The following is a 115,343-nucleotide window of genomic DNA, read 5'->3' as shown; positions in this document are numbered from 1 at the left end:
AAGGGCTATCACGTTTTGAAGATAAAATTACACGTCTTGAAGTACATCTTGGAGATGAAAACAGTGACAAGTCAGGGATTAATGACAAACGATGTCTTATTGAAGTTCGTGCCGCAAATATGCAGCCTATCGTAGTCACTAATCATGCTGATACTACTGAGAAAGCTTTTCAAGGTTCGTTAGAGAAGATGAAAAAAGTATTGGGAACCACTTTTGATAAAATGAAAGCACACTAAAGAATCCCCTTTTTGGAAGGCATAAAAAAAATGACAGTATCTCTTAAAAAAGATAGTGTCATTTTTTTGTGGAATACAAATTTATGCTGTTCCAATGAAATGATTATTTAGCATATATCAAAGAAGCCAGTCTTTGGTCTCTATTGTAAATGTCTTCATAAAAATGAACAATTCCTTTGTCATCTACCCAAGAAGTAAAATAACCAATATAAACTGGAATTTTATTTTTTAATGTATACATCGTTTCCGTATCTCTATTCATGGCTTCGTCAATTTTTTTCGGAGTCCAATTTGGGTCATTTTTCAAAATGATATTCGCTAGGTCTTTTGGTTTAGCAACTCGGATGCAACCATGACTAAAGGCTCTGTCTTCGCTGTTGAATAAGCTTTTTGAAGGCGTGTCGTGCAAATAAATATTATTGGAATTTGGAAACAAAAATTTCACTTTGCCTAGGGAATTATCACCTCCTGGTTTTTGTCTTACATCGTTGCCGTTCCATTCCATATTGTGTTCGGCTAAATAGTTTTCGTTTTCTTCAATAGCAGGAAGTATCTCTTTTTTCAAAATACTCGTTGGCACGTTCCAATAAGGACTAAATGCAATGTATCGCATTGAAGCACTAAAAACCACCGTTTTATTCAAAGCTTTCCCAACGACTACTTTAGAGCGTAACTCCGGTTTTCCGTTGTTAAAATAAGTTAACTCATAAGCAGGGATATTGATGACGATTAACTCTTTGGACTTGGTGATGTCATTTGAAATCCATCGGCAACGTTCCATGTTGACTGTAAGTGTTTTTATACGCTGCGCAACAGAGATATTCATGTCTTTTATGTGTTCTGGTAAAATAAGTTTATTAACAGTATTACCGCTTCTCATTTTGTATTTCAAAATTCCATCGACCAATGCAGCGTCATAAATGTTGCTTTTTGAATCCCTTGAAATATCACCCGTAATGAATAATCGTTGTCTTATTTGTGCAATTGTTTTAGAGCTGTCTCCTAATTTATATGACTTTACACTAGGATCAATGGTAATAGTTTTCCATCCGCCTTTTTTTTCTATTTGACGGTATTTTTGCAGCACATCTTTAAGAAGATAATATTGACTTAAAACCCCTTTTTCGTCTTTGTTAATTAAAGTAGGCTCGATTAAAAGTGAGTCCAAATAACTGACATACGATTGTTTTTTTCTTGGAAGATACCATCCTAAATCCGTCGTTTTATTGGCAGGTATTCCATGATATACTTTGTCTGCGTAAAAAAAGTAAAGGGATGAACTTAGCAGTTCCGTATCAATGTCCGGTTTTTGGTCATTATCTGGATCTTCGTAAATATCTGCTAATTGTTTTTTATAAGGAACATCGACTTGAACACCCTCTTCTTCAAGATTATTAATCTTGTCATATAATAGATTACCGAAATCGTTGATTCCGTTCTCATCATACCATACATAATGAAATTGATGTTTGCGGTACAATTTCTCCACATCAGATTGGTATTTTTTTAGTTTTGGATGATTAACAAAAAATGTTTTTACCAACGTACTGTCAAAAGGAGTTTCAAGCGAAACTTTATTGGCTTCTGCTTCTTTTTTGTCCTGTTTTTTACAGGAAACAATTAGGAACAAAAATGTCAAAACGAAACTTATAATTGGGAATAGTAACTTTTTCATAGGTTAAACTTTAATGCGTAATAAATTATTTAGAACTGTACAAAAATAAGTCAAATCAAGTATTGAAATGTCAGTTTTCAAAAGCGGAATTTTTTGAGCTTCTTGTACTGTTTTTACTTTTTGTATTTAAATTAATTTAATTTAAATATTAAGTAGTTGTATATCAACATTTTGAATTTTGAATTTATTTTTTAATTCGAAATTATTTGTCTAGTAAATGTTTGTAAATCCAAAAATTATGAAATAAATAGCATTTTTTATGTAAAATTGTTCCTGCTGCCCACTTTGGTCGGTACAGTATAAAAACACAAGAATTTTGTAAGAAAAAATTATCATTTTCTATTGTATTGATCACAGTAAAATAGGAATCAAAGCTGGTATTGCTTAAGCGGGTTAAATCTGTTTTTCATTAAGTAGCGGTTTAAAAAATCAAACACAATTCTTACTACTTTACTCGAATTAATTTACAGGAACTTGATTTTTTTTTAAACAAATACGGCTCAATCAAGGTGGATTGCCGGGAATGTAAAGGACCATTTGTGCGCTTAAATGCAGTATTCAAACCAGTTTTTGTAATATTAAGTCCATAAACTAATGTTTTTAGCTACCTTTATTTTAATTAGTAAAGGAATACGCATGAATCAATTTTGGCAGAGCATAAATAGCTATTTTAAAAGTGTAAATTTTAGAAAAATAATCAAAAGAATTGGTTTTTTATTTCTGGGAATAGTAGCACTTTTGTTAATAACTTCAGGGGTTTTATCCGTGTATTTTAAGAATAATAAGGCAGAAATTGTAACGCAAATCAATGCCAAAATCAACGAAAATATTTCGGGTACAGCCGCTATTGGCGATATTAATTATAAGTTTTTCAAGGGTTTCCCTAATATGACTTTGGCGTTAAGCCAAGTAGAGTTAAAGGACAGTTTATGGTCCTTTCATAAGCGTACCTTGCTTAAAGCTGCGCAAATAGAGGTTCGTGTCAATATTTTGGGTTTGCTCTCTAATGAGATTAATATCGATAAAATTGAAATTCAGAACGCCACTTTATATCTTTTTAAAGGAAAGAACGGAATTGTAAACACCAATATTTTTCGGGCTAAGCCAAAAAACGAAAAATCAAAAAGTTCGACCGATTCTAAAATCAAGGAAATCCTTTTGCACCAAGTACATTTCATTTCCGAAAATCAAATGGGGAATAAGTTATTTGATTTTGATATCCTTACTTTAAAGAGCAAAATTTATTACGATGACGAAAATTGGCGCACCAATCTGTATCTAAAAACCCTAGCTAAAAGTATGGCTTTCAATACTCAAAGAGGGAGTTTTATTAAAAACAGGATTGTAGAAGGTGTTTTGGAGGTTGATTTCTCGAAACCTAAAAACCAAATTAGTGTTGCCACTGATCATCTCGCAATAGGGAAAGAGTTTTTTGATATCAATGGCCATTTTAGCTTGGATAAAAACAAATCTCCATTTGATATTGCTATAAAAACTTCAATATTGTGGCGCAACGCTTCTGCTTTATTGAGCGCTAATATTAGCGCTAGAGTCAATCAGTTTGATTTGAAAAGACCAATAAATGTGGGTTGTACAATCATAGGTGATATGAATGCCACGGGCGATCCTGAAATTAGGGTCACTACAAAAATAAAAGATAATGAACTCACCATACCGGATGGAATTGTTACTGACTGTAATTTTGATGCCACGTTTACCAATCAATACAAAAAAGGTGCGGGTTGCAATGACATCAATTCTACCATCACTTTAACAGGCTTTACCGGAAAATACAAGACGATTCCGTTTACAATTCCGGTAGGAAAGATTTCTAATTTTGAAAAAACAACAGTGGCAGGAAGTTTTAGGTCTGATTTTGATGTTTCCCGACTGAATGAGGTAATCAACAAGGATTTCATGCATTTTTCTGATGGTCAAGCCAAAGTGAATTTGGATTTTAAATTTGACGTTTTGAATCTAAAAATACAAAAGCCATTATTTACCGGTAATGTTTACGTTACAAATGCCATTGTAAATTACGGACCTCGCAATTTAACTTTTTTAAAAACAGATATTCAGTTGGATTTTACGGAGCAAGCGTTACTTATCAAAAAAATAAATTTTAAAGACCGAAAGAATATGGTTTTTATGAAGGGTAAAATTGATAACTTCCTTACGTTATATTACGAAAATCCTGAAAAAATGCTGGTGAATTGGGAAATATATGCTCCTTTTCTGGATGTGAAACAATTTGTTGGCATTGTTACCAGTTCAGGGAAAAAATCCCCAAAAAAGAAGGGTAAAAAAGATGATTTTTCTGAGGAATTGTATTCTGTAATTGACAAATGCCAAGTGGTGATGAACCTAAAAGCAGATAAAATGGCGTATGGTAAATTGCTAGCTACTAATGCCAAAGCCACGGTTTTATTGCTCAATAATAAATTGATTGTGAAAAATGGTCGGGTTCAAAGTTCCGGCGGTATAATTTCTTTTGACGGACAGTTGGCTCCAAATGGCGATAACTTCCTTCTGCAGTCTAATGCAAAAATTAATAGGGTAGATATTGCCCGTTTCCTGACTTCGTTGAACAATTTTGGCATTCAGTCCTTCCAACCCAAAAACATAAAGGGATTTTTATCGGCCTCCGCCTCGCTTAAAGGAACGCTACTTTCCGGAGGGCAAATAAAAACAAACTCACTTTCTGGTGCTGCTACATTTGATGTGATTCAAGGGGCTTTGGTCGATTTTAAGCCCATTGCAAATATTGGGAAAATTGCTTTTCCTTTAAGAGATGTCAAGAATATCGTTTTTAGTGATTTGTCTGGAAACTTTAAAATCAATGGAGATTTAGTGGATGTAAATGATTTGAAAGTGAGTTCTAGCGTTTTGAACTTGGATGTAAATGGCGTGTATTCTTTTAACAGAGGGACGAACTTAGCGATGACTATTCCGCTGAGAAATCCCAAAAATGATGAGTTGATTGCCGATAAAATCGAAAAAGCCGAAAAGCGCAATAAGGGAATTGTGTTGCATTTACTGGCTGTTGACGTTGATGGAAAAATAAAAATCCGATGGAATAAAAACCATGAATAAATAACTAAATCACATGAAAAAAATATTGGCTGTTCTTATCGTTTTGACTTTATCCGCTTGCAAAAGCATGATGGAAAACCAAACAATTTCAAAACAAAAAATCAATGTTACAGTAGATGCTTGGCACAAAGCTGCAGCAGATGCTAAGTACGACGATTATTTCAGTTTGATGGCGGAGGATGCTATTTTTATTGGTACCGATGCGACAGAGAACTGGAATAAAACAGCTTTACAAGCATATGCAAAACCGCATTTCGACAAAGGGAAAGCGTGGAATTTCACCTCATTAGAGCGTCATATTTATTTTGACAAGACTGGAGAAACTGCCTGGTTTGACGAGTTGTTAAATACCCAAATGAAAATTTGTCGTGGCTCTGGAGTAATGGTAAGAATGGGTAATGAATGGAAAATAAGACAGTATGTTTTGTCAATGACGATTCCAAATGATAATTCAAATGAGGTGGTGAAAATAAAAACACCAATAGAAGAACCTTTGATTGTAAGGCTTCAGAAGAAATAGTAAACTAATCAATTAGCTGAAAGTGTTCTTTTAAGTTCGAATTTCTTGGGTGATTTATTTTGAAATAATTTCGAATGAAATGCGCTATATTAATTTTTCTTCACCAAAGCCTTCGGTCTTATATAATTCCTTAATTTTGCCGAAATATTTGTAAAAGCGTGGGAAGTAAAAATAAATTAAAGAGATTCAAGGAAAACGAAACATTCACTAACGTTTTTCAACCAACGAGGGAAGAAGTAGTAGGAGATTTATTTCCGCTGAGAGGGAAGTGGAATTCTGAATTTTTCAAAAACGATAATCCATTGGTATTGGAATTAGGTTGTGGGAAAGGCGAATATTCAGTGGGTCTTGCCGAAAGATATCCCGATAAAAATTTTGTTGGAATTGATATCAAAGGGGCTCGTTTTTGGCGTGGTGCCAAAACTGCTGTTGAAACGGGACTTCATAATGTGGCTTTTATTCGAACTCAAATCGAATTAATTAATCATATTTTTGCCGAAAATGAAGTGGATGAAATTTGGATTACTTTTCCAGATCCTCAAATAAAATACAAACGTACAAAGCACAGAATGACCAATTCCGAGTTTTTGCAGTTGTATAAAAAAGTACTTAAAAAAGACGGTGTCGTAAACCTTAAAACAGATAGCGAATTTATGCATGGTTATACCCTTGGATTGCTGCATGGTGAGGGACACGAAGTTTTATATGCCAATCATAATGTCTATGTAAATGAAGGAAGTCCTGAGGAAGTAACTGCTTTTCAGACTTTTTACGAAAAACAATATTTGGAAGTAAACAAAGCAATTACGTATATTCGATTCAAAATTAAAGAATAGATTTACTTTTTTAACCTTAACTGGTTGTCTTTTTTAAATGATTACACATTGCCTATGAATCTAATTATATCTTTGCTTTCCGGTTTTATAACTGCTTTTATAGGGATTACTCCGCCGGGATTGCTCAATATGACAGCGGCCAAAGTAAATCTGAAAGAAGGAAAGAGGAGTGCGTTATGGTTTGTTTTTGGGGCAATTGTTATAATTTTTTTACAAGCGTATCTGGCGATACTTTTTGCCAGATTTATTGATGACCGTCCTGATTTAGTGCTGTTGTTGCGTGAAATTGGTTGTGTTGTTTTCTCATGTTTGACGGTTTATTTTCTTTTGATTGCCAAAAAACCAAAGAAGATTAAAGGAAAAATAAAAAAGCACAGTAAAACTTCTCGATTTTTTTTGGGAATGTTGCTTTCAGCCCTGAATTTTTTTCCTATTCCATATTATGTTTTAGTAAGCATCACGCTATCATCGTATAATCTATTTTCATTCGATACTACTTTTATTTTTGTTTTTGTTAATGGAGTGATTTTGGGGGCTTTTCTAGTATTTTATTGCTACATCACCTTTTTTCAAAAAATACAAATCAAAGCCGACTATCTTATGAGAAATATGAACACCATCATTGGTAGTATAACAGGATTAATTGCGGTCGTGACTTTAATTAATATTATAAAACATTACCTAGGATAGGTTCGCTGGCCTAAAACAATCGAGTAGAGTCCACGATTTTTATTAAAATTAAATTCATGTCAGAAGATAATTTTTTCGAAAGAGTATATGTAATCGCCAGACAAATTCCTTACGGCAAAGTCACTTCTTATGGTGCAATTGCGAAGGCTTTGGGAACAGCGCGCTCTGCCAGAATGGTTGGCTGGGCGATGAATGCTTCACATAACTTGGATGATGTTCCAGCGCATCGTGTGGTGAATAGAAACGGTTTACTCACTGGAAAACTCCATTTTGACGGAACGAATCTTATGCAACAATTACTCGAAAACGAAGGAATCATAGTAATTAATAATCAGATTATAGATTTTGAAAAGCATTTTTGGCAACCGGAAATGAAGTTTTAATAATTTCGAAAATTGTAAAAGAAGGGCTAATATTTAGCAATTCTAATTCTCCAAGGAAAATGCAACACTTGGTTTTTTGAACCTATTATTTTTGGGTTTGTGTTTTTTAAAAATTAATTGAAGATTTTACTTTTAAAGGCCATACCAAAGTCTTTTTAAAAATGGGAAAGAATCAATAAACCCCACCAATCTCTCAATCAATAAATCCAATCCAATTCCTTTATATTAAGAACTTAATCCGTTATCTTTGCAATCTGAAATCAGTTTAAATAAACATAATATTTTCTACGGTAAATCGTAAATAGAAAAACAGTACACAAAAATGAAATTAGACAGAAAAGATATTCTTAAAGCTTTAGAAACAATTACTATAGCTGGAGAAGGAAAAAATATGGTGGAGAGTGGAGCGATAGCAAATGTAATCACTTTTGGCGATGAGGTAGTAGTAGATTTGGTGTTACATACACCTGCAATGCACATTAAAAAGCGTGCGGAAGACGATATCAAAAAAACAATCCACGATTTAGTTTCGCCAGATGCCAAGGTTAAAATAAACAGCAAAGTTGAGGTAGCAGAAAAGAATGCTGGGGATACAGCTAATCAAATAAAAGGGAAAGCAATACCTGGAATCAAAAATATCATTGCAGTAGCTTCTGGTAAAGGAGGAGTAGGGAAATCTACTGTTACAGCAAATTTAGCGGTAACGCTTGCTAAAATGGGATTTTCAGTTGGAGTTTTAGATGCCGATATTTACGGGCCATCTATGCCAATCATGTTTGACGTAGAAACCGAAAAACCGATCTCAGTAACGGTTGATGGAAAATCCAAAATGAAACCAGTTGAAAGCTACGAAGTGAAGATTCTGTCTATAGGATTTTTCACGGCACCAAGTCAAGCCGTAATCTGGAGAGGTCCAATGGCTTCTAAAGCTTTGAACCAAATGATTTTTGATGCTGATTGGGGAGAATTGGATTTTATGTTAATCGATTTACCTCCAGGAACAGGAGATATTCATCTCTCAATCGTACAAGCTTTGCCTATAACCGGTGTTGTAGTGGTGAGTACTCCGCAAGTAGTAGCATTAGCTGATGCGAAAAAAGGGGTTTCTATGTTTTTGTCTGATGCGATAAATGTTCCTGTTTTGGGAATTATAGAAAACATGGCGTATTTTACACCAGAAGAATTGCCAAATAACAAATATTACATTTTTGGAAAAGAAGGAGCAAGAAACCTTGCTGAAGATTTAGCCGTTCCATTCCTTGGGGAAGTGCCAATTGTACAATCTATTCGCGAAGCTGGCGATTACGGTCGTCCGGCAGCAATGCAAACAGGTTCAGTAATTGAGACCGTTTTTGAGGAAATCACAAGAAATGTTGTTCAAGAAGTAATAAGCAGAAATGAAAATTTACCTGCAACCGAAGCCGTTAAAATTACAACGATGGCGGGTTGTTCCGCAGTAAATAAAAAATAGAAATTAAAATCTTTGAAATGATCTCTAATCTTTCAATTTTTTAATCTTTCAATCTTTAAATAAAGAAAATGACAACAGAAGAATTAACAGTAGAAGTTCAAAAAGCACTCGAAGAAATTAGACCTTTTTTGAATTCTGATGGCGGTGACATTACATTGATTTCCATCGAAGACGGTAAACATGTAAAAGTGCGTCTCGAAGGAGCGTGTACCAGTTGCAGTGTCAACCAAATGACATTGAGAGCGGGAGTGGAAACCACCATCAAAAAGTTTGCACCGCAAATAGAAACTGTTGTAAATATCCTATAGAGGATTTTGGCGTGCTCTTTTTAAGAAAAAAGGCTAATCAAAAAATAATGAGTAGTTGCTTTTTTCTTAAAAGGTTCGTCCCGAAATTTTGGGATATCCTTGTCCCGTAAAATGATTGGACTAGCTTTTATCCCTGATGAAAACCCACAACTCATAACTTATAACTCATAACTGATTTATGGATGTATTAATAAAGATTAAAGATCGAGAAGGAGTTGTTCATGAATTGCAAGCTCCCACAGATATGGCGATGAACATCATGGAATTATGCAAGGCCTACGAGCTTCCTGTCGAAGGAACTTGCGGTGGTATGGCAATGTGTGCTTCTTGTCAATGTTATGTGCTTAATGATGTAGCATTACCGGAAATGGGTGATGACGAAGAAGCTATGTTATCAGAAGCATTTTACGTGAAATCAAATAGTCGTTTGGGCTGTCAAATCCCAATCACCGAAAGTTTAGAAGGATTAGAACTGGAGTTGGCTCCAGAAAACTAAAAAAGGCGAGAAGAAATTCTCGCCTTTTTATTTGTAATCTTTAAGATTGGTTGGACCTTCTAGCACTTCTCTCACAATTTGTAAAATACCATTATCCCTTGTGTCAATGTACCATTTTATTAATGTTAGGGTTCCGTTTGCAATCTCAATACCTGTAATACTTCTCGGGTGTACGCAGCTACCGTCATTAAAATAAGGAGTTGAGTTTTGACTTGGGTACGAAAAACTGGGACGGTGGGTATGTCCTACAATGGTGATTTTTCTATTGTTGTTTTCAATCCATTTTTTTATGCGCAGTTCGATTTTTATACGTTCTATATAATTTTTTGCTGGACTTGTTGGGTCAGAGATACCCCAAATTTGTAATGGTTTCCATAATACAGCAACCATGAATCGGTTAATTTTCCAACCGATATAATTCATGAAATCGGCTTGGTGGCCATGCGTTAAAAATAGCTCTTGCTTGGTTTCCTGATGGACTAAAACGATGGCTTCGTGACATTTTATACCGGTAAATAATGGTTCGATTCGGTCATTTTGGGTATTTATATAAGTCGTAAGTGTTTTTTCTGCGTGATCTTTATCTCGAAAAACCATATCATGATTGCCCCAAATTTTGTAGTACCTTTTGGAGTCATGAAATTTCTTCAAAAGTAAATAGACATTTTTATGGGCTTCAAAAATGGTTTTAAAGAATATATTTTCCCATAATTCGTCCCCATCACCCAATTCACAATAAGTAAAACCATCATTAAAATATTGGTTCATAGCGTGAAAATAGACATTTCGATTGTTTGCAAAGTCATCAGCAAAACTATTGTCGCTTCTGTGGCAGTCACTAAAAAGGATAAATTTTGATTGATCATCAAAAGGAATTCTTTGGGCTTCTTTATAGGCTCTTGTTAATCGTTCTTGGGAAGACATTTATTTATTTTAAAAAAAAATAAAGATATATAAAAACACCTATGATATTTGTTTTATAGCGTGACTTCTTTAAAATATAGCTTGTTTTTATTTTTGTATGGCTGAAGCCGCTTTTGGCAAAATACGTTCTACAAATAATGAATAGGCTAATTCCGAAGGATGTAACCCGTCTTGAGCTACAAGATTTGTATTTGCTAAACCTTGTCTGGTGATATCAGTAATATTTATAAATTCAATGGAGTTGTCGTTGCAATACTTTTTTGCGAATGCATTATAAGCATCAATTTCCGTGGAAATCCTCGTTTGATTTCCTGACGCTTGGCCAAAGGGTGTATAGGCATAATCTGGAATAGAAACGACAATGACATTGGTCTTGTCTCCTTTTGCGAAAGCAATAGCTTTAGCTACTAATTCAGGAAACTCTTTTTCATATAACGAAAAAGGTTTGTTTTGATATTGATTGTTTACGCCAATTAATAAGGTGACCAAGTCATAATCTGAACTTGGATTTTGTAAATTAATTGCCGAAATTAAGTTGGTAGTTGTCCAGCCCGTTTGTGCAATAATCTGTAAAGGATAAGTATTATTTGGATTTAAATTGCGCAGACTTTTCTTGAGTTGTTCCGGAAATCTACACGTTTCACATACGCTTTGTCCAATAGTGTAACTGTCACCAAGTGCTAAATAGCTAAAGGTTAGATTTTGTGTTTGCGGGACTGTTACCGGTACAGGATTAGACGGAGTCGTGGGATTTGTGAGTATTGGCGCAGAATTTGTTTTTGGAACTGGATTTTCACTGCTGCAACCAATAATAAAAAAGAGTAAAAAGAACGTAACTATTATTTGAAATTGTTTTTTCATTATTTTGAAATTAAGAATGATTCATTTCTAGATAATAGTTACGTTATTTTGAAGAAAATGGTTTTTTTTAAACCATTTCCACTTTCATAATTGTTTCTTCGATGGCATCCCAAAGTCCAATTCTTTTTTCTAAAGCTAAAACGGAGATTGCCGACACTTCTGACCATTTTTGAGGGTTGGTTCCACAAAGCTCGGTTATCATTTTCATCGCCATTGGTCCGTGCTCGTCAGCGTCCAATTCGATATGTCTTTCGAAATAATAAATTAGTTTACTTAAATCAGTTTCCGGGAAGTTTTCTTGAAAGTTTTTTAAGATGGCGGTAAACATGCTCGGAATCAGATCTTCTCTTCCAAAAGTAAATGCGGCTGCGATTTCATGCGTTTTTCCTTCGTCAATAACTCGGAAAGTAAAGTCTAAGAAGGCTTTAATATTAGGATGTAAATTACTTTTTTTTATGGCTACAAATATATTTTGAAGAGAATGAACTTCTGATAAAAATTGTTCGATTCCTTGCGTATTTGCGCCGCAAGCGTGCATCGCTTCAATATACATTTCGTAGTGACTTTGGTGACGGCCATCAATTGTCAAATCAGTTTCTTCCGCCAAAACAATTTCGTTAATCAAATATCTTGTTTCTGGATTTTCGGTAGCAAACCATGGAGTTGTAGTGCAAGTTAGCTTAGATTGTAGCGCTTTTAATAAGGACATGAAATCCCAAACTGCATAAACGTGATTTTCCAAAAAAGTGTGTAAGTCGTCAATTGTTTGTACTTTTTTGTATAAGGAATGTTGTAACAAAGATTCTTTTTGAGACTGAATCGTTTTGTTAATAGCTTCAATATTCATAATGGTATTTTTTACTGTAAATATAAAAAAGCTTCTTGTTTCCAAGAAGCTTTTGCTATCAATTTTATAAACACTCTAATAGTCGTTTTCTATTATTTAAATGCCGGAATACCAGTAATGTCCATTCCAGTAATCAACAAGTGAATATCGTGTGTTCCTTCATAAGTAATCACAGATTCTAGGTTCATCATGTGACGCATAATAGAGTATTCTCCAGTAATTCCCATTCCACCTAAAATTTGTCTGGCTTCACGAGCAATGTGAATGGCCATGTCTACATTATTTCTTTTAGCCATCGATATTTGGGCTGTTGTAGCTCGTCCTTCGTTTCTTAAAACTCCTAAACGCCAAGTTAATAGTTGTGCTTTGGTAATTTCGGTAATCATTTCGGCTAATTTCTTTTGCTGTAATTGCGTTCCAGCAATTGGCTTGTCAAATTGAATTCTCTCTTTGGCATAACGCAAAGCGGTATCGTAGCAATCCATTGCCGCACCAATAGCACCCCAGGCAATTCCATAACGAGCTGAATCTAAACAGCCTAGTGGAGCACCAAGTCCTGATTTGTTTGGCAATAAATTTTCTTTTGGTACTTTAACGTTATCAAATATTAATTCTCCAGTTGATGATGCGCGTAGCGACCATTTGTTATGCGTTTCTGGAGTTGTAAATCCCTCCATTCCACGTTCTACTATTAAGCCGTGAATTCTACCTTCTTCACTTTTTGCCCAAACAATAGCGATATCTGCAAAAGGAGCGTTTGAAATCCACATTTTGGCACCATTCAATAAATAATGGTCTCCCATATCTTTAAAGTTGGTAATCATACTTCCTGGATCAGAGCCGTAATTCGGTTCAGTCAATCCGAAACATCCCATAAACTCGCCGGTAGCCAGTTTTGGTAAGTATTTCATACGTTGTTCTTCGTTTCCGTATTTCCAAATAGGATACATTACTAAAGACGATTGTACCGAAGAAGTAGATCTCACTCCTGAATCGCCGCGTTCAATTTCTTGCATAATTAAACCATAAGAAATTTGGTCTAATCCAGCTCCTCCATATTCTTCTGGAATGTAAGGACCAAAACCGCCAATTTCACCCAAACCTTTTATGATTTGCTTAGGAAATTCAGCTCTTTGAGCGTATTCTTCTATAATAGGAGACACTTCGCGTTTCACCCATGCACGGGCGGAGTCGCGAACTAATTTATGTTCTTCTGTCAATAAATCGTCTAGGTTATAATAATCTGGAGCTTGGAATAAGTCTGGTTTCATGATCGCTAATTTTAAAGGAACAAATTTACATAAAGAAATATAACAAAACCATTATAAAATGTTATATTTTTAAATAATTCAAAAATGATGGCTTTGTCGAAATGTTTCTTCGAATAAATTTAATGTTTATTTTCCACACAAGAATTGTCCTTTGCAGAGAAAGCAAAAAATATAAATAATTAGATGATTTAAAAATAGAAATTGACGATGTTAATCGAAATAAAATCTTTTTGAATTTACATTTTCAAATAGAATTCTTTCGTCAATTCAATATATTCGGCGGTATAAATGTGTCTTGCCGTTTCGATGATTAGTTCATCAATTGGGAAATCAATGTTTTCATTTCGGCTAAAAGCCAATAAGCTTCTTTTGATTTCTGTTGTTGGAGTTCCTTTTACACGAGTTATTTTAAAAGGGTATAATTCATATGCTGCGGCTAAAGCCAAGAAATTTTCTTCCTCTTTGAATGGAATGATTATGGAAAAAATCCCGTTTTCTGAAAGTAATAATGCAGCGGCTTCAATCAAATCTACAAAAGGCATTGAGTCAGCAAAACGAGCTAAATCGCGTTGTTCCGTTGCGGATTTAAAATCATCGGTATAAAAAGGAGGATTGGAAACGATTAAGTCATATTCGTCTTCTGGTTCTTCCACAAATTCATCTAAACCGGCATGAAAACAGAATAATCGGTCGCTCCAAGGCGAGTTTTCAAAATTATCTACTGCTTGTTCGTAGGCATCTTCATCAATTTCTAAAGCATCAATTTGTTCGGCATGAGTTCGTTGTGCCAACATCAAAGCGATTACACCAGTTCCAGCACCGATATCCAAAATGCTAAATGGATTATTTTCTATTGGTGTCCATGCGCCAAGTAACACACCGTCAGTTCCAATTTTCATGGCGGATTTGTCTTGATGAACGATAAACTTTTTGAAGGTAAACAAAGCGATTTAAGATTGTAGATTAACGATTTTTGACCCGAGCGATAGCGAACGGGCGAAGCATTTCAGGTTTTTTAGAAACTGAACACTGCGACTGAACACTGAATACTGTTTATAAGTACATTTCGATTAAGCCTTCTGGTAAATCCATGACCACTTTTTTGTTTTCACGATCAATTTTTACAAGAAAATGATCAATCATTGGGATTAGAATTTCAACTTCGCCATTTAGCACTTCAAAAAGGGGCTGTGCGGTTGAATCATTTATAGATTCTATTTTTCCAACAACGCCAAGACGTTTGTCTTCAACTTCAAATCCTATAACTTCGTGGAAGTAGAATTTGTTACCGGTAAGTTTTGGTAACATTTTTAATGGAAGGTAAATGTCATTGCCTATTATGGCATCTGCATCTTCTTCGGTATTCATGTCTTCAAAACGAATTCTAAGGAAATCGTTTTTGTGCAGTGAACTGCTCTCAATAAAAAAAGGAACCAAGTGTTTGTTGCATTCAACAAACACTGATTCCAAGTTTTCGTATAACTCAGGTTCGTCCGTATCTAAATAGGCAAGAACTTCCCCTTTGAAACTAAATTTTTTAGCGATTTTACCTAAATAGAAACAATCTTCTTTACGCATCTTCGCCTTCTAAAATTATGCTTCAGTTGTTTCGTTATTTTCTTCTGCAGCAGGAGTTTCTTCAGCCGAAGCTTCAACTTCTTCTTCTACAGCAGGAGTAGCAGCAGCAATAGCATCTGCTTCAGCTTGTGCAGCTGCAGCTAAACGTTTTGCGTTTACATCTTGTTCTGCTTTGAAAGCTTTCGCTTTAACATCCGCTTGTGCTTTTGTCAAACCTTCTTTTTTAGCATCAACTGTTCCTGTTTTTTCTTCTAACCAAGTTGCTAATTTTGCATCAGCTTGTTCTTGAGTTAAAGCACCTTTACGGATACCACCATCAAGGTGATGTTTCAATAAAGCTCCTTTGTAAGAAAGAATTGCTCTAGCAGTATCAGTTGGTTGAGCACCATTGTGCAACCATTTAACTGCGCTATCAATGTTTAAATCGATAGTTGCTGGGTTTGTGTTTGGATTGTAAGTACCGATTTTCTCTAAGTATTTACCATCTCTTTTTGAGCGAGCATCCGCTGCTACAACCCAGTAAAAAGGTTTTCCTTTTTTACCGTGTCTTTGTAATCTAATTTTTACTGACATAATCTTGTGATTAAATTTTGAGGTACTCGACCTCTATTAATTAAGGGTGCAAAGATACATTTTTTATTGGTAAATACTAATCGGATTAGTATTTTAATGACTCATAATAAGTTACGGGAAAAATGACTGTGTTTTTTATTTTTGTTTTAAATTTTCTAACTAAAATAATTTACTTTTGTGTAGATCAATAGCCACTATTATGAAAAAGCTTTTTTTAATTATTATTGTTCTCTTTGCATTTCTATCATGCCAAGAAGATGTTCGTTTCAATAATCCTTCTTTGCAAGGGATGAAAGACAATGTATTTTGGAGAGCGATAGAATCTAGGGCGACTTTAGCTCCTGATGGGTCTTTGCTTATACAAGCTTATACCGGGAATGAAACCCTATCCTTAAAAACCACTTCTACAAAACCTCAAACATATTTTTTAGGAACCAGTGAATCAAAAAAAGTCACTTACATTTTAAATGATCCAAGCGGATTAATTACTTTTTCTACGGGTTTTGGTGTTGGCGATGGTCAAATTGTGATAGAAGAATATGATGCTGTAAACAATACTGTGACTGGAAAATTTAAATTTAACGCAGTAAATACTGACAATAACGCAATTGCGAGTGCAACAATAAATTTTCAACAAGGCGTTTTTTATAAAGTTCCGGTAAGTAAACTTGTTCAGTAAATTAAGGTAAAAATTAATCTTAAAACACTTATGTAAGATGTGTTAGCGATATTTTTTTGCGTAATATTTCAAAATAAAAACATAAATAAGCTAATAGATAGTGTTTTAGAAATAAATAGCTGTACATTTGTTCTATTATTTAAATAAGTACATATGAATATTTTTGTTGGAAGTCTTCCATTCAGTATTGAGGAAGCAGATTTAAGAGAGTCTTTCGAGGCTTACGGAGCAGTTGATTCAGTTAAGATTATTACTGATAAATTTACTGGAAGAAGTAAAGGATTTGGTTTTGTTGAGATGCCAAATGATGAGGAAGCTCAAAAAGCTATTGACGAATTGAATGGTGCTACTGTTCAAGGACGTGCAATCGTAGTAAACAAATCTGAGCCAAAACCAGAAGGCGAAAGAAGAAGTTTTAACAATAACAGTCGTGGTGGAGATTCACGCGGTGGTTATGGTGGTGGAAACAGCCGTGGTGGAGAAAACCGTGGTGGTGGAAACAGAGGTGGATATTAATATTTTTCTCTACAACTATAAAAAAAGGTGTCAATGTAAATTGACACCTTTTTTGTTTAGAAGAGATGCACTGCAGTGCATCTCTTCTAAAACATCTAATATTTTACAAATTAGCCACTAACCAGTCACCAACTTCGCTGGTTTTATATGCTTTTGCTTCTTTTATAGCTAAATCTTCTGTTACAATTCCTTGTTCTAAGGATTTATTTACAACTATTCTAATTGCTGCCGCTTCTTCTTTTAAACCAAAAGCATCTTCAAACATCATTGCTGCCGATAATACTGTCGCCAATGGATTGGCAATATTCAATCCCGTAGCTTGTGGATACGAACCGTGAATTGGTTCAAATAATGAAGTGTGTTCTCCAACAGATGCGGAAGGCATTAATCCCATAGATCCTGAAATCACTGAAGCTTCATCGGTTAAAATATCACCGAATAAGTTTTCTGTAATTAATACGTCATAGGAATTAGGCCACTGAACCAAACGCATCGCTACAGCATCAACAAATTCGTAACTTACTGTAACTTCCGGGTAATCTTTCTCCATCGCTTGAACGGTTTCTCTCCATAAACGGGATGTTTCCAATACATTGGCTTTGTCCACGCAACACAGTTTTTTAGTTCGTGTCATAGCCAATTCAAAACCTTTTTTTGCCAATCGTTGCACTTCGACTCTGGTGTAAGTACAAGTGTCATAAGCAGTTTCGCCATCATCTTTCCTTCCTTTTTCACCAAAATAAATTCCACCGGTAAGTTCTCTCAAGAAAACTAAATCCGTTCCTTCAATTCGTTCTCTTTTTAATGGAGAATTGTCAATCAAAGATGGAAAGGTAAATGTTGGTCGAACATTGGCAAACAAACCTAATTTTTTTCGCATTAACAATAATCCTTGTTCGGGTCTTACTGTTGCTTTTGGATCATTGTCATATTTTGGATGTCCAACAGCGCCAAATAAAACAGCATCTGCTTTTAGGCAGATTTCGTGCGTTTCGTCAGGGTAAGGAACTCCAACAGCATCAATCGCACAAGCGCCTGTTAATGCAGGCATCCAAATGATTTCATGGTTAAATTTTTTTGCAATGGCATCCGAAACTTTTACGGCTTCATTAATTACTTCAGGTCCAATTCCGTCTCCGGCTAAAAGGGCGATATTAAATTTCATACTAATTATGTTTATTCCTCACCCCTCCCAAAGGTCGGGAACCTCCGATGGAGGGGAAGACTGGGTGTTGATGGATTATTTTTATTATTTGATTGTATTTCTTTAATTTTATTCTAAATTTTAATCTGCGATTGGATCTTGTCTCCTTGAATTTCTAAGATTTCTGACGCATCGGGAGGAGAGGGGATTACATTTAACATTTTTTGAGTAGCAATAATTGCGGCTACCGTTTGGTCCGAATCTAATCCTCTTGTTTTAAATTCTTTACCTTTATTAGTCCATGTTATTATCGTTTCGCATAAAGCATCAGAACTACTTCCCGGAGGAATTCGAACTGCATAATCGATCAATTTAGGCAGTTCTAAATTTTTACTTTTATATATTTTTGCCAATGCATTCATAAAAGCGTCAAATTGTCCGTCACCTTGCGCGTGTTCTTCAATTACTTCTCCGTCAATTTTTAAGGAAAGGGTGGTGGATGGGCGCATTCCTTTAGCATGGGATAAAATATATGATTCTACTACGATTTTTTCTTCATAGGTCTGACTGTCCAAAACATCAGATATGATATAAGGTAAATCTTCCTTGGTAACGGTTTCTTTTTTGTCCCCTAATTCGATAATCCTTTGGGTAACTAATTTTAGATCTTCTTGATTTAATTTCAATCCTAATTCCTGAAGATTTTTCTCAATATTGGCCTTGCCGGATGTTTTACCAAGCGCATATTTTCGTTTTCTTCCAAAACGTTCCGGAAGCAAATCATTAAAATATAAATTATTTTTGTTATCTCCATCTGCGTGAATTCCAGCTGTTTGCGTAAATACATTGTCACCCACGATAGGTTTGTTGGCGGGAATTCTATATCCTGTGAAAGTTTCTACCAACTTACTCACAGAATATAAGGAAGATTCTTTTACACTGATTTCTATTTCCGGTAAAAAGTCATTGATTACTGCCACAGTACTTTCAAGCGGTGCGTTTCCAGCGCGTTCTCCCATTCCGTTTACGGTTACGTGAAGTCCTTTGATACCCGCTTTTACCGCTTCCATAACATTAGCAATGCTTAAATCATAATCATTGTGTGCATGAAAATCAAAATGGATATTTGGATATTTTGCAGTAATTTTCGAAATAAATTCAAATGTTTCTGTTGGAATAAGAACGCCTAAAGTATCCGGTAATAATATTCTTTTAACGGGTTGAGTCACTAAAAAATCTAAGAACTGAAATACATATTCAGGTGAGTTGCGCATTCCATTGCTCCAGTCTTCTAAATAGACATTCGTCTCTATATTATTTTCTTTAGCCAAAGAAATGGCTTGTGCAATTTCAGTAAAATGTTGTTCGGGTATTTTTTTTAACTGATGGGTCAAATGATTCAAAGATCCTTTGGTTAATAAATTCTGAACTTTCGCGCCAGTATTTTTCATCCATTCTATCGAAAGTCCTCCGTCAACAAAAGTTAAAACTTCAATTCGGTTACTATATCCTTTTTCCTCAGCCCAAGTCATGATACCTTTTACGCCTTGAAATTCGCCTTCGCTGACACGTGCCGAAGCAATTTCGATTCTATCAACATTTAATTCTTCCAACAATAATTGTGCAATGGTCAGTTTTTCTGCAGCAGAAAAGGATACTCCTGAGGTTTGTTCACCATCACGAAGTGTCGTATCCATTATTTCAATCTTTCTTTTTTCCATTGTTTTGCTTAGGCTACTATATTTTCCTCACTAACTTCCCCTTTGGGGGTTGTGGGGCATTTTATTTCAAACAAACTCAAAGTTATTCCGTCGTAATGTTTGGGTAATCCGTTATAATCTGGGGTTATAATTCCTAAAAAGTCAAACCCACATTTTTGATAATACTCAATTAATTCTTCATTATCTCCCCAAGTATCCAGTCTCAAATAATCGAGTCCTTTTTCTTGGGCAAATGGTTTTGCCCATTCCGTAATTTTTTTTACAAAATTTTGTCCTCGAAATTTTGTATGGGTCACAATCCTGTGAAAGTAAACTGCTTTGTCATTATTTTTTTCTTTCCAAATGCTTTCGTCATCAAATGTGATTGCAAAAACACACGCGATTTCATTGTCAATAATTATTTTCCATTGCCGTTCTTCTGCGATTTCTTTTTTCACCAAATTTCTTTCAAAACCCTGCCAATGTTTGTTGAATTTGGTTTTTTGATATTCGACCGCCATATCATAAAAATGAAAAATGGAATCAATATCCTCTATGGTACTTGCTTCAAATGTCATATAAAATGGATAAATATTAAGGTTTAAAGCTCGGCACAATAAAACACCAGACTTAAATTTCAAACCTTAAACTATAGGGAATAAATTAAATAAGTTGCTTGTCAGCAAACGTTACAATTTCTTCTTTGATGTTTTGTAAATAATCAATGTCGTCAAAACCATTGATCATATTGTCTTTTTTGTAACCGGAAATGTCAAATGTTTCTTTTTCTCCTGTGGTCAAAAGAGTGATAGTTTGCTCCGGAAGGTTGATTTCTAATTCTGTTTTTGGATCAGCTTCAATCGCTTTGAAAATTTTATCAGCAAATTTTGGGCTTACTTGAACTGGCAAAACGCCAATGTTTAAGCAATTTCCTTTAAAGATGTCTGCGAAAAAACTGGAAACTACAGCACGAAAACCGTAATCGTAAACTGCCCAAGCTGCGTGCTCTCTTGAAGAACCCGAACCAAAGTTTTTCCCGCCCACTAATATTTTCCCGCTATAAGTTGCGTCATTCAAAACGAAATCTGCTTTTGGAGTTTCGTCTGCGTTGTATCTCCAGTCGCGGAAAAGGTTATCGCCAAAACCAACACGTTCTGTTGCTTTTAAGAAACGAGCTGGGATGATTTGATCTGTATCTACGTTTTCTATAGGTAGCGGTACTCCACTACTGGTAAGGATATTAAATTTATCGTATGCCATTTGATTTGTGATTAGCCCCCCAACCCCCAAAGGGGGAGTTGTTAGAGACGTATGTTGTTTTTTATAATGTGTCTTTTTTTACAAATTCAGTTTACTATCTTGAGAATTCCCCCTTTGGGGGTTAGGGGGCTAGTAGCTCTCGTGGATCTGTCAACACTCCGGTAACCGCCGCCGCTGCCGCCATAATTGGACTTGCCAATAATGTTCTGGAACCAGGACCTTGACGCCCTTCAAAGTTTCTGTTTGACGTACTTACCGCATATTTTCCAGCAGGTACTTTGTCATCGTTCATCGCTAAACAAGCGGAACAACCTGGCTGACGCAATACAAAACCAGCTTCGGTTAGAATGTCCAAAAGTCCTTCTTCTTTAATCTGTGCTTCCACTACATGAGAACCCGGAACCAACCAAGCCGTAACATTGTCTGCTTTTTTTCTGCCTTTTACAATTTCTGTAAAAGCTCTAAAATCTTCAATTCTACCATTGGTGCAACTTCCCAAGAAAACAAAATCAATCGGTTTCCCAATCATGACGTCGTTTTCTTCAAAGCCCATGTAGGCTAAAGATTTTTTATAAGTTTCCTCGCCACCTTCGACTTGGCTGGCATTCGGAATGTTTTTTGAGATGCCAATTCCCATTCCTGGATTGGTGCCGTACGTAATCATTGGTTCAATATCAGCTGCATCGATATTTAATTCTGCATCGAAAATCGCGTCGTCATCCGTTTTTAATGTTTTCCAATAGGTCACTGCGGTATCCCAAGCTTCGCCTTTTGGAGCGTATAATCTTCCTTCCAAAAAATCGAATGTTTTTTGATCAGGCGCAATCATACCACCGCGAGCACCCATTTCGATACTTAAATTACAAACGGTCATACGACCTTCCATTGACATATTTTCGAAAACGTCTCCGGCATATTCTGCAAAATATCCGGTACCTCCAGAAGTTGTTAATTGCGAAATAATATAAAGTGCAACGTCTTTTGGACCAACACCTTTACTCAACTCTCCATTTACGTTGATACGCATTTTCTTTGGTTTCGGTTGCATGATACATTGTGTGGCCATGACCATTTCTACCTCTGAAGTTCCAATACCAAAAGCAATAGCACCAAAAGCACCATGAGTAGAAGTGTGTGAATCCCCACAAACAATGGTAGCGCCGGGTAAAGTGATTCCGTTTTCAGGACCTACAACGTGTACAATTCCGTTTTTAGGATCTCCTAATCCCCAGTGAGAAATGCCGTATTCTGCTGCATTATCTTCCAATGCCTTTAGCTGATTTGCTGATAAAGCATCTTGAACAGGTAAATGTTGATTTATAGTTGGAGTATTGTGATCGGCAGTCGCAAAAGTGCGTTCTGGATACAAAACCTTGATATTTCTTGATTTTAAGCCTAAAAAAGCAACAGGACTAGTAACTTCATGGATGAAATGACGGTCAATAAAAAACACATCGGGTCCATCTTCAATTTTACGCACCACGTGCGAATCCCATACTTTGTCGAATAATGTAGTACTCATTTTTAACTATTTTTAATTGTATTTCTTCTTTTTGCAATCCTAATTATCAACTATAGGTGCAGCAATGAGTGCAAATTTAAAAAAAGAAATAAAGTCTTCAATTTCAGTATTTCATTATATACGATACCCAAACTGTTTTTACGATACTTTACTTCTGTCGTTTGTTAATTTATGATGGAATATTGGTTGTTTTAGTTTGAATTTATTTTTTTAAATCCCGCTTTTGGTGGTAAAGACGATTTTCATATAATTTATTAAATTATCAATTTTACGTGGTAATTTAACAATTTTATTTAATTTTAAGGGGAGTAATTAATCATTTTTGTCTAATTATCGTAATAAGTTGAAGAAATTATTTTATAAAAAGCCATCGCATTACTCTTTTAAATATAAGTCATAAAGGATGGTTTGGTGTTCGCTTTCCTGATTTTATTTGATAAAAAAGTACGGCAACCAAATCATAAAATCTTTGTTTTTTTGATTCAAAAAAACAAAGATTTTTTAAATTTTATATGTCAAAATAAATTATAACTTGTTGCTAGAGATAGTTTAAAGTTGTATCTGCTTAAAAATTTTCGGGTTGGCAATAAAGTTGATTTGTATAATTATATCCAACTGTGTTTTAAAAAATTAATAAAAGTCAATCCAAGAAAATTTTTCATTGATGATTTCTTCCTTTTTAGAGTTTATAAAATCAAGATAGGCAGATGCAACAGGTGATAATTTTTTAGATTGGAGCCATATCAAATTCCATGTCGTAATAATAGGAAGTCCTTGTACTGGTATAATCTGCAAATCGTTGTTTTTTAGTTCATTTTTCACACCAATTAAAGGCATAATAGAACATCCCAATCCAGAAATAACGGCTTGTTTTACAGCTTCATTAGAAGAGAGTTCAATTTTTTTTTGTACTGAAAATCCATTGGTTGAAATGAATTTTTCCATAGCATTTCGGGTTGCCGACCCTTGTTCACGATAGATTAGAGAAATGTTTTCTAATAAGTTTTTTTTATCGTTTTGCTTCTTTAGAGTTAACTGGCTGCTGCCTAAGAGGAATAGCCTGTTTTGCATAAGTTCTATTTTTTTAATTTTTAATTTTTTTGGCAAAACAGAAACCAAAGCAAAATCTACTTGATTCACTTCTAAGTTTTCTAAAACTCCCGATTTATTTGTTACGTCAATAATAAGGTCTACTGCAGGATTTTGCTTTATAAAATCTGATAAAAAATAGGGCATTACATATTTACCAGTAGACACTATTGATATATTTAGTCGCCCTGAGAGTTCTCCTTGATAAGCTGAGGTTTTGTAATTAATTGTAGATACTTCATTTAAGATTTTCTCAGCGACTTGTGCTATTTCTTTTCCAAATTCAGTTATATAAAGTTTTCTTCCTACTACTTCGGTGAGAGGAATAGGGAATTGATCCTGGAAATTTTTAAGTTGTATTGAAACTGCTGGTTGAGTAAGATGGAGTTCTTCCGAAGCTTTTGTAATACTTTGTATTTGAGTTATTTTCAAAAAAATTTGCAGTTGATGTAAAGTAAAGTTCATAAATATTTTTTATGGATAGCATAACAAATATAAATAAAAATTTATGAATATAATATATAATATTTGTACCGAAATTAAAAGTCTAATCACTAAAACAGCAACAATGGCAACAAACGAATTAACTAAAACTGATAAAATTATGCAAAAAATTCAATTGGTAAAGGGGGAGTTTACTCCTTTTGAAGCTTCGAATATAATTATGTCTTTGATTGATCAAAAAATTAATTTTCATCAAAGACAAAAAATTCAAAAATGGGAAGAGAACCACGAAAGCAATTCAGATGAACTAAATGATCGTATCACCCAACTTGAAAATGAAAAACAAGCTGCGAAAGAGTTTATCTCCAATGCTATAAACGGGAAAACCAAATTAAAAATAAATGGAACTCTTGAAATCACAATTGTAGATAATCAATAATAAAATCCAAAAAAATGATATTAAAAAATCATCAACTTCTGTCTTTTGCCAAGATTATCAATTACGCATTATGGCTGCTTTTTATAATTAATCTATCTTACTTAATATACAACTTCCCTAATATTCCAGTATGGAATTATGGCAGTGTTTTAAAAATTAATGGTTTTACTGTTCTTATTTGGACGCTTGTAACGTTTTTTAGCGCACTAATTGGTAGCTATGGGAAAAGCTATTTGGAAGGGTTCAGATATCACGCCAAATTTTCAATGCTATGTTTAGGGTTTACCTTTTCTATCATGGTTTTTGTAATGTCTAATCATGTATTGCTTTTACTAATTATGTGGTTATTGATGGGTGTTTTTATGTCTAAATTAATAGGTGTAGATGCTACATGGGGAGAAGCAAGAGAGGCTTCGAAATTTGCTCTTAAATATTTTGTGGCGGGAAGTTTTTTCTTAAGTTTTGGAGTGCTATTATTGGCTTGTCAAGTAGATTCTTTGGCTTTAAGCGAAATTATTTCCAAGATAAGCGAGGTGCCTCAACACATCACGATTATCTCGGGTTTGTGCATTATTATTGCCGCTCTAATTCAATCGGCAATTTACCCTTTCCATCGTTGGTTGCTTTCGGCAATGACAGCGCCGACACCTGCCTCAGCTTTGATGCACGCAGGGTTTGTGAACGGTTCCGGGATTTTATTGACACTATTCTCAACCGTGTTATTTGCCTCGAATACGTTGATCATCCTCTTTATTATTGGAGGTTTAACAGCAGTCGCAGCCCAATTTGCCAAACTTCTGCAGGTAAATGTGAAGCAAAAATTAGCATGTTCAACCATTGCCCAAATGGGTTTTATGATTATGCAGTGTGGTTTGGGATTTTTTAATGCGGCTGTTGTTCACTTAATCCTTCATGGGTTTTATAAAGCCTACTTATTTTTATCAGCAGGAGAAGAGATTGGACTTTCAAAACCACAAAATTTGATGACTATTAAAATCAAACCATCACAGGCTATAATTGTGCTCTTCTATGGTATTGTGGGCGCTTTTATGTTTGCCTTCTTGACGGGAAAAGGCACTAAATTAAACAGCGGTATTTTTCTAATACTTATTGTTGCAATTACTGTTGGTCAGGCTACTTACAATATTGTAAAAGAACAAAGCCTAAGCATTTTGCAAAAGTCATTTTTACCACCACTTTTGTTTGTATGTGGCATGGTAACCTATGCCTTAATATATAAAGGCGTGACGTTAGTAATGAGCGATATGCCTATGGCGGTTGTGCCTTTGCCACTATCTGTGATTCAAATAGCGTTTGGTATTCTATTTCTTGCGGGCTTTTTTATAATGAAGTTAGGTATTTACCGCAAGTACCCTTGGCTGTATGTGAAATTGTTAAACATATCTCAACCGTACAAAAAAACTGTTTTAATGTATAAATCGAAATCAATATGATAAATCTAAGCATTCAAAATAGTATTGAAGAAGCAGCTCAGGTTATAGGAAAGACTTGGCCACTGTATTCTTTTGTCGCGTCGAATCCATTATCAGGTCAGGAGAAAATGCCTTTTGAAAAAGCAGTAAAACAGGCGCAAAAAGCTCTTAACGCAAATGTGTTTCCAGAAAGCGCGCTATTCCGTCAAGCGTGGGAAAAAGGTGAAATTGATAAAAATGTGCTTTTAGAATTGCTTGAAGAAAATCAACTGTCAGAATCACCAGACCATTATTTACAAAAAATGGCATCTCAAAAAACAATCGATGCCAAAAATAGCCATCATGACCTAGATCGAATCATGGCAAAATGGCTCGCCGCATTTATGGACGAAGGTTTGGCAGAATGGAACATGCCCAATAAAAACGAAGGGTTTTACGGTGCTTGGCGCAAACTTGCGGTATATGATAGTGAGATGCCCAAAATGACTATTGCAGAGATACCAAAAACGAGCGTCGAAGCGCTAACGGATGTGCTTAATGGATATGCAACAGCCGATTTCACTAAAATACTGACCTTTCATTTAGCCGCATTGCCGGGCTGGACGGGATATATAAATCATCGAAACACCTTTGATTCCCAATGGCAACAACTATATCCAATAACATTACAGGACTATCTAGCTGTTAGACTTTGGGTGGCAAAAAAAATAGGAGCTGAAATTTTTCCAGAAAACAATGATACTGCAACCTCTTCATCTGTATCAAAGCTGCAATACATCTTTTTAAAAGCATGGGAAAAAAGCTGGCAAAATGAGCTTGTAAAACTGTTGGACAACCAACAAATAGTTAAACAAACATCCGAAAAAGAAGCGGAGATTCCAGATGCTCAAATGGTTTTTTGTATTGATACACGATCAGAGTTGATACGAAGACATGTAGAGAATAAAGGGCAATATGAAACTTTTGGATATGCAGGTTTTTTTGGAATCGCAATGGATTATGAAGATTTAAAAGATGGTTTAACACGTAAATCTTGTCCCCCGATTTTAAATTCTGCTTACCATGTTTCAGAAATTCCACAAAGGAATCAATCTAAAGAAGTACGAGCATATAAGCGCAAAAATGACGTTTTAAACTTTAAGGAATATTTTCTAAAAAGAATGAAAAACATGCTTCCTTCTGCCTTTGGGTATGTTGAAGGTTCGGGCTTCTTTTATGGAATGTCTTTAATTGCAAGAACACTTACGCCAGCTTATTTATACAGGTTTAATCAAAAGAACACAATGGATTATGAATCTATTTGTGAACCACAGATTAAGAATACTTGCACGTTCGAATCGACAGATTTAGATATTTCTTTAGCAGAGAAGGTAGCGATTGTAAAAGGGGCCTTTGATTTAATGGGATGGAAAAAATTTGCCCCACTAGTTCTTTTTATAGGTCATGGAAGCCATTCTGCCAACAACCCTTTTGGCTCCAGTTTAGATTGTGGCGCTTGTGCTGCAAGCCCGGGCAGGCATAATGCGAGAATGCTTGCAAAAATAGCGAATATCCCAGTAGTGAAACAGGCCTTGAGAGAGAATCATAATATTGATATTCCTGCGAGCACTATTTTCATTGGAGGAGAACACAATACGACGACAGATGCCATTTTGCTTTTCGACGCAGAGGTGCCAGATTCTCACAAAAATCAACTGCAGAAGTTGAAATTAAATTTGATAAAAACCCAACAAACCGCAACTCAAGAAAGGCTGGGTATTGCTAATAACAGTGTTGCTTTTGCTCAGAAAAAAGCGAGTAACTGGGGAGAAACCAGACCTGAATGGGGTTTGGCTAAAAATGCAGGATTTATTATTGGCCCACGAGAATTAACAAAAAACAATAATCTGGACGGACGTTGCTTTTTACATTCCTATAACTGGGAAACCGATACAAATGGAAAAGCATTAGAAGGTATCATGCAAGGTCCTATGGTGGTTACCCAATGGATAAACAACCACTATTATTTTTCAACTGTTGATAATGAGGTTTTTGGTGGTGGTTCTAAAATAACTCATAATGTTACCGGTAAATTTGGTGTGGTAAAAGGTAATGGAGGGGACTTAAAAATGGGACTTCCTCTTCAATCGGTTATGGAATCAGATTTAGAAATGTACCACCAACCCTTACGATTATCGGTTTTCATTCAAGCACCTTTATCTAGGGTAAGCGAGATACTTTTAAGAAACGAACACCTCAAAAACTTGCTAGATAACGAATGGATTTATTTAATGGTTATGGATACTTTGGATGAAAATGTAATACAGCTTTATCAAAAAGATCTAAACTGGATTCCTGCTAATAAAAATGGGAAATGGTCTAAAGATTTGAAAAAAAATAGGATTGAAGATGCTGTTGAAAATCTGGTATAAATGGATATTAAATTTTTTATCGTACTTTGGCAATTATGATTAAAAAGTAATCGCGATGAATTTTTTTTAGTAGTGAATTTTGAAGGTTTTATTAATAGACAATCAAAACCCTAAAAACAAGAAAGCTGTTTCGTAATTCACGAAATAGTTTTCTTGTTTTTACCAATTTACCTTTTGTGATTGGGCCAAAAATATTTAGCGTTTATAATATTAATTGTCGATTAATAAAGTTCTGTTTTTAGGCTTATTGTTTTAAAAAAATTAAAATATAGCTAAATCCAAATTTTGATTTTAACTTTGTCAAGCAAAATAATTCTATTATAATTTCTTTGGATTGTTAATAACTCACCTCTTTTTTTAGAGTAAAAAAACCTAAATTTGAAATTCAATTTTTGTGATTTTGAACAATTACAAACACTTCAATTCCAGATATGTACTTAATATTCGATACCGAAACTACAGGATTACCAAAGCGTTGGGGCGCACCCATTTCTGATATGGACAACTGGCCGCGTTGTATTCAAATCGCTTGGCAGTTGCACGATGATATGGGAAAACTCATCGAGCATCAGGATTATTTGGTCAAGCCCGAAGGATTTAATATTCCGTATGATGCCGAAAGAATTCACGGAATCTCTACGGAATTGGCCGAAGCCGAGGGAATTTCTTTGAGTGAAGTTTTGGAAAAATTCAATATTGCTTTAGGCAAAGCCAAATATATTGTAGGTCAGAATTTAGGTTTTGACATCAATATTATGGGTTGCGAATTTTACAGAATGGGCGTTGATTCTATTATGAGTTCAATGCCTATTCTAGACACTTGTACCGAAGTTACTGCTTCCTTATTAAGATTGCCTGGTGGCCGTGGAGGAAAATTCAAATTGCCAACACTTACTGAATTACACTCTTATCTTTTTAATAAACCTTTTGGCGAAGCGCACAACGCCACTGCCGATGTGGAGGCAACTACGCGTTGTTTCTTGGAATTAATCCGACGTGAAATTTTCACCAAAGAAGAGCTTGATGTTGAGGTTGGTTATTTCAAAGACTTTCAAAACAGGAATCCAGCCGAGATAAAGCTTATTGGCTTAAAACACATTAATCTCAAAGAAGCTTCTGATAAAATTCGTCAGCAGTTTGGAGAAAAGCAAGCGCCAGCAGTTTCAAAGGCAGCACTTTCAGAGAATAAAAAAGTACTTGTAGATGCGCCTTTTGTGCATTTGCATAATCACACACAATTTTCGGTGTTACAATCTACCATTAGTATTGCGGCATTGGTCAAAGCGGCAGCGCAACAAAAAATGCCTGCGGTGGCCATGACCGATCATGCCAATTTGATGGGAGCTTTTCATTTTGTACGGGATATATTGTACCATAACAAAGCCGCCGAAGCCAAGAATAAAACAGCGATTGAAAACGGTGAAGAACCTACCGAAGTTCCTATGAAACCTATTGTAGGTTGCGAATTTTTTGTTTGCGAAGACCATAAAAACAAGTCGGTTAAGGATAATGGTTACCAAATAGTACTTTTGGCGAAGACCAAAAAAGGCTATCATAATTTGGCCAAAATGTCTTCTATTGCTTATACGGAAGGGTTCTATTATGTACCAAGAATCGACCGAAAAGTCATTCAGCAATACAAAGAGGATATCATCGTCTTGTCCGGTAATCTTTATGGTGAAATTCCAAATAAGGTTTTAAATCTTGGTGAAAACCAAGCAGAGGAAGCTTTGCTTTGGTGGAAAGATGAATTCAAAGAAGATTTTTATATCGAGTTGATGCGTCACAATCAAGAGGATGAAAATCGAGTGAATACCTCATTGATTTCTTTGGCAAGAAAGCATGATGTGAAGCTAATTGCGACTAATAATATTTTTTATATAGATAAAGGAAATGCAAATGCACACGATATTTTGCTTTGTGTGCGTGATGGCGAAAAACAAACGACGCCAATAGGCCGTGGCCGTGGTTATCGTTACGGATTACCCAACCAAGAATATTATTTCAAGTCGGGTGATGAGATGAAAAAGCTCTTCAACGATTTACCGGAAGCGATTTCGAATATTTCCGAAATTGTCGATAAAATAGAAATTTTCGATTTAGCGCGCGAAGTTTTGTTGCCCAAATTTGAAATTCCAACCGAGTTTGAAATTCCCGAAGACGCTGTTGATGGAGGCGTTCGAGGAGAGAATGCGTATTTAAGACATCTTACTTTTGAAGGTGCAAATAGAAGATATCCTGAAATTACAGAAGAAATTCAGGAACGACTGGATTTTGAATTATTGACAATTTCTAATTCGGGTTATCCGGGATATTTCCTGATTGTACAGGATTTAATTGCCGAAGCGCGAAGTATGGGGGTTTCAGTAGGTCCTGGTCGGGGTTCTGCAGCGGGTTCCGTGGTGGCGTATTGTTTGAAAATTACGAATATAGACCCTTTAAAATATAACCTGCTTTTTGAGCGTTTCCTGAATCCGGATCGTGTGTCACTACCCGATATTGATATCGATTTTGATGATGAAGGACGTAGCAGTGTCATGGATTATGTGATTCGGAAATACGGTTCGAAACAAGTGGCTCAAATTATCACTTATGGTAAAATGGCGACTAAATCAGCCATTCGAGATACGGCTCGTGTACTGGATTTACCTTTATTTGAAGCCGATAAAATTGCCAAATTAATTCCCGGGATGATGCCCGGAAAATGGAATCTTGCCCGGTTCTTGAGTGAAGATGATGCCTTAATAAAGAAGGCGGTTCGTCCGGAGGAATTTGATAAAATAAAAGAATTAATTGCGCTGGCCAACGAAAGTGGTTTGAGTGGTGAAACTATTCAGCAAGCAAAAGTTCTGGAAGGGAATTTAAGAAATACCGGAATTCACGCCTGTGGAGTGATTATTACTCCCAGTGATATTACCGAATTTGTTCCTGTTGCCACCGCCAAAGATTCGGATTTATATGTAACCCAGTTTGATAACTCGGTGGTAGAAACGGCGGGTTTGTTGAAAATGGACTTCTTGGGTTTGAAAACCCTAACCTTGATAAAAGATACGGTTAAATTAGTGAAATACCGAAATGGGATCGATCTCGATCCAGACACGTTTCCTATCGATGATTTAAAGACTTACGAGCTTTTTCAGCGTGGAGAAACAGTGGGGATTTTTCAGTATGAGAGTCCGGGAATGCAAAAATACATGAAGGAATTGAAGCCTACAGTTTTTCCCGATTTGATTGCGATGAATGCTTTGTATCGCCCGGGACCGATCGCTTATATCCCTAGTTTCGTCAAGCGAAAAAATGGCGAAGAGGAAATTATTTATGACTTGGATGCCTGTGAAGAATTACTAAAAGATACCTACGGGATTACCGTTTATCAAGAACAGGTTATGCTTTTGTCCCAAAAACTGGCGGATTTCTCCAAAGGTGATGCCGATGTTTTGCGTAAAGCGATGGGGAAAAAACAAAAGGACGTTTTGGACAAAATGAAACCCAAATTTATCAGTCAGGCTGCTGCCAAAGGTCATGCCGAAGATAAACTGGAGAAAATTTGGAAAGACTGGGAAGCCTTCGCAGAATACGCTTTTAACAAATCACACTCTACTTGTTATGCTTGGATTGCATACCAAACAGCTTATTTGAAGGCTAATTATCCCGCCGAATATATGGCTGCGGTTTTGTCGAATAATATGAGTGATATCAAGCAGGTTTCATTCTTTATGGAGGAATGTAAACGCATGGGGTTGCAAGTTTTGGGACCAGATGTGAATGAGTCGTTTTATAAATTTACTGTAAATGACGATTATGCAGTGCGTTTTGGAATGGGCGCTATAAAAGGAGTGGGTTCCGGTGCAGTGGCTACTATTGTTGAGAAAAGAAAAGATGGAAAATACAAATCGATTTTTGATTTGACCAAACGCATTGATTTGCGTGCGGCGAATAAAAAAGCATTAGAGAATCTGGCGTTGGCCGGTGGTTTTGATTCGTTTGGAAATACAACCAGAGCGCAATATTTTCATGATGACGGTGATGGAATTACTTTTTATGAAAAAGCGATTCGGTATGGTTCTAAGTATCAGGAAAATGAAAATTCGTCGCAGGTGAGTTTATTCGGAGATGCCAGCGAAGTGCAAATTGCGGAACCAGTTGTGCCGCCATGCGAGGATTGGAGTACGATGGAAAAATTGGCCAAAGAAAAAGAGGTTGTTGGAATTTATATTTCGGGACATCCGCTGGATGATTTTAAATTTGAAATGAAATATTTCTGCAATTCGAAATTGGAGATGCTTAAAAATATGGAGTCCCACGTGGGGAAAACCCTTGCTTTTGGAGGGATTGTTTCTAATGTGCAAAGACGAATAGCCAAAAATGGTAAGGAATGGGCGATTTTTAACTTAGAAGGTTTTGACGAAAGTTTTGAATTTAAAATATTTAATGAAGAGTATTTGAATTTTCACCGTTACTTACTTCCTAATAATTTTGTTTATTTTAAAATCCTGATAAAAGACGGATGGGTTAATAAAGATAGTGGGAAAAAATCGGAACCAAGAATGCAGTTTACGGATGCGAAACAGTTGCAGGATGTATTGGGTATTTTTGCCAAAAAGCTAGTTGTTTTATTAAATATTACTGATTTGAAAACCGAATTTATTCATAAACTCAGTCATCTTTTTTCAGAAAACAAGGGAGATAATCAAGTGACTTTTGAAATCATGGAATTGGAAAAAACAAGACGCATCGTAGCTTCAGCAGCTGTTGTTATTGAAAGTGAAGACGTAGATTTTGTAGAAGAGAATGAAGATTCAGAATCGGGGGTTTTGGAAATTCCCGAAACCAGTACGGTAACCGAAATTGAAGAAATAAAGGTGGTCACTAAATTGTCGATGCCAAGTAGAAAACTGAAAATTAAGATTTCGAACGAGTTATTGTTTGAATTAGAAAAAATGCAGATTAATTTTAAGTTGAATTAGGGTTTTGGTGTTAAATTTTAGATTTTATTCTTTTCATTTAGTTAAAAATAAATCTGTAAATATAATATTACAGTTAAAATAATAAATACTGTAATGATTTGCTAGTGATATTGCTAAAGTGTTGTCAAATGTTATGTGAAATTGATTTAAATTTGGTGTAAATTAATTAATATAATATTATGAAAAAGAATTTATTATTATTAGGATTTATGGCTTGCTCGTTGACTATGATGGGCCAAACTGATAAGAAAGAAAGCAAGAAAGAAAGTTGGTATTTTAAATTGGGAGCTTCATACTTCACGCAAGCTACCGCAACTGAATTTCCTACCGTAGGAGGAAGAGCAGCCAATAAAGATGTTTATGTTGGTGGTAAATTAAATTCTAGAGAAAGCGTTACAGGATCTTTTGGAGAAGGTTTTCGTTACGGAGGTAATGTTGGGTATCGTTTTACTGATCGTTTAGGTGTAGAAATGGGAATCAATTATTACAATAGTAATAGTAAAACAATGGTGCAAACTATCTCTCAAAATACTACAGTATTAAAATCAGACGGACAAGTTAAAGCTTTAGATCTAGCTCCAGCTCTTGTTTTGTTTTTAGGAGAAGTTAAAGGATTTGAAACATATTCAAAAGTAGGTGTTATAGTTCCTGTTAATGGTACTTTAACTATTAAGACTGACGCAATAATTCCAACTAGTGCTACTACTACGGTTGCAGTTCATAGCGTTGATAAGGTTAAACCAAACCCAACGGTAGGTTTTATGGCAGCTTTAGGTACTTCTTATAAATTAGGAAAAAACTTATCTGCGTTTGGAGAAGTAGAGTACCGTAATTTTACAGTACATGGTAAAACAAAAGAAACTACTGAATTTACTATGAATGGCGCGGATGCGATGGCTACTAGAACTCAATCTGACATCCATACTAATTATTCAAATCAAATCAATAGTACTTCTAACAATATGTCAACTAATGCAGCTGGTTTTGATAAAAATAAACCAACAGATGATTTAAGTTCATACATCAGTATTAGTGGTGTTGGATTAACTCTTGGTCTTAAATACAGTTTGTAATAAAACGTTATTGGAGTTACACATATGAAAGGTTGTCTGAAAAGACAGCCTTTTTTTTTGATTGGATTTGTTAAAGATGATGTTTATTGGTTTTGGTTTTGTAGCCGTGATGGCCCCGAAGTTTCGGGAGGAATCCTTTTACACTGTCCTGACAGTTCGGGACAGTTTAAAAGACCCATTGTACAGCAGGAAATAGCTTCAAATAACTATTGACAATACATTTATAATCAAAACTAATTTGAGAATGGTGTTTGGTTTGTTTTTAATATCTAAATTTGCGTTGTAATTGAGGTTCGTGAAACTTTAAACTAAACTTTAAACAAAAATATAATATGGCATTAGCAATAACAGACGCTACTTTTGAAGAAGTAGTTTTGAAATCAGACAAACCAGTAATGGTAGATTTTTGGGCAGCATGGTGTGGACCTTGTAGAATGGTTGGTCCAATCATTGACGAACTTAGTACGGAATACGAGGGTAAAGTGGTAATAGGGAAAGTTGATGTTGACGCGAACCAAGAATTTGCTGCAAAATACGGAGTGAGAAACATCCCAACGGTTTTGGTTTTTCATAACGGAGAAGTAGTAGGAAAACAAGTAGGAGTTGCTCCGAAACAAACCTACGCTGATAGTTTAGACGCGTTGTTGTAATCGGTAGATTATGATTTATATAGAATCTGATATTTATTCATATGAAAGGTTTGGCGAAAGTCAAGCCTTTTTTTTGGTTTAAACTGAATTTATTTCGGCTTCCAGATTTAGTTATGTTTCTTTAATCTTTTAATTTTTTAATTATTTCATCTTTTACTATATTTGAGATATGAAGATCGAATCGCAAATAGAGAAAATTTCCAGCTTTCAGCATTTGGAATTGCTAGCCAATCAGGTGGTGGAAGGTTTTATTTCGGGGATGCATAAAAGTCCGTTTCATGGGTTTTCGGCTGAATTTGCCGAGCACAAAGTCTATAACGTAGGAGAAAGTACCAAGCATATCGATTGGAAATTGTTTGCAAAGACTGATCGCTTGTACACCAAACGTTTTGAAGAAGAGACGAATTTGCGTTGTCATATTATTATTGACAATTCCTCCTCGATGCATTATCCCAAATTAAAAGACAAGCAAGCTTTTTTTGAAAACAAAATAGGTTTCTCCGTTTTGGCTTCGGCGGTTTTAATGAATTTGTTAAAGAAGCAACGCGATGCGATAGGACTAAGCGTGTTTTCGGACACTTATGAGTATTACGCTCCTGAAAAAGGCAGTGATCGTCACCATCGAATGATATTGAATGCCCTTGAAAACTTATTGGAAAAACCAACAACTAAAAAAAGTACCGATACAATTACCTTTTTACATCAAATCGCAGAAAAGATTCACCGTCGTTCCATGATTATTTTGTTTACGGATATGTTTCAGTCTGGGAAAGAAGAAGCGCTGTTTAATGCCTTACAACATTTGAAACATAATAAGCATAAAGTGGTTTTATTCCATGTGGTTGATAACAAAACGGAACTGAATTTTGATTTTGATAATGCTCCAAGGAAGTTTATTGATGTGGAAACTGGAGAAGAAGTGGCTATTTTTGCCGATAATGTGAAACAGGAATACGAAAAACAGACCGAAAAATATTTTAGAAAACTAGCATTAACTTGTGCGCAAAACAGAATAAAGTACATTCCGGTGAGTGTTGGCGAAAGTTTTGAAAATATTTTAACGACATACTTAGTTGAAAAACAAAACTTTGGATAATAGGTTAAAATTTTATTCAATATTTCTTCTAGAAACACTTGCGTAAACGGAAATCTATTGTATCTTTGCCACCGCAATAAAGCAGCAGGTTTGGTAGTTCAGTTGGTTAGAATACATGCCTGTCACGCATGGGGTCGCGGGTTCGAGTCCCGTCCAGACCGCTAATATTGGGGAAAGCCTTTCGTAACAGAAAGGCTTTTTTGCCCCATAAAAGGTATCTAAAGCTAGTTGTGTTGTTTTGGTCAGTCTTGTAAGCTGACCGGGTTTAGTAGTTAGACCAATGAAAAGCTTTCCAATGTTTCTAAATTTATTTAGAACCTACGGATGGCTTTTTTGATTTAAAGAAGTTGGATATTTTGTTATATAACATTTGGGTGAAGATTTTGCATCTTATCTGTGTATAAATGGAAATCTATTGTATCTTTGCCACCGCAATAAAACAGCAGGTTCGGTAGTTCAGTTGGTTAGAATACATGCCTGTTATCTCGTCTTTTGGGACGAGACGGGTTCGAGTCCAAATCGGGAGTTCAGAATTAGATTGTTATGGATTAAAATATTGGTTTGGTAGTTCAGTTGGTTAGAATACATGCCTGTCATCTCGTCTTTTGGGACGAGACGGGTTCGAGTCTAAATCGGGAGTTCAGAATTAGATTGTTATAGATTAAAAATATTGGTTTGGTAGTTCAGTTGGTTAGAATACATGCCTGTCACGCATGGGGTCGCGGGTTCGAGTCCCGTCCAGACCGCTAATATTGGGGAAAGCCTTTCGTAACAGAAAGGTTTTTTTGTGTTTAATAATTTTAATCAGCAGTGCTATGTATTTTGTTTATATAATTAAAAATGGACAAGGTATATTTTATAAAGGATTCACTCAAGATATTGAGAAACGTATTTTTGAACATAATAATGGCTTTAGCAGGTACACATCAGGTAAAGGTCCATGGGTTTTGGTTTATTTTAAAGAATTTGAAACTAAAACATTAGCTTTAAAAGAGGAAGTGCGATTGAAAAAATTGAATGTTGCTTCGATAGAAAGGTTGTTAAATAATTTTTGAAGTTGGTTAGCATACCTGCCTGTCATCTCGTCTTTTGGGACGAGACGGGTTCGAGTCCTCTCGTTCCAAAAACGAGACTAATATTTGGGAAAGCCTTTCGTAACAGAAAGGCTTTTTTTGTATTTAATAATTTTAATCAGCACCGCTATGTATTTCGTTTATATAATTAAAAATGAGCAAGGTATATTTTATAAAGGATTTACTCAAGATGTTGAAAAACGTGTTTTTGAACATAATAATAGCTTGAGCAGATATACATCAGGTAGAGGTCCATGGGTTTTGGTTTATTTTAAAGAATTTGAAACGAAAACATTAGCTTTGAAAGAGGAATTGCGATTGAAAAAGTTGAATGTCGCTTCGATAGAGAGGTTGTTAAGGGATTTTCTCCTTGGTTAAAATACGTGCATGTCATCTCGTCTTTTGGGACGAGACGGGTTCGAGTCCTCTCGTTCCAAAAATGAGACTAGTATAAAAAAGTCTTTCGAAGGAAAGGCTTTTTCAGTTGCTATATTTAAAACAACTCCAGCTTATATTGCCAGACAATTCCCAGAAACAATCCCAAATACATCATACAAACTAAAAATTTCATGAACGTAGAAGCTAGGAAGCCCAAAAATGAACCTGTTGCAGCTTTAAAAGCCTGTTTATGGTTTTTAGAATAAATTAGTTCACCCACAAAGGCACCGACAAAAGGTCCAATTATAAATCCGAAAGGAATAGGAGCCAAAATCCCAATGATTAGACCAATATTAGTTCCCCAAATTCCATATGAGCTTCCACCAAATTTTTTAGTGCCTTTGGCCGGAATCACATAATCCAACACAGAAATAATAATAGTAATCAATAAAGTTATTCCTAAAATCCAATAATTTGCTGCAATGGCATTGGTGAAATAAAGCAAAACCAACCCAATCCAACTAATGCTTGGGCCAGGTAGAACCGGCAAAAAACTCCCAAAAACTCCTAAAATCATGCACATAAAACCTAAAGTCAAAAGCAGTAAATCCATAAATTAATTTTTAGTATTTTTGAAAACATTAAAGAAACACTTATTTAGTAAACGAATATGAGAAAAATAATTTTAACCTGTTCCATTTTACTCTATTTCACGCTTTCTTTGGGCACTTTAATTGCGCAAGAAACAAAGACAACCGGTAAGGACGATCTTTTAAAAGACTCTTTGTACAGGGTGAATAAAGTAAAAGTATTAAATTATTCCCTAAAAGAGTTCGATCATCTTTTTTTTGAATTTTTCGAAAAGAAATCAGACACAAAATTATTATTGACCAGAACAGAATTCTATAACTATACCATTCAAATTGCTGTTTTCTCTGATCGTTTAGCCGCTTTGTATCCCGACCAAAAACAAATTGCCGATGAAAATAAAAAGAAGTGGTTTGCGGAGTCCTATGAAGATTATTTGCGGTATAAGGCTTCTCAAAAAAAATAATTGTATTTTTATAAAATATTAGTCCCATTCAAAATCTTAATCTTGAAGCAATATTACCTTTTATTAACACTTATACTTTTCAATTCCTGTCAATATTTCGACAAGCAAGTTCCTTCAGAAAAGGAATTGTTGCGAAAGGAATTGAAAACAATCAATTGGAAAGAAGTCGACGAATACCCATCAGTCGCAGATTGTGAAAAAATAGATAATAAAACACAGCGTCAACAATGTTTTTTTGAGGTTTTAACCCAGCTTATTCAGCAAAAATTGAGCGTAGATACGCTATCCGTTCGCTATCCGGAATTGGATACCATTCAGGTGAAAGTCACTGTTTTTCCTAATTCCACTATCAAATTCGAACCCCAATTTCCTAAAGATTCGGTGGCGTACGATAAAGTAAAAATCGATAGCATTCTTCAGGCGCGTTTGGTCGATTTTCCAAAAGTAAATCCAGCCATCAAACGTGGAATTCCAGTAAAAACGCAGTTTATACTTCCCGTTATTCTTAAAGTGGAATAGTTTTTCTAGGAGCTATTTCCAGCTGTTCACTATATCTTTTTCTTTTTTAATCAAAAAGTAAAAGGATGCCGTTTCCATCTGGGCTAGGGCATTTGTGAAAACAAGAGGTATCGTTCTGCATAGATCTGAAATAAAAAATCTAGAATCGTCTCCCTTTCCATTCGTATTTCCCAAATAGCGAATATAAAGCTACGCTTACGCTGAAAAACGGATAGAAAAAACTGCTCATAATTAAATACCGCATTCTTTTTTTGGTCAAAAATAAGTGGGACTTTTGGATCAAAATAGTGTCAATAACAAATTTTGACAGCCATAAGAAAAAGACGTTATGCAAAGTAACATAACCAGAAATCCATAAAAAAACAGCTAAAATCAAACTCAAATTCCCTCCAAACACGACTAAACCTAAAGCTTTTCCAAAACTACTTTCATACGAACTCGTTTTTGAAGCCCAACGCACTCTTTGATAAAACAAAGATATCCAATCATTCAATGGTTTTGTGATGACAATATTGTTTTCAGATTTCAAATAATGTACTTTTTCCGGAAAACGTGAAATTGCTTTTTGCAGTAGGAAAACGTCATCGCCACTTGCAATTTTGTTATTTCCCTCAAAACCATTTAGTGATAAAAATAATGATTTGGTATAAGCGAAGTTCGCGCCATTGCACATAAATCCTTTTCGCAAACCAAAACTCCCGAAAGTAGTGCCTTGTAAACTCGCCAAATCTAATTGCTGGAAATGATGCAGAAACGAACTTTTGCAATCATAAGTCACAGCTCCTGCAATCATCGAAGTATTGTGAAGCTGAATGTAATTATCCAATGTCAGTAACCAGTTCTTATTGACCTGACAATCTGCATCGGTAGTAATGATCCAGTCCGTTTTTACGATTTGCATCGCGGTCACAATCGCATCTTTCTTAGGGGAGTTAGAAACCCGAATGTTCTTTATGACCGAAACTTTAAACTTTAAACTTTGAACTTTAAACTCTTCTTGGGAAAAATCATCCACCAAAATAACTTCAAACAATTCCATCGGATAATTTAACTTGGATAAACTATCTAACAAAATAGGCAAATTTTCGGCCTCATTCCGAAAAGGAACAATAATCGAGAATTTATTTATTGGCTTTAAGCCAATGTAATCAACAGTATTTACTTTGGTGAAGCCATAAATCAAAAAGCAAATAGTAAAAAGATAAACTATTACAATCGCACTTAAAATTAAGGTAATCATTCTTTAGGAGTTAAATTAATCTCCTTTGTGATTCCCTCTTTGGGGGTTAGGGGGCTTTTAAAATTCAACACATAATAACTCCCAATAAGTACTGGTAAAACCACATTGAGAAACCACATTAACGTCGAAATAAAAATTACAATCCATTCATTTATGCCTAGAATCCCGAAAAAATAAACGGCTACACTTCCCTTCACAGCAAAGTCTAGAAACTGAAAAGTAGGCAAGGAAGACGCTAAGAAATATACACTCGAAATACACGACATCATAATTAAATAAGGGAAATGAACATCGAAAGCCAAAAACAAGAAATAATATTGGTGTGAAAAAACCAGATAGCGACAAACTCCCAAAAAGATATTTTTTTGATGAATTGATTTTGGAATTTCATTAATCTTAATAATTAGTTTTTCGATAGAATAGCCTTTGATTGCGATTTTTTTAACCAAAAATAAAACAACGAATAGGAGTAATAGCATTCCAAATAGCAATGCCACGGTTTTTGTAGTAATCACATTGTACTTTGCATTGAAATACAATAAGCCGAAAACTCCAAAAATAACGGTCAAAATCATTTGGATTCCGTTGCAAATCAGGTTTAAAAAAAGGATATTTTTAGTGTCTTTTTTTTCAAAAAACAAAGCTTTTCCGGCATATTCTCCTACACCATTAGGTGTAAATAGTCCGGCAGTCAATGCGCCAAGAACTTGTTTAGTGGCTTCGCCGATAGATATTTTATGGATAAAATGAACCAAATTTTGCCATTTCAAGATTTCAAAAAATCGATTCAAAAAACTGAAAAATAAAATAAAGGCGATTCCCCCAGTTGATTGGTTTTTCTGGAACAAAACAAGGAATTTCTGCCAATCGAGCTTGTCGTTATTGGCAAGTTGATTGTAAATAAAATAAAAGGCACCGCCCACAATCAAAATTTTGATTATAAGAACGAGGAATTGTTTAGTTTTGTGTGGAATTGTAATCATAAGTCCCCTAGCCCCCGAAGGGGAATAATTAAGGTGTAAAATAACGAATAAACTTTTAAACCTGAAACTTTAAACCTGAAACAAATCAACTTGGCAAACGAACGTATCATATTAGGAATTGACCCCGGAACGACGATTATGGGTTTTGGATTGATAAAAATTGTCAATAAAAAAATGGAATTTTTGCAATTGAATGAATTGCAATTATCTAAATATGACAATCATTATCAAAAACTGAAAATCATTTTTGAACGTACCATTGAGTTAATTGACACGCACAATCCAGATGAAATTGCAATTGAAGCGCCTTTCTTTGGTAAAAACGTGCAATCGATGTTGAAGTTGGGACGTGCACAAGGTGTGGCCATGGCAGCAGGACTTTCGAGAGATATTCCTATTACTGAATACGAACCCAAGAAGATAAAAATGGCGATTACCGGAAACGGAAATGCCAGTAAAGAACAAGTCGCTAAAATGCTGCAGCAACTTTTAGGACTGAAAGAATTACCTAAAAATCTTGATAGCACGGATGGTTTGGCAGCAGCAGTTTGTCATTTTTTCAATTCGGGAAAAGTGACTGGCACCAAAAGTTATACCGGTTGGGACGCTTTTGTAAAACAAAACGAAGAACGAGTTAAAAAATAGTTTTCATTTTGTAATTATAATACTTATAAAAAATCTCGTAATAATGTTTAAAGAGTTCTCATTTATTGGTTTATTGTTTATTCCATTAATTTTTATAATTAGTAGGAAAGTATTGAGAGAGAGAATGCCATTTTTAATAATATTTAGTTTCGCTATTTTAATTTCGATCCTATCTTTTTTTGAAATGAGCAATGATAAAAGCACTTCGCCAAACTTTATATTATTGTGGTTTTGTCCCATATATTCGTTATTGCTTTACAGGTTAATGTTAATTCCTTTTTGGGCAAGAAAGAGAAGAGATCCAAAAATTCCACAACGAGAATTATTTTATTCAGGAGATGTAAGTCTTTTTGCTGATAAATTTTTTGGGTTTGTTTTTATGTTATTAAGTATACTGTTACCGATGGTTTTAATAATCAAATTAAGTTAAAGATAATTTATGTCAGGAATCTACATTCATATCCCTTTTTGCAAGCAGGCATGTCACTACTGCGACTTTCATTTTTCTACTTCGATGAAGAAGAAAGAAGAGATGGTTTTGGCTATTGTCAAAGAAATTGAAATGCGCAAAAATGAGTCTGAAAATCAAATGATTGAAACTATCTATTTTGGTGGTGGAACTCCTTCGGTTTTAACTTCTGAAGAGATTAATTTTCTGATTGCTGCAGTTTATAATAGCTATTCTGTTTCAGAAAATCCTGAAATCACGCTTGAAGCGAATCCTGATGATTTGTCAAGTGAACGAATAATTGAATTGTCTAAAAGTAAAATCAATAGGTTAAGCATTGGAATCCAGTCTTTCTTTGAAGACGATTTACAATTGATGAACCGCGCTCATAATTCGACGGAAGCCAAAAAATGCTTAGAAGAAGCAACAAAGTATTTCGATAATATTTCTCTTGACTTTATTTACGGAATTCCAGGAACGAGCAACGAAAAATGGAAGCAAAATATAGAAACCGCTCTGAGTTTTGGGATTCCGCATATTTCGAGTTATGCCTTGACGGTGGAACCTAAAACGGCTTTGAACAAACTGATTCAAACGGGAAAAATTGCCGCGCCTAAAGATGAAGTTGCCCAAGAACATTTTGCTATTTTGGTGGAAACGCTCGAAGCCAATGATTTCATTCATTATGAATTGTCGAATTTTGGAAAGGAAAATTACTTCTCCAAAAATAATTCGGCGTATTGGTTAGGAAAAAAATATATTGGAATTGGTCCTTCGGCGCATAGTTATGATGGCGTTTCCCGAAGTTGGAATGTTTCTAACAATTCTCTTTATTTAAAATCCATTCAGGAAGATAAGTTGCCTAACGAAATAGAAATTCTTTCGATTGCGGATCGATATAACGAGTATATTATGACGGGGTTGCGAACAATTTGGGGTGTTTCTTTGGATAGAATTGAAAAGGAATTTGGAAAGGAATTTTTGGATTATCTTTTTAAACAAAGTCAGAAGTTTTTGAATGACAATTTGCTTTTCATTGAAAATAATATTTTAAAAACCACCAAAAAAGGAAAGTTTTTGACAGATGGAATTGCATCGGATTTATTTTATTTAAATTTGGAATAAAATATAACCACTAAGTACGCAAAGATGGCACAAACTCCACTATGCTTTGTGATCTTGGTGATAATCTTAATGCCCTTTGTGGTTAAATAATTATGCTAGCAATTATCGATAATAAATATCAAGTAGACCTATCAAAACCTATTGATATTTCGATTCCATTAACGAATACAGATGAAAATCCAATTGCTTGGTATATTGATAAACCGATAATTGAACCCGTAGTTTTTGACAATTGGATTGGAAGCGTGAAAAAAGGAGCTTCCACTAATTTCAATAATATTTTCTTTAATCCGCACGGTCACGGGACTCACACGGAATGTCTGGGCCACATTACACGAGAGTTTTACAGCATAAATCAATCGTTGAAACAGTTTTTCTTCTTGGCGGAATTGGTCTCGGTAGAACCGGAATTACATGGGGAAGATTGGGTGATTACTAAAATTCAGATTGAAAAAGCCTTGAATGGAAAAACCCCAGAAGCAATAATAATTAGAACGTTGCCCAATTTAGAATCCAAAAAACATTTAAAATATTCCAATACCAATCCGCCTTATCTGGATGAAGTTGCTGCGCGGTTCATTTGCGAAAGCAAAATACAACATTTGCTGATTGATTTGCCAAGTGTGGATAAAGAACATGATGAAGGAAAATTATTGGCGCATAAAGCTTTTTGGAATGTAAAAGACGTTAATAATTTGAATGAAGATGCAAGATTGGAAGCAACTATTACTGAAATGATTTTTGTTCCGAATGAAGTGCAAGACGGAAGTTATTTGTTGAATTTGCAAATTGCTTCGTTTGAGAATGATGCGAGTCCAAGTAAACCAATTTTGTATAAAATATGATTACCGTTTCAACCGATAAAAATAAGCTCGATATTCCGTTTATCCAACATTTTTTGAAGGATATTTATTGGGCCGCAGGACGAACCATTGAAGAAGTGCAAACTACTATCGATCATTCTTTTTGTTTTGGAATTTACCTCGATAACAAGCAAATCGGATTTGCACGTGTTATTACAGATTATGTGGTTTTTGCTTATTTAATGGATGTATTTATTACAGAGGAACATCGCGGGAAAGGATATTCGTCAATTTTGATCGAAAATATGATGAGTGAGCCGATGCTAAAAAAGGTAAAAATTTGGAGGCTTGCCACGTCTGATGCGCATTTTTTATATCAAAAATTTGGTTTCAAGCATTTAGCGAATCCCGAAAAATTAATGGAAAAAATTATCGAATGAAAACAATTATTAAACTGGAAGAATTGGGATTGTTGTTACTTGGGATTTATTTTTTTAGTATTTTAAATTATCCTTGGTGGTGGTTTTTCACGTTGATTTTAGCACCGGACTTTTCTATGGTTGGCTATGTTTTTGGAAATAAAACAGGTGCATTCAGCTACAATTTATTCCATCATAGAGGAATTGCTATAATCATCTATTTAATTGGAATATACTTTCATCAGAATGAAATTCAGCTGGCTGGAGTAATTCTATTTGCTCATTCGTCGTTCGATAGAATGCTGGGTTACGGATTGAAATATGAAAAAGGTTTTAAATACACACATTTGGGATTAATTGGAAAACAGTAATTAATGAACCTAGAAACATACTACGAATATTGCCTTTCTAAAAAAGGAGTGACGGAACATTTCCCTTTTGATGAAGATACCTTAGTTTTTAAAGTGGGAGGTAAGATGTTTGCTTTGTCATCTTTAAGTCAATGGGAAAAAGGCGAACCATCGGTTAATTTGAAATGCGATCCAGATAAAGCAGAGGAATTGAGGGCGCAATACGATGATATTAAACCTGGGTTTCATATGAGTAAAATTCATTGGAACACGGTAAATATAATTAAAGATGTTTCGGATAGTGTTGTCAAAGGATTGATCGATCATTCCTACGAATTGGTTTTCAAAAGTTTAACAAAGAAATTGCAAACCGAAATTATTGAATTAGAAAATTAGGCATTACTTTTGCGATGCAATTTGAACATAAATAATAAACAGATACTGAAATAAATTCAGCATAAAAATGAAAGAACAACTTAAAAAATTCCTGAACGAAGAACAAGATCCGAAAGCCATTGAAAAAATCACTTCAAAATTGAATGATTTATTGATGAAAAACGAAGAAATTGGTTATATCGCTGTTCAGAAAAAACCTGCACTGACCGTTTTTCCGGATAGTATTGTATTGACAAACAAGCGAATTATTATTTGTCAGCCTAAAAACCTAGGACTTTCTATGGATTTTACGGATTATACTTGGGATCAAATTGAAGGTACTTTTGTTAAAGAAAATATTTTAGGCTCTGAATTTTCGTTTTCCACCAAAACGGATATGCAAGTTTCGATTGATTATATTCCAAAAATTCAAGCAAGAAAAATTTTCACTTATGCCAAAGAGCAATTGGATATTTTAAAAAGTGGAACAGTTACAAATCAACCAACTGTTGAAGAAATTCAAGATGCTGTGATTTTAGACGAAGATTTTGTTGAAGAAATGGAAACCGAAGAAGTTACCAGTTTCTCTGAAATAATGCCAATTTCACCTCCGCCTTTTAATATGGAACCCGAAGAGTTCAGTCCTCCTGTTGAAAATCAAAAGGAAATCGGCTTAAGCAATTTGTCACAAGATGAACTTTTTGAAAAATTACAGAATTATAAAAGATTATTGGATAATGGATTGATTTTGCAAGGCGAATATGATGTTTTCAAAAAAGAGATTTTGAGTCATATGTAAAATAGTCGAAAGGCGTAAAGTTGAAAGTCTTAAAGAAGGAACTCGTATCCTGACTTTAAGACTTTCGACTTTTTAACTTAAAAACTAAAGTGTTTTCTTCTGCTTTTCTACAAAGTTATGTGCTTGCAATTCCAGTAATTCCGTCGCTTTCTTGCGTTGCAAGTCATATAAATTCTTGTCTTGAGCAATGTCTTGATAGACTTTATCGTGCATAGCAGCACTTGTTTTTACTAACAAGCCTCTTTGGTATTTATCTTGTTCCAAAGTTGCTTTCAGCGCTGTTTCTAGATCTTCCAGTTTATAATCATATTCGCCTTTTGGAGATAAAAGTTTGGCAATTATTGGGGAAGCTTCAATGGCTAAAAACAGCAACATGATGAAGAATGAAGGAATCCATGGCAATTTGTCTAATGCGTTTATTCGCACCATTAAACCGTCAAAACCATCAATGATCGGTTGGGTTTCGGTTACTTTTTTATCTAAATCAGCTTGTAGCGTTTTAGATTTTTTCTCCTTTTCGGCAATTTTTGCCAAGTTGTTTTTTCTAATAGTATCGAGTTCGGCAGTAGCCAAGCTATGTTTGGCAATTTTTTCTTTAAATACGGGACCTTTCCCCAATTTCATAGTGCCTTTTGTACCTTCGGCTTCTGTAATGTAAGTTTCATAAAGCGTATTCACTTCCTTTTCTTTCTTAGTAATATCCGATTTTAAGCTATCGATTTCGGTTTTGTTTTTATCTAAATCCGATTTGAAATAACTGGCAATTTCTTTTTTGTTGTTCAAAGCCATTGCGTTTTTTTCTTTCAATAAAACGGTGTTAATTTCTTTTTCGAAAATTTTAATTTCTAATGGTTTAGAAATCACAATGGCAATGATAACTGCCAAAATAATTCGGGGAGTTGCTTGTAGAAATTCACTTCCGAACTTGTCTCTTTTTCGAATAGTGGAAACGATAAAACGATCCAAATTAAAGATGAGTAAACTCCAAACCAATCCAAAAAGTAAAGCGGGATAGATACTGTCAAAAACGGTAAACAAGGCATAAGCACTTGCAATAAAAGCCATAACGGCAGTAAAAAAAACAGTGGCGCCAATACCAACATATTTGGTTTGTTCGCCTTCGGAACAGCCTTCAAGGAGTTCTTTGTCGGCTCCGGAACAAAGGATGAAAAAATGTTTTAACATGATTGATGATTTTGATTGATGCTTGCAAATTTAACGCCAAAAAACAAATAATGGTATAAATAGTTGATATGATTTTAATTAGCTTTTTCTACTATATAAAAAGAGCTGTTCATTACGAACAGCTCTTTTTGTTTTTGAATTAAAATTAACTTAAGCTAAGGGAGCTCCTGCCATAATTTCGGCATTAGCAAACTCTTCAAACTTGGCGAAATTGGCTTTAAATTTTTGAGCTAATTCGACCGCTTTTATATCATACAACTCAGGATCTTCCCAAGTATTTCTTGGATTTAATATTTCAGTGGGTACATTTGGGCAAGATTGTGGTTTTGCAATTCCAAAAACTTCGTGATTTTCATAGTCCACATCATCCAATTCTCCGTTTAACGCAGCAGTAATCATTGCACGAGTGTATTTTAGTTTCATTCTGCTTCCTGTTCCGTAAGGTCCACCAGTCCATCCGGTATTGATTAACCAAACTTTTACATTAGCGTCTTTTATTTTTTTGCTTAGCATTTCAGCGTATTTTGTTGGATGCAAAGGCATAAACGGTGCGCCAAAACAAGCAGAAAAATTAGGTTGAGGCTCCGTAATACCAGCTTCTGTTCCTGCCACTTTTGCCGTGTATCCTGAAATAAAGTGATAAGCCGCTTGTCCAGGAGTTAGTCTCGAAATAGGAGGTAATATCCCGAAAGAATCGGCAGTTAAGAAAAATATATTTTTAGGATTTTTCCCAATAGAACCGGGTTGGATATTATCAATATGGTAAATAGGATAACTTACGCGGGTGTTTTGTGTGATTGAAACGTCCTCATAATCAACTTCATTCGTGTCATTGTTTATAATTACATTCTCTAAAATTGCGCCTTTTTTTATGGCTCTAAAGATATCTGGTTCATTTTCTTCGGAAAGATTGATGACTTTTGCATAACAACCTCCTTCAAAATTGAAAACGGTATTTTCATTAGTCCAACCGTGTTCATCGTCTCCAATTAATTTTCTGTTTGGATCTGCAGATAAAGTTGTTTTTCCGGTTCCTGATAATCCAAAGAAAATAGCTGTATCTCCTTTTTCACCTACATTAGCACTACAGTGCATAGGTAATGTATTTTTGAAAACAGGTAAAATGAAATTCAAAGCAGAAAAAATTCCTTTTTTCATTTCCCCGGTATATCCAGTTCCACCAATCAGAACTATTTTTTTAGTGAAATCTAAAATAGCAAAGTTACTTTGACGGGTTCCGTCAACGGCAGGATCTGCCATGAAACTAGGAACACATAGCAAAGTCCATTCTGCTGTAAAGTTTTCAAGTTCTTCTAATTCAGGTCTCAAAAACATATTGAAACAGAATAAATTTGCCCAAGGAGTTTCTGTAACCACTCTAACATTTAATCTGTAATTAGGATCAGCACATACATAAGAATCTCTTACGTAAACTTCCTTATTTGATAAATAATCCGTAACTTTTTTATATAAAGCATCAAATGCTTTAGGTTCAAACGGAATGTTTACTTTTCCCCACCAAACTTGGTTCTCAGTAATGCTGTCTTTGACAATAAATCGATCCTGAGGAGAGCGTCCAGTATATTCGCCAGTGTTAACTGCTAAAGCGCCGTTCGAAATTTCAATTCCTTGACCTAATGCAATTGTCTTTTCGTGTAATTCGTTGGCTGATAATTGGTAATGAATCTTTGCGTTTTCAATTCCTATGTCTTCTAGCGAAATCGATTGCGTAAACGGTGTGTTATTATTCATAAAATTATGTATTGTGAAGTTTAATTTATCGACTGCAAAAGTAGAACTTATATTTTAGATAGGATTTAATTATCGTGGTTTTATTGTTTTTTCTTGATTATATTAATAAATAATATCCCCCAAGCCAGTATTAATAAGAGTCCACCGATTGGAGTCACAAAACCAATCGCTTTAAAATCAAAAGAAGTAAGTGTATTTGTGGCCAATAAATAAATAGATCCTGAGAATAAAATAACACCAAAAAGCACCAAATTATAGATAGTTTTCTTCGTTTTTTGAGACAAGTCTGTCATTAGTCCAGTAAATAATAAAAATAGCGCATGGTACATTTGATAGCGTACTCCAGTCTCAAAAGTGGAAAGTTGCTCTACAGACAGTACTTTTTTTAGGGCATGTGCACCAAAAGCACCTAGAATTATCGCTATCATTCCAAAAATTGCTCCGGTTGAAATTATTTTTTTGTCCATTTTTTTTTGTTCTATTTTAATTGCAAAAGTATCTCATTGCTATCTAAATTGAAAGAATATTGGTTGATACTTTTTTTGGAGTTTGATTGCTATATTTTCTTTTTTTAGTGTTAGTTTTTCTTTTTTAGAAAAAAAATTAAGTTTTAATGTTTGCTATTTGTTATAAATACAACAATTTTGTATGTTTGTGTTATAATTATAGAAAAATGAGAACAATACTTATCATTGGGGCAGGAAGATCAGCGTCATCGTTGATTCAATATCTTCTAAGTAAATCTGAAAAAGAGAATTTGCACCTTATTATTGGTGACTTATCGATGACATTAGCCCAAAAGAAAACCAATAATCACCCCAATGCGACTCCTATTGACCTAAATATTTTTGATGAAAATCAAAGGAAAGAAGCGATTCAAAAAGCAGATATTGTTATCTCGATGTTGCCTGCGCATTTGCATATTGAGGTTGCCAGAGATTGTATTGTTTATAAAAAGAGCATGGTTACGGCTTCCTATGTGAGTGATGCCATGCAAGAATTAGATGCAGCTGCCAAAGAAAATAATCTTATTTTCATGAATGAGATTGGTTTGGATCCTGGAATAGATCACATGAGCGCCATGAAAATTATTGATGAAATTGGTGATAAAGGCGGGAAAATGCTTTTGTTTGAATCTTTTTGTGGTGGTCTAGTTGCGCCAGAATCTGATACAAATCTTTGGAATTATAAATTTACCTGGGCGCCTCGTAACGTTGTTCTTGCCGGACAAGGCGGTGCTGCCAAGTTTATTCAGGAAGGAGCTTATAAATACATACCGTATTGTAATCTGTTTAGAAGAACTGAATTTCTTGAAGTAGAAGACTATGGTAGATTTGAAGCGTATTCCAATAGAGATTCCTTAAAATACAGAAGTGTTTATGGGTTAGATGATGTTCTTACTTTATATAGAGGTACAATTCGTCGGGTAGGTTTTTCCAAAGCTTGGAATATGTTTGTGCAATTGGGAATGACGGATGACAGTTATGTTATGGAAGATTCCGAGCACATGAGCTATCGTAAATTCGTAAATTCCTTCTTGCCGTATCATCCTACGGATTCCGTTGAAATAAAAGTGCGTTTGATTCTCAAAATAGATCAGGACGACATTATGTGGGATAAATTAGTAGAATTAGATTTATTCAACAGCAAAAAAATTGTGGGACTAAAAAATGCCACTCCGGCACAAATACTGGAAAAAATATTGAATGATAGTTGGACACTACAACCCGAAGATAAAGATATGATAGTGATGTATCATAAATTCGGATATGAATTAGATGGTGTGAAAAGACAAATCGACTCCAAAATGGTCTGTATTGGCGAAGACCAAACGTATACTGCAATGGCAAAAACAGTCGGTTTGCCGGTTGCCATGGCAACATTGCTGATTTTAAATGGTGAGATTACAACCCCAGGCGTACAACTTCCTATTCGTAAAGAAGTGTATGTGCCCATTTTGAAAGAGTTAGAAGAATATGGTGTTGTTTTCAAGGAACAAGCCATGCCATATTTGGGTTATAACCCGATAAAAAATTTTAGTTAATAGTTTTTTAGATTGTAGTTCAATGAATCCGCTTCGTAATGAAGCGGATTTGTTGTTTTAAAATCTATTTAGCCGTTTGAACGGTTATAGGTAAACTATACATGGTTCTAACTGGTTCCTCATTCATTTTACCGGGAATCCATTTTGGGCTCAAGCGTATCACTCTTTCTGCTTCTTCGCCTGTGTTAAAGCCAATGTCTCTTAAGATTTTTGTATCTGTTATGCTCCCGTCTTTTTCTACTATGAAAGTGATGTATACTTTTCCTTTTATTTTGTTAGCTGACGCTTCTTTAGAAATTTGGAAATTTTCGCCTACAAATTTATAGAATTCAACTATCCCGCCCGGAAATTCTGGTTTTTCTGTTAGTCCAGCGATATCGTAAACAGTTTGACTTTGATTAGTCCTTACTTTTTCAGGGGAGACCGTTTTAGCGTCCTGTACTTTGTAAGCCTTGTCATCTCCTTTGTTATAAATACTCAATTCAACTGACGTTGGTCCTTTTGCTTCTTTGAGATTTTTATCCTGCTTACTTGTTGCTGGAGGTGGAGGAGGCGGAACATTTTTTTTCTCTAGATTGGTAAGCTCGTTGAATTTTTTTTCGGATACAATTGTTCCATTTTTATCCTTGATTTTGAAAATGGTATTTTCAAAATACTTTTCCATTCCGGTAAGTTGAGTCTTCGTCTGCTCAGCCTTTACTACTTTTTTTTCTTGAGCTACTACTTTTGTGCAGAGTGAAAATACTAATACAGTCAATAAAGGAATTAGAAGTCCCTTCTTTACTAATGCTCTCGTTGTGGAGGTGGTTTTTGTCATCATAAGTAATCGTTTTTTAGTTATTAAATAATTCAAATTACTGGCCAGGTAAAAAGGTTGGTTCTCGTTTGCTTTCGATAGTAATAAAGATTGGTAAAACGGAACGTTTTTATAGGATGTGACTACTTTCTCATCAGCAAGAAATTCGTGATTGAGCTGTATAGCTTTCTTGTAAAAAATAAAAATAGGGTTGAACCAAAATATCGTTTTGATGATTTCTATAAACAAAATGTCTAAAGTGTGTTTTTGAGTAACATGCGTCAATTCATGGGTATATAATTCCGCTTCAATATTTCGATTATTATAATCCGTTTCGTTGATGAAAATAGAGTTGAGGAAAGTATGCGGCAGTGTTTTTTCAGGCACCAAAATCAATTTGGCGTTTTTATAAGCAATTGGTGAATTCGACTTCATTTTTGCCGAAATCTTGATGACGTTGCTAATAAAACGGATTGCCAAAATCAGTGTTACTAAAGCATACAAACTCCATAATGCTATGGGTAAATAGTTTGTTTCTTCAACTATTTGTGTGCTTCCCTGTAGTACTTGAATGTTTGCAGGAACAGCTGTACTTTTCGCTATTTCCTGAATCACTTCTATTGTAATGAACGGAACTACAAATGAAAATACTAGACTGAACAACAAGTAAAACCTGTTGAATAGGTGCATTTTTTCTTTTTCCAAAAACAAATAATACACTGCCAGTAATACGAATAAGGTAATGGTTAATTTAATTAGAAAGTCTATCATTTTTTCTTTTTTTGAATTTCACTATCTATTATTTTTCTGAGTTCTTCCAATTCTCTTTCTGACAAATTGGTTTCGGTGGTAAAGAAAGAAGCAAATTGTGATGCCGAATTATTAAAGAAATTACTAATCAATCCGTTGACGTGTTTCGAGAAATAATCCGTTTTTTTGACCAAAGGATAATATTCCCGAGAGTTTCCAAATTCATTGTAGGCAACGAATTTTTTGTCAATCATTCTTTTTAAAAGTGTGGCAACGGTTGTGGTTTTGGGTTTTGGATCCGGGAATGCTTCGAGCAAATCCTTCATGAAAGCTTTTTCTAGTTGCCAAAGATGTTCCATCAGTTGTTCTTCGGAGTTAGTTAGTTGTAGCATATTTATTTTTTTTATTTTGTATAAATTTCTTGAATTGGTATACCTTTTTCATAGATCTTGGTTCCGAGTAAAATCCCTTCGGAGTCATAAAATTTCCATTCTCCTGTGGGTAGCCATTCTATCTTTGAATTTATCATGGCTTTGTTTGAAACACCTATTTGTTGAATTTGTCCAGTATTGTGATATTTGATTATATGGCAACTGTTTTTTTTATATTTTTCTTTTGAAAGTAATCTATCGCTCATGAACTCTTTCCAAGTTCCAATCTTATTTCCTTTTTTGTATCTTCCTGTTGCAGTGGATTCGATATTCATGAATTTTTTCGTTTGAATCCATTTACCCGTTTTGAATCCATTTTTAGTTTGATTGACTTTACAGCTAGTTAGGCTTATACATATTATAAGGAGGACAATTTTATAAAGATTTTGCATTTTCATATTCTACAAATTAAAACATTGTTCTACAAATGTAGAGCAAAATCTTTAAAAAACAAATTTTTTTTAAAGATTTTGATTTGGAAGTATTTATTTCTTAGTTAGCGCGTTAGGGATAGCAGCGGCATCCTTTTGTGACAATAGAAAGGGCTAGCGAAGCAAATAAAATTGGAACAAAAGATAGAGCGAATAGCCCGACCTTGTTTCTAAACAGAAGTTTTTATTGAACGAGATATTTCTGAAACGAGGTAACGCCCAAAAAAAATCCGTTCACTCTATGTAGAAGGAACGGATTATTTATTTTGAAAAGGGTTCTCGATACTTTTTTGTTCCGTTGCTCTTCTCAAAAAAACTCGAACGGACGGAATGAGAAATATTATTTCGAAAGTTCTACGAAATATTTATAAAACAATGGGATAGTTTCGATTCCTTTCAAATAATTGAAAATTCCGAAATGTTCATTTGGCGAGTGAATCGCATCGCTATCCAAACCAAATCCCATCAAAATAGTTTTACTTTTCAGTTCTTTTTCGAATAAGGCAACAATAGGAATACTTCCCCCTGAACGAACAGGAATGGCAGGCACACCAAAGGTTTCTGTATAGGCCATGTTCGCCGCTTTGTATCCAATGCTGTCAATTGGAGTCACGTAACCTTGTCCGCCGTGATGCGGTTTTACTTTTACGGTAACGCCTGCAGGAGCAATACTGAGGAAATGTTTAGTGAATAATTCGGTGATTTGTTCCCAATCTTGATTTGGAACTAAACGCATCGAAATTTTAGCGAAAGCTTTGCTTGCAATAACTGTTTTAGCACCTTCTCCAGTGTATCCACCCCAAATTCCATTGACATCAAGTGTTGGACGTATGGAGTTTCTTTCGTTGGTTAAATAGCCTTTTTCACCATAAATATCGTTTAACTCTAGTGCTTTTTTATAGTCTTCTAATTTGAAAGGGGCTTTTGCCATTTCGGCTCTTTCTTCAAGAGATAATTCTTGAACATTATCATAAAAGCCAGGAATGGTAATGTGATTGTCTTCGTCGTGAAGCGAAGCAATCATTTTTGCCAGAACATTTATCGGATTGGCAACGGCTCCGCCATATAGTCCAGAATGTAAATCACGGTTTGGTCCCGTAACTTCTACTTCTACATAACTTAATCCACGTAATCCTGTAGTGATGGATGGTTGTTGATTTGAAATCATTCCGGTGTCAGAAATTAAAATCACATCGTTTTTCAGCTTTTCTTGGTTGCGTTCCACAAACCAACTCAAACTCTTAGAACCCACTTCTTCTTCGCCTTCAATCATGAATTTTACGTTGCAAGGCAAGGTATTGCTTTGGACCATATATTCTAATGCTTTTACATGCATGTACATTTGGCCTTTATCATCACAAGCACCGCGAGCAAAAATGGCGCCTTCGGGATGAATATCTGTTTTTTTAATGACAGGTTCGAATGGTGGAGAAGTCCAAAGTTCGATTGGATCTGCAGGTTGAACGTCATAATGACCGTAAACTAACACCGTAGGCAAGGTTGGATCAATAATTTTTTCACCATACACAATTGGATATCCCGGAGTATCGCAAATTTCAACAAAATCGCATCCTGCTTTTTCCAGACTGGCTTTTACAGCTGCGGCCGAATCGATAACATCTTGAGAATAAGCCGTGTCAGCACTAACGGATGGGATTTTTAATAATTCGATTAATTCGGTAATGAAACGATCTTTATGTTGTTGAACATACGATTTTATATTTTCCATGGATTTAAATTTTATAGTTTCAAAAGTACAAAAAATAGAATAAATATTTTTTCAATAAATTGCTTTGAAAGTTGGAAGATATGTTTATATTTGCACCCACAATTGCGCGGATATGGTGAAATTGGTAGACATGCCAGACTTAGGATCTGGTGCCGCAAGGCGTGTAGGTTCGAGTCCTATTATCCGCACAAAAAAAGCTTCTCAATCGAGAAGCTTTTTTTATTTTATACTATTTGGTTTCTGGGATTACTCAAAATTTGAGTATAAAAAAACCAGAGCAAGTCTGGGTTTACGTTTTTATAAATTACTGAGTTAATATAAAAGATAGCGACACTTATATTATCTAAAGGCAAAAGCTATTCGGAATGTTTATAGTAAAAAATAGAAAAACAATATAATTAATATTCTAAATTATTCGTCTTCTAGCTTTTCTTCAAATTTTGAATTTCTTACAGACACGACCAATACAAATCATAAAACATAATGTTAATTTGTTTACCGGTATTTCGATGGTTGTTTTTAATTTAGGAGCATGTTAGCCCCACATACAAGACAACGAAGAAGACTAATATTAATGTTAAATCTTTCATGATTTATGGTTTTAGGTTTGCAATATTTTTTATGTGAAAGCTACGATTACAATATTCTTTTTTTGAAATATTTAGATAGTACAATTCTTTCAATTGTTGAGCAAATTTACAAATATAGTCGCTAAAGTGCCAAATTTAATCGATGAAATACACTAAATTAATTATAAATGGTATAATTTTCTTACTTTGAGAATAGAAATAAAACGTGGTTGATTAGTTGTATAAATTCTTACAAACAATCTGTAAGAAATTCCAAATTAAATAAAATTAGTAAAACATTCTTGAAAATATAGTTTGCCTTTTTGTGGAGTAGTTTTAAAGCAGAAAAGCTTCCGCCGCGGCGAAAGCTTTTTTGATACAAATGACTGGAAATTATTTCTCGTCTATCCAAGCATTAATCTTTTTTTCTAATAATGTCAGTGGCATATTGCCAGATTCTAATACTTTTTCATGGAATTTCTTAATATCAAATTTGGCTCCCATTTTATTCTCCGCTTTCTTGCGAAGTTCCATAATCTTCAATTGGCCAATTTTATATGATAAAGCTTGTCCCGGAATCGCCATATAGCGCTCTATGGACGTTGTGATACTTGCCTCATTTTCGGCTTCATTTTCCAATGAGTATTTGATAGCTTGTTCTCTCGTCCATCCTTTGCTATGTAATCCTGTGTCAACTACTAAACGGATAGCACGGTGGATTTCATTACCTAACATCCCAAAATATTGATACGGATCTTGGTATAAACCCAGTTCTTTTCCTAAACTTTCTGTGTATAAAGCCCAGCCTTCGCCATAAGCGCTAAAAAAATTGAATTTTCTAAAATCAGGCAATGATTTATTTTCTTGTTGCAGCGAAATTTGGAAATGATGGCCAGGAATGGCTTCGTGTAAGAATAGATCTTCTGCGGCATAGACATTATAATTTAGCACATCAGGAATAGGTACATAAAAAATTCCGGGGCGCGTTCCATCGGCTGAGCCTTGATTGTATTCTGCAGAGGCTGATTTTTCTCTAAAAGCTTCGGTTCTTCTAATTTCAAATTTTGTTTGGGGTTGTAACGAAAATAATTTATTTACGTTTGGTTTTATTCTTTCATAAATGCTTTGGAAATTTGCAATTACTTCTTGTGGTCTTTTGAAAGGTTTTAGTTCTTTTTTATTTCTTACTTCGACGAAAAATTCTTGTAGTGAACCTTTAAAGCCAACTTGGTTTTTTACTTTTTCCATTTCTATTTTTATACGCGCAACTTCCTTAAGTCCTAATTCATGGATTTGTTCAGGAGTCATTTCAGTAGTCGTCATTTGTTTTGCATAAGTAGCGTATAATTCTTTTCCAAAAGGCAAACTCCCTATTCCGCTAGTTGTTCTTGATGCAGGAAGATATTCCTTGGTCAAGAATTCCGCCATTTTTTTGTATTGAGGAATCAATTTGTTGTTGATTTCTGCCGTGTATTTTGCCGTCAAATCTTTTTTAACTCCATCTGAAAAAGAAGCTGGCATCAATTTTATAGACGAATAAAAAAGATTATCTTCTATTTTTGCGGTTGGCATTTCTGCGAATTGTGGAATTATTTTTAGGGTCAGAGCTTTTGGCATAACAACTCCTTTAGCCATCCCTTTTTTCATATAGACCATTGCCGAATCTATCCAAACAGCATATTTATCGATTCTTTTTAAGAAATTAGTATAATCTTTTTCAGTTTTGAATGGTTGAGCACTAGAGCCTCCCGCAAATTGCCCTATAGTCAGTTGTGTTCCATACATTTGATTAAATGGCATTAAGTTGGTGGGATATTTTAGCATGTTTTTGCCTATTTCAACTTACCATTTTATGATTTGATAGCTATTTTTTTCTTCTTCGGATAACTTGGTAGTGTCAATAGTTTGAATTGCTTTTTGATATTTATCAAAAAATGCGGCTTGAGAATTTCGATATCCATCCGTCATATCAAATTGTAACTGATCGTTATATTCGTTTTGACCATTTTGAGTTGCACCCAATGGGTCTAGCACATTTTTGTCGTCAAAATAATTTTTTGTCAAAGCGGTAAAATCTTCTTTTTTGTTGTCGGATTTGCAATTGACCAGTAAAAACGAACAAGTGATTGTAATAAGAATAGCGGTTAATTTTTTCATATTAGTTGATTATTAAATAGTTGTAGCTAATTTATCTATAATAAATGGATTTGAGGTGATTAATTTTGTAATACTTTAGAGTCTTTTTTATTCTAAATTTTTAGTAATGCACTATTTTTGAATTTCAATTTTCATTTTTTAGTTTATGATCAGCCATGTAATTTAAGTAGTAAATAATATCATCGATTTCTTTCTCTTTTAGATTCGGTAAAGTGGGCATTTTAACCCCGTTTCTAAAAGAGGCCGGATTCTTAATGAAGTCTTTTAATTGTTTTTTGTCCCAATATTCGGTGACACTTTTAGGGTAATTTAATTCCGGTCCCATATTTCCACCAATTTTATTTATGGCGTGACAAGTGACGCAGTTTTTTTCGAATAATTCAAATCCTATTTGAGCTTTTTTGTCTTCTTTTGGAAATAATAATGAAACATTTTGACTGTTAGCGACAAGATGGATTTTGATAAGGTTATAGGGCCATTTGAAATCAGTGTCTTTTGTCGATATCCCTTGGTAAATTAAATAGAAAGGCGCGGCTTTCATTCGATGTCCGTCTTTAATAATTTCCGCCCATAATTTCCCTTCTGGTGCATCCACGTCACTAACTGCAATAAACGATTTAGCCGAAATAAATTTTTTCAAAGACATCATCGGTTTATATCCATCTTCACATTCAAAAATTATCTGATACTGGTCCGCCTTTAAGTTTTTTATAGAGGTATAGGTTTTTAATAATTCTGGTAAAGGAACTGTATTGTAATGCTTGGTGCTGTGGTACACAGGGTCATCATAAACAGTTATTATACTTGTCTGTTGAAATTTGCCTTGCTTTTGTAAAGCGACTAAGTCAATCGTTAGAGAGTCCGAATTAGAAATTACAGTCGGGCTTTGTTTAACAGTTTTAACAACTGTTTTCTTTTGAGAATTTTGTTGGCAACTCAAAGCAAAGAAAAATATGAAAACAAGTATTTTGTATCGAAATTGTCGCATTGTTTTTATGGAGATTGATTGTTAATCAATGTCTGCTAATTTACGAGTAAAAATGGATATTTAAAAGTAGATGGTTTTTAACTTGAATCCAGCGTATAAAAAAATCCCATTTGTTCTAAACCAAATGGGATTTTGAAGTTTTATTTTTCTCCAATCTATTAAAAAAGAATTAAAAAAAAGGAATTTTAACCGTGATATACTCGGGAAGCAATTATCTTATTTTCTTTGATATCAAGTACTTCGGCAACAAGCATTTCAGCCTCTCCGTCCACGGTTCTTATGTATTCCATAAAAACGCGATCGCCATTTGCGGTAAGCGAAGTCACTTTGTAGTTTAAAGTTGGTAATCGTTCAAAAGCATCTTTCCACCAGTCTCGTAAGGCTTGTTTTCCCGCAACAAATCCATTTGTTTCGGGCTTATGGATTTTTAGTTTTGGACTAAAATGCACGGCATCATCGTCATATAATGACAATAGTTTTTCTAATTCTTTGTTGTTAAAAGTTTCAAACCATTTAAAAGCAATTGATTGTAATTTTTCTGGTGTCATGGTGGTAGTTTGTATTTTTAATTAAAAAAATCCCATTTCACGTGAAGTGGAATGGGATTTAATATATAATTTCAAAGAAATATTAAACGTTCTTCAAGTTGATAATTTCTTGCTCCGTTAACAATCTCCAATTCCCTCTCGGTAAATTTTTCTTTGTCAATCCAGCAAAAGAAACCCTGTCAATTCTTAAAACATCATAACTAAAATGTTCAAAAATATTTCGAACCACTTTTACGTTAGACGATCTTAATTGCAATCCAATTTCACTTTTCGCTTCACCATCAATATAACTTACATCTTCCACAAAAACGCGGTGTCCGTCAAGCGTTAAACCTTTGTTGATTTTCTCTAAATCTTCAAATTTCAAGTTTTTATCCAGTGAAACTTGGTATATTTTAGATGATTTTTGACTTGGTAAAGTAAACTTACGGATCATATCCGTATCGTTTGTGAACAATAACAAACCAGTTGTATTTTTATCCATTCTTCCTACAGCACCAATTTTTGCAGTAGTAGAACCTTTAACTAATTCCATTACATTACGATATTCCTGACCTTCGTCCATGGCAGTCGTAAAGTTTTTTGGTTTGTTCAGTAAGATGTAAACTTTTTTCTCCGGTGTCAAAGTTGATCCGTCAAAATTCACTACATCACCCGGTTTTACCATATATCCCATTTCGGTAACAGGAATTCCGTTTACTTTTACAGTCCCGGATTGAATGTAAATATCTGCATCACGACGCGAGCACGCACCTGAATTAGCAATATATTTATTTAAACGAATTTCGTCTTTTACTTTTGGTCTCTTCGGAGCCTGATTTGGTTTTTTCTCTACTTTATCAGTAGCAACTTCGGCAACTTTAGTATTTACTTTAACTTTTTTTGGCCCTTGAGCGCGCTTCTGCATGGCAGGTTTTGGCTTATTCGAACTGGGTCTTGAGCTATTTGCTCTAGGTCCACTTTTCTTATTATTGCCCTCCTTGTTATTCATAATATTCCAATAATTTGCGCAAAGATAGTATTTATATACTTGACAAACGATTTTTGACAATTAGAAAACGCTAACTATCTAATTAATAAGCTGATTAAGGAGTGTTGGTTTGGTTTTTTGTAGCTATTTCCCGCTTTCCACTGTATCTTTTTCTTTTTAAAGGAAAAAAGAAAAAGGATGCCGTTTTAATCGGGGCTAACCAAATGGAGAAAGTAGGAGATTTTTTGATGAAACTATTTTCAACCTTTTTTATGATTTTTAGAAGAAAAACCTAAACCATCAACAATAATCTCTTTCCATGCCATAACACACTTGGATTGATCAGTACAATACAAAATACACCAGCTACAATAATGAATTTTAAAACATTATGAAGCAATAGAAATTGTGCTTTTGTATTGGATTTCGATAAATACAACAAGAAGAAAATTAAGATGATAAGACAAGAGTAAAAATAAATATCCATATACCCTACATCGTAAATTTCAATCAAAATATAAACGGGAAAAATGGTTGAAATGGTCAAAATCGTAATCACTTTCTTCGAAATGGATTCACCGTATATAATAGGGATTGTTTTATAATCGTTGGCCAAATCTCCTTTTAAATTCTCTAAATCCTTAATCATCTCCCGAACAAGCAGCAATAAAAATAAAAAAGTGGCATGGGCAAAAATTACAGCAAACTGATTTTTATAAGTCTCAATATCGCTAAATGAAATTTTTGTATAATAATAAAGCAGGATGGCAAAAAAAGGAATAACAGCCAGCAAAGCCGCCGTCAAATTGCCGATTATTGGGTATTTTTTTATTTTATGGGAATAGAACCAAACTGAAAATATGTAAACAGAAATAAATAGAAAAGCACGCCATGAAACAAACATCGACATTAATGCCGCAATAAAATTAAGCGAAAAGTAAACTGTCAGTTTGGTCTTCTGGCTCACTAATCTATCAAGCATAGACTTATTTGGTCGATTGATTAAATCTTTTTTGCTGTCGTAAAAATTATTAATGATGTAACCGGAAGCAATAGTTAAAGAAGATGCAAATACAATTAAGAATAAATTGAAATCCAGTAGTATATCCAAGGCCCTTATCTCTGGCGCCAAAATAAATATCGCTGAAAGATACTGCGCCAAAATAATAATTGGAATGTTGTACCCTCGAACGACAGAGAACAAACTTATAATTTTCATCAATAAAAGTTTGTGCTGCCTACTTAACATTATGATTATTCGAGTTTAAGGTTTGGGTTTAAAGTTTTAAAACTGATAAACTACTTCTAGTTTATAATCTTTCAGAGATAATTTGGCGCGTTCTAAATCCTCAGTGAAACCAAGAATATAACCGCCACCGCCAGAACCACATAATTTCAAATAATAATCGTTCGTGTCAATTCCTTTTTGCCAAATCCCATGAAATTGCTCAGGAATCATTGGTTTGAAATGATTCAAAACTACTTTTGATAATTTTTTGGTATTCATGAACAATGAAATCATGTCGCCACCAAGGAAGTTTTCTACACAAGCATCCGTATGTTTTACAAACTGATTTTTAAGCATGGCACGGAAACCTTTGTCTTTCAGGTTTTCCATAAAAATATTAACCATCGGAGCAGTTTCGCCTACAATCCCTGAATCTAACAAGAATACAGCGCCTTTCCCGTCAAAACTTTGTGTTGGAATTCCGGTTGCTTCAATATTATCGTTAGAATTAATCAGAATTGGAATACTCAAATAACTGTTTAAAGGATCCAAACCAGAACTTTTTCCGTGGAAAAAACTCTCCATTTGAGAAAATATATTTTTTAACTGTAATAACTTTTCACGTGTTAAATTCTCCAGAACCGTGATTTTATTGTGAGCATATTTATCATAGATAGCGGCAACTAATGCGCCACTGCTTCCTACACCATATCCTTGCGGAATACTGGAGTCAAAATACATTCCTGTAGCAACATCACTGTTTAAAGTCGCTAAATCAAAAGTAACTAAACTAGGATGTTCGCTTTGTAAAGTTTCCAAATAGGTAACAAAACGTTTTAGATTCCCGTTAGATTTTATAGCTTCAGCAGAAGGATTTTCGTCTTTTTTAAGGGCGCCGTTGTAAAAGTTATAAGGAATAGACAACCCCTTTGAGTCACGAATAATTCCGTATTCTCCAAAGAGTAATATTTTAGAATAAAATAAAGGTCCTTTCATATTAGGTAGGTAATTAGCAATTTGGGATTGATAATTTGGTTTTGAATAATGTTAAAAATCGACAATATCACCGCGATTTTCTTTTTGTATTACTATATTGATTTCTTCTTGTTGTTCAGGCGATAATTTCTCCCAAACTTCTTTTTTTTCAGACTTGAAGATGTTTTTTATAGCTTCTATTATAGTTTTGTCATCAGTTTCTAATAACATTTTTATCAATTCTAATTTCTCTGATTGAATGTCCATAATTTTAACTATTTAGAAATAAAGGTATTGAAAATTATTCAATTCTCAACAGCGCCACTTCCAATTTGATCACAAATGTACTGACCATTTTGACAATAGCCAACTAATTCGTCCTGAATAAATTGTAATACTTTTGGTTTATCCGTATTTGGATACAAAACATGCACATTTGCACCAGCATCCAGTGTAAAGCAAACAGGGATTTTAGTGTCATTTCTAAATTTCCAAATGGCATTAATGATCTCTAATGTGTTCGGTTTCATTAATATAAAATAAGGCATTGAAGTCATCATCATGGCATGTAAAGTCAAAGCTTCACTTTCCACAATTTTAATGAATTCGTCTAAATTTCCATTTTCGAATATGGTAATTAGTTTGTCCAAGTTTTCGTGCGCTTGCGCAAATCGCCTTTCGGCAAAAGGATGGTCGTGCATCAAATCATGGCCAATGGTGCTAGAAACTTGTTTTTCGCCTTTGTCAACCAGCAGAATCGTATCTTGGTAATTCTTGAAATTAGCGTGAATAGCATTTGGAAATTCCACTCCAAATAAATCCGAACTTCCCTGAATATTCGTGTGATTTCCCCAAACTACCACTTGTCCTTTTACGCTGCGACAAGCACTGCCGGAACCTAAACGAGCTAACATAGATGCTTTTTGAAAAAAATAGTCGTCGGTCATTTCTGGGTTCAACGCTTTTTCTAAACTCATCAAGTTCATCGCTAAAGCCGCCATTCCTGATGCCGAAGAAGCAATTCCAGAACTGTGCGGAAACGTATTTTCCGTGTCAATCGTAAAATGATAGTCCTTCAAAAAAGGCAAATAGATTTCTATTCGTTCCAAAAATTTCTGAATTTTCGGTTTAAAATCTTCTTTTGGTTTTCCTTCAAAAAGCAAATCGAAAGAGAATTCACCATCGTTTTGTTTTATGGCAAAAGCCAGTTTGGTAATCGTTTTGCAATTATTCAACGTAAAACTCACCGAAGGATTGGCTGGAATTTGGTTATTCTTTTTCCCCCAATATTTCACTAGGGCAATATTACTAGGTGCGCTCCATTGGAAACTTCCCTTTTCAATGGAATGTGTATATTTTGATGGAATAAAATCGTTTGCTGAAATCATGAACTTAAAAATTTACGCAAAGATACTTTTTTTGGTTTATCCTGCGATTTGTTTATTTATTGAATTGTACTAAAGTTTTGATTAAATTTGGCCCACATTAGAAAATAGAATTATGACGAAGATTACTCGAATTTTAACGATGGTTGTAACTTGTGTTGCGATTGGTTATTTATCCGGAATGGTTACACGTTCTGCAATAACAACGTGGTATCCCACTTTGATAAAACCAAGTTTTAATCCACCTAATTGGATTTTTAGACCCGTTTGGAGCATGCTTTATATTATGATGGGTGTTGCGGCAGGATTGGTCTGGAACCGAATAGAATTTGAAAAAGAAATCGTAAAAAAAGCGTTGGTTTTATTTGCGATACAATTGGCTTTAAATGCCTTGTGGTCCTATTTGTTCTTTGGATTACACAACCCAATGCTTGCCGGTTTAGAAATCATCGTATTGTGGTTAATGATTTATGAAACCTATATCCAGTTTTCTAAAATCAATAGAATTGCGGGCTATTTGTTCATTCCGTATTTGGCTTGGGTAAGTTTTGCAGCCGTTTTAAACGGAAGTATTTGGTGGCTTAATAGATAGTTGGCAGTTTGCAGTAGCAGTGATCAGTTTGTCTTGTATGAGAAAACTAAATTGTTTTCAAAGTCTTATAGCTTCTTAAATTCAATATTCTTGGTTGATAAAAAATCCATCATCGATAAGATATTGCTGTTCTCTACTAGTAATCTCGATTTTGGGTCAGCATCACAAAATTGAAGAAAAAGGGCTATTTCCTCTGGTTTTAATTTTAAAGTTTGAAGATAAAATTTTTGATCACAGGTGTTTCTTGCTAATGCTGTAAATTCAATTTGAGGAACTTGTTTTTTGACTTCTTCTTTTTCTTTTTTGAATAGTCCTAAAATCATCCCACCAATTCGCATAAAATCCATTCCATTTTCAATAGTTCCATTGTTCATGCCAAGTATTTTTGGGGTTCTTACTGCTTTCTCTAAAGCTAATTTGTCTAGCTTTCCTTGTTCCCAATTTTTATCTTTACTTAATTGTAAAGAAGGCATTTTTGTAACCACAACTTCTTTTAATTGTTCTGGTTTTAGGCTTAGAAAAACAGAAAAAAAAGCTTTGTCTAGAGTCTCTTTTTCTAATAAAATTTTTTGTAGTTCATATTTTTTAGAAATAAATACAAGTAAATCTTTTGCTTTAGCTACAATGGAAAAATTACCATTCCCATCTGAAACGGTCAGTTTTTTGGTGTTTGCATTTATGACTTCCACATCAGGAACAATACTATTTTCAAAATAGATTTTTCCTTTTAGTGTTTTTTCGGTTTGACAGAAACCTAATTGGCAAGTTAATAAGAGCAGAGTACTGAGTAGTTTTATTTTCATAGATTTCTAATAAGCTAGAGGTAAAGTTATCAGATTAGTCTTAAGAAAAACTTAGAAAAGCCGTAAAGTCTTGTTAATTAATTCAAGGTTTTTAATTAAATGCTGTTAGCCACAATAAAGCCACTTGTCCATGCATTTTGAAAGTTAAACCCACCGGTAATCGCATCGATATTGACGATTTCTCCAGCGAAATATAGGTTTTTGTGGAGCTTGCTTTCCATTGTTTTGAAGTTGATTTCCTTTAAATCGATTCCTCCGGCAGTCACAAATTCTTCTTTAAACGTGCTTTTTCCGTTAACTTGAAAAGTTCCATTCGTCAACTGATTGGTCAGGTTTTGTAATTGGAGTTTTGACAAATCTGCCCATTTGGTTTCCACTTCAATTCCCGAAGCGAGGACTAAACTTTCCCACAAGCGATTCGGAAAATCAAAAGGTGATTTTTTGGAAACCGCTTTTTTGGCGTGTTCTTGTTTTAAATCTTTCAAGATTTTTTCGGCTTCATCGTTTTCAACATCATTTAACCAATTCACAAAAATGGTAAATTGATAATTTTTGTCATGCAGGATTCGCGCTCCCCAAGCCGATAATTTTAGTACTGCAGGGCCGCTCATTCCCCAATGTGTAATCAATAAAGGTCCCGTTGAAGTAAGTTTGGTATCTTTTACTTTTACAGTAACCCTTGCAGCAACTCCGGGTAATTCTTTTATTCGTGCATCTTTGATGTTAAAGGTAAATAGGGAAGGTACCGGACTGACAACTGCATGTCCAAAAGTCTGTAGCATTTCCCAGATTTTAGGATTGCTTCCTGTAGCTAGAATCAGTTTTTCGGTGAGGTAATTTTCAGTTTGGGTTTCGATTTTCCAGAGATTTTCACCGGAAACTTCAGGATTGAAAATAGATTGCACGCTTTGTCCAGTAAGCACTGCGATTCCCAGTTTTTGAGTCGCTTGTAGAAAACAATCAATGATGGTTTGTGAGGAATTCGAAACTGGAAACATACGTCCGTCAGCTTCAATTTTGAGTTCCACACCATGTTTCTCAAACCATTCAATCGTATCGCCAGAGCAAAATTGATGAAAAGGTCCACGCAATTCTTTTTCGCCACGCGGATAAAATTTAACCAATTCGTTTGGTTCAAAACAAGCGTGCGTCACGTTGCATCTTCCGCCACCAGAAATACGAACTTTCTGGAGCACTTCTGCGCCACGTTCCAAAATAGCTACTTTCAATTTCGGGTTTTTCTCCACAATATTGATTGCCGTAAAAAATCCTGCCGCGCCGCCGCCTACTATTATTATATCGAAATTTTGATTCATTTTTTCAAACCATTAAGGGAGTTAAGATTTATTAAGTTTAGTCATCATCTAACCTCAAAAAATATTCATTTATCAAAGGTCTTGAGGAATTTGTTATGTTGGGTGTTTTAAATTAATAAGCAATCTTCTTTTTTGTCATAAACTCGACTATTTACCTGGTTACTTAATTCACTTCATGGTATAATATTAAACCTTATTTGGAAAAACGGGACTAAGAATATTATAATTCTGGTTCATTTTTTTTAAACCATGAAGTGAGTTAAGATTTATTAAGTTTAGTCATCAGCTAGCCTTGAAAAATATTCATTTATCAAAGGTTTTGAGGATTTTGTTATGCTGGGTGTGTTAAATTAATAAGCAATCTTCTTTTTTGTCATAAACATGACTATTTACCTTGTTACTTAATTCACTTCATGGTTTAAAATTAAACGCTACTTGGAAAAACGGGACTAATAATATTATAGTTTCGTTTCATTTTTTTAAACAATTAAGTGAGTTAAGATTTATTAAGTTTAGTCATCAGCAAGCCTCGAAAAATATTCATTTATCAAAGGTTTTGAGGATTTTGTTATGTTTGTAGTATTAAAATTAATAAGTAATCCTTGGGGAATACTTAATAGTTTCATGTAGGTTAATAGTTTGGCTTCATCGATTGGGTGAAATTTTTCAACTGTTTTTAACTCAACAATAATACAATCATTTACTAATAAATCCAATCGTAATGGATGCGCTAATTCTAAATCATAGTAATCGATTTCTATATTAAATTGTTGCTTAACATTGTACCCATTTTTTTCTAGCTCATATTTTAAGCATTCTTCATAAATTTTTTCCAATAAACCCGGCCCTAGTTTTTTGTGAACTTTTATGGCATATCCAATAATTTCATAGGATAATTGAGTTACTTCTTTTTTTGTCATAAACTGAACTATTTACCTCTTTACTTAATTGACTTAACTCCCTTAATGGTTTAAAAATAAAATCTTATTTGTAAAAAACTGTACTAGTAATGACGAAAATCTGGTTCATATTCTATTTGGGAAATCAGTGATGATTCCGTTTACTTTAAATGCTATTATTTTTTGAATGTCTTCTATTTCATTGATGGTCCAAGGGAAAACCTGAATTCCTTTTTCCTGTATTTTCGCCGTGTTTTCTTTAGTCAATAAATGAAAATGAGGGTGAATGGATTTTGCCTGTATGAATTTGGCGAAAGCCAAAGCCAAATCTAAATCGGTTTCAGTTAAAACGCCAATCTGGATTTTGTCATTTAAAAACCGAACTTGTTGAAGCGCATTCCAATCGAAACTGGAAACTAAAAAATGGTCGTAACGCCAATTTTTTTTCGAAACATACTTCTCAATTAACTTCACTACTTTGGTTGCTGTATCGTAATTTTTTAATTCAATATTGATAAAACAGTGTTGGTTTACTAAGTCAAATACTTCTTGGAGCGTAGGAATCTCTTGTTCGTTTATAATTCGAACTTGTTTCAATTCGCGCAAAGATAGCTGATTTACAAAACCAATTCCGTTGGTCGTTCGGTCAATTGTTTCGTCATGAATAACCATCAATTCCCCATCAGCGCTCAAATGTACGTCCAGTTCTATTCCGTCCACTTGCATGTTCAATGCTTTTTGGAAAGAAAGTAAGGTGTTCTCCGGTTCATATCCTTTTGCGCCACGATGTCCGATTTTGAGCATTGCTATTTATTTTTGGTAAAGGTAAACATAAAAAAAACGCCTTTATTTCTAAAGACGTTTGGATAAAATTATTTTTAAAAATTAATCTGTTTGGTATAATTCAATTTGTTTTATTTTTTTAACCACATAGAAACATAGATTTTGATATTTTGAAAGGCATTTCACTTTTTTAGAGAAAACCATACTATGTGAATCCAAGAATTGGGCTATAACACTCTTTCTTCTATGTTTCTATGTGGTTGAATTTTTATTTATTAGATTGAATTTTTTATTAATTATATCCGACGGGTTAAAATTATTTTTTCAATTCTAATAAAACAATATCAAATTCAGAATCGATATTAGCTTTCCCATTCAAAACCGTAGTTTCTTTTCCGGAATAGGCATCTTTTACTTTTGTTCCATCTTTGAAAATAGATCCAACAGTAATTATTTTTTGACCTAATGGCATATCAAGTCCTACTACAACTTTATCTATGAAATCTCCTTTTGTAAATGTTCTGCTAAAAGTATACGGTTGAGCCGAAATTTCTTTGTGAATTCCTGCTCCAACAGCGGGATGATTTTTTCTGAATTGTCCTAATTTTTGCCAGTGCAAAAGTGTTTTTTGTGTTTCCGGATTTGATTTAATTTCGTCCCAATTCATGAACGAACGCAAAGTGGCATCGCCTTGAGTACCTTCAACTACTAAAGAACGCGCGCTTTCATCACCATAATACACTTGAGATAATCCGGGTGAAAGTAAAAGTTTTGTTCCGGCTTCTTTGCTTTTGGTACGTTTGGCATCAAAAGGGCCTCCGTCATCATGCGAGGATAAATAATTTAAAACGCTATATCCTTTCAATTCGCCATTTAAAATATTGGAATATTTGGAAAATATAAATTCATAGTCTTTTTGAGCATCCCATTTGAATTCAAAATTGATCATGTTATTGAAACCATTTTGATAATAATTGACTTTTTTATCTCCAAAATCAAAATTTTGTCCGCCACTGACACCATAATTGTACACTTCGGCAATCGTGTAAAACGCATTATTATCTAACACTTTTGTCGGATTGTTTTTCTTCCAATTTGTGAAAGCATAATTACATTGTGTCTTGAAATCGGCCCAAACGGTTTCGTCCGTGTGTTTCACGGTATCGCCTCGGTAACCGTCAATTCCATAATCGGCAATATAATCAGTCAACCATTTGATGATGTAATATTTGGGTGCTCTAGGATAACCGGTACGGGCAAAAAACGCGTCCAGTTCTTTAGTTTCTTGTTCGTAACGTCCTTCTTTTTTCCATTTTTCGATTAAAAAAGGAGGTAGCGCTACATTTTCCATGCTTTCCGTTTTTACATCCGGAAGATTGGCTACTAATGTGCATGAAGTGGTGTTTTTATAATTCTTATAATCACAGTTTGGTCCTGTTCTTACCCAGTCATTCGGCCAAACTGTATCTTCAGCGGTAACCGGTCCGGTATGATTTATTACGCCGTCAAGGATTATTCTAATTCCATGAGCATGTGCTTTTTCGACTAATGCTTTTAAGTCTTCTTTTGTTCCAAAGTTAGGGTCCAAGTTCGACCAATCTCTTGCCCAATAGCCATGAAAACCATAACTCAAACCCGTTCCTTCATCGACACCATCGTGAATTTGTTCGACAATTGGTGTAAACCAAATCGCATTTATTCCCAATTTATCAAAGTAACCTTCGTCTATTTTTTTAGCAATTCCTTTGATATCACCCCCTTCAAAACCACGTAGTTTACCTGTTTTTTTTGTTCGGTTGAATGTAAGATCATTTGATGTATCTCCGTTGTTAAAACGGTCTGTCATTAAAAAGTATACGTTTGCACCTTCCCACACAAAGGGAGTTTTGCTAGTATTTTTGTTGCTTTCTGTCATAGTTTTTGTAGTGGTACAACTCGTGAAAATTGCCATTGCTGCCAGTAAAAACGGGATTGAATATTTTTTCATTTTATATTTTTTTATTTCAACTCTAAAATTAAAACTGATTTTGGTTCAAGGGTAATTTCGTTGGTAACATCAAATGTTAATTCCGAAATTACATCCTTTCCGGTTTTAAAATTTTTGATATTTTCTTTAAAACGATGTGTGTTTATTTTATGGGTTTCCTTACTGTTGTTTATTAAAACCATAACCGTTTCATTGGTATTGTATCTAAAATAAACATAAACATTGTTCTCCGGAATGTAATGGGTCATTTTTCCAAAATGTACTACTGATTTGGTTTTTCTCCAATTGAATAACTTGGCAGTGAAATCAAAATATTCACTTTGCCCCAGAGTTCTTCCTTCTTTGATGAAAGCATTGTTCTGATCGCCTTCCCAACCGCCTGGAAAATCTTGGCGAATATCCGCATCACCTTTGTTTTTATCGCCAATCATGCCTATTTCGCTTCCGTAATACAATTGTGGAATGCCGCGAACCGTTGCCAACAAAGTCATTGCCATTTTGTATTTTCTGATGTCGTTTCCGTAGGTCTGATTGAATCGATTGGTATCGTGATTTTCGACAAAAACCAACAGATTATTGCTATTTGGATATAGAAAATCATTGGTGAAATTGTCATACAATTTTATTATTCCTTTGTCCCAGGAACCGTCATCTTCGTTAAAAACTTTTGTCGTTGCTTCGTATAAAGTAAAATCCATGACACTTGGCAAATAGGAATTGTAATTTTGAATTTGGCTTATTTTACTGTCTTTTTGCCAATATGCCATTTGCGCCTGACTTTGCATCCAAACTTCCCCAACAATATTAAAATTTGGATATTCGTCGGTTATGGATTTTGTCCATTTTGCAATTCCTTTTGGATCAGAATAATTATAAGTGTCGACTCTGAATCCATCCAAATCAGCATATTCAATCCACCAAATCGCATTTTGAATCAGGTATTTTAAAGTTAAAGGGTTCGCTAAATTTAAATCAGGCATTGAAGTTGCAAACCATCCGTTTAAACAAGTTTCTGTGTCAATTTTTGAAGCATGGGTATCGTGGATAACCGTTCTTTTATGATTGGTTTGGGTGTAGTTTTCAAATTGGTTAATCCATCCATTAGTAGGTAAATCTTTCATCATCCAATGTTCGATTCCCCAGTGATTGACTACATAATCCATTACCAATTTCATATTTTTTTTATGCATTTCAGAAGCCAGTCGTACGTAATCTTCATTAGTTCCGTAACGGGGATCAATTTTATACACATCAGATTGGCCATACGTGTGATACGAAAAAGCGGCATCATTATCCTCGCAAAGCGGTGTACTCCATACAGTGGTGGCGCCTAATGCCGAAATGTAATCCAAGTTTTTTATGATACCTTCAATATCACCGCCGTGTCTTCCGCCCGGTAATTCTCTGTTGTATTTCTCTTTGGTCGCATCTTCTGAGTCGTTATTCCTATTTCCGTTTGCAAAACGATCGGGCATCAATAAATACATCATGTCTGACGAGTCAAAACTTTTGCGTTGAGCAGAATTTTCTCTTCTTTTCTTCAAAGAATATTTCTGTGTAAAACTTTCTTTTTTGCTGTTTTTAAATGTGAAAACTAAATCTGAAACGGGAACTTTTTTGGTGTTAATGGTAACAAAAAGATAGTTGGGATTTTCAGTTTTTGTAACGTTAGTAATAACAATTGAATTAGAAACTGCAACTTGATATTGCGCTATGTTTTTACCATAAAACATGATTTGCAGTTCTGGATTTTGCATTCCTGCATACCAAAAAGGCGGTTCCACTTTGTCGATTTGAGCGTTTAAGGTTAAAGACATAAAAAAAAGGAAGATGGTTATTTTTTTTAAGAAGCTCTTATTTTGTAACGATAAAGGAATGATTTTATTCATTATGAAATCTATTTTAGTGTATTAAAATTTTTCGCCAACTTCAATCAAATGGAAGCTTTTTTTGTTTTGATACCCTATTTTAAGTAAACAATCCCAATAATTATTGGGATTGCTGGTTAGCCATAGGGCTTTTTTTAAGTGATAGAATTAACTACAAGTTCTAACAATTAAGTTGTTTATACGGTAACCGATTTTTTAGCAGAAACCAATACGGTTTTGCCATTAACGACAATTGATAAATCAGCTTGGCCGTCAATCGAAAATGAAGTTTCCTTGTGGTTAATGTCTACTTTCAAAATTTGATTTCTGAAATTTATTTTAAACGAATAACCAGTCCATTCTTTTGGAATTTTTGGAGAAAAATGAAGTTTGTCCTCTTTAACTCTCATTCCGCCAAAACCTTCTACGATACTCATCCAAGTTCCTGCCATTGAAGTTATGTGACAACCTTCCTCCACTTCTTTGTTATAATCATCTAAATCTAAACGAGAAGTTCTCAAATAGAAAGTGTAAGCCATATCCATTTTGTCTAAAACGGCCGCTTGAATGGAATGCACGCAAGGCGAAAGTGAACTTTCATGAACCGTAAAGGATTCGTAAAATTCGAAATTCCGTTGTAATTCTTCTTTTGAGAAATGTTCTTCAAAGAAATAAAAACACTGTAAAACGTCCGCTTGTTTGATGTAAGGAGAACGTAAAATTCTATCCCAAGACCATTTTTGGTTAATTGGTCTTTGGCTTTTGTCCAAATCAGCAACTTTAACTAATTCTTTATCCAAGAATCCGTCTTGTTGTAAGTAAACTTGATGTTCTTCGGAATAAGGGAAGTACATATTGTCAGCCACTTTTTTCCAAGATTGCAGTTCCGCATCCGAAATTTTTACTTTTTCGGTAATTCTTTTATGGTCTGAAGGATATTCTAATGACACTTTTTGAATTTGTTCAAACGTATAATCCAAACACCATTTGGCAATATAATTGGTGTAGAAATTATTGTTTACGTTGTTTTCGTATTCGTTTGGTCCCGTAACGCCAAGGATAACATATTTATCAAGATTAGTTGAAAAATTAGCTCTTTGATGCCAGAAACGAGCAATACCGATTAGTACTTCCAATCCTTTTTCGGGAATATAACTGTAATCTCCGGTAAATCTATAATAGTTGAAAATGGCAAAAGCAATGGCTCCATTTCTATGAATTTCTTCAAAAGTAATTTCCCATTCATTATGGCATTCTTCTCCATTCATGGTCACCATTGGATACAAAGCCGCTCCATTAGTAAACCCTAATTTAGCAGCATTTTCAATAGCTTTGTCCAGTTGATTGTATCGATACGTCAATAAGTTTCGGGCAACTTGCTGGTCTTTCGTAGCCATATAAAACGGAATACAATACGCTTCGGTATCCCAATAAGTCGATCCGCCATATTTTTCTCCGGTGAAGCCTTTTGGTCCAATATTCAAACGAGAATCTTTTCCTAAATAAGTTTGGTTTAACTGAAAAATATTGAAACGAATTCCTTGTTGTGCTTTTACATCTCCATCAATCGTGATATCTGACATTTCCCAAATTTTTGCCCAAGCATCAATTTGATCTTGCAGCATTTGGTCATATCCTTTTGCAAGTGCAGTTTGGATTATATTTTCGGCGGCACTACTAGTATTTTCGTGGTTCAATGAAACCGTGTAACCACCAATTTTTTGGATAGATGATTTTTGGCCTTGAGCCACATTAACTTCATAACTGAATTGAATCTTGTCCTTAACAGCATCAACTTTTGAAGGGAAAATAGTTAATTTCTCATCATCAGCCAAAATGCTATTTTGCATAAAAGTCGTTACTTTGAAATGCGTTTTGAATGTTTGCGCCGTTACAAAAGCTTCGTTTTCTGATTTTTTCACCTCCAATGGTCTCCAGAATTTTTCTTCCCAGTTCGCATCTTCATTGGTTACACCTGCATCAATATACGGTTTGTAAATTATTTTAGCATCCTTGTTCAAAGGAGTGATTTCATAATTAATGATTCCAACTTCATCTAAAACGATAGAAAGGAAACGACGGATATTTACTGAAATCTCCGTTCCGTTTTTAAGAGTTGCTTCAAAAGAACGGTGATACCAACCTTCTTTCATATTCAATTCACGGCGAAAGTTTTTAACCTCCGAGCACGTATTCAAATCAAGATTTTCTCCGTTGATTTCGATGTCAATTCCAATCCAATTTGGAGCATTCAAAACTTTGGCAAAATATTCCGGATATCCATTTTTCCACCAGCCCACTTTAGTTTTGTCAGGATAATATATTCCGGCAATATAACTTCCTTGAAATGTTTCACCAGTGTAATTTTCTTCAAAATTTGCACGTTGTCCCATCGCTCCGTTACCAATGCTGAAAAGACTCTCAGATGATTTTACGCTCTCTACGTCAAATCCTTCTTCAATGATCGACCAATTATCGGGTTTTATATAATCTTGATTCATTTTTTTCTTTCTGTTTAAAGTTTAAAGTTTCCAGTTGTCTCGAAAACTTTAAGAATTCTAAATTTTATTTTCTAATTCTAAATTTTGAAAAGTAGCTCGTTTCTACTTTATTAAAGACTCTATAAAGCTTGTATCAATATGAGTGAAGTCTTTAAAAATATATTTTGCTTCATGTAAAACGGATTCTTCGCCAATTCCGATACTGGTCATTTTTCCAATATTAGCCGCTTGAACACCTGCCACAGAATCTTCGAAAACGATTGCATTCTCCGGTTTTGTGTCCAATAATTTAGCAGCAATTAGGAAAACTTCCGGATCTGGTTTTGCATTGGAAACATCATTTCCATCGACAATGGCATCAAAATAGGGTAGAATTCCTGTTTTCTCCAGAATAGGTCTTGCGTTTTTACTGGCCGAACCTAAAGCGATCGGTTGGTTTTTTTCTTTTAAAAATTTTAAAATGGTAAAAACACCTGGAAGGATTTCACTTTCATCCATATCTACCAAATAGGTTAGATAATCCTCGTTTTTTTGAATCAACCATTTGTCTTTATCTTCTTGCGAAGCCTCAATTTTGCCTAATTCTAAAATTATATCCAGAGATCGCACGCGGCTAACTCCTTTTAATAGTTCGTTGTGTTCTAATGTAAATTCGATACCTAACTGGTCTGCAATTTTTTTCCAGGCTAAATAATGGTATTTAGCGGTGTCAACTATTACGCCGTCTAAGTCGAATATGAATGCTTTCTTATTCATTTATTATAATTTTGGATTTGTCATTTATGGTAAGCGAAATAATTCCGGCAAGAATCATCGATGCTCCACCAATCAAAAGCGCATAAATAGGTTCGCTGTTAAAAAATTTAGAAACTAAAAATCCTAAAATTGAAGCAGCAACTAATTGAGGAATTACGATAAAGAAGTTGAAAACTCCCATGTAATATCCCATTTTGTTAGAAGGCAAAGAACCTGATAACATGGCGTAAGGAATAGACAAAATACTTGCCCAAGCAATTCCAACACCAATCATAGGCAGCCATTCCATTGTAAAAGCGGTTGGTTCTTTTATGAAATAAATCGATATCAGACCAAGGCCACCACAAACTAGCGCAACAAAATGAGTGAATTTTGTACTCGTATATTTAGCTAATAATGGCAATAAAAAAGCGGCAATCGCAGCAATTAAATTATAGTTGGCAAACATTTCGCCTACTTGATTAGCACCCGTATTGTAAGCGTCAGAAGTCGTGTCTGTAGTGCCATAAATATGTTGTGTCACCGCCAGAGTAGTGTAAATCCACATGGAGAAAAGGGCAAACCAAGAGAAGAATTGAACCCAAGCCAATTGTTTCATGATTTTTGGCATAAACTGAAAATCATTCATAATGGTTACAAATCCATTTTCGGTATTGTTTGCTTTCTGCATTAATCCGGAAACTAACATCGCTAATCCTCCCAAACCTATAAGTCCCAGTGATAAAACGTATAAATCTTTCTTTAAATCAAAATGATAGATGACAAAGGAAAATAGAACACTTACAAGTAGAAACAAGATTCCTTTTGTTAAATGTGATTTTCCATTTGATGCAAACCACTCAGCGGAATGTTCTTCTTTAATAAAAGTCGCTTCTTTGTGTTTCTCAAAAGCGGCTAATTCTTCCGGAGAATATTCTTTAGAAGTGATAACGGTCCATAGCACAGTTAGGATAAATACAATTCCACCAAAGTAGAAGGAATATTTCACTGAATCTGGAATGATACCAAGAGGAGCTGTGTTTTGAACGCCTAAATGCGTAAATATCAAAGGCAGTTTTGAAGCAAAGTAAGCGCCAATACCAATGAAAAAGCTTTGCATAGCAAATCCCATGGTGCGTTGTTTTTCCGGAAGGTTATCTCCAACAAAAGCACGAAAAGGCTCCATCGAAACGTTGATGGAAGCATCCATGATCCAAAGCATTCCTGCGGCAAACCATAGCACAGGTGAATTTGGCATTATAAATAAAGCCGCCGACGCTAAAATCGCACCTGCTAAAAAATAAGGTTTTCTTCGTCCTAATTTGGTCCAAGTTCTATCTGAAAAATAGCCGATAATTGGTTGAATAATTAATCCGGTCAAAGGAGCAGCAACCCATAAAATTGGGATGTCGTCAATATTTGCACCTAAAGTTTGAAATATTCTGCTGACATTCGAATTTTGCAAGGCAAAACCCATTTGAATTCCCAGAAATCCGAAACTCATGTTCCAAATTTGCCAGAAACTTAATTTACGCTTTTCCATTATCGTAATTTAAAAAATTAATACGATAAGCGCTATGCTTATCAAAACTGAACTTATTTTCGAAGTAAAAGTAAAAGTTTTGAAGGGTAAATATAAAAATATATTTTAAACTTTTGTTTTTTAGAAAAAAATAAAATGAAAGATTATCAACTACAAGGTTGTAGTAATGAATATTATACGGAATGTCTGCTGTTTGTTTTAAAAAGCAGTCGCAGTTTTCAGTCACAGTTTTCAGAAAGCGACTGAAAACTGATAAATTCTAATTTGTAGATTCTCTTTCTATTAAATGAGTTTCAATTACTTCTGTTTTATAATTTTCTACGTATTCTTCGTCTTCTTCATGTTCTGATTCTAATCTTTCAATCAGCATTTTTGCGGCCTTATTTCCCATTTTTATACCGTTTTGACTCACGGTTGTAATAGTAGGAGTAGAGTATTTTGAAATAATTCCATCGGTGAAAGCGATTACCGCTAGGTCTTTAGGGACATTCAGACCTATTTTGTTGGCGGTTTTAATACAGGTCACGGCAAAAAGTTCATTAACGGCAAAAACAGCATCAATGGCTTTGTCTTCAAGAAGTTTTCCAATGGTGATTTCACAATTGTCCACATTCTCTATTTTGATAATTAGATTTTCATCAAAAGGAATGTCGTTGTCCAATAATGCCTTTATGTATCCATCGGTGCGCAGTTTACCTACACTTACGTAATCCACGGTGGTCACCAAAGCGATTTTCTTTCTCCCTTTATCAATTAAACTTTGAACTGCTTCATAAGCAGAAAGTTTGTCGTCGATGATGACTTTATCGCAAAAAACTTCGTTAGTCACTCTGTCAAACATAACGACTGGCATTCCTTGATCAATCACTTCAGTAATATGATGGAAATCACCTTTGAATTGGGTTTCTTTAGAAAGTGACATAATGAATCCGTCGATGCTTCCATTAGCTAGCAATTCCATATTAAGAACTTCTTTATCAAAAGAATCGTCTGACAGACAGATGATTACGCTGTATCCGTTTTCGTTTGCGACTTGTTCGATTCCATTAATAACAGTGGAGAAAAAATGATGAACAATTTCCGGTATGATGATTCCTATAGTTTTTGTTTTTCTATTCTTTAAACTTAGGGCGATATTGTTGGGTTTATAGTTATAAAATTTGGCGAAAGCTTGCACTTTTAAGCGGGTATCTTCTCCAATTTCCAAACTGTTTCTTAAAGATTTTGAAACCGTTGAGATTGAAACATCGAGTTCTTTTGCAATTTGTTTAAGCGTTACCTTCCTTTTCATAATTGTAAAATTGATAATTTTTATTTTCGTAATAAAGATATGGTTTGTTTTTATTAATGGCAATTTAACCCTTAAATAATTGGATAATAAAGAAAGTTTTCAACACTATCACGTTTTCGTAAACCAAATAAAAAGGGTCTTTGTCGAGCGAGACAAAATTTACATAAATTTAACATTCGAAGTAAAAATAAAAGTTAAAAACACAACCCAAATTCAAATTAATTTAAACAAAAAGTATGAAAACAATTTATAAAAAGTTGTTATTTTTATTACTGCTACTACCTTTTAGTATTCTGGCTCAGAATACTATAAATGGGACTGTTCTTGATATTGCATCAGGACAACCAATTCCAGGAGTAAATGTAAATGTTCAAGGTGCCAAAAATGGTGCTTCTACAGATTTTGACGGAAAGTTTCAATTATCAAATGTTAAGAAAGGTGACAAAATCGTATTTTCTTTCATTGGCTATAAGGCTTCTGTCGTTAATTATGATTCTCAAAAATCAATAACTGTTTCCTTATCAGAAGATGAAAATCAATTAAAAGAGGTAGTTATACAAGTAGGTTACGGAACTGTTAAGAAAAAAGACGCTACAGGTGCGGTAACTGTGTTAACAGCAAAAGATTTTAATAAAGGACCTGTAACTTCCGCGGATCAAATGATTCAAGGTAAAGTGGCTGGTTTGCAAATCATAAATGGAGGAGGTTCTCCAGGTGAAGGGGCTACTATTAGAATTAGAAGTGGATCTTCATTATCTGCAAACAATGATCCTTTATATGTTATAGATGGTGTTCCGGTTGCGGCTGGTGGTATTAACGGAGGAAGAAATCCATTGACTACTATCAATCAAAACAACATTGAATCTATTACAGTATTAAAAGATGCTTCAGCAACAGCTATTTACGGTTCTCGTGCTTCGAATGGTGTAATAATTATTACGACCAAAAAAGGTAAAGCAGGAGATATGCAAGTTAGTTATAGTGGAAATCTTCAAGTTTCAGAAGCTACTAATAAAGTAGATGCTTTGTCGTCAACTCAATTTAAAGATTTTGTAACTGCTAATGGAACTCCAGCTCAAGTAAAATTACTTGGTACTTCGGATACTAATTGGCAAAATGAAATTTACAGAACTGCTATTGGTACAGATCATAACATTGCATTAAGCGGTGGAACGGATAATGTGGTTTACAGAGCTTCTGTTGGTTATGCTAATTTGAATGGTATCTTGAAAAGAGATAACATGCAAAGAACTACTCTTGGAGCTAGTGTTACTGGAAATTTCTTGGACAAACATTTAAAAATTGAATTGAACAACAATACCTCTTTGATCAAAAACAATTACAGTAATAGAGGAGCAGTTGGTGCAGCGATTAGTTTTGATCCTTCACAATCAGTTAGAAATGCTGATGGAACTTTTTTCCAATGGTACACTTCGCCTAAAGAAATTAATCAATTAGCAGGAAAAAATCCTCTTTCTTTAATTGAGCAGTTTGATAACTTCGGTACTTCATACAGAAGCATTGGAAATATCCAAACCGAATATAAAATGCATTTCTTGCCAGAATTGAAAGCTGTAGCTAACTTTGGTTACGATCAATTGAGTGGAAGATCTTATGGTGGAACGTCAGCTAATTTTCTTAATGGTCTTCAAGGTTCAGGACACAATAATACCTATGAAAATACAGGTTTAAGAAATAATAAATTAATGGATTTGTTTTTAAACTACAACAAGAAAGTAGCATCTATTAATACTCAATTCGACGTTACTGGTGGATATTCTTACCAAGATTTTAGAGATTCAAATGATGGATCTTCTTATAACTTTGAAAATAACGTTACAGTTCCTGGTGTTCCAGTACCTTCTCGTGTGAACTTACAATCTTTCTTTGCCAGAACTAATATTACTATTGCAGATAAATATTTAATAACTGCATCTTATAGACGTGATGGAACTTCAAGATTTACTGAATCAAACCGTTGGGCAAATTTCCCTGCAGTGGCAGTAGCTTGGAAATTGAATGAAGAAAGCTTCTTGAAAGATGTAACTAGTATTTCTACGTTGAAACTTAGAGGTGGATGGGGTATTACAGGACAACAAGACATTGGAATAAGTTATCCTTCAATTCCGTTGTATTTAATTTCTAATAGTACAGCGCAATACCAATTTGGTAATACATTCTATTCTACTTTTAGACCACAACCGTATAACAGTAATTTGAAATGGGAACAAACAACTACTGTTAATGCAGGTCTTGATTATGGTTTGTTTAACAACAGATTGACAGGAAGTGTTGATTTGTATAGAAGAACGACTAAAGATTTATTGTTATATACTCAAAACCCATCTTTCTTTGGTTTTTCAAACTATGATAATTATAACGTAGGAACAATCGAGAATAAAGGTATTGAATTGTTAGCGGAAGTTATTCCAGTTCGTACTCAAGATTTAGAATGGAGAATTGGTGGAAATGTTACTTTTCAAGATTCTAAAATCACTAAGTTAACTACAACACAACCTAATACTCCTGGTATTAATGTAGGTGGAATTGCTGGAGGAACAGGAAATACGATTCAAAATCACCAAGTAGGATATGCACCAAGTTCATTCTTTGTATATGAACAAGCTTATGGAGCAGACGGGAAACCACTTGACGGTGTATTTGTTGACAGAAATAAAGATGGAATTATTACAGAACAAGATAAATACCGTTTTCATAAACCAGCAGCTGATGTTTTCTACGGTTTCAATACAAGCGTAACCTACAAAAACTTTGACTTTGGAATGAACTGGAGAGGATCTTGGGGTAATTACATGTACAATAATGTGAACTCTAATTTTGGAACGAGTAATAATGTATTGTTAAGACAAACAGATTTGTCTAATGGTGTTGCTAATTTATTAGAATCAGGATTTACTAAGCAAACTGATTTTCAATTGCATTCTGATTATTATGTCCAAGACGCTTCTTTTATCAGATTAGATAATGTAAGTGTTGGATATACTTTCAATCAAAAACCAAATTCAACTTCATTAGTTAAATTAACGTTGTCGGCTCAAAACGTTTTATTGATTACTGATTATAGCGGATTAGATCCAGAAATTTCTGGAGGTATTGATAACACTTTATATCCTAGACCAATTACTTTCACGTTAGGTTTAAACGTTAATTTCTAATACAAACAAAAAGAAAAATGAAAAAGACACAAATAAAATTATTGGGTATTTCATTGTTACTGATGGTAATGTTATTCCCATCGTGTACTAATGATTTAAACCAAGCGCCAGAGAGCACTAATGCAGTTCCTGGGGATCAATTTTTCACGGATGCAGCATCTTACAAACAAAATCTAGCGAAATTGTATGCAGGGTTTGCTACTTCAGGACAGTCAGGTCCTTCGGGATCACCTGATATTTCTGGAATCGATGAGGGAGAAAGTCAATATGTGAGAGGATATTGGTTATTACAGGAATTAACTACTGATGAGGCAATTATTGCTTGGAATGACGGGACTATAAAAGATCTTCATTCACAAACATGGACTTCTTTGGACCGTTTTGTAACTGCTGTTTTTGCACGTTACTCTTTCCAAATCGTAAACTGTAATGAGTTTTTGAGACAAACTACTGACGAGAAATTAGCAGCCAGAGGAGTAGATGCTACTTTGAAAGCAGAAATCGCAACTTACAGAGCAGAAGCTCGTTTCTTGAGAGCTTTGACGTACTGGCATTTAATCGATATGTTTGGTGGTGGTTCTTTAGTAACTGAAAATTCTCCAAGTACATTCTTTTACCCGGAATATGCTACAAGAGCAGAATTATACAAATTTGTTGACGATGAATTAACAGCAGTTACGCCGTTATTAAAAGGAGCAAAATCAAATGAAGCTTACAGAGTAGATCAAGCAGCAGCTTGGATGTTGCAAGCTAAATTGTATATGAATGCAAAAGTATATACAGGTACGGATCGCTATGCAGCAGCAGTTCCTTTAATTACAAAAATTACAGGTTCCGCTTATAAATTGCATACAAATTACAATCAATTGTTTTTAGCTGATAATGATAAAAATGGAGCTCAAAACGAATTTATTTTTGCTATAGCATTTGATGGTCTTCGCACTCAAACGTATGGTGGAACTACTTTCTTGACTCACGCACCAGTTGGTGGTACTATGAATGCAGCTTCATTCGGAATCAACGGTGGTTGGGGTGGTATTAGAACTACTTCAGCATTTGTAGATAAATTTTCTGCAAACACTACTGATACACGTGGACAATTCTATACTGACGGACAAACTAAAGAAATCAAAAACGTTGGTAATTTCACCGATGGTTATGCAATTCAAAAGTTTAGAAATGTAGATGTGAATGGTAAACAAGGTTCAGATAAAGCAGGTAATTTCTCTGATGCTGATTTTCCTATGTTCCGTTTAGCAGATGCTTATTTAATGTATGCTGAATGTGCAGTAAGAGGTGCAGGTGGTAGTATGACTACAGCAACTGATTATGTTAATGCTTTAAGAACAAGAGCTAAAGGAACAGCAGTGACTCAAGGAGATTTAAACTTAGATTTTATTCTTGACGAAAGAGCTAGAGAATTACACTGGGAAGGACATAGAAGAACGGATTTAATTCGTTTTGGTAAGTTTTCTGGAGGTAGTTATTTATGGCCTTGGAAAGGAAATGTTGCTGGAGGATCTCCAACACAATCTTACAGAGATTTATTCCCAATTCCTGCGACCGCTTTATCTTCAAATAGTAAATTACAACAAAACCCTGGATATTAATAATTTTAAAAATATATAAAAAATGAAAAATATAACTAAATCAATAATTGCTTTATTTGCAGTAGTTGCTTTCTCTTGTACCGTACAAGATGTTCAAGACAGACCCGTTATCGCAGGAGTTGACTCTCCGGTATTAACAGCTCCAACTTCTGGTGCTGCTTATGTTCTATTGCCTGCAAATGCAACTGCACAAGCAGAACGTTTTACATGGAAATCTGCTAACTTTGGTGGTAGTGTTGAGGTTGTTTACACAGTTGAAATCGATAAAAAAGGAAACGCTTTTAAAACACCAAAAGAATTAGCATCCAGAAAATCTGAAAACCAAGCGTCAGTTTCTGTTGAAATTATGAATGGTGCTGCATTAGCATTAAAAAGTACTCCTTTTGCTCCAGCTGAATTTGAAGTTAGAGTTAAAGCAACTGTTGGAACTGTAGTTATGATTTCTAACGTAGTTGGAATCGTAATTACTCCTTACACAACTGAAAATCCTAAATTATGGGTTCCTGGTGGTTATGCAAAAGCATCTGGATATCCAAATGATTGGGATCCTGCTACATCTCCACAGCTTTCTGCTTCTGCATATGGTAAAGTTGATTTTGAAGGTTTTGTTAATTTTAATGATGCTAACGCTGAATATAAATTTACAAGTTTCCCAGAGTGGAAAGGCGAATATGGTGCTGGAGCTGCTGCTGGAACATTAGATCCTAAAGGAGCAAATCTTAAAATCCCTGCTGCAGGTTATTATCAAATTGTTGTTGACACTGAAAAATTGACTTACAAAGCTACTGCAACTGCATGGGGAATTATTGGTGATGGTACTCCTAAAGGTTGGGATGCTAGTTCTGCAATGACTTACAATAAAGTTACTAAAGTATGGACTATAACAGCAAATCTTACTCAAAAAGAAATGAAATTTAGAGCAAATGACGCTTGGGATTTAAATCTTGGTGATACCGGTGCAAATGGTACAATGGAATATGGTGGAGATAACATAAAAGTTCCTTCTGCTGGAAATTACACAATTACTTTGGATTTAAGCTCTCCAAGAAATTACAAATACTCGCTTACAAAAAATTAATATGTTATAATATCTAAAAAGGGCTATCTTATCGGTAGCCCTTTTTTATAATTTAATAAATATATATTATGAAAAAAATTATATTTTTAATTCTGTTTTTCTTTTCATTAGCGGTTTCTGCTCAACAGCAAACGGTTACTTATAGTATTAATCCAGCTACTTTCGAAGAAACAACATCCATAACTATTACCATCAATGGGAACAGTATAGATGAAGCCGCTTGGGGAGTAACTGGAAATGCTTTGTACCTTTGGGCTTGGGCTTTTGATACCAATGATACTACTCAAAAAGGAACTCCACTTAATGGTTCTTGGAATGCATCTGATGAAGCAAGCAGATTTACTTATAATATAGGACCAAATACCTATACTAAAACCATTACTCCTACAACGTACTACAATACAACCGGAATAGGAAAAATAGGTTTTTTGATAAAAGCTAAGGACGGAACGGGAGATAAAAAATCGCAAGATATTCTGGCGGAAGTAGGTACTTTTCAAGTATCTCTAACTGCTCCATTACAAAATAGTTCAACAATAATTGCCTCTGGAGGAAGTTTGAATATTGCTGCAAATAATACCGGTGGGAATGCTAGTTATAACTTAAAATCAAATGGTACTAGCATTAATAGTAATGGTGCTACTGCCAATTATTCGTTTAATCACACCGCTATTTCAGGGAATCAAAACTACGAATTGGAAGTTACCCAAGGAACTACAACCATAGTTAAAAAGTTTACTGCAATTGTTGATCCGGTAACGGTTTCGGCGGCAATGCCTTCTGGATTATTGGATGGAATAAATTACAATGCCACCGATGCAACAAAAGCAACTTTAGTTCTAGACGCACCGTTGAAAGACTTTGTTTACATTGCAGGAAGTTTTAATAATTGGCAACCAGATGGGAACTATGCCATGAAAAAAGATCCAGCCACGGGTAAATTCTGGTTGGAACTTTCAGGTTTAGTCTCAGGAGCCAACTATAGTTATCAATATTGGGTGGTAGATGCTACGCCTATTTCAGGGACACCATCTTTGGTAAAAACAGCTGATCCTTATTCGACTCTGGTTTTATCGCCTTTTGATGATGCTGGTATTCCAGCGGCAAGTTATCCTAATCTTCCCGCTTATCCAGTGGGACAGGAAAGAGAAGTTACAGTATTGCAAACTGGGCAATCGCCTTACGCATGGAGTACTTCAACAACTAATTTTGTAAAACCGGAAAAGGAGAAATTAGTGGTTTATGAATTATTGGTAAGAGATTTCAATGCAGGAAGAACCTACCAAAGCGTCATTGACAAAATGGACTATTTCAAAAATTTAAAAATAAACGCCATTGAATTATTGCCGGTAATGGAATTTGAAGGAAATGAAAGTTGGGGTTATAATACTTCTTTTCATATGGCTTTGGACAAGTTTTACGGTACTTCAAGCAAGCTAAAGGAATTGATAGATGTATGTCATCAAAATGGAATTGCCGTTATTCTTGATGTAGCTTTAAATCATGCATTTGGACGAAATCCAATGGTTAGAATGTGGATGAACGATCCTGACGGAGACGGATGGGGTTCGCCATCTACTGAAAATCCGTATTTTAATACGGTCGCAAAACATACATACAGTGTAGGGGAAGATTTTAATCATGCTTCTGATTTGACAAAAAACTACGTAAAAAGAGTTATTAAACAATGGGTTCAAGAATATAAAATTGACGGTTTCCGTTGGGATTTGACCAAAGGTTTTACACAAAATTGTACTGCCAGTGATGAGTCTTGTACTAATTCTTATCAAGCAGACCGAGTTGCGATTCTAAAAGATTATGCTGATTATTCTTGGAGTTTGGATCCTTCGCATTATACTATTTTTGAACACTTGGGTAGTGACACCGAAGAAAAAGAATGGGCAAATTATAGAGTAACTGAAACACCAAGCAAGGGAGTAATGATGTGGGGAAAAATGACCGATCCTTACAATCAATTGACTATGGGGTATAATTCACAAAATGATATTTCTAGAATGTATGCTTTTAATCACGCGGGCTTTACTGCAAATCGTGTGATGGGCTATGCTGAAAGTCATGACGAAGAACGTTTGATGTATAAAAATATACAATATGGTGCTAATTTGAATGGGTATAATGTTAAAACACCCGCAACTGCGCTTTCTAGAATGTCGGCTTTGGGAGCAGTTACCTTACTGGTGCCTGGCCCAAAAATGATTTGGCATTTTGGTGAATTAGGTTGGGAAACTTCTATTTTTAGTTGTAATGATGGCAGTGTAAATACTTCTTCAGATGCTATTTCAGGGGATTGTAAATTAGATACCAAACCACAACCACAATGGACAAATAATTGGTTAGGCGATGCGAATAGAAATAAAATTTATACAGATTGGGCAAAAATGATTACGATGAAAATTGCGGAACCTGTATTTTCAGGAACGGCAACAATAAGTAGCTCTTCGTTAACTCCAACTATTAAATTAACGAACGCATCCTCTTCTTCACAACTTAAAGATGTGTTGGTACTGGCTAATTTTGATTTATCTACGCAAAATGTTCCTACCGGTTTTCCATATACTGGAACTTGGTATAATTTGATGGATAATTCTGAGATTACTGTTACGGATGTTAGTGCTGCGATTGCAATTCCAGCTGGTGATTTTAGAATTTACGGTAATAAAGTGGCAAACTTAGCGATTGCTAATTATGAAAAAACCAATACCGTTCATTTGTATCCAAATCCTGCGTCGAGTTATTTTACTTTAAATACAAATACGACTAAAGTCCAAGTTTATTCTATTAGTGGACAGTTGGTAAAAAGCTTCGATGCTATTCATTCTAAAGACACTCCGTTTGCGATCAGCGATTTGAGTAAAGGACTTTACATAGTGAAAGCATGGAATGAAAACAATGAAGTTGAAGTGATGAAATTTATAAAGGAATAATGTTTGGTTTGATTTCTGAAAAAGCTGTCCCTCAAAAGGCAGCTTTTTTTATGCAAAAAAACTGCTCCATAAATGAAGCAGTTCTCAACTACAAATTAAAAAACTAAGAATTATATTTTACCGTTTTTTATTTCTTCCACAATTTCTGGATTCAATAAAGTGGAGGTATCGCCAAAATTCGAATAGTCGCCTTCGGCAATTTTGCGCAATATTCTACGCATAATTTTACCGGAACGTGTTTTAGGCAAACCAGATACAAATTGAATCTTATCCAGCTTGGCGATAGGCCCAATTTGATTAGAAACTTGTTGATTGATTTCCTTGCTTAGATTTTCTCTATCGCGATATTCCCCTGTTTCTTTTAGAATAACAAATCCATAAAGTGCATTTCCTTTTATATCATGAGGGAAGCCTACAATCGCAGACTCAGCCACTGCAGGATGCTCGTTTATAGCATCTTCAATAGGAGCGGTTCCCAGATTATGTCCCGAAACGATAACAACGTCATCTACACGACCGGTAATTCTATAATAGCCAACTTCATCGCGCAATGCTCCGTCGCCGGTGAAATATTTGCCTGGAAAGGCAGAAAAATAAGTTTCTTTATAACGCTGATGGTCACCCCAAATGGTTCTGGCAATTCCAGGCCAAGGATATTTAATACATAAACTACCAACTACTTGATTTCCTTCTATTTCATTGCGTTTTTCGTCCATGAGTACGGGCTGAATTCCGGGTAATGGTAACGAAGCATAAGTTGGTTTTGTTGGGGTTACAAAAGCTATTGGCGAAATCATTATACCTCCTGTTTCGGTTTGCCACCACGTATCCACAACAGGGCATCTTTTATCTCCTACATGATCATTATACCAATGCCAAGCTTCTTCATTGATAGGCTCTCCGACGGAACCAATTACTTTTAGCGACTTTAACGGAAATTTTTGCACGTAATCTAAGCTTTCTTTTGCCAAGGCACGAATCGCTGTTGGTGCCGTGTAAAACTGCGTTACTTTGTGCTTTTCGATTATTTCCCAAAAACGACTGAAATCAGGATAAGAGGGAACGCCTTCAAAAATTACAGTGGTTGCGCCATTCAATAAAGGTCCATAAAGAATATAGGAATGTCCGGTAATCCAGCCGATATCAGCGGTACACCAAAAGACGTCATTTTCTTCGTAATTGAAAACATTTTTGAACGTATAAGCGGTATAAACCATGTAACCTGCTGTGGTATGTACCATTCCTTTTGGTTTTCCGGTAGAACCAGAAGTGTAAAGGATAAATAACGGGTCTTCGGCATCCATGATTTCGGCTACATTATTATCTGAAGCCTGGTCCAAAAGAGGTTGCAGCCATTGGTCACGACCTTCTTTCATATTTATCGAAGAATTTGTTCTTTTTACCACCAAAACGTTCTCTATCCCAGGACAACTTTTTAAGGATTCGTCAATGATTCCTTTTAAATCAATGGTTTTGTTGCCGCGATAACCACCATCGGAGGTGATGACCATTTTACAATCGCAATCGTTTATTCTTGCCGAAACTGCCGAAGCCGAAAATCCTGCAAAAACTACCGAATGTATGGCTCCAATTCTGGCACATGCCAACGTTGTTATCGCTAATTCAGGAATCATTGGTAAATAAATACAAACACGATCTCCTTTTTTTATGCCTTGTTCACGAAGCACATTTGCCATTTTGCAAACCTGTTGGTGCAACTCATTATAGGAAATATGCAAGGCTTCATCCTTTGGATCATTGGGTTCAAAAATGATCGCCGTTTTTTCTCCTTTTTTAGCAAGATGTCTGTCGATACAGTTTTTCGTAATATTTACTTTGGCATCAACAAACCATTTTATTTCAGCTTCAGCCATATTGAAATCGACAACTTTATCCCATTGTTGATACCAAGTGAAGTTCTCAGCAGCAATTTTGTCCCAAAATTTTCTTGGTTCACGAACTGATTTTTTATATTCTTTAAAGTATTCTTCTAAATTATTGATTTTATAACGGCTCATATTGTATGTATATATTTAGTTATTTTTAATTTTTATTGTAGATTCCAATTTCATATTTTTTTAATACGGTGTCAATTTCGCCAACAATGGTTTCGTCGTCAATTGTGGATGGGATTTGGAAGGTTTCCCCATCTGCAATGCTGCGCATTAGTTTTCTGAGGGTTTTACCCGAGCGAGTCTTAGGCAATCGTTCCACAATTACTACATTTCTCAATGAAGCAACAGCGCCAATTTGTTGACGAACTAATTTTATAATCTCCTGTTCTAATTGAAAATGTTCTATGGCATCATCTAATTTGGTTACCACCAAAGCCAACGGAGTTTGACCTTTCAAAGCATCATTTATTCCAATTACTGCACATTCCGCAACTGAATGATGGGAAGCAACAATTTCTTCCATTTCGGCTGTCGAAAGCCTATGTCCGGCAACATTAATCACGTCGTCCACTCTGCCGGTAATAAAAATATAATCTTCTTCATCTTTAAATCCTCCATCTCCAGAGAAATAATAACCTGGGAATTTATTTAAATAACCCGCTTTAAATCGGGGATTGTCATTCCATAAATCCATTAATGTTCCGGGAGGCAACGGTAATTTTAGCACGACATACCCTTCTTCATTTGGTCCTAATTCAGTGCCGTCTTCGCCAAAGATTTTGATGTCAAAGCCACAAACTGCTTTTCCTACTGATCCTGGTTTTATAGGTAAATATTCAACGCCCATCATATTGGCAATCATTGGCCAACCAGATTCTGTTTGCCACCAATGATCAATTGCCGGAACAGGAATGTGTTCTAAATACCATTCTAAGGTGGCAACATCACAACGTTCTCCTGCCAAAAATTGAGTTTTCAACGAACTCAAATCATATTGTTTTATAAAATCTCCGTTAGGGTCTTCTTTTTTTATGGCGCGAATCGCTGTTGGCGCGGTGAACATGGTGTTCACTTTGTGCTCGTCAATTATTCTCCAAAAAGTACTGGCATCAGGAGTTTTGATTGGTTTTCCTTCAAAAATGATGGTGGTGTTTCTATTGATTAATGGACCATAAACAATAAAACTATGTCCAACCACCCAGCCCACATCCGAAGCTGCCCAAAAAACTTCATTTTCTTTTACACCATAAATATACTGCATCGAAAATTTAAGCGCAACGGCATAACCTCCGGTATCTCGTACAATTCCTTTTGGTTTTCCCGTTGTTCCTGATGTGTGGAGTATGTATAAAGGATGTGTTGCACTCACGGGTACACAAGGCGTTTCTTCCGATCCGTAAACCAAAGAATCATAATCAACATCATATTTTTTAAACGGTACTCTTGCTCCTAGTTTTCTGTTGAAAACAATAACTTTTTTTGGTTTGTGTGAAGCCAGTTCAATTGCTTCGTCCACCAATGGTTTATAAGCAATTAAGCGATCAATTTCAATTCCTGAAGAAGCAGTTATTATCGCCCTAGGTTTACAATCGTCAATTCGAATGGCCAATTCATGTGGTGCAAATCCTCCAAAAACTACAGAATGTGTCACGCCGATCCTAGCACAAGCGAGCATAGCAAACGCGGCTTGTGGAATCATTGGCATATAAATAATTGCAGTGTGTCCTTTTTTTAAACCTAGTGAGAGCATTCCTCCGGCGAGTTTTGCTACTTCGGTTTTTACTTCAGAGAATGTATATTTTTTTATGGTTTGCGTTACTGGAGAATCATAAATAAGAGCCACTTGGTCTCCAAAACCATCTTGAATATGCTTGTCTAAAGCCAAATAACAAACATTCAATTCTCCATCTTTGTACCAGAGTGGATATCCATTTTCATCCGTGGACAAGGTAACTTCTGGTTTATTATACCATTCGATCGCATTAGCTTGTTCTGTCCAAAAAGCTTCGGGCTCGTTAATACTTTTATTGTAAAATTCGGTGTAGTTCATTTGTATGTTGTTGTAGTTAAATTTCTTTGTTCTAATGCTAAAATTGAATAACTAAAAATCTAATTTCTTAGATTAATTCTTGTACCTGCTCGACTAATTTCTTGACCGAAAAGGGCTTGACTACATATAAATTAGCACCTAGAGAAAGTCCTTTCTCAATGTCTTTTTCTTTGTTTTTTGCCGAAAGGAAAATTACTTTGCAATGTTGCAACCTTTCGTCTTTTTTAATTTGTGCCAATGTGGCAAAACCGTCAACCATCGGCATCATTACATCGAGAATAATAACGTCCGGAAGTTGTTTTTTCAAGATATCTAATGCTTCTTGTCCGTCACGAGCTATGAAAACTTCGAAATTGTTCTTTTTGAATGTGTACTCAAGTGACATAACAATATTTGGTTCGTCATCTACAATTAAAATTTTTTTCATCTTTTTAATGATTTTCAGTAGTATTATAATTGGGTAATGTGAAAATAAATGTGGCTCCATTGCCTTTCGTATTTTCAGCCCAAATGTTTCCTTTATGATGTTCTATAATTGACTTGCAAATGGCCAATCCTAAACCGCTTCCAATTGGTTTTTTTACATTTTGATTTCGTGATTGATAGAATTTATCAAAAATGGCTTCAAAATCTTCTTCCTTAATTCCTTTACCATTATTGTGAATATGGACTTCTACAACCTCCTTTTTTTTCAATATCGCAATAGTAATTTTTCCTTCTGTTTCTGAACAGAATTTTATGGCATTGGACAATAAATTATGAATAACTTGAATGATGCGTTCCTCATCATAAAATGCTTTTATTTCTTTGGAAGACTCATCGAATTCAACACTTATGTTTTTGTTTTTAATCAATTGTTTCAATGAAGCCAAAGTGTTTTTTATGGTTTTTGAAATGTTGTTTTTAGAAAGATAAATTTTTTGTTTCCCTGTTTCGAATTTCTCCAAATCGAGAATTTTGTCAATTAAGCGATTCAATCTATCCGATTCGGAGATGATGTTTTGTAAAAACTGTTTTCTCAATTCTTCTGGAATATCATCGTCGTCATGCAGGATTTCGCTTGCTGCACGGATGGCGGTTATTGGTGTTCGCAATTCATGAGTAACCGTGTCGAGAAATTCGTCTTTTTGAATGTCTTTATTAACCAATTCCTGATTGGCATTTTTTAGTTGGGTCGATATTTTTTTTAATTCATTGGAAGTGTCTGTCAGTTTCTTGTTAATGATGATGTTTTCTTTGGATTCTTCGAGAATTCGCAGAACTTCTGTCAGGCTGATTTTGTCTTCTTTTACTACACTTGATATTAAGATTTTGGCGGAAGCCGTACCAATATGTCCAGTCAATAAATTCTCGGCAAATTTTATAAATCGAGCATCGGCAGTGGTGATGTTTTTGTCAATGTTGTATTTCAAATTGAAAATCGCCAACGCCCTTTTGGTTCTTTCTTCGCCAAGAAATCGTTGTAAAACTTTTTGAATATCGGATATATATGCGGTTCCTTTCCATACAAATGCATTTTCGTGATTGGTAATGTATTTGTCAATATCCACGAACATTTCGGCGTAATTGCGTTCTCTATAATTTCCACTGAAACTTACAGAAATTGCAGCATAACTGATTATATTAAAAAACAAACTCCAAAAAACAGCTTGCGGAATAGGTTCTAAATAATCCAATCCAAAAAGCTGAAAGGGTTTGAGCAATGCAATTCCCCAAGGACCTTCCTGAATAAAGAGGCTGGATGATTTTGTAAGTCCTATAGCATAGGGCATTAATAAGGTGTAAAAACAAATTAAAAAACCAATGATAATTCCCGTTATTGCTCCTTTTTTTGAACCTCTTCTCCAAAACAATGCTCCAAAAAAGGAAGGTGCCAATTGCGCAATCACAACAAAAGAAACTAAGCCGATGGAAACCAATGAATAATCTAAAATGAAAATGCGGTAGATGGCATACGCCAAAATAATGAGTGAAAAAATACCTATTTTCCGACTGTTAACGATTCTTTTACGGTTTTTTTCGGGTGATTTATTTTCCAAAGAACCCACGAAACCATAAGGAATTAACAGGTTGTTACTGAGCATAGTCGCCAAAGCAATCGAGGAAACAATAATCATTGATATGGCGGCAGAAAATCCTCCGAGAAATACTAAAACGGTCAAGAAGTTATTGTTGAAAAATTGAGGAATCAATAATGAATAGGTGTCAGAATTGAATCCCTTTCCCTGAAAAAGAATATTTCCTCCCCATGCAATTGGGAATACAAAAATATTGAACAGCAATAAATACAATGGAAAAAGCCACATCGCTGTTCGAATATGAGTTTCTTTATTGTTTTCAACGATGGCAGTGTGAAACTGTCTTGGTAAAAGAAAAATAGCAAACATTGACAAAATGCAGAGGAAAAACCAATTGATTGCGCCCGTTAAATCTCCGATGGAATTCTTCTTGTCGAAATTTTCAAGAACAGAAGCTTTGGTGTAAATGTCTCCAAAACCATCGTAAACAAAATAGGTCACGTATATTCCAATGATTAAAAAGAAAACTAATTTCAAGATGGATTCCATTGCCACCGCTGTTACAATTCCGCGTCTTTTTTCGGAAGCATCAACATATTTTGTTCCGTAATAAGAGGCAAATAAAGCCAAAGCAAGGCAAACATAAGTGGTGGTATCCGTAAAGATATTGTCACTCGATTGGGTTTTGGTAACAATATGAAAAGTATCTGAAATCGATTTTAATTGTAAAGCGATGTAGGGAACGATTCCAAAAATGCAAATCATGGTAACCAACGCGCCAAGGAATCTACTGTTTCCGTATCGTAAAGAAATAAAATCGGCAATACTGGAAATTTTATTTACTCTCGAAATTCGGATAATTCTCTTGAGGATAATCATCCAAGTGGGGATAATTATTATTGGCCCTAAATAAATAGGTAAGTAGCTTAAACCTGAGTTCGCTGCCACACCGATGCTTCCATAGTAAGTCCAAGCAGTGCAATATACCGCTAACGAAAAGGAATAAACGTAAGGGTTATTCGTCCATTTTGAATGGCTTCTTTTTTCGGCCCAATAGGCGATGTAAAAAAGAATGGACACATAAAGTCCTAAAATCAATAAAAGTCCTATGCTACTCATAATATCTTTTTATGATTAGGTAGGAGATGGCAATTGAAAACAACCATGCCGAGAAAATGTAGATGTACACTATTGGTAATCCAAAAAGTGGTTTAGAACTGTCAAATAAAAGCAAAAGTGGTATGTTCAAAGCTAATAGCATTAGCATTGAAAGTATAACCAACTTTTGTTCGTGTCTTTTTTTCATCGAAATAGAAATAAGCAATCCCTACAAATAAATGTAGAGATTGCGTATTATAAAATTTAATTAAGCATTATTTTTTTTCATCGTAATCACCCATTAAGGAATAATAACCAAAGGTTCCTAATCCTAAAACGATTAAAGGAGTAAGTATAAAAAGGATGATAATTCCAAAGACTAAATCGTCTTGTTTGCCCGACATAAATTTTGGTAGTCCAAAAGTGAAGATGCAAAAATAGGCTGCTGCAATTGCTAAGGCGATCCAAACCAATCCTAAAGCTCTTTTTATCTGATTCATAGCTGTGTTTTTTTTAAATGTGAGCGTTTTTATCTTTATTCTTAATATAAATCATTCCAATTACAAAACAGACTGAAGCTATTACGATTGGATACCAAAGTCCTTCTAGATAAAATTCAGCATCTCCGGCATCTTTGGCATGAGTTACAAAATAGGTGGATATCGCAGGAAGCAATCCCCCAAAAATTCCGTTTCCTACGTGATAAGGCAATGACATAGAGGTATATCTGATTTTTGCAGGAAACATTTCAACTAAGAATGCCGCAATAGGACCGTAAACCATTGTTACAAATAATACCTGTATGAATATTAAAAATATTAAAGTCCACTTGTCATCCCAATTAATATTAATAGTTGTTTTGGTTTCAATCTTTGGTTTTCCATCTACAATCTTGGCAGTTCCATTCTCTAAAGATACCGTTTTTACTTCAAGAAAGGTGGTTCCGTCACTATACTCTTTGTTTGTAGTGTAGATAGAATCCATAGTTTGTTTCTTGTTCTCCTTTAATTCAGCTACCAGTTTTGTATTAGCAACAACTTCTGTTTTGTTTTTTATTGAAGTAGTCTCATACATTTGTTTGTAAATAGGTCTGTATAGTAAAATAGCCAGTAACATTCCGCCCATCATAATGTATTTTCTTCCCACTTTATCACTCAACCAACCAAAAACAATGAAAAAAGGCGTTCCCATAATTAATGCAATTCCCAGTAAAGTGTCTACTTGAGAAGAGTCTATTGACATAACTGTTTTCATGAAACTCATTGCGTAAAATTGGCCAGTATACCAAACAACTCCTTGTCCCATTGTAGCTCCAAATAAAGCCAATAAAACAAATTTCAAGTTGTAACGATTTCCAAAACTTTCTTTTAACGGATTAGTACTGGTTTTTCCCTCTGCTTTCGCTTTAGCAAATACAGGAGATTCATCCATGTTTTTTCTAATCAAATAAGAAACTCCAACCATGATGATCGAAACCCAAAACGGCACTCTCCATCCCCAAGCATCAAATTGTTCTGGTGTAAGAATGTTTCTGGTTGCTAGAATAACCATTAAAGAGATAAACAATCCAACAGTTGCCGTGGTTTGAATCCAAGAAGTCCAATATCCTCTTTGTCCCACGGGTGCATGCTCTGCAACATAAGTCGCTGCGCCACCGTATTCACCGCCCAGCGCAAGACCCTGAAGTAAACGAAGAATCAAGACTAACAAAGGTGCCATAAATCCTATCGTTTCATAACTCGGGATACATCCTATTAAGAAAGTCGCTCCGCCCATCAATACTAGCGTTACCATGAACGTATATTTTCTTCCTATTAAGTCACCCAATCTTCCAAAGAAAAGAGCGCCAAATGGTCGAACCACAAATCCGGCTGCAAAAGTTGCTAAGGTTGATAAGAAGGCCGCAGTAGGATTATCGGAAGGGAAAAACTTCGTTGAAATTACAACAGCTAAACTTCCAAAAATGTAGAAATCATACCATTCAATCATTGTGCCCATGGAGGAAGCGGAAATAACTTTCCAAATTCCTTTTGTTGATTTTTCTTTCATATATTGTTATTTTTTAAAATTGATTAAAGATAGATTTGGAGTTGAACTATGAAATCACCTTTTGATCCAGAGATATTAGAGGGAGTAGTGTAAACAGGTCTAGTTGAATATTGAGCTGTGATTTTAGCATGTTGTCCATCGAGAAAAAAGTTAGATCCAAGGTCAAATTGGGTACTTGATTTATCCAAAGCGTCGAAGTTTTTATAAGTAAAAGCTCCAAATGGCTGAATTCGTACTTTAGGTTTTGCTACTTTGCTCGGTAATAAAATCCCTGCTTGTGTGTACCAAATATTTCCTGATCCAATGGTAGCTTGTGCATTTCCAGGTCCAGCCAATGCTTTGTTTCCTGTGAAGTTTGGGTCGACAGAACCAATATTCATAATGGCTACATTACGTAAATAATTTGGGCCGAAATCATAATCATAGAAAACACTGTATCCGGTTAGTGCCATTTTATTTTCTTTTTTGCCAATAGGCAAATCAAGGAAAACATCAGCTGCAAAAAGATTAATGTTATGTTTGCTAATGACATTGTTCACGGAAGATTTTGTTGCGTCAGGCGCGGTGTAAAAACCAGCACCAATGTTGAATACTTTTTTAGTTCCCAAATAGCTGCCTACTTTATAAGGCAATAAATTAGCTTCTTGATCTAAAAATTGATATTCGAAATAACCGGCTTTAGACCATTTTGTATTGCCGCTATTATCCACTGCGATTGCATTATCAGCCGAAGTTACATTAGTAGGAACTAAGTTTGTCGCGTATGGTTTGTTGTAACTTAAACGGTATTCTAATTTGCCATACTTACCTTTAGCAAATAAACCCATTTGTCTGGCAAATTGATCGGAGTTTTCTATTAATGGCCAGTTGAATATAGGTGCGTCAATGGTTAGGAAATTCAAAGTAGATGCCATTGTTTCTCTGGATAGTCCCATGTAATAATGTAAACCACCTCCAAGCGACAAGCTAAATTTTTTGTCTTTTTCCGGTAAAACTAATGCGTATTCATTCCAGGCATCATGAAAAAATAGCCCTGGTTTTTTGCCAGCACCGTATCCGCCGGTTCCGGAAGTTCCTGCTGCTCCACCATTAGTAAAGGTTTGATTGTTTATACCAAAATGGGTTACAATCATGTATCTTTTTGATATTTGCGAATACGCGAGAAAACGCAAACGTCTGTTTCCAATATCAGTTCCGGTTGAAGCTGATTCTCCTCCAATCATTGTTCCAGGGTTCATTTGGCTGGAACGGAACCATATTTGGTTCCATACTATAAATCGCATGTATTTTGAACCGTCCTCGTTCAAGTTGAATTTCATTCCAGCTCCATAATCTGGAGAGCCTTGTGAAAAACCTTTCAAAGATAAAAGCAGTATTGCTGCTAATAAATAAATTTTTTTCATAATAAGTTAAAGTTTGGTTAGCGGAAATGGTTAGTTTCAACACTGCCAAATTCTAATTTTTTGTTTATAAAAAAAATTAAGTAATATATAAGTGTAAAGTAGTATAGTTAATCTTTAAATCGCTCCCATTTTATAAGCATAAACTTATCACCAAGCTCGGTTATAATCATACCGGCTCCCGACAATAATTCTTTGTTTTTAATATATTCGACCAGTTCTAAATGGTTAAAAATCTTATAGGTAGGGTGGTAATTAGCGTGGGAAGGTTTTTTTATGTTAAAGGTCTTTACCCAATTGCTGACCGTAACATGCGAAACCCCGATAATGCGCTCAATTTCTCGATAACTCAGGCCTTCGAGATATAATTGCAGTGCTTTAGTAACATAGTAATCGTCTATTTTTTTTCCAATTTTATTTACCGTAAAAAAGTACTTGCAATTTTTGCATAAGTACCTTTGTTTGCTATTGATTATGCCGCTTTTTACAATATGATTATTTTGGCATTTCGGACAGGATAAAATCTCCATATATATAAATTTTGCATAAATATAGTAAATTAGCAATTATTATTTTTAGAATTTCACAAAAAATTGCAATAATATTTACGAAACCCTTATATATATTGAATAAATTATTTAATATTCCTAAAATGGCTGTGGTTTTCACAATGTGTTTCTAAGCGCTAGAAAGCTTTTATTGTTTGCTAAATCCCATTGTTTTTTAAATGCTGATGGTCCAATAATGAAAAACCATCTTTGAATAACGCCCATTAAAAAAATAAAGGGCTTAGCTTTTCTCAAAGACTAAACCCTTTTGTTATGTTGATTCTGTTTTTTTTTAAAGTGAGTGAAATTTATTCTAAGCCTTTTAAAATTTCACCGTTTGCATGAACTACTAACTTGCGCACTTCATTGTTTTTTTTGATTTTGAGATGATATTGTTTCTTGATAATGTCGCCATTTTCCTGTGTATAAAGAAATTTATCGTTGATGATTACCCAATCTGGAAATTCCTTGTAAATGGAGTAAATCACTTTACTGGGAAGTCGTACGTTTTTGTAATTTTCGACAACGCGTGTTAATTTGCCGTTCTCGTTATAAGTTGCTGCTAAAGACCCGTTTTGGGTTTCCATAGTAACTAAATAGGAGTCATACCCTTCGTAGTCTTTTCCAAGGTTGTAACTAATAAATTTCTCTTGAAGATTCCTGACACTCGCATCAGGGTTTTTATCGGTTAGGTAGACTGAAAAATCTTTTCCTGCACGTCTAATTACCACTTCCGGTAATTGCTCTGTCCTAAGATTTTCTTCTTCTACCTCATTATTTTTTGTGTCTTGGGAATAAGATGTACTTAAACACCCAAAGAACAATAAGCTTATTATAAATGCTTTCATGATATTCTTTATTAATTTAGTATTAAATAGGTATCTTGAATTTTAAAGTAAATCAAAAGGCATTTAATTTCTTCCTCTTTTTGTTTTGTTAACTTACTTTATGTGTTACTAAATTGTTGTACGAATCGTGTTGACATAAGTTTAATTATTGATGATTTTGTCAGGTAAAATTACGATTTTCTAATAAGGTTTGCAGTTAATAAAATCCATTTATTCTGTTAATATTTGTCAAGTTATGTGGTTTTTTTTAATAAGAAAAGATGTATCGTAGAAAATGGAGTTTCAACGGTACCCAAGAAAATGGATTATTTGAATCGAAGATATATTAGGTGCTAAAGGGGGTTGAATATTGCAGCGGGAATTTTTGATAATAAAAAAAAATCTTCCGCGTTATATATTGCAAAGGTTCTTGAAATTTGTAAAAATTAGGAATATTTACTTCTGATTTTTAGATATTTAATTCTGTTTTTAATAGATTAAAATTAGTTAACTAATTGATAATCAAGTAATATTTTATTATTTGAAAAATTTAGAGTATATTTGAATAAAGACTTTTCATTTTTGGATTCTTGTATAAAGTATTAGTCTAGCCGCAATTTATTTCACAACAATTTAAAATAGGATATATGAAAAAGTTAAATATTATTTGGGTAATGGTGCTCGCTTTTGCGCTAAACATAGCGCCTATGTTTGGACAATCGGACGCTAAAAAGAGTAAAATTATTGCCGACAGCAAGAATGCAAAGGCTGAATTCATTAAAGCAGATCCTCTGTTGAAAGGACTTTTTGAAAAAGCCGCTGGATATGCCATTTTCCCTAATGTGGGCAAAGCAGGATTCGGTATTGGAGGTGCAGCGGGTAATGGAGTGGTTTACGAACGTAATACACTTGTCGGGATGGCAAAATTATCTCAACTCAGCATAGGATTTCAGGCAGGAGGACAAGCGTATCGCGAGGTAATATTTTTTGAGTCTAAAAAAGATTTAGAACGGTTTAAAGGAAGTAAATTCGAGTTTTCCGCTCAAGCTTCGGCAGTAGCGGTGACGGCTGGAGCCTCCGCAAATGTAAAGTACGCCGAGGGCGTTATGGTGTTCAGCATGCAAAAGGGTGGGCTCATGTACGAGGCATCAGTAGGAGGACAGAAGTTTAAATTTAATAAATTATAAGAAATTTTTTGTAACCGACAATCAACGAATGTATGACTAGTTGAACGCAATATCATTGCAATTTAATAAGATGTTTAAAAAAAAGGAGCTAATTGCTCCTTTTTTTGTGATATAATTAGGCGGTAAATAACAACTTAATCATCTTTTAATTACTCAAAGTTTTGATTTTTTAAAATAGAATCTCCGGCCTAAACACTTATGGTGAGCCAAGGACTCATCAATTACGTGGTCTCTCTAGATATAAAACGTCTTGGTATAGAAGGTTCTGGAATAATTTCACAATAAATCCGGATAGATTTTTAAAACAAAAAACCCGAATATTTCTATTCGGGTTTTAAAGTGGTACCTCCAGGGATCGAACCAGGGACACATGGATTTTCAGTCCATTGCTCTACCATCTGAGCTAAGGTACCGCGCTATTGCGGGTGCAAATATAGAATCATTTTTAGTATATCCAAAACATTTTTTTAAAAAAATCAATTCGTACCTTCGCAACATCAAAATATAAATTATGATTTTAACTATTGATGTAGGGAATACCAGAATTAAAGGCGCTGTTTTTGAGGGTGATACTCAAATCGATACTTTTTTTTTTACCAAAAATGACTTTCAAAAAAAAATTAAAAATATTTTAAAAACACACCAAAAAATAACACATTTGGTAGTTGCGTCTGTTGGAGATGTCGAAAAAGAGTCTTTTTTGGAGTTTAAAAAAGAGGTAAATGTTCATTTTATATCAAATGAGGATCCTTTTCCTTTTTTCAATGATTACCAAACCCCGCAGACTTTAGGAATTGACCGGATGGTTCTCGCTGCCGGAGCGACATTGCAATTTCCAAATCAAAACAGGCTAGTTATTGATGCGGGAACTTGTGTTACTTTCGACTTTATAGATGAAACTAATAAATATCATGGCGGTGCAATTGCTCCAGGATTGCGATTGCGTTATGAATCATTACATAATTTTACTGCTAAACTACCTTTGTTAACATTAGAAACTCCTAAAGATTTAATAGGGAAATCAACATCGGAGTCTATTCATTCGGGAGTTGTAAATGGTTTGGTTTATGAGATTGATGGTTTCATAGAGGAATATAAGGCACGGTATTCAAATTTTATAATAATTTTAACGGGTGGAGATACAGATTTTTTGGCTAAACGATTAAAAAATACCATATTTGCCAATTCAAATTTTCTTCTAGAAAGTTTGAACCAAACATTTCAATATAAAATCAAAAATGATTAAAAAAATTATAATAAGCGCCTGCTTGCTTTTGTCACTTGTATCCTTCGCTCAAGAAGGAACTTCTTCACCTTATTCTTTTTATGGTATTGGTGATATCAGATTCAAAGGAACGCTTGAAAATCGTTCGATGGCAGGAGTGGCTGTGGAGCAAGATAGTATTCATATTAACTTAGAAAATCCAGCCAGTTATTCAGGCTTGAAGCTTACAACATTTGCATTGGGTGGAACTTATGGAACTAAAAGCTTAAAATCTAATACAGGTTCGGCAAATACGCGAAGAACGACTTTGGATTATTTAGCTGTTGGTTTGCCTTTAGGGAAATTTGGTGTTGGTTTTGGATTGATTCCCTATTCTTCTGTAGGATATAAAATTGAATCATTGTCTTCAATAGATGGCCAAACAAACAAGCGTTTAAGCGGAACTGGTGGTTTGAATAAAGTATTTTTGGGAGTTGGTTATAAAATAGCTCCTAATTTTAGTATTGGTGCTGACGTTCATTATAATTTTGGTAAAATTGAAACCACTAGTTTGGAATTTATCACCAATGTTCCAGTTGGTACTCTTGAATTGAATTCCGCGGAATTGTCTGGAGTGAATTTTAATATTGGAACGATGTACCAAGCTAAATTAAATAAAAAACTGACTTTATACAGTAGCTTAAATTATACAGTGGAAGGTAATATGACCTCAAAAAACACAAGAGGAATAGCAACAGTGGTTTATAATTCAGCATTTAATGTGTCGGTTGTTGATGCTCTTGCAGATCAAAAAACTCAAACAGACGTCAAATTTCCTAGCAAAATATCCTTTGGTGCCGGAATAGGAGAGGCTAAAAAATGGCTTTTAGGTGGTAAAATTTCGTATCAGAAGAATTCAGGTCAAGAAAACAGTTATAATAAAGCAAGTAATGTTGGCTATGGTAGGTATGGTAGCGTGAGCATTGGTGGATATTATATTCCAAACTATAATTCGTTCTCAAACTATGCTCAAAGAATTGTCTATAGAGCAGGTTTGAAATATGAAAAAACAGGCTTGGTGATTAATTCACAATCGGTAAATGATATGGGATTAACACTAGGGTTTGGATTGCCAATAACAGGTAGTTTCTCTAATGTAAATTTAGGTTTTGAATTAGGCAAAAAAGGAACAACAAATGCGAATTTGGTTCAAGAAAATTATGCTAACTTTAGCGTAGGTTTTTCACTTAATGACAAATGGTTTGAAAAACGAAAATTCAATTAAAACTTTATAAGTAAATTTAATTACATTGCTTTCTCAAGCACAGCGTATGACTTTACTAAAAAAATATATAATCCTACCAGTAGTCACAGTTTTTGCTGTGACTCTGTTTTTTAGTTGTGAAAGCAATTTTAAAGAAGTGCAGAAAATTAATTTTTCAGATTTTGTTCCTGGTGGAGATGCAGATAATGTAAATCTAAAATACACGGATTCTGGGTTGATTAAATCAATTTTGGTAAGTCCGAAAATGTTAGATTTTTCCAATGTTGATTTTCCTTTTACCGAATTTCCAAAAGGAATTGATGTGACTTTATATGATAATAAAGGAAAAAGAACGTTTATAACTTCCAAGTATGCGGTTTCCTATAAATCGACAAATATTATTGATTTACAGGGAAAAGTAAAGATTAAAACGGATAACGGACAAACAATGGAAACGGAACAGCTGTACTACGACCAAAAAAACGAATGGTTTTTTACCGAGAAAAAGTTTAAGTTTACCGATCTGAAAGGTTCTTCAAACGGTCAAGGAATTGATTTTAGTAAAGATTTCAAAGTAATCAATTCACAACGAATCACTGGCGAGTTCCAATCGGCTGAATAATTTTATAAATACCAATATGACTTTCTTAAAATACATACCCTATTTTTATTTGATTTTCGCAATTATCTTTATTTATGATGGCGTTACAAAACTTAATGATCCTGCAGCAACACCTTACTTGAGTTTTGGGATCGCGGGAGTGGCAATATTTATGTTTTTCTTTAGAATGAAATTTGCTAAAAAATTCGAAGACAGAAACAAAAAATCCTAAATCATGGAAATTAGTATCATAATATTGTGTTTAATACTATGTGCCTTTTTTTCAGGAATGGAAATTGCTTTTATTTCTTCCAATAAAATTTATCTTGAAATAGAGAAAAAACAAGATAATTTTGCCTCGAAAATACTAACAAAACTTACCGAAAAACCATCTAAGTTTATCGCCGCTATGCTGATTGGGAACAATATTGCATTGGTAATATATGGGTTTTTCATGGGTGAATTGTTGATGCGGTGGATAGAATCCTTTGGTTATCACCTGTCCAGTTTGTTAGATTTATTAGTGCAAACCGTTCTTTCCACCTTGATCGTTTTAATTACGGCAGAGTTTCTACCTAAAGTCTTTTTCCAAATTTATGCCAACACATTAATAAAGTTTTTTGCTATTCCGGCGTATGCTTTTTATGTTTTGTTCTATTTTATTTCTACTTTTTTTATCTGGGTTTCTGATTTTGTTTTGAAAAAATTCTTCAAAACCGAAGGAGATCAAGTGCAGCTTTATTTTAGCAAAGTGGAACTTGGGAATTACATTACGGAGCAAATGAGTACCGTTGAAGATAACGAGGAAGTTGATTCTGAAATACAGATGTTTCAAAATGCTTTGGAGTTTTCAGGGGTGAAGGCCAGAGACGTAATGAGTCCCAGAACTGAAATCGCAGCCATTGATTTACATGATTCGATCGAAGAGTTGAATAAATTGTTTATTGAAACTGGGTATTCAAAAATTGTCGTGTATAAAAACTCGCTTGATGATATTGTAGGGTATGTGCATTCATTCGATTTATTCAAAAAACCAGTAAGTATCAAAGAGATTGTAATTTCAGTAGAATTTGTGCCTGAGACTATTTATATCAAAGACGCAATGAATTTACTTACCAAAAAAAGGAAAAGTGTTGCCGTTGTTATTGATGAATATGGTGGTACGTCCGGAATAATTACGCTCGAAGATATTGTGGAAGAACTTTTTGGCGAAATAGAAGACGAACATGATTCAGAAGAAGAGCTAATTGAAAAAGAATTAGGAGATGACAAATATCTTTTTTCGGCTCGATTTGATGTGGAGTATTTAAATCAAACCTATAAACTTAATATTCCGGAAAGTGATTCTTACGGTACGCTGGGAGGATTTATAGTTGATTCTACGAAAGAGATTCCTCATAAAGGAGCTGTAATTACCATTGGATTCTTTCATTTTGTTATAGAAGAGGCCACGAAACAGAAAATTGAATTGGTTAAAATGACCATAAAAGAGTAATTTATTTTGCAATTTATTTTTTTTTGCAAAATAAAACGCTACTACTATAATTATTAATTAGATAATTGTATTTTCGCAAACTATATATAAAATTAACAACAATAAAAATGGCAGTTTTATCAAAAATTAGACAACGTTCCGCTTTAATGATTGCAGTTATCGCATTAGCTTTATTTGCATTTATCATTGGTGATTTATTCAAAAGCGGTAGTTTCAATAGTACATCAAAAGATGTAGGAAGTATCAATGGAAAAGATATTGCTTTCGAAGATTTTAGAATCAAAGTAAGCAATGTTGAGAAAAGTGGTCAAGGGATTACTTCCACAGCAGCGGCAAATAGAGTTTGGGATCAAGAAGTTTCTATAGCTTTATTGTCTTCAGAATTTGATAAATTAGGATTGAGAGTAGGTGAGAAACACATATTGGAAGTTTTAAAATCAGATGAAAATATTGGTAAAAACCCATTATTTTTGAATGCAGCAGGTATATTTGATATTGCTAAATTTAAAGAATATTTTAAATCAAATCCTGCACAGTCTCAATACTTGAAAGACAGAGAAAAAGATGCGGAGTTGAATGCTAAATATCAAATGTACAATACTTTGATTAAAGCGGGTATTTATACAACTGAAAGCGAAGGAAAATTGAAATATGAAATGGAAGCCAACAAAGTAAATTTTGCTTACGTTGCAGGTTTGTATTCTACTATTAAAGACAGTGATGTAAAAGTGACTGATACTGAGATTGTAGATTTCATGAAGAAAAATGAGAAAAAATACAAAGCAGACGAATCTCGTGAAGTGGAGTATGTTTTGATTGAAGATAAAGCTAGTACAGCAGACGAAAATGAGGTTAAATCTAAAGTAAACGGATTGTTATCTGGAAGAGTGGTTTACAACCAAGCAACTGGTAAAAATGATTCTTTGCCAGGATTTAGAAATGCAACTAACACCATCGAGTTTGTTAATTCAAATTCAGATGTTCCTTATGATTCGACTTACATCGCTAAAAAAGATTTGCCAGCTGTAGATGCTGATCAATTGTTTAACTTAGCTCCAGGTGCTGTTTATGGTCCTTATATGTTTGGAAAATACTATTGTATTTCTAAATCTATGGGAATGAAAGCTGGCGTAAATGCAAAAGCAAGTCACATTTTGATAAGCTATGAAGGAACACAAGTTCCTAATAAAAAAGAGAAAAGAACAAAAGAGGAAGCTAAAGCTAAAGCAGAATCTATATTAGCTCAAGTAACTGCAAATCCTGACAGTTTCCTTATGTTAGCGTTTACAAATTCTGATGACTCTTCAGCACAACAAGGTGGTGATTTAGGTTATTTTGGTCAAAACCAAATGGTAAAACCATTCAATGATTTTGTTTTCAGTGGCGGAATAGGAAAAGTTGGTTTAGTAGAAACTCCTTTCGGATTTCACATTATCAAGATTACAGATAAACAAGACGGAATTCGTTTGGCTACTGTAGCTCAAAAAATTGAAGCATCAGAAGTAACTTCAGATAAAGTATTTACACAAGCTACTAAATTTGAAATGGACGCAACCGATAAAGATTTTGGTAAAATTGCAAAAGACATGAAACTTACAGTGGCAGCTCCTGTTACTTTAAAAGCGATGGACGAAGCTTTTGGTCCTTTAGGAAATCAAAGATCTATTGTTAGATGGGCATTTGAAAATGACACTAAAGTAGGTGCAGTAAAAAGATTTGAAGTGGCTAATTTAGGACACGTAATTGCAAGACTTAAAAATACAGATAAATCTGGTTTGGTAGCCGTTGCTACAGCTAGACCTTATGTAGAGCCAATTCTTAAAAACAAGAAAAAAGCAGAATTGATCAAAGCTAAAATGACCGGAACTTCATTAGAAGCTATTGCAAAAACGGCAGGTACTACAGTTCTACAAGCATCTGGTTTAACAATGGAAAATCCTGTTTTAGCAGGTGTTGGTCAAGAACCAAAAGTAGTTGGAAATGCATTTGCATTAGCGGCGAACAAATTATCTGCTCCAATTGAAGGTAATGCAGGAGTTTACGTTGTGAAAAACATCAGCACTGTAAAAGCGCCAGCTATCAAAAATCATGCTCCGTATGTTGCTAAGTTAAAATCACAAAGCGCATCGGATGTGAATAGAGTTATTCCAGCATTGAAAAGCAGTGCTAAAATTGAAGACAACAGAAAACAATTCAATTACTAAACTAAGTTGAAGTAATTAAAATTTGATTATAAAAAATCCCGATACATTTTAAATGTATCGGGATTTTTATTTGGGGTAAAACCAAATTAAATTAATATCATCTCACTATAAGGAATAACGGTTTCAAAACCTTTTTTCTTAAAATAGGTTGTCGGATTTTCTTTTGAAACTGCCAAAACGAAATCACCTCCCCAAGCGCCAAGACTTTTTACCATACCGTTAAAATCTGGAAATAACGATTCTTTAACGGTTCTCATTTCGAGAATAATGCTCATTTCAGCTTCGTGTTCTTCTAATGCATCCGAGAATTTTTTAAGTGTGTTTGCGTGTAAAACCGCTTGCGTTAATTGGTTGTTATTGGCAATTGTTTTTACTAAATTGTTGCTTCGGTGATTATAGTACGATTTTATTGCTGCTTTACTATTCTGCTTTTTATTCAGATAGACAAAGTATAAGTTTTCTAGAAATTCAGGATTAAAGACTACTTTTTCTACAATGGGTTTGCCTTGCTCCAGATGATATAAAATAGGCGTGTCGTTTTGAGCGCAGGCAATATCATAACCGCTTCCTCCAAAACTGTTTTTAAGCAACTCAAAGGCATCAATTTGCAGCCACTGAGCGATATTGTTGATTAGTGTAGAAGAGGTTCCCAGGCCCCAATTTTTAGGAAAGCTAAGTTGTGTGGTAACATGATACCCTTCGGAATTATTTATGAAATCAGGATTTTTAAAAAAAGCTTCTTGCAAAATGGTAGTCAATGTGCTTTTAACAGATTCTGTTTCTGAAATTGTCTTATTCGAAATATCGGAAAATAAAATAGTGTCTTCAAACCAAATAGTTCCGTCCTTATCATAACTTTTCCATTTTATCTCTTGATTGCTTCCTTTTTCGACAATCAGATTTTGTCCGAATTTTGTGGGTAACGCAAACGCTTTGGCTCCATCTAAAACAAGATATTCGCCTGTTATTAAAAGTTTTCCGTTACTGTAGAATGTTTGTTTCATTTATGCTGAATCTATTTCAGTGTTTTTTTTAGCCCCGATAATAGTGGAAATCCTTTTTTGACGCGCCTTTGCGAGGAAAAAAAGATTGAAACGGATAGCGGGAATAGCTCCTAAAAACAGGATAATTATTTTCTTAAGTTTTCAATATAATCAACAACGGCGCTATGAGAAACGACATGGTGTTTAAAATGTTTTCGTATCAAAACGCGTTCCTCGTCATTGGCTTCAAACTGATTTATGATATTGTTTAAATGCATTTTCATGTGTCCTTCCTGAATTCCGGTTGTTGTTAAGGACCTTAATGCGGCAAAATTTTGCGCTAAACCGGCAACGGCCACCACTTGCATTAGTTCTTTAGCAGATGGTTTCTCAAGCATTTCTAAGGAGAATTTCACTAAAGGATGTAAAGAAGTTAAGCCGCCAATTGTGCCCAGCGCTAAAGGGATTTCCATCCAAAATGTAAAAATTCCATTCTCTATTTTCGCATGTGACAGACTGGAATATTTTCCGTTTCGAGAGGCATAGGCGTGAATTCCTGCTTCGACCGCACGGAAATCATTTCCTGTAGCAAGCACCACAGCATCGATTCCGTTCATAATTCCTTTATTGTGAGTAACAGCTCTGTATGGTTCGACTTCGGCGATTTGAACCGCTTGAACGAACTTCTCTGCAAATTCAAGAGGATTTGGTATGTGTTTTTCTTTTAAGTCTTCGATTAGACAAGAGACTTCGGCTCTAACGATACAATTAGGGACATAATTAGATAGAATACTCATGACAACTTGAATGTCTTTTTCTGTTTCTGTAAATAATTCGTAGGTAGAAACTTCTTCTTTTAATGTTTTAGCAAATTGCTCCAAACAGGAATTGATAAAATTGGCTCCCATGCTGTCTATGGTTTCAAAAGTAGCATGAAGTTGAAAGTAATTGGGCAGCAAATCGGTTTTGTCATTTAGCACAATATCCAGAATTCCACCACCACGTTTTTGCATATTTTTGGTAATGCTTTCCGTTTCGGTAAAGAATGTCGCTTTGGTCTGAGCAAAAAACAAGTTAAGTTTAGAGACGTTACCGCTGTAGATAAAGTGAACTTGACCTATTTTTTCGGTATTGATAACAGTAGCTTTAAATCCGCCACGAGTCGACCAAAATTTGGCCGTTTTTGAAGCCGCAGCCACGACAGAACTCTCTTCGATAGCCATCGGAATTGCACTGTATTTTCCGTTAATTAAAAAATTTGGAGCAACTCCAAGCGGAATATAGAAATTGGTTATTGTGTTTTCGATGAACTCATCGTGTAGTTTTTGTATTTTTTCGTCAGAATTCCAATAGTTTTTCAGCAATGTTATAGCTTCTGTTGGAGTGGAAAAGTATTGGTTGGCAATCCAGTTTATTTTTTCTTCTTTGGATAATTTAGAAAATCCGGTTACTGCGTTATTCATTCTCAATAGATTATGTGATATATAGCGACAAAGATACGGTTTTAGCTCTTTTATTCCGTCCAAATTATATTCATTAAATCGTTGTTTTTAATATTACTTTTTACATTTAACAGATATAATAGTCGTTAATTGTAATTTTTTCACTAAAATTGACGGTTTTTATCTTCAAATTAATATTATGAGTTCAAATAGAATTACGGTGTTATTTTTATTTTTGTGTTTTACTGTTTTTGGACAGCAGAAAATCACAATTGACGAAATTTACAATGGCACTTTTCGTGCTAAAGGAATGGATGAATTGCAATCTATGAAACTGACCAATCAATATTCAGTTTTGAATTTTGACCGAGCTTCCAAAAGCATGCAAATTGATTTATACGATTTTGCCAGCTTGAAAAAAATTGCTGTTTTAATTGATACCAAAGATCATAAGGAATTACCTATGATCGACAGTTACACATTTGATTCATCTGAAAAAATGATTTTGTTGGCTTGCAATACAAATCAAATTTTCCGCCATTCTTTTACGGCAGATTATTATTTGTATAACATTGCAACCAAAAAATTAAAGAAGTTATTTGATTTTCAAGTACAAGAGCCAACCTTTTCACCTGATGGGAAAAAGATAGCTTACGCCAAAGAAAACAATATATACGTTTATGATTTGGCTTCGAACAAAATCACTCCAATTACCACAGACGGAAAGAAAAATTCTGTTATCAATGGAATTACGGATTGGGTTTATGAAGAAGAATTTGCTTTTGTAAAAGCATTCGATTGGAGTAATGACAGTAAAAAACTGGCTTACATTCGTTTTGACGAAAGTCAAGTTCCAGAATTTTCTATGTCTAAGTTTGGGAAAGATTTGTATCCAACTGTTGAAACATTCAAATATCCGAAAGCAGGAGAAAAAAATTCGTTAGTTTCTTTGCATATTTATGACGTAAATGCCAGCACGACCAAAGAAGTTAATCTAGGAAAATACAATGATTTCTACATTGCCAGAATGAAATGGACAAATGATGCCAATGTTTTGTCAGCGCAAGTTTTAAATCGTCATCAAGATAATTTAGATTTATTGTTTGTCGATGGAAATTCAGGAACTTCAAAAGTGGTTTTGAATGAAAAAGACAAAGCTTATGTGGATATAACTGATAATTTGACTTTTCTGAAAGACAATAGTTTTATTTGGACTAGTGAGAAAGACGGTTTCAACCATATTTATTTATATGATAAAAATGGAAAACTGAAAAACCAGGTAACCAAAGGGAAATGGGAAGTGACTAATTATTATGGTTTTGACGAAAAAACCAATACTGTTTTTTATCAATCAGTGGAGAATGGTTCTATCAATAGAGATATTTACAGAATAGGTCTTGACGGAAAAAACAAAATGCGTTTGACTAAGAATATTGGAACAAACGGAGCTACTTTTAGTCCAAATTTCCAATACTATATCAATACGTTTTCTAGCTCATCTCAGCCAACTACATATACATTGAATGAGGCTAAAATGGGAAATCAAGTTCAGGTTATTGAAAATAATGAAGCTTTAGCCAAAAAACTGAAAGGGTATAATTTGCCTTCAAAAGAATTTTTTGTTTTAAAAACAGAAAAAGGAAATGAGCTAAACGCTTGGATGATTAAGCCAAAGGATTTCGATGCTAGTAAAAAATATCCGGTTTTTATGTATCAATATTCAGGGCCTGGATCTCAACAAGTAAATAACGATTGGAACGCAAATGATGATTATTGGTTTATGATGTTAGCGCAACAAGGTTATATTGTGGCTTGTGTTGATGGAAGAGGAACTGGTTTTAAAGGTGCCGATTTTAAAAAATGCACTCAAAAAGAATTAGGCAAATACGAGGTCGAAGATCAAATTGCTGCTGCTAAGGTGATAGGTAATTATTCATTTGTTGATAAATCAAGAATTGGAATTTGGGGTTGGAGTTATGGAGGATTTATGGCTTCGAACTGTATAATGAAAGGGAATGATGTTTTCAAAATGGCTATTGCGGTTGCTCCGGTAACGAATTGGAGATTTTATGACAGTATTTATACGGAAAGATACATGCAGACACCACAAGAAAATGCTAGTGGTTATGATGAAAATTCTCCTATAAATCATGTAGAAAAACTTAAAGGTAAGTTTCTATTGATACACGGTTCTGGAGATGACAACGTTCATGTTCAAAATTCCATGCAAATGATGGAAGCTTTGATTCAAGCAAATAAGCAATTTGATTCTCAAATCTATCCTGATAAAAACCACGGAATTTATGGCGGTAAAACAAGAGTCCAATTATACACAAAAATGACTAATTTCATCAAAGAGAATTTGTAATTCAAAATCAAATCATAACCAATTTAAAAACAAAAAACGATAATATGGTAGAGACACAAGTAAAAACAGCACATCCAAAAGGACTTTGGGTATTATTTGGAACAGAAATGTGGGAACGCTTCAATTTCTACGGAATGCGGGCCATTTTAACCCTGTTCCTTATCAATTCATTAATGATGAAAGAGGCTGACGCTTCTATTATTTATGGAGGTTTCTTAGGACTTTGTTATTTGACACCCATGTTGGGAGGATTTATTGCCGATCGTTTTTTTGGAAACAGAAATTGTATTTTACTTGGAGGTTTAATGATGGCTGTTGGACAATTGTTATTGTTTACCAGTGCTAGTATTTTTGGCACAAACTTAAGTCTTGCCACTACTTTAATGTGGTCAGCTTTAGGGATTATCATTTTTGGGAATGGTTTTTTTAAACCAAATATTTCGAGCATGGTGGGTAGTTTGTATCCAAAACAAGAAAAAAGTAAGTTGGATACTGCTTTTACAATTTTCTACATGGGTATCAATTTAGGTGCTTTTCTTGGACAATTAATTTGCCCATTGATTGGAGATGTAAAAGATGCAAACGGAATTAGAGATATTCATGCTTTTAAATGGGGATTTCTTGCCGCTTCAGTTGCCATGTTAATAGGAACATTAGTGTTTTATTTCTTGAAAAATAAATATGTGGTAACGCCAGAAGGAAGACCTTTAGGAGGATTGCCATCTAAAAATGAAGCATCCGATTTTGAAGAAGGAGAAGCGCAAAAAGCGGTGTTTTCTACAAAATCTTTAGTAATGGCAGTAATTGCATTCGTTGTTTTGTTTTTTGCTTTCCGATATTTATTGGGAGGTGAAAATTTCATTAAAACTGTAATTTACCCAATTATCTATGCAAGTGGTTTAACGTTGGCAGGATTAATTATTTCGGATAGTTCTTTGACTAAAATTGAAAGAGATAGAATTTTGGTTATCTATATTGTTGCCTTTTTTATTATTTTCTTTTGGGCAGCTTTTGAACAAGCGGGATCTTCATTGACTTTTATTGCGGATAACCAAACCGACAGAAATTTCTTTGGATGGAATATGCCACCGTCGATGGTTCAGATTTTTAACGGTCTTTTTGTATTCTCTTTTGCACTTCCATTTAGTATTCTTTGGGATAAATTGAGAGCTTCTGGAAAAGAACCAATTTCGCCTGTAAAACAAGCGATTGGTTTAGGGTTAATCGCTTTGAGTTATTTTATCTTGGCTTACAATGTGAAAGATTTAGGAAATAGTGGACTTTTAGGTATCAAATGGTTAATTTTAATGTACTTGATTCAGACTTTTGCTGAATTATGTTTGTCACCAATTGGATTATCATTGGTAGGGAAATTATCTCCAAAACGTTTTGCTTCTTTATTATTCGGAGTTTTCTTTTTATCAAATGCAGCCGGATATGCGTTAGCAGGAACTTTAGGTTCAATTATTCCGGCAACTGGAGATAAATTTATTAAAGCAAAAGAGTTAGGAATTGAATTACAACCTATTTTAGATAAAACAGTTACTCCAACAGCGGAGCAATTGCAAATTTTAACTACCAATCAAATAGATGCCTCCAATCCTGTTTTTGCAGGATTTGAAATTCATAATCTTTTCGAATTTTTTATGGTGTTTGTGGTTCTTACAGGACTTGCAGCAGTAATATTATTTGCCTTAACACCAGTTTTGAAAAAAATGATGCATGGCGTTAGATAATTAGTAAAAAAATTAATTTAATATCTTTCAAACCTACAAGAATTCTTGTAGGTTTGTTTTTTTAAATACTACAGCTATGGCGCAAAATTTAACGATAGAAGAAATACAAAATTTCAAAGGCAAGTATCCTAAACAATTATGGTATTTGTTTTTTAGTGAAATGTGGGAACGTTTCAGCTTTTACGGAATGCGTGGAATGCTGGTTATTTTTATGGTAAACCAATTAAAAATGAATGCTGTTAATGCTAATTTGCAGTATGGAGCAACACAAGCATTTGTTTATGCATTTACTTTCATCGGAGGGATGTTTGCTGATAAAATTCTGGGGTTTAGAAAATCGTTGTTTTGGGGTGGGATACTGATGATTGCTGGAAGTGTTATTTTGTCTATTGATCCCAGTCAGTTCTTCTTTATTGGAATAAGTTTTACTATTATCGGAACAGGGTTTTTTAAGCCAAATATTTCTACTATGGTCGGTCGTTTGTATAGAGATGACGATAACAGGAGGGATGCAGGTTTTTCTTTTTTCTATATGGGTGTAAATCTTGGTGCTCTTATTGGAGGATATTTATGTATAGCGGTTGCCAATGGTTCCATGCTGACAAGTATAGTACCGGAACATTTAAGATGGAATGTTGCTTTTGGTTTTGCTGCGATTGTAATGGTCATAAGTTTATTGACTTTTGTCCAAACTCAAAAAAGCTTAGGAGATATAGGAATATCACCTTTACTGGGTATGGAAACCTCTAAAAGGAAAGTTTATGAATCCTTAACCTATGTGGGTTCACTTGCCGTGATTCCTGTTATAATTTTATTGGTTTCCAATTCTGGATATACGGATATGTTCATGTACATTATTGGTCCATGTTCTTTGCTATATTTACTTTTTGAAATGAGAAATTTCTCTTCTTCGGAGAATAAAAAACTAGTGGCTGCGTTAGTTTTTATATTATTTTCAATTGTTTTTTGGGCATTTTTCGAACAGAGCGGAGGTTCATTAAGTCTTTTTGCAGAAAGTAATTTGAGTAAAACAGTTCTTGGAGTTCCATTAGATCCAAATGGGGTAAACAATAGCGCTAATTCGTTTTTTGTAATTGCTTTTGCTGCTTTAGTTGGATTAGTTTGGTTATGGATGAGTAAACGAAAAATTGAACCCAATACAGTTGTTAAGTTTGGCTTAGGATTTCTATTTCTTGCGGGTGGATTTTACGTGTTTTATTACACTAAATTTTTCGCTGATGCAAATGGAGTTACTTCTTTAGACTTATTTACTTTTGGATGGTTCATCATTACGTTTGGAGAGTTATGTTTGTCTCCAATAGGAATGTCTGCGATGACTAAATTATCGCCCCAAAAAGTGCAAGCCGTAATGATGGGAATGTGGTTTCTGGCGAGTGCTTATGGACAATATTTTGCAGGATTATTAGGAGCTAATATTGCAGGAGCTTCTGAAAATGCAACGAACCTTGAAAAGTTGATCGTCTATGCCGATGGATACAAGCAATTAGCCATA

At 34.6% G+C, this 115,343-nt stretch carries 100 protein-coding genes and 4 tRNA genes (2 of these 104 cut by a window edge); 48 read left to right on the top strand and 56 right to left on the bottom strand.

The annotated features are described in order from the left end of the window. A protein-coding gene (locus tag H4V97_RS08825; protein WP_209549497.1) for an HPF/RaiA family ribosome-associated protein crosses the window boundary here: on the top strand, window positions 1–236 show its 3' portion. Its footprint begins 79 nt before the window's first position; the window shows 236 of its 315 coding nt (coding positions 80–315); its start codon lies beyond the left edge, outside the window; it ends in the stop codon at window positions 234–236. A gap of 103 nt (window positions 237–339) precedes the next feature. On the opposite strand, the gene H4V97_RS08820 is transcribed toward H4V97_RS08825, so the two are convergent. Next, complete coding sequence (locus tag H4V97_RS08820) at window positions 340–1,911, bottom strand: murein L,D-transpeptidase (RefSeq protein WP_209549496.1); 1,572 nt, start codon at window positions 1,909–1,911, stop codon at window positions 340–342. Between the two features lie 636 nt (window positions 1,912–2,547). Here H4V97_RS08820 and H4V97_RS08815 point away from each other — a divergent pair. The 8 genes from H4V97_RS08815 (at window position 2,548) to H4V97_RS08780 (ending at window position 9,708) form a co-directional block, all read left to right on the top strand. After that, window positions 2,548–5,004 (top strand): AsmA-like C-terminal region-containing protein, encoded by a 2,457-nt coding sequence (locus H4V97_RS08815; protein WP_209549495.1) that lies wholly within the window; start codon window positions 2,548–2,550, stop codon window positions 5,002–5,004. 13 nt (window positions 5,005–5,017) lie between these two features. Then, a complete protein-coding gene (locus H4V97_RS08810) occupies window positions 5,018–5,524 on the top strand; it encodes a nuclear transport factor 2 family protein (protein WP_209549494.1) in 507 nt (168 codons plus the stop codon). A gap of 158 nt (window positions 5,525–5,682) precedes the next feature. After that, window positions 5,683–6,360 (top strand): tRNA (guanosine(46)-N7)-methyltransferase TrmB, encoded by a 678-nt coding sequence (trmB, locus tag H4V97_RS08805; RefSeq protein ID WP_196848812.1) that lies wholly within the window; start codon window positions 5,683–5,685, stop codon window positions 6,358–6,360. 54 nt (window positions 6,361–6,414) lie between these two features. Continuing rightward, a complete protein-coding gene (locus tag H4V97_RS08800; RefSeq protein WP_209549493.1) occupies window positions 6,415–7,050 on the top strand; it encodes a LysE family transporter in 636 nt (211 codons plus the stop codon). A gap of 56 nt (window positions 7,051–7,106) precedes the next feature. Beyond that, a complete protein-coding gene (locus H4V97_RS08795) occupies window positions 7,107–7,433 on the top strand; it encodes an MGMT family protein (protein ID WP_196848815.1) in 327 nt (108 codons plus the stop codon). A gap of 322 nt (window positions 7,434–7,755) precedes the next feature. Continuing rightward, window positions 7,756–8,904 carry an Mrp/NBP35 family ATP-binding protein gene (locus tag H4V97_RS08790; protein ID WP_209549492.1) on the top strand — a complete coding sequence of 383 codons (1,149 nt, stop codon included), beginning with the start codon at window positions 7,756–7,758 and terminating at the stop codon, window positions 8,902–8,904. A 68-nt stretch (window positions 8,905–8,972) separates the two neighbouring features. After that, window positions 8,973–9,212: a NifU family protein gene (locus H4V97_RS08785; RefSeq protein WP_196848818.1), complete on the top strand. Its 240-nt coding sequence runs from the start codon at window positions 8,973–8,975 to the stop codon at window positions 9,210–9,212. 178 nt (window positions 9,213–9,390) lie between these two features. Beyond that, window positions 9,391–9,708, top strand: coding sequence for a 2Fe-2S iron-sulfur cluster-binding protein (locus tag H4V97_RS08780; RefSeq protein ID WP_035668621.1), 318 nt, complete (start codon window positions 9,391–9,393; stop codon window positions 9,706–9,708). A gap of 27 nt (window positions 9,709–9,735) precedes the next feature. On the opposite strand, the gene H4V97_RS08775 is transcribed toward H4V97_RS08780, so the two are convergent. The 7 genes from H4V97_RS08775 to H4V97_RS08745 form a co-directional block, all read right to left on the bottom strand. Continuing rightward, window positions 9,736–10,632 carry a metallophosphoesterase gene (locus H4V97_RS08775; protein ID WP_196848820.1) on the bottom strand — a complete coding sequence of 299 codons (897 nt, stop codon included), beginning with the start codon at window positions 10,630–10,632 and terminating at the stop codon, window positions 9,736–9,738. Window positions 10,633–10,719: 87 nt separating this feature from the next. Next, window positions 10,720–11,493 (bottom strand): SGNH/GDSL hydrolase family protein, encoded by a 774-nt coding sequence (locus H4V97_RS08770; protein WP_209549491.1) that lies wholly within the window; start codon window positions 11,491–11,493, stop codon window positions 10,720–10,722. Between the two features lie 67 nt (window positions 11,494–11,560). After that, window positions 11,561–12,340, bottom strand: a complete 780-nt coding sequence (locus tag H4V97_RS08765; RefSeq protein WP_209549490.1) for a DUF3050 domain-containing protein — start codon at window positions 12,338–12,340, stop codon at window positions 11,561–11,563. Window positions 12,341–12,432: 92 nt separating this feature from the next. Further along, a complete protein-coding gene (locus tag H4V97_RS08760) occupies window positions 12,433–13,611 on the bottom strand; it encodes an acyl-CoA dehydrogenase family protein (RefSeq protein ID WP_196848825.1) in 1,179 nt (392 codons plus the stop codon). A 236-nt stretch (window positions 13,612–13,847) separates the two neighbouring features. Continuing rightward, window positions 13,848–14,510: a tRNA1(Val) (adenine(37)-N6)-methyltransferase gene (locus tag H4V97_RS08755; RefSeq protein WP_231385376.1), complete on the bottom strand. Its 663-nt coding sequence runs from the start codon at window positions 14,508–14,510 to the stop codon at window positions 13,848–13,850. Window positions 14,511–14,664: 154 nt separating this feature from the next. Further along, window positions 14,665–15,189: a ribosome maturation factor RimM gene (gene rimM, locus H4V97_RS08750; RefSeq protein ID WP_196848828.1), complete on the bottom strand. Its 525-nt coding sequence runs from the start codon at window positions 15,187–15,189 to the stop codon at window positions 14,665–14,667. Between the two features lie 15 nt (window positions 15,190–15,204). Beyond that, entirely contained in the window at window positions 15,205–15,762 is a 558-nt protein-coding gene (locus H4V97_RS08745) for a 30S ribosomal protein S16 (protein ID WP_196848830.1), read from the bottom strand. Between the two features lie 199 nt (window positions 15,763–15,961). On the opposite strand from H4V97_RS08745, the gene H4V97_RS08740 reads away from it, so the two are divergent. Both H4V97_RS08740 and H4V97_RS08735 read left to right on the top strand, forming a co-directional pair. Beyond that, window positions 15,962–16,441 (top strand): DUF6252 family protein, encoded by a 480-nt coding sequence (locus H4V97_RS08740; RefSeq protein WP_196848832.1) that lies wholly within the window; start codon window positions 15,962–15,964, stop codon window positions 16,439–16,441. A gap of 153 nt (window positions 16,442–16,594) precedes the next feature. After that, window positions 16,595–16,957 (top strand): RNA recognition motif domain-containing protein, encoded by a 363-nt coding sequence (locus H4V97_RS08735; RefSeq protein WP_091255845.1) that lies wholly within the window; start codon window positions 16,595–16,597, stop codon window positions 16,955–16,957. Between the two features lie 103 nt (window positions 16,958–17,060). Here H4V97_RS08735 and leuB read toward each other — a convergent pair whose 3' ends face one another. The 6 genes from leuB to H4V97_RS08705 all read right to left on the bottom strand — a co-directional run bounded on the left by leuB (window position 17,061) and on the right by H4V97_RS08705 (window position 24,137). Continuing rightward, entirely contained in the window at window positions 17,061–18,122 is a 1,062-nt protein-coding gene (gene leuB / locus H4V97_RS08730) for a 3-isopropylmalate dehydrogenase (protein WP_209549489.1), read from the bottom strand. A gap of 113 nt (window positions 18,123–18,235) precedes the next feature. Continuing rightward, window positions 18,236–19,822 carry an alpha-isopropylmalate synthase regulatory domain-containing protein gene (locus H4V97_RS08725; protein ID WP_245345219.1) on the bottom strand — a complete coding sequence of 529 codons (1,587 nt, stop codon included), beginning with the start codon at window positions 19,820–19,822 and terminating at the stop codon, window positions 18,236–18,238. An 8-nt stretch (window positions 19,823–19,830) separates the two neighbouring features. Beyond that, window positions 19,831–20,379 carry a GNAT family N-acetyltransferase gene (locus H4V97_RS08720; protein WP_209549488.1) on the bottom strand — a complete coding sequence of 183 codons (549 nt, stop codon included), beginning with the start codon at window positions 20,377–20,379 and terminating at the stop codon, window positions 19,831–19,833. A gap of 85 nt (window positions 20,380–20,464) precedes the next feature. After that, the gene (gene leuD, locus H4V97_RS08715; protein ID WP_209549487.1) at window positions 20,465–21,061 is read right to left on the bottom strand and encodes a 3-isopropylmalate dehydratase small subunit; all 597 of its coding nucleotides are present in this window, start codon (window positions 21,059–21,061) and stop codon (window positions 20,465–20,467) included. Window positions 21,062–21,182: 121 nt separating this feature from the next. Next, entirely contained in the window at window positions 21,183–22,583 is a 1,401-nt protein-coding gene (gene leuC / locus H4V97_RS08710; RefSeq protein WP_209549486.1) for a 3-isopropylmalate dehydratase large subunit, read from the bottom strand. A 630-nt stretch (window positions 22,584–23,213) separates the two neighbouring features. Further along, entirely contained in the window at window positions 23,214–24,137 is a 924-nt protein-coding gene (locus H4V97_RS08705; protein WP_209549485.1) for a LysR substrate-binding domain-containing protein, read from the bottom strand. 43 nt (window positions 24,138–24,180) lie between these two features. Between H4V97_RS08705 and H4V97_RS08700 the strand changes: the two genes are divergently transcribed. From H4V97_RS08700 to H4V97_RS08650, 11 genes are all read left to right on the top strand, one after another. Then, window positions 24,181–24,555, top strand: coding sequence for a hypothetical protein (locus H4V97_RS08700; protein ID WP_209549484.1), 375 nt, complete (start codon window positions 24,181–24,183; stop codon window positions 24,553–24,555). Between the two features lie 14 nt (window positions 24,556–24,569). Then, window positions 24,570–26,009, top strand: a complete 1,440-nt coding sequence (locus tag H4V97_RS08695; RefSeq protein WP_209549483.1) for a proton-conducting transporter membrane subunit — start codon at window positions 24,570–24,572, stop codon at window positions 26,007–26,009. Continuing rightward, window positions 26,006–28,399, top strand: a complete 2,394-nt coding sequence (locus H4V97_RS08690) for a DUF2309 domain-containing protein (protein WP_209549482.1) — start codon at window positions 26,006–26,008, stop codon at window positions 28,397–28,399. Before H4V97_RS08695 ends, H4V97_RS08690 begins: the two co-directional genes overlap by 4 nt. 431 nt (window positions 28,400–28,830) lie before the next feature. After that, window positions 28,831–33,366, top strand: a complete 4,536-nt coding sequence (dnaE, locus tag H4V97_RS08685) for a DNA polymerase III subunit alpha (RefSeq protein ID WP_209549481.1) — start codon at window positions 28,831–28,833, stop codon at window positions 33,364–33,366. 179 nt (window positions 33,367–33,545) lie between these two features. Next, entirely contained in the window at window positions 33,546–34,439 is an 894-nt protein-coding gene (locus H4V97_RS08680) for an outer membrane beta-barrel protein (RefSeq protein WP_209549480.1), read from the top strand. A 332-nt stretch (window positions 34,440–34,771) separates the two neighbouring features. Further along, window positions 34,772–35,089 carry a thioredoxin gene (gene trxA, locus H4V97_RS08675; RefSeq protein ID WP_072945763.1) on the top strand — a complete coding sequence of 106 codons (318 nt, stop codon included), beginning with the start codon at window positions 34,772–34,774 and terminating at the stop codon, window positions 35,087–35,089. Window positions 35,090–35,258: 169 nt separating this feature from the next. Beyond that, window positions 35,259–36,185: a DUF58 domain-containing protein gene (locus tag H4V97_RS08670; RefSeq protein WP_209549479.1), complete on the top strand. Its 927-nt coding sequence runs from the start codon at window positions 35,259–35,261 to the stop codon at window positions 36,183–36,185. An 87-nt stretch (window positions 36,186–36,272) separates the two neighbouring features. Further along, window positions 36,273–36,346 (top strand) — tRNA-Asp (locus tag H4V97_RS08665). A gap of 511 nt (window positions 36,347–36,857) precedes the next feature. Further along, window positions 36,858–36,931, top strand: a tRNA-Asp gene (locus H4V97_RS08660). Window positions 36,932–37,000: 69 nt separating this feature from the next. Further along, window positions 37,001–37,240, top strand: a complete 240-nt coding sequence (locus tag H4V97_RS08655; protein WP_196848849.1) for a GIY-YIG nuclease family protein — start codon at window positions 37,001–37,003, stop codon at window positions 37,238–37,240. Window positions 37,241–37,387: 147 nt separating this feature from the next. Beyond that, complete coding sequence (locus H4V97_RS08650) at window positions 37,388–37,636, top strand: GIY-YIG nuclease family protein (RefSeq protein ID WP_196848851.1); 249 nt, start codon at window positions 37,388–37,390, stop codon at window positions 37,634–37,636. Between the two features lie 115 nt (window positions 37,637–37,751). On the opposite strand, the gene H4V97_RS08645 is transcribed toward H4V97_RS08650, so the two are convergent. Further along, window positions 37,752–38,249, bottom strand: a complete 498-nt coding sequence (locus tag H4V97_RS08645) for a DUF456 domain-containing protein (RefSeq protein WP_209549478.1) — start codon at window positions 38,247–38,249, stop codon at window positions 37,752–37,754. A gap of 57 nt (window positions 38,250–38,306) precedes the next feature. Between H4V97_RS08645 and H4V97_RS08640 the strand changes: the two genes are divergently transcribed. Together H4V97_RS08640 and H4V97_RS08635 are read left to right on the top strand one after the other, a co-directional pair. Continuing rightward, the gene (locus H4V97_RS08640; RefSeq protein ID WP_209549477.1) at window positions 38,307–38,690 is read left to right on the top strand and encodes a hypothetical protein; all 384 of its coding nucleotides are present in this window, start codon (window positions 38,307–38,309) and stop codon (window positions 38,688–38,690) included. A 42-nt stretch (window positions 38,691–38,732) separates the two neighbouring features. Continuing rightward, entirely contained in the window at window positions 38,733–39,209 is a 477-nt protein-coding gene (locus H4V97_RS08635; RefSeq protein ID WP_196848856.1) for a hypothetical protein, read from the top strand. Between the two features lie 139 nt (window positions 39,210–39,348). Here H4V97_RS08635 and H4V97_RS08630 read toward each other — a convergent pair whose 3' ends face one another. Next, entirely contained in the window at window positions 39,349–40,446 is a 1,098-nt protein-coding gene (locus H4V97_RS08630) for a glycosyltransferase family 2 protein (protein ID WP_410505220.1), read from the bottom strand. After that, on the bottom strand, window positions 40,446–41,432 hold the full coding sequence (locus H4V97_RS08625; RefSeq protein ID WP_196848859.1) for a lysylphosphatidylglycerol synthase domain-containing protein: 987 nt from the start codon (window positions 41,430–41,432) through the stop codon (window positions 40,446–40,448). The genes H4V97_RS08630 and H4V97_RS08625 overlap by 1 nt, the downstream gene beginning before the upstream one ends. A 90-nt stretch (window positions 41,433–41,522) precedes the next feature. Between H4V97_RS08625 and ruvC the strand changes: the two genes are divergently transcribed. From ruvC to H4V97_RS08590, 7 genes are all read left to right on the top strand, one after another. After that, window positions 41,523–42,077 carry a crossover junction endodeoxyribonuclease RuvC gene (gene ruvC / locus H4V97_RS08620; RefSeq protein WP_209549475.1) on the top strand — a complete coding sequence of 185 codons (555 nt, stop codon included), beginning with the start codon at window positions 41,523–41,525 and terminating at the stop codon, window positions 42,075–42,077. A gap of 439 nt (window positions 42,078–42,516) precedes the next feature. Beyond that, entirely contained in the window at window positions 42,517–43,650 is a 1,134-nt protein-coding gene (gene hemW / locus H4V97_RS08615; RefSeq protein ID WP_209549474.1) for a radical SAM family heme chaperone HemW, read from the top strand. Between the two features lie 92 nt (window positions 43,651–43,742). Next, on the top strand, window positions 43,743–44,495 hold the full coding sequence (locus H4V97_RS08610; protein ID WP_209549473.1) for a cyclase family protein: 753 nt from the start codon (window positions 43,743–43,745) through the stop codon (window positions 44,493–44,495). Next, entirely contained in the window at window positions 44,492–44,893 is a 402-nt protein-coding gene (locus tag H4V97_RS08605) for a GNAT family N-acetyltransferase (RefSeq protein ID WP_209549472.1), read from the top strand. The genes H4V97_RS08610 and H4V97_RS08605 overlap by 4 nt, the downstream gene beginning before the upstream one ends. Continuing rightward, window positions 44,890–45,243: a DUF4260 domain-containing protein gene (locus H4V97_RS08600; protein ID WP_209549471.1), complete on the top strand. Its 354-nt coding sequence runs from the start codon at window positions 44,890–44,892 to the stop codon at window positions 45,241–45,243. The genes H4V97_RS08605 and H4V97_RS08600 overlap by 4 nt, the downstream gene beginning before the upstream one ends. Before the next feature lie 3 nt (window positions 45,244–45,246). Continuing rightward, complete coding sequence (locus H4V97_RS08595) at window positions 45,247–45,618, top strand: MmcQ/YjbR family DNA-binding protein (protein WP_209549470.1); 372 nt, start codon at window positions 45,247–45,249, stop codon at window positions 45,616–45,618. 67 nt (window positions 45,619–45,685) lie between these two features. Next, window positions 45,686–46,396 carry a PH domain-containing protein gene (locus tag H4V97_RS08590; RefSeq protein WP_209549469.1) on the top strand — a complete coding sequence of 237 codons (711 nt, stop codon included), beginning with the start codon at window positions 45,686–45,688 and terminating at the stop codon, window positions 46,394–46,396. Window positions 46,397–46,480: 84 nt separating this feature from the next. Here the strand turns inward: H4V97_RS08590 and H4V97_RS08585 are convergent, their stop codons facing one another. From H4V97_RS08585 to H4V97_RS08575, 3 genes are all read right to left on the bottom strand, one after another. Next, window positions 46,481–47,581 (bottom strand): DUF4407 domain-containing protein, encoded by a 1,101-nt coding sequence (locus H4V97_RS08585; protein ID WP_209549468.1) that lies wholly within the window; start codon window positions 47,579–47,581, stop codon window positions 46,481–46,483. Window positions 47,582–47,731: 150 nt separating this feature from the next. Next, entirely contained in the window at window positions 47,732–49,333 is a 1,602-nt protein-coding gene (gene pckA, locus H4V97_RS08580; RefSeq protein WP_209549467.1) for a phosphoenolpyruvate carboxykinase (ATP), read from the bottom strand. Between the two features lie 80 nt (window positions 49,334–49,413). After that, a complete protein-coding gene (locus tag H4V97_RS08575) occupies window positions 49,414–49,800 on the bottom strand; it encodes a DUF423 domain-containing protein (protein WP_209549466.1) in 387 nt (128 codons plus the stop codon). 206 nt (window positions 49,801–50,006) lie between these two features. Between H4V97_RS08575 and H4V97_RS08570 the strand changes: the two genes are divergently transcribed. Beyond that, window positions 50,007–51,377 (top strand): saccharopine dehydrogenase family protein, encoded by a 1,371-nt coding sequence (locus H4V97_RS08570; protein ID WP_209549465.1) that lies wholly within the window; start codon window positions 50,007–50,009, stop codon window positions 51,375–51,377. Between the two features lie 64 nt (window positions 51,378–51,441). Here H4V97_RS08570 and H4V97_RS08565 read toward each other — a convergent pair whose 3' ends face one another. From H4V97_RS08565 to H4V97_RS08550, 4 genes are all read right to left on the bottom strand, one after another. Next, a complete protein-coding gene (locus H4V97_RS08565; RefSeq protein ID WP_209549464.1) occupies window positions 51,442–52,944 on the bottom strand; it encodes an energy transducer TonB in 1,503 nt (500 codons plus the stop codon). Continuing rightward, window positions 52,941–53,315: a BlaI/MecI/CopY family transcriptional regulator gene (locus tag H4V97_RS08560; protein ID WP_196848878.1), complete on the bottom strand. Its 375-nt coding sequence runs from the start codon at window positions 53,313–53,315 to the stop codon at window positions 52,941–52,943. The genes H4V97_RS08565 and H4V97_RS08560 overlap by 4 nt, the downstream gene beginning before the upstream one ends. Before the next feature lie 11 nt (window positions 53,316–53,326). Then, window positions 53,327–53,629 carry a hypothetical protein gene (locus H4V97_RS08555; protein ID WP_196848879.1) on the bottom strand — a complete coding sequence of 101 codons (303 nt, stop codon included), beginning with the start codon at window positions 53,627–53,629 and terminating at the stop codon, window positions 53,327–53,329. A 496-nt stretch (window positions 53,630–54,125) separates the two neighbouring features. Then, window positions 54,126–55,514 carry a dipeptidase gene (locus tag H4V97_RS08550; protein ID WP_196848880.1) on the bottom strand — a complete coding sequence of 463 codons (1,389 nt, stop codon included), beginning with the start codon at window positions 55,512–55,514 and terminating at the stop codon, window positions 54,126–54,128. Between the two features lie 106 nt (window positions 55,515–55,620). Between H4V97_RS08550 and H4V97_RS08545 the strand changes: the two genes are divergently transcribed. Then, a tRNA-Leu gene (locus tag H4V97_RS08545) sits at window positions 55,621–55,702 on the top strand. A 774-nt stretch (window positions 55,703–56,476) separates the two neighbouring features. On the opposite strand, the gene H4V97_RS08540 is transcribed toward H4V97_RS08545, so the two are convergent. The 9 genes from H4V97_RS08540 to H4V97_RS08505 form a co-directional block, all read right to left on the bottom strand. After that, on the bottom strand, window positions 56,477–57,907 hold the full coding sequence (locus tag H4V97_RS08540) for a DUF885 domain-containing protein (RefSeq protein WP_317192083.1): 1,431 nt from the start codon (window positions 57,905–57,907) through the stop codon (window positions 56,477–56,479). 18 nt (window positions 57,908–57,925) lie between these two features. Further along, the gene (locus H4V97_RS15975) at window positions 57,926–58,240 is read right to left on the bottom strand and encodes a hypothetical protein (RefSeq protein ID WP_317196495.1); all 315 of its coding nucleotides are present in this window, start codon (window positions 58,238–58,240) and stop codon (window positions 57,926–57,928) included. A gap of 124 nt (window positions 58,241–58,364) precedes the next feature. Beyond that, entirely contained in the window at window positions 58,365–59,228 is an 864-nt protein-coding gene (locus tag H4V97_RS08535) for a c-type cytochrome (RefSeq protein ID WP_196848893.1), read from the bottom strand. A 185-nt stretch (window positions 59,229–59,413) separates the two neighbouring features. Then, window positions 59,414–59,776, bottom strand: a complete 363-nt coding sequence (locus tag H4V97_RS08530; RefSeq protein ID WP_196848894.1) for a nuclear transport factor 2 family protein — start codon at window positions 59,774–59,776, stop codon at window positions 59,414–59,416. Window positions 59,777–59,858: 82 nt separating this feature from the next. Continuing rightward, window positions 59,859–60,767: a pseudouridine synthase gene (locus H4V97_RS08525; protein ID WP_196848895.1), complete on the bottom strand. Its 909-nt coding sequence runs from the start codon at window positions 60,765–60,767 to the stop codon at window positions 59,859–59,861. Window positions 60,768–61,038: 271 nt separating this feature from the next. Continuing rightward, the gene (locus tag H4V97_RS08520; protein ID WP_196848896.1) at window positions 61,039–61,995 is read right to left on the bottom strand and encodes a geranylgeranylglycerol-phosphate geranylgeranyltransferase; all 957 of its coding nucleotides are present in this window, start codon (window positions 61,993–61,995) and stop codon (window positions 61,039–61,041) included. 36 nt (window positions 61,996–62,031) lie between these two features. Continuing rightward, window positions 62,032–62,970, bottom strand: a complete 939-nt coding sequence (locus H4V97_RS08515; RefSeq protein WP_196848897.1) for a mevalonate kinase — start codon at window positions 62,968–62,970, stop codon at window positions 62,032–62,034. A 51-nt stretch (window positions 62,971–63,021) separates the two neighbouring features. Beyond that, window positions 63,022–63,216, bottom strand: coding sequence for a hypothetical protein (locus H4V97_RS08510; RefSeq protein WP_196848898.1), 195 nt, complete (start codon window positions 63,214–63,216; stop codon window positions 63,022–63,024). A 38-nt stretch (window positions 63,217–63,254) separates the two neighbouring features. After that, window positions 63,255–64,337, bottom strand: a complete 1,083-nt coding sequence (locus H4V97_RS08505; protein ID WP_196848899.1) for a diphosphomevalonate/mevalonate 3,5-bisphosphate decarboxylase family protein — start codon at window positions 64,335–64,337, stop codon at window positions 63,255–63,257. Window positions 64,338–64,449: 112 nt separating this feature from the next. Here H4V97_RS08505 and H4V97_RS08500 point away from each other — a divergent pair, with 112 nt between their 5' ends. Beyond that, complete coding sequence (locus H4V97_RS08500) at window positions 64,450–64,926, top strand: TspO/MBR family protein (protein WP_196848900.1); 477 nt, start codon at window positions 64,450–64,452, stop codon at window positions 64,924–64,926. Window positions 64,927–64,991: 65 nt separating this feature from the next. Here H4V97_RS08500 and H4V97_RS08495 read toward each other — a convergent pair whose 3' ends face one another. The 10 genes from H4V97_RS08495 to H4V97_RS08450 form a co-directional block, all read right to left on the bottom strand. Beyond that, on the bottom strand, window positions 64,992–65,729 hold the full coding sequence (locus H4V97_RS08495; RefSeq protein ID WP_196848901.1) for a hypothetical protein: 738 nt from the start codon (window positions 65,727–65,729) through the stop codon (window positions 64,992–64,994). Between the two features lie 95 nt (window positions 65,730–65,824). Beyond that, the gene (locus tag H4V97_RS08490; RefSeq protein ID WP_196848902.1) at window positions 65,825–67,045 is read right to left on the bottom strand and encodes an NAD(P)/FAD-dependent oxidoreductase; all 1,221 of its coding nucleotides are present in this window, start codon (window positions 67,043–67,045) and stop codon (window positions 65,825–65,827) included. Between the two features lie 512 nt (window positions 67,046–67,557). Further along, on the bottom strand, window positions 67,558–67,965 hold the full coding sequence (locus H4V97_RS08485) for a GxxExxY protein (protein ID WP_209549463.1): 408 nt from the start codon (window positions 67,963–67,965) through the stop codon (window positions 67,558–67,560). Between the two features lie 105 nt (window positions 67,966–68,070). Beyond that, window positions 68,071–68,748, bottom strand: coding sequence for a glycerophosphodiester phosphodiesterase (locus H4V97_RS08480; protein WP_209549462.1), 678 nt, complete (start codon window positions 68,746–68,748; stop codon window positions 68,071–68,073). Window positions 68,749–69,043: 295 nt separating this feature from the next. Then, window positions 69,044–70,714: an alpha-amylase family glycosyl hydrolase gene (locus H4V97_RS08475; protein ID WP_209549461.1), complete on the bottom strand. Its 1,671-nt coding sequence runs from the start codon at window positions 70,712–70,714 to the stop codon at window positions 69,044–69,046. Window positions 70,715–70,725: 11 nt separating this feature from the next. Beyond that, window positions 70,726–72,603 (bottom strand): glycoside hydrolase family 13 protein, encoded by a 1,878-nt coding sequence (locus H4V97_RS08470; protein ID WP_209549460.1) that lies wholly within the window; start codon window positions 72,601–72,603, stop codon window positions 70,726–70,728. Between the two features lie 176 nt (window positions 72,604–72,779). Next, window positions 72,780–75,083: a glycoside hydrolase family 65 protein gene (locus H4V97_RS08465; protein WP_209549459.1), complete on the bottom strand. Its 2,304-nt coding sequence runs from the start codon at window positions 75,081–75,083 to the stop codon at window positions 72,780–72,782. Window positions 75,084–75,185: 102 nt separating this feature from the next. Further along, a complete protein-coding gene (gene pgmB / locus H4V97_RS08460; RefSeq protein ID WP_209549458.1) occupies window positions 75,186–75,839 on the bottom strand; it encodes a beta-phosphoglucomutase in 654 nt (217 codons plus the stop codon). Next, window positions 75,832–77,361 (bottom strand): MFS transporter, encoded by a 1,530-nt coding sequence (locus tag H4V97_RS08455; RefSeq protein ID WP_196848909.1) that lies wholly within the window; start codon window positions 77,359–77,361, stop codon window positions 75,832–75,834. Before H4V97_RS08455 ends, pgmB begins: the two co-directional genes overlap by 8 nt. Window positions 77,362–77,620: 259 nt before the next feature. Further along, the gene (locus H4V97_RS08450; protein ID WP_196848910.1) at window positions 77,621–78,652 is read right to left on the bottom strand and encodes a LacI family DNA-binding transcriptional regulator; all 1,032 of its coding nucleotides are present in this window, start codon (window positions 78,650–78,652) and stop codon (window positions 77,621–77,623) included. Between the two features lie 236 nt (window positions 78,653–78,888). On the opposite strand from H4V97_RS08450, the gene H4V97_RS08445 reads away from it, so the two are divergent. The 4 genes from H4V97_RS08445 to H4V97_RS08430 all read left to right on the top strand — a co-directional run bounded on the left by H4V97_RS08445 (window position 78,889) and on the right by H4V97_RS08430 (window position 87,461). After that, window positions 78,889–81,828: a SusC/RagA family TonB-linked outer membrane protein gene (locus H4V97_RS08445; RefSeq protein ID WP_196848911.1), complete on the top strand. Its 2,940-nt coding sequence runs from the start codon at window positions 78,889–78,891 to the stop codon at window positions 81,826–81,828. Between the two features lie 17 nt (window positions 81,829–81,845). Then, window positions 81,846–83,438, top strand: a complete 1,593-nt coding sequence (locus H4V97_RS08440) for a RagB/SusD family nutrient uptake outer membrane protein (RefSeq protein ID WP_196848912.1) — start codon at window positions 81,846–81,848, stop codon at window positions 83,436–83,438. A 22-nt stretch (window positions 83,439–83,460) separates the two neighbouring features. Continuing rightward, window positions 83,461–84,516 (top strand): SusE domain-containing protein, encoded by a 1,056-nt coding sequence (locus H4V97_RS08435; protein ID WP_196848913.1) that lies wholly within the window; start codon window positions 83,461–83,463, stop codon window positions 84,514–84,516. A gap of 68 nt (window positions 84,517–84,584) precedes the next feature. Next, window positions 84,585–87,461 carry an alpha-amylase family glycosyl hydrolase gene (locus H4V97_RS08430; protein ID WP_209549457.1) on the top strand — a complete coding sequence of 959 codons (2,877 nt, stop codon included), beginning with the start codon at window positions 84,585–84,587 and terminating at the stop codon, window positions 87,459–87,461. A 110-nt stretch (window positions 87,462–87,571) separates the two neighbouring features. Here H4V97_RS08430 and acs read toward each other — a convergent pair whose 3' ends face one another. The 10 genes from acs to H4V97_RS08380 form a co-directional block, all read right to left on the bottom strand. After that, window positions 87,572–89,479, bottom strand: a complete 1,908-nt coding sequence (acs, locus tag H4V97_RS08425) for an acetate--CoA ligase (protein ID WP_209549456.1) — start codon at window positions 89,477–89,479, stop codon at window positions 87,572–87,574. Between the two features lie 25 nt (window positions 89,480–89,504). Beyond that, entirely contained in the window at window positions 89,505–91,406 is a 1,902-nt protein-coding gene (locus H4V97_RS08420; protein WP_209549455.1) for an AMP-binding protein, read from the bottom strand. Window positions 91,407–91,473: 67 nt separating this feature from the next. Beyond that, window positions 91,474–91,833, bottom strand: coding sequence for a response regulator transcription factor (locus H4V97_RS08415; RefSeq protein WP_209549454.1), 360 nt, complete (start codon window positions 91,831–91,833; stop codon window positions 91,474–91,476). 4 nt (window positions 91,834–91,837) lie between these two features. Next, on the bottom strand, window positions 91,838–94,543 hold the full coding sequence (locus tag H4V97_RS08410) for a sensor histidine kinase (RefSeq protein WP_209549453.1): 2,706 nt from the start codon (window positions 94,541–94,543) through the stop codon (window positions 91,838–91,840). Further along, a complete protein-coding gene (locus H4V97_RS08405; protein ID WP_196848919.1) occupies window positions 94,536–94,730 on the bottom strand; it encodes a hypothetical protein in 195 nt (64 codons plus the stop codon). The genes H4V97_RS08410 and H4V97_RS08405 overlap by 8 nt, the downstream gene beginning before the upstream one ends. Window positions 94,731–94,797: 67 nt before the next feature. Continuing rightward, entirely contained in the window at window positions 94,798–95,022 is a 225-nt protein-coding gene (locus H4V97_RS08400) for a DUF6814 family protein (protein ID WP_196848920.1), read from the bottom strand. A 13-nt stretch (window positions 95,023–95,035) separates the two neighbouring features. After that, a complete protein-coding gene (locus H4V97_RS08395) occupies window positions 95,036–96,571 on the bottom strand; it encodes an MFS transporter (RefSeq protein ID WP_209549452.1) in 1,536 nt (511 codons plus the stop codon). Window positions 96,572–96,594: 23 nt separating this feature from the next. Further along, complete coding sequence (locus tag H4V97_RS08390) at window positions 96,595–97,974, bottom strand: porin (protein WP_209549451.1); 1,380 nt, start codon at window positions 97,972–97,974, stop codon at window positions 96,595–96,597. 107 nt (window positions 97,975–98,081) lie between these two features. Beyond that, entirely contained in the window at window positions 98,082–98,501 is a 420-nt protein-coding gene (locus H4V97_RS08385; RefSeq protein ID WP_196848923.1) for a helix-turn-helix domain-containing protein, read from the bottom strand. 326 nt (window positions 98,502–98,827) lie between these two features. Further along, window positions 98,828–99,367 carry a hypothetical protein gene (locus H4V97_RS08380; protein ID WP_196848924.1) on the bottom strand — a complete coding sequence of 180 codons (540 nt, stop codon included), beginning with the start codon at window positions 99,365–99,367 and terminating at the stop codon, window positions 98,828–98,830. Window positions 99,368–99,993: 626 nt separating this feature from the next. On the opposite strand from H4V97_RS08380, the gene H4V97_RS08375 reads away from it, so the two are divergent. After that, the gene (locus H4V97_RS08375) at window positions 99,994–100,533 is read left to right on the top strand and encodes a YSC84-related protein (protein WP_196848925.1); all 540 of its coding nucleotides are present in this window, start codon (window positions 99,994–99,996) and stop codon (window positions 100,531–100,533) included. 340 nt (window positions 100,534–100,873) lie between these two features. Here the strand turns inward: H4V97_RS08375 and H4V97_RS08370 are convergent. Continuing rightward, window positions 100,874–100,946 (bottom strand) — tRNA-Phe (locus H4V97_RS08370). Between the two features lie 98 nt (window positions 100,947–101,044). On the opposite strand from H4V97_RS08370, the gene H4V97_RS08365 reads away from it, so the two are divergent. From H4V97_RS08365 to H4V97_RS08340, 6 genes are all read left to right on the top strand, one after another. Then, the gene (locus H4V97_RS08365) at window positions 101,045–101,779 is read left to right on the top strand and encodes a type III pantothenate kinase (RefSeq protein WP_196848926.1); all 735 of its coding nucleotides are present in this window, start codon (window positions 101,045–101,047) and stop codon (window positions 101,777–101,779) included. Continuing rightward, the gene (locus H4V97_RS08360; protein WP_196848927.1) at window positions 101,772–103,022 is read left to right on the top strand and encodes a hypothetical protein; all 1,251 of its coding nucleotides are present in this window, start codon (window positions 101,772–101,774) and stop codon (window positions 103,020–103,022) included. The genes H4V97_RS08365 and H4V97_RS08360 overlap by 8 nt, the downstream gene beginning before the upstream one ends. A 46-nt stretch (window positions 103,023–103,068) precedes the next feature. Then, window positions 103,069–103,623 (top strand): LPS export ABC transporter periplasmic protein LptC, encoded by a 555-nt coding sequence (gene lptC / locus H4V97_RS08355; RefSeq protein WP_196848928.1) that lies wholly within the window; start codon window positions 103,069–103,071, stop codon window positions 103,621–103,623. Window positions 103,624–103,639: 16 nt separating this feature from the next. Further along, entirely contained in the window at window positions 103,640–103,834 is a 195-nt protein-coding gene (locus H4V97_RS08350; protein WP_196848929.1) for a hypothetical protein, read from the top strand. A gap of 3 nt (window positions 103,835–103,837) precedes the next feature. Next, window positions 103,838–105,097 (top strand): hemolysin family protein, encoded by a 1,260-nt coding sequence (locus H4V97_RS08345; RefSeq protein WP_209549450.1) that lies wholly within the window; start codon window positions 103,838–103,840, stop codon window positions 105,095–105,097. Between the two features lie 107 nt (window positions 105,098–105,204). Next, complete coding sequence (locus tag H4V97_RS08340; protein WP_209549449.1) at window positions 105,205–107,301, top strand: peptidylprolyl isomerase; 2,097 nt, start codon at window positions 105,205–105,207, stop codon at window positions 107,299–107,301. An 86-nt stretch (window positions 107,302–107,387) separates the two neighbouring features. Here the strand turns inward: H4V97_RS08340 and H4V97_RS08335 are convergent, their stop codons facing one another. Both H4V97_RS08335 and H4V97_RS08330 read right to left on the bottom strand, forming a co-directional pair. Beyond that, entirely contained in the window at window positions 107,388–108,305 is a 918-nt protein-coding gene (locus tag H4V97_RS08335; RefSeq protein ID WP_209549448.1) for a GYDIA family GHMP kinase, read from the bottom strand. 125 nt (window positions 108,306–108,430) lie between these two features. Further along, window positions 108,431–109,747 (bottom strand): hydroxymethylglutaryl-CoA reductase, degradative, encoded by a 1,317-nt coding sequence (locus tag H4V97_RS08330; RefSeq protein WP_209549447.1) that lies wholly within the window; start codon window positions 109,745–109,747, stop codon window positions 108,431–108,433. A gap of 178 nt (window positions 109,748–109,925) precedes the next feature. Here H4V97_RS08330 and H4V97_RS08325 point away from each other — a divergent pair, with 178 nt between their 5' ends. From H4V97_RS08325 to H4V97_RS08315, 3 genes are all read left to right on the top strand, one after another. After that, window positions 109,926–112,094: a S9 family peptidase gene (locus H4V97_RS08325; RefSeq protein WP_209549446.1), complete on the top strand. Its 2,169-nt coding sequence runs from the start codon at window positions 109,926–109,928 to the stop codon at window positions 112,092–112,094. Window positions 112,095–112,138: 44 nt separating this feature from the next. Beyond that, window positions 112,139–113,830 (top strand): peptide MFS transporter, encoded by a 1,692-nt coding sequence (locus H4V97_RS08320; RefSeq protein WP_209549445.1) that lies wholly within the window; start codon window positions 112,139–112,141, stop codon window positions 113,828–113,830. A 76-nt stretch (window positions 113,831–113,906) separates the two neighbouring features. Then, window positions 113,907–115,343, top strand: the 5' portion of a protein-coding gene (locus H4V97_RS08315) for a peptide MFS transporter (protein WP_196848938.1). It continues 75 nt past the right edge of the window; 1,437 of the gene's 1,512 nt are visible here — the first part of the coding sequence; the start codon lies at window positions 113,907–113,909; the stop codon falls past the right edge of the window.

The organism is Flavobacterium sp. CG_23.5, from assembly GCF_017875765.1.
Taxonomy (GTDB): domain Bacteria; phylum Bacteroidota; class Bacteroidia; order Flavobacteriales; family Flavobacteriaceae; genus Flavobacterium.
Note: the sequence above shows the minus strand (reverse complement) of the source record. Positions and strands in the feature narration are given on the sequence as shown.

What these genes read in the sequence shown, in the direction of transcription:
- H4V97_RS08820 (WP_209549496.1), bottom strand. Translation starts at nt 1,911, where the DNA reads ATGAAAAAGTTACTATTCCCAATTATAAGTTTCGTTTTGACATTTTTG.
- H4V97_RS08815 (WP_209549495.1), top strand. Translation starts at nt 2,548, where the DNA reads ATGAATCAATTTTGGCAGAGCATAAATAGCTATTTTAAAAGTGTAAAT.
- H4V97_RS08810 (WP_209549494.1), top strand. Translation starts at nt 5,018, where the DNA reads ATGAAAAAAATATTGGCTGTTCTTATCGTTTTGACTTTATCCGCTTGC.
- H4V97_RS08800 (WP_209549493.1), top strand. Translation starts at nt 6,415, where the DNA reads ATGAATCTAATTATATCTTTGCTTTCCGGTTTTATAACTGCTTTTATA.
- H4V97_RS08795 (WP_196848815.1), top strand. Translation starts at nt 7,107, where the DNA reads ATGTCAGAAGATAATTTTTTCGAAAGAGTATATGTAATCGCCAGACAA.
- H4V97_RS08790 (WP_209549492.1), top strand. Translation starts at nt 7,756, where the DNA reads ATGAAATTAGACAGAAAAGATATTCTTAAAGCTTTAGAAACAATTACT.
- H4V97_RS08785 (WP_196848818.1), top strand. Translation starts at nt 8,973, where the DNA reads ATGACAACAGAAGAATTAACAGTAGAAGTTCAAAAAGCACTCGAAGAA.
- H4V97_RS08780 (WP_035668621.1), top strand. Translation starts at nt 9,391, where the DNA reads ATGGATGTATTAATAAAGATTAAAGATCGAGAAGGAGTTGTTCATGAA.
- H4V97_RS08775 (WP_196848820.1), bottom strand. Translation starts at nt 10,632, where the DNA reads ATGTCTTCCCAAGAACGATTAACAAGAGCCTATAAAGAAGCCCAAAGA.
- H4V97_RS08770 (WP_209549491.1), bottom strand. Translation starts at nt 11,493, where the DNA reads ATGAAAAAACAATTTCAAATAATAGTTACGTTCTTTTTACTCTTTTTT.
- H4V97_RS08765 (WP_209549490.1), bottom strand. Translation starts at nt 12,340, where the DNA reads ATGAATATTGAAGCTATTAACAAAACGATTCAGTCTCAAAAAGAATCT.
- H4V97_RS08760 (WP_196848825.1), bottom strand. Translation starts at nt 13,611, where the DNA reads ATGAAACCAGACTTATTCCAAGCTCCAGATTATTATAACCTAGACGAT.
- H4V97_RS08755 (WP_231385376.1), bottom strand. Translation starts at nt 14,510, where the DNA reads ATGAAAATTGGAACTGACGGTGTGTTACTTGGCGCATGGACACCAATA.
- rimM (WP_196848828.1), bottom strand. Translation starts at nt 15,189, where the DNA reads ATGCGTAAAGAAGATTGTTTCTATTTAGGTAAAATCGCTAAAAAATTT.
- H4V97_RS08745 (WP_196848830.1), bottom strand. Translation starts at nt 15,762, where the DNA reads ATGTCAGTAAAAATTAGATTACAAAGACACGGTAAAAAAGGAAAACCT.
- H4V97_RS08740 (WP_196848832.1), top strand. Translation starts at nt 15,962, where the DNA reads ATGAAAAAGCTTTTTTTAATTATTATTGTTCTCTTTGCATTTCTATCA.
- H4V97_RS08735 (WP_091255845.1), top strand. Translation starts at nt 16,595, where the DNA reads ATGAATATTTTTGTTGGAAGTCTTCCATTCAGTATTGAGGAAGCAGAT.
- leuB (WP_209549489.1), bottom strand. Translation starts at nt 18,122, where the DNA reads ATGAAATTTAATATCGCCCTTTTAGCCGGAGACGGAATTGGACCTGAA.
- H4V97_RS08725 (WP_245345219.1), bottom strand. Translation starts at nt 19,822, where the DNA reads ATGGAAAAAAGAAAGATTGAAATAATGGATACGACACTTCGTGATGGT.
- H4V97_RS08720 (WP_209549488.1), bottom strand. Translation starts at nt 20,379, where the DNA reads ATGACATTTGAAGCAAGTACCATAGAGGATATTGATTCCATTTTTCAT.
- leuD (WP_209549487.1), bottom strand. Translation starts at nt 21,061, where the DNA reads ATGGCATACGATAAATTTAATATCCTTACCAGTAGTGGAGTACCGCTA.
- leuC (WP_209549486.1), bottom strand. Translation starts at nt 22,583, where the DNA reads ATGAGTACTACATTATTCGACAAAGTATGGGATTCGCACGTGGTGCGT.
- H4V97_RS08705 (WP_209549485.1), bottom strand. Translation starts at nt 24,137, where the DNA reads ATGAACTTTACTTTACATCAACTGCAAATTTTTTTGAAAATAACTCAA.
- H4V97_RS08700 (WP_209549484.1), top strand. Translation starts at nt 24,181, where the DNA reads ATGAATATAATATATAATATTTGTACCGAAATTAAAAGTCTAATCACT.
- H4V97_RS08695 (WP_209549483.1), top strand. Translation starts at nt 24,570, where the DNA reads ATGATATTAAAAAATCATCAACTTCTGTCTTTTGCCAAGATTATCAAT.
- H4V97_RS08690 (WP_209549482.1), top strand. Translation starts at nt 26,006, where the DNA reads ATGATAAATCTAAGCATTCAAAATAGTATTGAAGAAGCAGCTCAGGTT.
- dnaE (WP_209549481.1), top strand. Translation starts at nt 28,831, where the DNA reads ATGTACTTAATATTCGATACCGAAACTACAGGATTACCAAAGCGTTGG.
- H4V97_RS08680 (WP_209549480.1), top strand. Translation starts at nt 33,546, where the DNA reads ATGAAAAAGAATTTATTATTATTAGGATTTATGGCTTGCTCGTTGACT.
- trxA (WP_072945763.1), top strand. Translation starts at nt 34,772, where the DNA reads ATGGCATTAGCAATAACAGACGCTACTTTTGAAGAAGTAGTTTTGAAA.
- H4V97_RS08670 (WP_209549479.1), top strand. Translation starts at nt 35,259, where the DNA reads ATGAAGATCGAATCGCAAATAGAGAAAATTTCCAGCTTTCAGCATTTG.
- H4V97_RS08655 (WP_196848849.1), top strand. Translation starts at nt 37,001, where the DNA reads ATGTATTTTGTTTATATAATTAAAAATGGACAAGGTATATTTTATAAA.
- H4V97_RS08650 (WP_196848851.1), top strand. Translation starts at nt 37,388, where the DNA reads ATGTATTTCGTTTATATAATTAAAAATGAGCAAGGTATATTTTATAAA.
- H4V97_RS08645 (WP_209549478.1), bottom strand. Translation starts at nt 38,249, where the DNA reads ATGGATTTACTGCTTTTGACTTTAGGTTTTATGTGCATGATTTTAGGA.
- H4V97_RS08640 (WP_209549477.1), top strand. Translation starts at nt 38,307, where the DNA reads ATGAGAAAAATAATTTTAACCTGTTCCATTTTACTCTATTTCACGCTT.
- H4V97_RS08625 (WP_196848859.1), bottom strand. Translation starts at nt 41,432, where the DNA reads ATGATTACAATTCCACACAAAACTAAACAATTCCTCGTTCTTATAATC.
- hemW (WP_209549474.1), top strand. Translation starts at nt 42,517, where the DNA reads ATGTCAGGAATCTACATTCATATCCCTTTTTGCAAGCAGGCATGTCAC.
- H4V97_RS08610 (WP_209549473.1), top strand. Translation starts at nt 43,743, where the DNA reads ATGCTAGCAATTATCGATAATAAATATCAAGTAGACCTATCAAAACCT.
- H4V97_RS08605 (WP_209549472.1), top strand. Translation starts at nt 44,492, where the DNA reads ATGATTACCGTTTCAACCGATAAAAATAAGCTCGATATTCCGTTTATC.
- H4V97_RS08600 (WP_209549471.1), top strand. Translation starts at nt 44,890, where the DNA reads ATGAAAACAATTATTAAACTGGAAGAATTGGGATTGTTGTTACTTGGG.
- H4V97_RS08595 (WP_209549470.1), top strand. Translation starts at nt 45,247, where the DNA reads ATGAACCTAGAAACATACTACGAATATTGCCTTTCTAAAAAAGGAGTG.
- H4V97_RS08590 (WP_209549469.1), top strand. Translation starts at nt 45,686, where the DNA reads ATGAAAGAACAACTTAAAAAATTCCTGAACGAAGAACAAGATCCGAAA.
- H4V97_RS08585 (WP_209549468.1), bottom strand. Translation starts at nt 47,581, where the DNA reads ATGTTAAAACATTTTTTCATCCTTTGTTCCGGAGCCGACAAAGAACTC.
- pckA (WP_209549467.1), bottom strand. Translation starts at nt 49,333, where the DNA reads ATGAATAATAACACACCGTTTACGCAATCGATTTCGCTAGAAGACATA.
- H4V97_RS08575 (WP_209549466.1), bottom strand. Translation starts at nt 49,800, where the DNA reads ATGGACAAAAAAATAATTTCAACCGGAGCAATTTTTGGAATGATAGCG.
- H4V97_RS08570 (WP_209549465.1), top strand. Translation starts at nt 50,007, where the DNA reads ATGAGAACAATACTTATCATTGGGGCAGGAAGATCAGCGTCATCGTTG.
- H4V97_RS08565 (WP_209549464.1), bottom strand. Translation starts at nt 52,944, where the DNA reads ATGATAGACTTTCTAATTAAATTAACCATTACCTTATTCGTATTACTG.
- H4V97_RS08560 (WP_196848878.1), bottom strand. Translation starts at nt 53,315, where the DNA reads ATGCTACAACTAACTAACTCCGAAGAACAACTGATGGAACATCTTTGG.
- H4V97_RS08555 (WP_196848879.1), bottom strand. Translation starts at nt 53,629, where the DNA reads ATGAATATCGAATCCACTGCAACAGGAAGATACAAAAAAGGAAATAAG.
- H4V97_RS08550 (WP_196848880.1), bottom strand. Translation starts at nt 55,514, where the DNA reads ATGGAAAATATAAAATCGTATGTTCAACAACATAAAGATCGTTTCATT.
- H4V97_RS08540 (WP_317192083.1), bottom strand. Translation starts at nt 57,907, where the DNA reads ATGCTAAAATATCCCACCAACTTAATGCCATTTAATCAAATGTATGGA.
- H4V97_RS15975 (WP_317196495.1), bottom strand. Translation starts at nt 58,240, where the DNA reads ATGAAAAAATTAACCGCTATTCTTATTACAATCACTTGTTCGTTTTTA.
- H4V97_RS08535 (WP_196848893.1), bottom strand. Translation starts at nt 59,228, where the DNA reads ATGCGACAATTTCGATACAAAATACTTGTTTTCATATTTTTCTTTGCT.
- H4V97_RS08530 (WP_196848894.1), bottom strand. Translation starts at nt 59,776, where the DNA reads ATGACACCAGAAAAATTACAATCAATTGCTTTTAAATGGTTTGAAACT.
- H4V97_RS08525 (WP_196848895.1), bottom strand. Translation starts at nt 60,767, where the DNA reads ATGAATAACAAGGAGGGCAATAATAAGAAAAGTGGACCTAGAGCAAAT.
- H4V97_RS08520 (WP_196848896.1), bottom strand. Translation starts at nt 61,995, where the DNA reads ATGTTAAGTAGGCAGCACAAACTTTTATTGATGAAAATTATAAGTTTG.
- H4V97_RS08515 (WP_196848897.1), bottom strand. Translation starts at nt 62,970, where the DNA reads ATGAAAGGACCTTTATTTTATTCTAAAATATTACTCTTTGGAGAATAC.
- H4V97_RS08510 (WP_196848898.1), bottom strand. Translation starts at nt 63,216, where the DNA reads ATGGACATTCAATCAGAGAAATTAGAATTGATAAAAATGTTATTAGAA.
- H4V97_RS08505 (WP_196848899.1), bottom strand. Translation starts at nt 64,337, where the DNA reads ATGATTTCAGCAAACGATTTTATTCCATCAAAATATACACATTCCATT.
- H4V97_RS08500 (WP_196848900.1), top strand. Translation starts at nt 64,450, where the DNA reads ATGACGAAGATTACTCGAATTTTAACGATGGTTGTAACTTGTGTTGCG.
- H4V97_RS08495 (WP_196848901.1), bottom strand. Translation starts at nt 65,729, where the DNA reads ATGAAAATAAAACTACTCAGTACTCTGCTCTTATTAACTTGCCAATTA.
- H4V97_RS08490 (WP_196848902.1), bottom strand. Translation starts at nt 67,045, where the DNA reads ATGAATCAAAATTTCGATATAATAATAGTAGGCGGCGGCGCGGCAGGA.
- H4V97_RS08485 (WP_209549463.1), bottom strand. Translation starts at nt 67,965, where the DNA reads ATGACAAAAAAAGAAGTAACTCAATTATCCTATGAAATTATTGGATAT.
- H4V97_RS08480 (WP_209549462.1), bottom strand. Translation starts at nt 68,748, where the DNA reads ATGCTCAAAATCGGACATCGTGGCGCAAAAGGATATGAACCGGAGAAC.
- H4V97_RS08475 (WP_209549461.1), bottom strand. Translation starts at nt 70,714, where the DNA reads ATGAAAAAATATTCAATCCCGTTTTTACTGGCAGCAATGGCAATTTTC.
- H4V97_RS08470 (WP_209549460.1), bottom strand. Translation starts at nt 72,603, where the DNA reads ATGAATAAAATCATTCCTTTATCGTTACAAAATAAGAGCTTCTTAAAA.
- H4V97_RS08465 (WP_209549459.1), bottom strand. Translation starts at nt 75,083, where the DNA reads ATGAATCAAGATTATATAAAACCCGATAATTGGTCGATCATTGAAGAA.
- pgmB (WP_209549458.1), bottom strand. Translation starts at nt 75,839, where the DNA reads ATGAATAAGAAAGCATTCATATTCGACTTAGACGGCGTAATAGTTGAC.
- H4V97_RS08455 (WP_196848909.1), bottom strand. Translation starts at nt 77,361, where the DNA reads ATGGAAAAGCGTAAATTAAGTTTCTGGCAAATTTGGAACATGAGTTTC.
- H4V97_RS08450 (WP_196848910.1), bottom strand. Translation starts at nt 78,652, where the DNA reads ATGAAAAGGAAGGTAACGCTTAAACAAATTGCAAAAGAACTCGATGTT.
- H4V97_RS08445 (WP_196848911.1), top strand. Translation starts at nt 78,889, where the DNA reads ATGAAAACAATTTATAAAAAGTTGTTATTTTTATTACTGCTACTACCT.
- H4V97_RS08440 (WP_196848912.1), top strand. Translation starts at nt 81,846, where the DNA reads ATGAAAAAGACACAAATAAAATTATTGGGTATTTCATTGTTACTGATG.
- H4V97_RS08435 (WP_196848913.1), top strand. Translation starts at nt 83,461, where the DNA reads ATGAAAAATATAACTAAATCAATAATTGCTTTATTTGCAGTAGTTGCT.
- H4V97_RS08430 (WP_209549457.1), top strand. Translation starts at nt 84,585, where the DNA reads ATGAAAAAAATTATATTTTTAATTCTGTTTTTCTTTTCATTAGCGGTT.
- acs (WP_209549456.1), bottom strand. Translation starts at nt 89,479, where the DNA reads ATGAGCCGTTATAAAATCAATAATTTAGAAGAATACTTTAAAGAATAT.
- H4V97_RS08420 (WP_209549455.1), bottom strand. Translation starts at nt 91,406, where the DNA reads ATGAACTACACCGAATTTTACAATAAAAGTATTAACGAGCCCGAAGCT.
- H4V97_RS08415 (WP_209549454.1), bottom strand. Translation starts at nt 91,833, where the DNA reads ATGAAAAAAATTTTAATTGTAGATGACGAACCAAATATTGTTATGTCA.
- H4V97_RS08410 (WP_209549453.1), bottom strand. Translation starts at nt 94,543, where the DNA reads ATGAGTAGCATAGGACTTTTATTGATTTTAGGACTTTATGTGTCCATT.
- H4V97_RS08405 (WP_196848919.1), bottom strand. Translation starts at nt 94,730, where the DNA reads ATGAAAAAAAGACACGAACAAAAGTTGGTTATACTTTCAATGCTAATG.
- H4V97_RS08400 (WP_196848920.1), bottom strand. Translation starts at nt 95,022, where the DNA reads ATGAATCAGATAAAAAGAGCTTTAGGATTGGTTTGGATCGCCTTAGCA.
- H4V97_RS08395 (WP_209549452.1), bottom strand. Translation starts at nt 96,571, where the DNA reads ATGAAAGAAAAATCAACAAAAGGAATTTGGAAAGTTATTTCCGCTTCC.
- H4V97_RS08390 (WP_209549451.1), bottom strand. Translation starts at nt 97,974, where the DNA reads ATGAAAAAAATTTATTTATTAGCAGCAATACTGCTTTTATCTTTGAAA.
- H4V97_RS08385 (WP_196848923.1), bottom strand. Translation starts at nt 98,501, where the DNA reads ATGGAGATTTTATCCTGTCCGAAATGCCAAAATAATCATATTGTAAAA.
- H4V97_RS08380 (WP_196848924.1), bottom strand. Translation starts at nt 99,367, where the DNA reads ATGAAAGCATTTATAATAAGCTTATTGTTCTTTGGGTGTTTAAGTACA.
- H4V97_RS08375 (WP_196848925.1), top strand. Translation starts at nt 99,994, where the DNA reads ATGAAAAAGTTAAATATTATTTGGGTAATGGTGCTCGCTTTTGCGCTA.
- H4V97_RS08365 (WP_196848926.1), top strand. Translation starts at nt 101,045, where the DNA reads ATGATTTTAACTATTGATGTAGGGAATACCAGAATTAAAGGCGCTGTT.
- H4V97_RS08360 (WP_196848927.1), top strand. Translation starts at nt 101,772, where the DNA reads ATGATTAAAAAAATTATAATAAGCGCCTGCTTGCTTTTGTCACTTGTA.
- lptC (WP_196848928.1), top strand. Translation starts at nt 103,069, where the DNA reads ATGACTTTACTAAAAAAATATATAATCCTACCAGTAGTCACAGTTTTT.
- H4V97_RS08350 (WP_196848929.1), top strand. Translation starts at nt 103,640, where the DNA reads ATGACTTTCTTAAAATACATACCCTATTTTTATTTGATTTTCGCAATT.
- H4V97_RS08345 (WP_209549450.1), top strand. Translation starts at nt 103,838, where the DNA reads ATGGAAATTAGTATCATAATATTGTGTTTAATACTATGTGCCTTTTTT.
- H4V97_RS08340 (WP_209549449.1), top strand. Translation starts at nt 105,205, where the DNA reads ATGGCAGTTTTATCAAAAATTAGACAACGTTCCGCTTTAATGATTGCA.
- H4V97_RS08335 (WP_209549448.1), bottom strand. Translation starts at nt 108,305, where the DNA reads ATGAAACAAACATTCTACAGTAACGGAAAACTTTTAATAACAGGCGAA.
- H4V97_RS08330 (WP_209549447.1), bottom strand. Translation starts at nt 109,747, where the DNA reads ATGAATAACGCAGTAACCGGATTTTCTAAATTATCCAAAGAAGAAAAA.
- H4V97_RS08325 (WP_209549446.1), top strand. Translation starts at nt 109,926, where the DNA reads ATGAGTTCAAATAGAATTACGGTGTTATTTTTATTTTTGTGTTTTACT.
- H4V97_RS08320 (WP_209549445.1), top strand. Translation starts at nt 112,139, where the DNA reads ATGGTAGAGACACAAGTAAAAACAGCACATCCAAAAGGACTTTGGGTA.